We start from the raw sequence: 112,587 nt of genomic DNA, 5'->3' as shown, positions 1-112,587 counted from the left end.
GCTCTGGCTGGCCATCACCGGCCTGCTGGGCGCGTGCTTCCTCGGGCTCGAGCTGTATGAGTTCGCGCACCTGGTCCACGAGGGCGCGGGGCCGCAGCGCAGCGCCTTCCTGTCCTCGTTCTTCACGCTGGTCGGCACGCACGGCCTGCACGTGACGGTGGGCATCGTATGGCTCATCACGCTGATGGTGCAGGTCGGCCAGCGCGGGCTGATCCCGGAGAACCGGCGCCGCCTGATGTGCCTGTCCATGTTCTGGCACTTCCTGGACGTGGTCTGGATCGGGGTGTTCACCTTCGTCTACCTGATGGGAGCGCTGCCATGAACGCGCATGACAACACGATGGCGGGCGGCGGCGGCGCGCACGGCCACGACGGGCACCATGGCCACGACGGCCATGGCGACGACGCCATGCACGCCACCTTCGGCGGCTACATGACGGGCTTCGTGCTCGCCGTCATCCTGACCGCCATCCCGTTCTGGCTGGTGATGGCGAAGGTGTTCGACAAGTCCAGCACCACCGCGCTGGTGCTGCTTGCCTGCGCCGCCGTGCAGATCGTCGTGCACATGATCTACTTCCTGCACATGAACTTCAAATCCGAGGGTGGGTGGACCATGCTGGCGCTGATCTTCACCATCGTGCTCGTCGTGATCGCGCTGAGCGGCTCGCTCTGGGTGATGTTCCACCTGGATCAGAATATGATGCCGGCTATGCACGACACGAAGAACCTACCTTGATCGCTCCCCGACACCCCCAGCAACAGCAAAATGCCGGCGCCGCGCGCCATCCGCAACCCGCTCCCCGACGTGGCATCGCCGCGCTCGTCGTCTTCGCCGTCCTGGCCGCCTTCGCCTTTTCCGTCCTGGTCGGGCTCGGCACCTGGCAGGTCCAGCGCCGCGCCTGGAAGCTAGACCTGATCGAGCGCGTCAACTCGCGCGTGCATGCCCCGCCCGTCGCGGCGCCCGGTCGCGCGCAGTGGCCGCAGGTCGCCGCGGCCACCGACGAATACAAGCACGTGCGCGTGTCCGGCACTTTCCTCAACGACCGCGAAACGCTGGTCCAGGCGGTGACGGACCTGGGCGGCGGCTTCTGGGTGATCACCCCGCTGCGCACCGCGGACGGCAGCGTGGTGCTGGTCAACCGCGGCTTCGTGTCGCCCGAGCGCGCCGACCGGACCACGCGCAGCCAGTACGATCCGGCCGGCGAGACCACCGTCACCGGGCTGCTGCGCATGAGCGAGGCCGGCGACGCCTTCCTGCGCCACAACGACCCGGCGGCCAATCGCTGGTACAACCGCGATGTGCCGGCGATTGCCGCCGCGCGCGGCCTGCAGGACGTGGCGCCGTACTTCATCGATGCCGACGCGGCGGCCGGCGGCTCGCCTGCCGCCAACGTTGCCGTCAATGCCGCCGCGGCCGATCCCGAAGGCACGGTGCCGCAGCAGCAGGGCGCCCAGCGCGTGTGGCCGGTTGGCGGGCTGACCGTGATTTCCTTCCACAACAGCCACCTCGGCTATGCCATCACCTGGTATGGGCTGGCCCTGATGGTGGCGCTGGGCGCGTTCCTCGTCGGCCGGCAGGAGTACCGGCGGCGCAAGGGATCGTGAGCGTGATGCGGCAGCGCCGGCGCTAGCCGACGCAGGCCTCGAACACCCGGCGGTAGTTGCCGCCCAGGATCATGCCCGTCTCGTCCTGCGTGAAGCCGGCGGCGACCAGCGCGTCGCCCAGCGACGGCAGTTGCTCGTAGCCGGTGAACACCGGCGGCGAGATAAAGCCGAGCATGTCGGTGCCCAGGCCGACGTGCTCCACGCCCACCACGTCGGCCATGCGCTTGATGCCCTCGGCCATCGCCTGGAGGGTGTGGAACGTGCCGGAACTCGGCCACACGCCGATCACGCCGCCGGTGGCGGCGATCGCGCGCGCATGGTCAGGAGAGATCAGCCGGCTGCGCGCGCCGGGGCGGGCAGCCAGCGCGGAATGCGAGATGACCAGCGGCTTGCTGGATGCCGCCGCCGCGCGCTTGACCAGGTCATAGGTGCCGTGCGCCACGTCCACCACGATCCCCAGCGCATTGCAGCGCCGCACCACCGCCGCGCCGAAGTCCGTGAGGCCCCCGTGCACCGGGGTTTCGGTCTGGATGTCGCCGAGCTCGTTGATGCGGTAGTGCGTGAGCTGCAAGTGGCGCAACTGGTGCAGGTTGAAGGCCTCGTCCACGCGGTCCAGCCGGCCTTCGAGAAAATCCGCGCCTTCCGCCGCGATGATCGCGCACGGCCCGGCGTGGCCCTGCGCCGCCAGCGTGGCCGCGCTGGTGACCACCTGCATCTGCTCGCGCGCGACCAGTTCGTGGGCGCGCGCGAATTCGGTGCGGCCCAGCGCATACAGCTCGCCCTCCTGCGGCGTGCGCCAGGCTTCGAAGCGGGTGCGGTTGGCGGAGACGCGCGTCACCGTGGTGTCGGTGACGATGGCCAGGCAGATCACGTTCATGCCGCCGGCGCGCATCGGCGCGGCCAGCGGCAGGAACGGCCGCCTGGCGCCGATGGCGGGGTCGCGCGAGACGATCACGCGGCCCGCGTGGCTGTGCATGTCGATCGTCATGGCATCCGCGGCCGGCTTCCACTTGATCGGGGCCTCCTCGGGCTGCGCGCCGCCGGCTCCGCTCTCGGCCTCCTGCGGGCTTTCGGTATAGCCCGCGAACCGTCCCGGCGCGCAGGCCGCCAGCCCGAGCGCCGCGCCGGATGCCAGGAATACGCGTCGGCTCATCGTAGCCGCCGTGCCCGCCGCGGGCGCCGTCAGGGGCCGGGCGTCCACCAGCTGGTAGCGCCATCCGGCAGGATCGTCCCGCAGGCGGACCAGCCGGCCGCGCAGGCTGGCCGCCTGCGCTGGCAAGGGGACAGGCTGCGCCGCATAGACCTCGACGCAGRCCAGCGGATCGCGCGGCACGCAGCCGCCGCAACAGGGAGATTCGGCCGCCAGCAGGAAGTAGTCGGCACAGCCCGCCCCGGCATCGAGGGGGATCATCCAGCCGCTGAGTTCCACCGTTGCGCCGTCGTGCGCATCGGCACTGCCGTTCCGGATCGTCTTCCAGTCCATCTGCATCGGGGCCCCCTGGTGTGCGGTGCAAGTCGCGCCTGCTGCGTTATGGAGGATAGCCGATAGCCGCCACGCGCCGGTCACGCTTCAGCTTTTCTCCGCCGGCGGGCTGAACAGATACACCACCACGGCCGCCGCCACCAGCACCCCTGCCGCGAGGAAGATGGCCGCGTAGGTACGCGACACCGGCCAGTGCGCGGCATCGCCCAGGCTGGCGATCATGCCGTAGCCCCAGGACGTCAGCGCGGAACCGAGGAAGACAAAGGTGTTGAGCAGGCCCAGGCCGCGCCCGCGCGCCGCCGGCGGGATCAGGCCGCGGCCCTGCGCCATGACCAGCGGATGCAGCATGCCGATGGTGGACAACAAGGCCATCATGGCCACGCCCGACGCCACGCCGCTATCGGGCCAGATGGCCAGGAGCACCGCCCCCGCCAGCGCGAAGCAGGACCAGCCGCCGATGGTGGCCTTGAGCGTGCTGTGGCGCACCAGCACCGGCAGGAAGAACGCGGTGGCGAAACCGGCCAGGCTCAGCAGCGTCAGCGCCACGCCGCGCGGACCGGCCTGCAGGTGGTAGACGCTGGCCAGGTAGGGGCCGCTCCAGGCATTGCGGAAGGCGGTGCCGGCGGCCATCGCCACGCACAGCGGGATCAGCGTCCACAAGGGGGCAAGGCCCAGCAGCCGGGCGCTTTGCAGCAGCATCGAGCCCCATGGCGTGTTGCGCGCCTCGACATGCCCTTCGTCGCGCACGAAGCGCCATACGCCGTAGCAGGCGGCCCCCATGCACAGGGCCGCAAAGGCCATCGCCACGCGCCAGCCGAGCCACTGCGAGGCCCATCCCAGCGGCGCCGTGGCACACAGCGCGCCGATCATGCCGGTCGCGTTGGATTTGCTGACCACGCGCGTGTAGTCCCGCTCGGACAACTGCTCCGAGGCGAAATGCAGCAGCCCCATGAATACCGGCGCGCAGGCCAGGCCCAGGCCTGCCTGCGCAAGCATGGCCACGGTGCCGTTCGGCGCCACGATGAACAGCAGGGAAGACACCGCGCCGATGGCCAGCAGCAAGGCGGTGGGCCTGCCCACGCCGTAGCGGTCAAAGGCAATGCCACACGGGATCTGCGCCACCGCGAAGGCCAGGAAGAAGCTCGAGGACAGGGTGCCGAAGCCGGCGGCCGAAAGCCCGAAGTCGTGCTGGAGTTCCGGCGCCATCACGGCAAGGCAACTGCGGTAGAACTGGCTGAGCGCAAAGGCGAACGTCAGCAGCAGGATGCCGTGCAGCGCGCGGCTGGAGGGATTCGATGTGTCCGGGGAAGCGTGCAATTGCGCCGACAACTCGCCGCCATGCGCGGCTTGGGATTTCTTCACGATGGAACCAGGTCCGTTTTTCTGGCGGCACTATCTATCGAAGGGATCCTGGCGTCGGTGCGCGGTCTTGCCGTACCTGGCGCACTGTCCGCAGCCGCGCGTCTGGCCAGGACCGCTTCGCCTGTTCTCGATAGCGCCTCTTTCTTGTGCGCAGCCTCCCGCAGGGCCCGGGCCCGCGACCGCGGCGGCGAGGCCCGGAAGCGGCCAATTCTACGCCGCCTCTCGCCCGGTGCGGCGGGCGCGGCCGGGCTTGCGCCGTTTCAGTGCTTCTATTTGTTCGATTACCGGCGCGGCGCGCCCAAAGCCTCCCGGTCCCGGCGCAGGCAGCGGCCGGCGCTACTACGGGCAGCCGGAGGGCGCACTGCTGCTGGTGCCGCGCAAGCAGTAGGGCGGCCGGCTTCGGTGCGGGAGCGGCACAGGACAGTGCCGGAGCGTTCCCCGTGCAGGCCGGCCTCGCGCCGGCCGGTTTCGCCGTCTATTCTCCTAAGGTTGTCCACGATGTCACTCTCGCCGGCCGCAGCACGTCGGTCGCCATGAACGCAGGGGTCCGCCTTCCTCGCGCAGCCGGCATGACCCCGCCGCAAGGAGTCATCTCATGAACACCATCACCACCAGGGACGGAACCAAGATCTACTACAAGGACTGGGGCACGGGCCAGCCTGTCGTGTTCCATCATGGCTGGCCGCTCAGCGCCGACGACTGGGATGCACAGATGCTCTTCTTCCTGTCCAGGGGATACCGCGTGATCGCGCACGATCGCCGCGGGCACGGCCGCTCCACCCAGACCGCGACGGGTAATGACATGGACACCTACGCAGCCGACGTGGCGGCGCTGGCGGCCCACCTCGACCTGCGCAACGCCGTGCATGTCGGCCATTCCACCGGTGGCGGCGAAGTCGCCCGCTACGTGGCCAGGCACGGCACCGGCCGTGTCGCCAAGGCGGTGCTGATCGGCGCGGTACCGCCCATCATGGTCAAGAGCGACGCCAATCCCGGTGGCCTGCCGCTCGAGGTATTCGACGGCTTCCGCGCCCAGGTCGCCGCCAACCGCGCCCAGTTCTACAAGGATGTGCCGATTCCCTTCTATGGCTATAACCGCGACGGTGCGGCGGTTTCGGAAGGCATCAAGGAGAACTGGTGGCGCCAGGGCATGATGGGCGGGACAAAGGCCCACTACGACTGCATCAAGGCGTTCTCCGAGACGGATTTCACCGAAGACCTCAAGCAGATCGAAGTGCCGGTCCTGATCATGCACGGCGATGACGACCAGATCGTGCCCATCGCCGATGCGGCGCTGCTGTCCATCAAGCTGGTCCGCAACGGCACCCTCAAGGTCTACAAGGGCTTCCCGCACGGCATGTGCACCACCCACCCGGACATCATCAACGAAGACCTGCTCGCCTTTATCAGGCAATAGGTACAGGCAATAGGCACAGGCAATAGGCACAGGCAATAGGCACAGGCAAGGCCCGGCAACTGCTCGTCCATGACCGGCACGCCGGGCTGCCGGCATGCGGCCGCGGGGCATTCGCGGCGCGGCCGCTGTGGCACGGCGCCGGTGGTCCAACTGCGCACGGATGGCGCATCGGCATGATCCATGGCGCCGGATGCTGTCGTGTCGGACTGGCGGGTCGTATGGCGACCGCTCAAAGAATCCCATGACGCACTTTACGCGCGTTATTTGCCGCACATTTCATTCGGCAAATGAGAGTGATTGGCATTTACAATTGGCGGCTCCTCATCGTATTGCCGACAATGAATCATCCGTCGCGCGGCACCACCATTCGCGGGCCGCCGGCTTCACGCTGTATCACCCGAGCACCAGCCATGCCACCGCCTCTCGACCAGCTCACCCTGCCCGGCCCGCCCGCCCCGCTCGCCGCGGTCGAAGCAACGCGGCCGGCCCCGTCCGCGCAGGCTGCCCAGCCGCGGCGCCTGGCTTTCCTCGGCGCCGGCGCCCTGGTGGCGGTCGGCTACATGGACCCGGGCAACTGGGCTACCGCGATTTCCGGCGGCGCCAAGTACGGTTATGGCTTGCTCGCGGTGGTGGCCGCGGCCAGTGTCGTTGCCATGCTCCTGCAGTGGATCGCGGCGCGCATCGGCGTGGTCACCGGGCGCGACCTGGCGCAGCTGAGCCGCGAACGCTTCGGGCGGCGCACGGTGATCGGGCTGTGGATTGCCAGCGAGATCGCCATCATCGCCTGCGACGTGGCCGAAGTGGTCGGCACCGCCGTGGCGCTGCAATTGCTGCTGCATGTGAACCTGTGGGTAGGCGTGCTGCTCTCGGCAGTCGGCACGGTGGCGATGCTGGCCGTGCAGCGCCAGGGCCGGCGCACGCTCGAAGCGCTGGTGGCCGCCCTGATACTGATGGTGGCGTTGTGCTTCGCCGCGCAGCTGGCCATGGCGCAGCCCGACTGGGCGGCGGTAGCGGGCGGCTTCGCGCCCTCGGCGCAACTGGTGCGCGACGCGGGCATGCTGTGGCTGGCCGCGGGGATCGTGGGCGCCACCGTGATGCCGCACAACCTCTACCTGCATTCGGCGCTGGTGCGCAAGTTCGGGCCTGGCCCGCAGGCGGCGCAGGCAAGGACGGCGCCTGTGCCCCAGGCCGGCACGCCGGACGTGGCCGCCGCGCTGCGCGGCGTCAACCTGGACACCTTCGGCTCGCTGGCCTTCGCCTTTCTCATCAACGCCGCACTGCTGATCCTGGCGGCGGCCGTGTTCCACGCCAGCGGCAGGACCGAGGTCACCGACCTGGCCGATGCCCACCGCCTGCTGGACCCGCTGCTCCACTCGAACTGGGCCAGCCTGTTGTTCGCCGGCGCGCTGCTGGCATGCGGCCTCAATTCCACGCTGACCGGCACGCTGGCCGGCCAGGCGGTGATGGAAGGCTTCCTCAAGCTGCGCATCTCCCGCACCCGGCGCGCGCTGCTCACGCGCGGCCTGGCCATCGTGCCGGCGCTGGCGGCGGTCGGCGTGTTCGGCCAGCACGGCTCGGCCGAGCTGCTGGTGGCCAGCCAGGTGGTGCTGAGCCTGAGCCTGCCGCTCGCGGTGGTGCCGCTGATCCTGTTCGGCTCCAGCCGCGAGCTGATGGGCGCGTGGCGCGTGCGCGGCGTGCCCCTGGCGCTGGCCTGGCTGAGCGCCGGCGTGATCCTGTTCCTCAACGGCGCGCTGCTCTGGCAGGGGCTGGTGGCGTAACGACGTTGCTGTCTTTTCGCCGGCGCCTCAGCGGGCTGCGTGATGGCCTGGTGACGGCGGGCCGCGAGGTTCGGGCCTCTCTGGCCTGGCCATTCGGGCCCATGTCGCGGCGGCGTTCCCGCGCGGAGAGGGTCAGATCCGCCGACCGACCCTGGCTTGCCGGAATTAGCGCAGGCCCGGCACTTTCGCCCGGCGCGCTTCCTGTGCCTGCAGGGCCAGCGCGGCGCCCAGGCCGAGCACGCACAGCACGGCCGTCAGCAGGAAGGCGCGCCCGCCCACGCGGGCGAACAGGTAGCTCCCCAGGAACACGCTGGCCGCCGTCAGCAAGCCGGCACAGGCGGAATACAGGCCGGTGCCGCTGGAGAGCACCGGCGCCGGCACCCGCGTGCGAACATACTGGGCCGCGCCAAGCTGGGTAAAGCCGAGGGTGGCCCCTTGCAGCAGCTGAGCCAGCATGGCCACCCCGGGCGTCGGCGCCAGTCCGATCAGCGACCAGCGCAGGATGCCCGCCGCGCAGGCCAGCGCGATCAGCGCCGGCGCCGAGATGCGCGCCGCCAGCAGCGAGCCGAAGGCGAACGCCGTGATCTCGGCCAGCACGCCCAGCGCCCACAGGTAGCCGATGGTCGAGGCGGAGAATCCCACGCTCTTCCAGTAGAGCGCGCTGTAGCTGTAGAAGAAGCCGTGGCACGCCTGCGATACCGCCGCGCTGGCCAGGAACAGGGAAAAACCGGGCACTTGCAATACCTGCAACAGCGGCGCCTTCACCGCGTGGCGCACGGCCACGCTGTCGTTGGGCAGCATCAGCGCAAGCATCCCTTGCCCGAGGTACGCCACCAGGAAGGCCACCGCGATCACCCCGGTGCCGGCGCGGTCCACCAGCCAGCCCAGCGCCACCGACACTGCCACCACCGACATCGAGCCCGCGCTGCGCAGCCGCCCGAAATCGAAGCCATAGCGCGGCACGCCCGCCAGCGCCATCGATTCGCTCAGGGGAATCAGGCTGGCCGAGAACGCCTTGGTCGCCAGGAACACCAGCAGCACGCCGACGAAGCCCTCGGCGCTGAACAGCAGCCCGGCGCTGAGGACCGAGCCGCCCACCAGTGCCAGCAGGATGGCCTTGCGGCTGCGATACTGGTCGGCGATGGCGCCCACCGCCGGATTGACCAGCACGGCCAGCGCGGCGCCGAGCGCCATCACCAGCCCGGTCTGCTGTTCGTCCAGGCCCTGCGCGCGGATCCACAGCGGAAAAAAGCTGATGGCGATGGCGACGGGCGCATACAGCGCGATGTAGTAGAGGTAGAACGAAGCGACGGCGCGGCGGGCGCCAAAGGCGGTGGTCACGGGTGGATGCCGGAGAGGTTCTTGTTATTGGTGATGGCGCGGCCCGTACCGCCCGCCGCGCCGGCGCGGCTGGTCAGCCGCGCGGCCAGCCCAGTTCCACGAACACCTTGCACAGGGCTTCCATGCCGGCGGCGTCTTCGTCGTCGAAGCGTCCGGCCACGGGGCTGTCCACGTCCCACACGCCGATCAGGCTGCCGTCGGCGGCGATGAGCGGCACCACGACTTCCGATTGCGAGGCGGCATCGCAGGCGATATGCCCCGGGAACGCATGCACGTCAGGCACGACCTGGGTGGCGCGGGTCTGCGCGGCGGTGCCGCACACGCCCCGGCCCAGGGCGATGCGCACGCAGGCCGGCTTGCCCTGGAACGGCCCGACCACCAGTTCCGTGCCGTCGTGGAAATAGAAACCCGCCCAGTTCAGGTCCGGCAGCGAGTGGTAGACCAGCGCCGAGAAGTTGGCGGCGTTGGCGATGCGGTCGGTCTCGCCGGCCAGCAGCGAGCGGGCCTGCGCGGCCAGCTCCTGGTATTGCGCGGCCTTGGACTGCGGGGCGGGGCCGGTGGAAAGTTCGAACATGGCGGATTCCAGTGACAGCAGGAGAATGCGGCCTCCATTGTCTCACTCCTGCGTCCTAGGCAGGCAGCCCTGCTTCGCCGGCCAGCGTCTGCCGCAGCCAGCCGATGAACACTTCGGTATCGGCGGGCAGTTCGCGGGCGGCCGGCAACGCCATCAGCCCGCCCTGGAAGCGCACGAAGCCGTGCGGCGCAACGAGTTGCCCGTCCCGCAGTTCCTTGCGGATCAGGCGCTGCTCGACCAGCGCCACGCCGGCGCCCGAGAGCGCCGCCTCGATGCACAGGTGGGTATGCGGGAAGGTCAGCTCGCCACCGCGCGCGACCGGCTTGCCGGACAGTGCCTGCCACTGGTCCCAGGCGCTGGAGGTGAAGTCATGCGCGATGCGCACGCCGTTGCGCACCGAGCCCGCGTACGCCGGTGCGCACACCGGCCCGAAGGCCACCGGCGCCAGGTACAGCGCGCGCTTGCGATCAGCCTCCGCGTACGAACTGAGATCCCAGGCAATCACCACGTCGGCCCCTTCGGTGCGCATTTCGCGGGCGGAGGTCATGGACAGCCGGATGCGGATATCGGACCGCAGGCGATAGAAGTCCACCATGTGCGGCACCAGCCAGCGCATGGCGAAGGTGGCGCTGCAGGCCACATGCAGGCTTGGCCCGCGCGCCTGGTCCAGCAGGCGGCCATAGCCCTGTTCGAGCTGGTCGAACACGGCGCGCACCACGTCGTACATGGCCTGGCCACGCTCGTTGAGGCGCACGCCGGTGCCGTCCTTCTCGAACAGCGCGGTGCCCGCGTGCTCCTGCAATTGCCGCAATTGCCGGCTGACCGCGCCGTGCGTGCGGCAAAGCTCCTCGGCGGCGCGGGTAATGGAGCCGGTGCGCGCGGTGGCCTCGAAGGCGCGCAGCGTGGACATCGGGGGCAGGGTCCGCATGGCGATCCTTCCTTCGCTGCAGATGCGCAAATGTGCAAAAAACTGACGAAGCCGGAAGAATAACTCGGTTTTGCCGACGGCGAGCGGGCTCTACTATTCCCTACGTCAAGCGCGTCGTGGCCGGGACAGGAAATCTTTCCCGCAGGGCGGATTGCCTTCGGCGTGAAGAATATTCACGAAGGCGCGGCGACGGGAAGCGTTTTCAAGCGAGCAAACGGAGCGGCAGGATGAGCGAGATCAGGCAGGTGCAGGGATATGAAGTGCTGGACAGCCGCGGCAATCCCACCGTGGAGGTGGAGGTCACGCTGGCCGATGGCGCGGTGGGCCGGGCCACGGTGCCGTCGGGCGCATCCACCGGTGCGCGCGAGGCGGTGGAGTTGCGCGATGGCGATCCCGCGCGCTATCTCGGCAGGGGCGTCAGCCGCGCGGTTGCGGCCGTGAACACCGGGCTGCGCGCCGCGCTGGCTGGCGTGGACGCGCGCGACCAGCGGCGGGTGGACGGCATCATGATCGAACTGGACGGCACGCCGGACAAGGGCAGGCTCGGCGCCAACGCATTGCTGGGCGTGTCGCTGGCGGTGGCGCATGCGGCGGCGGCTTCGGGCGGCACCACGCTGTTCGCCCACCTTGGCGGGGCGCAAGCGGTCGTGCTGCCGGTGCCGATGATCAACATCATCAACGGCGGCGCGCACGCGGACAACGCCATCGATTTCCAGGAATTCATGATCATGCCGGTGGGCGCGCCGGGCTTTGCCGAAGGCGTGCGCATGGCATCGGAGATCTTCCATACGTTGCGGGTGGACCTGAAGGCGGCGGGCTTCAACACCAATGTGGGTGACGAGGGCGGCTTCGCGCCGRACCTGCGCTGCRCCGACGAGGCGCTGGCGTTCATCCTGCGCGCGGTGGAGCGCGCCGGCTACCGCGCCGGCACGGACGTGGTGCTGGCCATCGACCCCGCCGCCAGCGAGTTCCACGAGAACGGCAGCTACGTCTATCGCGGCGAGGGCGTGACGCGCAGCGCGGAGGCCCAGGTGGACTACCTGGCCGCTCTGGTGTMGCGCTACCCCATCGTCTCCATCGAGGACGGCATGGCCGAGGATGACGCGCACGGGTGGCAGCTGCTGACGGCGCGGCTCGGGCGCCGGTGCCAGCTGGTGGGCGACGATGTGTTCTGCACCAACCCCGCGCTGCTGCGGTTAGGCATCGAGCAAGGGATCGCCAATTCGATCCTGGTCAAGGCCAACCAGATCGGCACCCTGAGCGAGACGCTGGACACCGTGGACGTGGCGCACGCGGCCGGCTATGCCGCGGTGATGTCGCATCGTTCCGGCGAGACCGAGGACACCAGCATCGCCGACCTGGCGGTGGCGACCGGCTGCGGACAGATCAAGACCGGCTCGGTCTCGCGCTCGGACCGCACCGCCAAGTACAACCGGCTGATCCGCATCGAGCGCGCGCTGGGCGCGCGGGCGCGCTATGCGGGCGCCGCCGTCGTCAAGCCAGCAGGCTGAGCGGGCGGCGCCGCGGATCAGGGGCGCATCAGGTGCCCGCCACCTTCAGCAGCACCGGGTCGTTGCGGTACAGGTCGGGGAAGATCTCCTTGAGGTAGCCGATCTTGGGCAGGTCGTTGACGACGATGTACGGGTGGGCCGGATGCCGCGTGAGGAAATTCTGGTGGTAGGCCTCGGCCGGGTAGAAGGCCTTGTAGTCTTCCACGCGGGTGACGATCGGGCCGGAGAAGACATGCGCCTTGCCGAGCTGCGCGATATAGGCCTGCGCCACGCTGCGCTGCTCGGCCGTGAGCGGGAACACGGCCGAGCGGTATTGCGTGCCGTGGTCAGGGCCCTGGAAGTTGAGCTGGGTCGGGTTGTGCGCCACCGAGAAGAAGACCTGCAGCAGGCGGCCGTAGCTGACCTGCGACGGATCGAAGGTGACCTGCACCGATTCCGCGTGTCCCGTGTCGCCGCCGCTTACGGCTTCGTACTGCGCGGTGTTCGCCGCGCCGCCGGCATAGCCCGAGGTGACCTGCTTGACGCCGCGGACATGCTGGAATACGCCCTGCACGCCCCAGAAGCAGCCGCCGGCGAAGACCGCGGTCTCGGTTTGCGCCGCGTTCTTTTCGTCCTGCGCGGGCGGCGGGATCTTGACGGCCTGCTCGGCCGAATTGGCGCTCTGCCATGCCAGCAGGCTCACCGCCACCATGGCCGCGCCGGCGATCCTGGCGGCGCTCGAGCGCGTCAGCCGGGAGAAGAGGGTTGTCGATTGGATGCTCATGATTGCCTGTCCTTGGATAGCTGCAATGAAGTGAGGCGGCGTTGCGTGGATGCGTGCCGCGGAAGATCAGCCGAAGGTGAAGGCATAGGCCTCCACGCCGGGGTCAAGGAATTCGATGGCGAAGGTGTGGTCCGCGATCTTGCCGGCCTGGCGCACGAGCTGGTACAGGCGCTGTCCGRTGACGGTGCCGCTGCCGTCGGCATCCACGTCGGTGCCGTGCGCGTCGCCAGGGGCTGCGCCGTCGATGCTGACGCGGAAACGTACCGGCTTGCCGTCCTTGCCCGGGCCCAGCACGAGGTGCAGGTCGCGGGCATGGAAGCGGTAGACGATGCGTCCGTCCTTGCTCTCGAGCGTGGCGTGCTCCGCGCCGACTTTCCAGTTGCCGGCCAGGGCCCAGTCATTGAGCGCGGGCGTGGCCGGTGCCGCATAGCTGCGGACCTTGTCCTGCGCCTGGCCGCCCGGCGAGGCAAAGTTCTCCGCGCGCTCGTAGCCGAGGTAGGTCTCGCCTGACTGCACGTCGGCGTTGTCGGAGGCCATCTGCACGCCCTGCTCCGTGGCCGTGCCCAGGCCGGTGGCAACCTTGGCCGCGCCGGCGTGGCCGGCCTCGGCCAGCAGTTGCTGGATCACCTGCTCGGAGTGGGCGTATTCGCCTTCGCCGAAATGGTGGAAGCGGATCTGGCCCCTGGCATCGATGAAATAGTGCGCCGGCCAGTACTGGTTGTTGAAGGCGCGCCAGATCGCGTAGTTATTGTCGACCGCCACCGGGTAGTCGATGCCGAGGTCACGCACGGCCTTCTGCACATTGTCCACATTGCGTTCGAAGGCAAATTCCGGCGCGTGCACGCCGATCACCACCAGGCCCTGGTCACGGTATTTCTGCGCCCATGCTTTCACATAAGGCAGGGCACGCAGGCAGTTGATGCAGGAGTAGGTCCAGAAATCCACCAGCACCACCTTGCCGCGCAGGCCTTCGGCGGTGAGCGGCGGCGAGTTCAGCCACTGCACCGCGCCGGCCAGCGCGGGCAGCTGGCCTTCGACCGGCAGCGCGGCGGGGGCGCCGGCATTGACGGCGCGCATCATCGAGCCGGATGCCGCCATCATGGCCGGGCCGTCGCCATTGGCCTCTGTCGTGCCACTGGCCGCGGCAGGCGTGGGCGTGGCGTTCGCGGCATTGCCTCCCAGGCGGTCCAGCAGGTGCTGCTCGATGCCGCCGGTGGCGACCGTCGAGACCCGCGCCAGCACACCCGTGTCCAGCCCCAGCGCGATCGCGGCGACGCCGGCCAGCATGGCCGCGCCGATGCCGCGCCGCACCCATTCGCCGGCGCCCAGCGAGCGCTTCATCGCGGTGAACACGCGCCCGCCGATCAGCAGGGCCACCGCCAGCGAGGTGGCGGCGCCGGCGGCATAGGCCACCAGCAGCAAGGTGGTGCCCACGCTGGCGCCGCGCAGCGCGGCACCGGTCAGCACCAGGCCGAGGATGGGGCCCGCGCACGGCGCCCACAGCAGGCCGGTGGCGATGCCGAGCAGGAAGGAGGAGCCAGGCCGCACCTGCCCGTCGGCTTGCGCGAAGGCGGAGAGACGGCTGCCCGCGCTCACCAGCGGATGCATGAGGCGCTCAGCCAGGCGCGGCAGCAGCAGCGTCAGGCCGAACACGGCAAGCAGGGCGATGGCCAGCCAGCGGCCGTACTGGTTGGCCTGCGCCACCCAGCCGCCGCCCACCGCCGCCAGCGTGGCCACGCCGGCGAAGGTCAGCGCCATCCCGGCCAGCAGTGGCAGGCCGCTGCGCACGAAGGGCTGGTCCGCGCGCGAGAACACGAACGGGAGCACGGGCAGGATGCACGGGCTCAGGATGGTGAGCGCGCCGCCCAGGTAGGCGAGTACGATAAGGAGCATGGCGTTGTCTTGGTATGGTTGTCTGCCGGGCGCGGGCCCGCGGTCGTCAGGCGGCCTGCGGGCGGAAGGTCATCGCCAGGCCGTTCATGCAGTAGCGCAGGCCGGTGGGCTTGGGGCCGTCGTCGAACACATGGCCCAGGTGGCCGCCACAGCGCCGGCAGTGCACTTCCGTGCGCGTCATGCCGAAGCTGCGGTCTTGCGTCGTGCCCACGGCCCGCTCCAGCGGCGCCCAGAAGCTGGGCCAGCCGGTGCGGCTGTCGAACTTGGTGCGCGAGGAGAACAGGTCGAGCTGGCAGCCGGCGCAGGCGAACACGCCGGCGCGGTGTTCGTCGTTCAGCGGGCTGCTGTAGGGCCGTTCGGTGCCTTCCTGGCGCAGCACGTTGTACTGGGCGGGGGTCAGCAGCTGGCGCCACTGTTCGTCGGACTTCACCACCTCGAAGACCTCGGCGGGCTTGCCGCCGCCGGACGGCCCGGCCGCCAGCGCGCGCCAGCCGCTCACCGTGGCAATGGCCGCCACGGCCGCGCCGCCCGAGATCAGAAAGCGCCTTCTGCTCCGCATGATGTGCTCCTTGCGTGGGTTCCACGAATCAATGGGCGCATCGTATGGCCGGTGCGATCCCGGAGTCCTCACGAAAGGTTAAATTAAATGTGATAACTCGGCGGCGCAGAATTCTGCACAATGACTGCGCGGGCCCCGACCCTCACTCCACCGTCCTCACTCCACCGTCCCCATCGCCCATGCCAACGGACCATCCCAAGCGCATCCTGATCGTCGAAGACGACGTCGACATCGCCAATGTGCTGAGCCTGCACCTGCGCGACGAGCGCTATGAAGTCGTGCACAGCGCGGACGGCAACGAAGGCCTGCGCCTGCTGGAGCAAGGCAGCTGGGACGCGCTGATCCTGGACCTGATGCTGCCCGGCGTGGACGGACTGGAGATCTGCCGGCGCGCCCGCGCCATGGCGCGCTACACGCCCATCATCATCACCAGCGCGCGCTCCAGCGAGGTGCACCGCATCCTGGGGCTGGAACTGGGCGCCGACGACTACCTCGCCAAGCCGTTCTCGGTGCTGGAACTGGTGGCGCGCGTGAAGGCGCTGCTGCGGCGCGTGGACGCGCTGGCCAGGGACCTGCGCGTGGATGCCGGCAGCCTGGTGCTGGGCGGGCTGTCGATCGACCCGATCACGCGCGAGGCCAGCGTGGACGGGCGCCGCATCGAACTGACCCCGCGCGAGTTCGACCTGCTCTATTTCTTCGCCCGCCACCCCGGCAAGGTGTTCTCGCGCATGGACCTGCTCAATGCCGTCTGGGGTTACCAGCACGAGGGCTACGAGCACACCGTCAACACCCATATCAACCGGCTGCGCACCAAGATCGAGGCCGATCCGGCGCAACCCAGCCGCATCCTCACGGTCTGGGGACATGGCTACAAGCTGGCGGCCGGAACATCCGGCGCGCCGGGAGATGCGACATGAACGCCCGCACCGAGGCTGGCACCGAAGCCATGCAGGACCGCCCCGCGCGCCGGGCGCCGCGCTTCGGGCTTACGCTCACGCAGCGCCTGTCGCTGGTGTTCTCGGTGCTGCTGCTGGCCTGCTGCGGCGCCTCGGCATGGCTGCAGGTCCGCTCGAACGACATGCACGAGAAGGAGGTCATCCAGGATCTCTCCCGCGGGCTTGCCGCGCATATCGCGCGCAACGCCGTGCTGATGGACGCCAACGGCCTCAAGCCGGAAGCCCTGCGCCAGCTGTTCGGCCAGCTGATGGTGGTGAACCCGAGCGTGGAGGTGTACCTGCTGGACAACCAGGGGCGCGTGATGGGCCACGACGCGCCCGCCGGGCGACTGCAGCGCGAGCAGGTGGACCTGCAGCCGGTGCGCCGCCTGCTGGCCGGCGATGCGTTGCCGATCCTGGGCGACGACCCGCGCAGCGCCTCGGGCCGCAAGGTTTTCAGCGCCGCGCCGCTGCGCTCGGGCGGCTATATCTACGTGGTGCTGCTGGGCGAGACCCACGACGAGCTGGCGGCGCGGGCATCGGCCAGTTCGGTGCTGCGCACCACGCTGTGGTCAATGGCGCTGGTGGCGCTGCTGGGTCTGCTGGCGGGGCTGGTGGCGTTCGGGCTGATCACGCGGCCCCTGCGCCGCCTGACCGAGGCCATGCGGCGCTTCAACGCCGACGCGGACCCGGAGACCGCGCCCGCGGCGCAGCCGCGCTTGCCGCGCGTATCGAGCGCGGGCAGCCACGACGAGATCGCCGCGCTCGAGGCCGCCTTCGCCCAGATGGCCGACCGCATCGCCGAGCAATGGCGCGCGCTGACCAAGCAGGACCAGGAGCGGCGCGAGCTGGTGGCCAATATCTCGCATGACCTGCGCACGCCGCTGACTTCGCTGCAGGGCTACCTGGAAACGCTGTCGCTCAAGGCGGATACGCTCGGCGAGGCTGAACGCAAGCGCTACCTTGCCATCGCGCTGGCGCAGAGCGTGAAGGTGGGCCGTCTGGCCCAGTCGCTGTTCGAGCTGGCGCGGCTGGAGCACGGCATCGTGCAGCCCGCGCTGGAAGCCTTCTCGCTGGTCGACCTGGTGCAGGATGTATTCCAGAAGTTCGAGCTGCCCGCCGAGGCGCGGCAGGTGCAGCTGCGCGCGGGTATCCCGCAGCGGCTGCCAGCCGTGACGGCGGACCTGGGAATGATCGAGCGCGTGCTGACCAACCTGCTGGACAACGCCATCCGCCATACGCCGGCGCATGGCGCCGTCGACGTCGACCTTGCCGTTGGCGACGGCAAGGTGTCGGTCACGGTCAGCGATACCGGCCCCGGCATTGCGCCGGCGCTGCGCGAGCGCCTGTTCCAGCGGCCGTTCAGCGCCGGCGCGCATCGCGGTGGCGGGCTCGGCCTGCTGATCGTGCAGCGCATGCTGCAACTGCATCGCAGCCAGATCCGCCTGCTCGAGCGCGAAGGCACGGGCGCGGCGTTCCGCTTCGAGCTGCCGGTGGCGGGCCGGCAAATGCCTTAGACCCCTGGCCCCCTGGACCCCTGGCCCCCTGGACCCCTGGACCCCTTAGGGCGATGATGATCTGCATCAAGGGTGGACGGAAGGCGCCTGCGCATAATGAAATCCGCGATTCCCGCCGGCGCTGGCGTCAGGTTCACGGGAGATCGCGCAACGTTCAGCGCAACCTTTCCGAAATCCGACATGGCAGCACACGTGCATAACCTCGGTTCGTCCCAGTCTGACCACGCTACCGGCCCGCAGCAAGGCGGCGGCCGTCCCGTCGCCAGGGGCGACGTGGTGCCGACCAATACGCCACGCTCGGCCGAACGCAATACCGTGGAGAGCGCCGTGGACGCCGCCGCGCAGCTGGCGGCAAGCAGCATGCAGGACATCCTGGCGAGCGGCGCCGCCGATGGCGAGGAAGGCATGCTCGGCGTGGTCAGGACCTTGATGGACGGCATGTCTCCCGACGAGGCGGCGCAGCTGCGCCGCCTCATCCTCGAAGGCGATCCGGCGGCCTGGCAGGTGGGCAGGCGCAGGCATCCGGACCATGAGCTGTCGCAGGGCTGGCGCGAAGGCCAGTATCCGTACCAGAACCTGATGTCGCGGCGCAATTACGAGAAGCAGAAATACCGGCTCCAGGTGGAGTTCCTCAAGCTGCAGGCCTGGGTGAAGGACACCGGCCAGCGCGTGGTGATCCTCTTCGAAGGCCGCGACGCGGCCGGCAAGGGCGGCGCCATCAAACGCTTCATGGAGCACCTGAACCCGCGCGGCGCGCGCGTGGTGGCGCTGGAGAAGCCCACCGAATCCGAGCGCGGCCAGTGGTACTTCCAGCGCTATATCCAGCATCTGCCCTCGGCCGGCGAGATCGTGCTGTTCGACCGCTCCTGGTACAACCGCGCCGGGGTGGAGCATGTGATGGGGTTCTGCACGCCGCAGGAGTACCAGGACTTCCTGCAGCAGGTGCCGGAATTCGAGCGGCACCTGGTGCGCAGCGGCATCCACCTGTTCAAGTTCTGGTTCTCGGTCAGCCAGAAGGAGCAGCGCCGGCGTTTCCGCGAGCGCGAGATCCATCCACTCAAGCAATGGAAGCTCAGCCCGGTCGACGTCGCATCGCTCGACAAGTGGGACGCCTATACGCGGGCCAAGGAAACGATGTTCGCGCGCACGGACACCGCCGATTCGCCCTGGACCGTGATCCGCTCCGATTGCAAGAAACGGGCGCGCCTGAACGCGATGCGGCACGTGTTGCTGCGCTTTCCCTACGCCAACCGTGAAGTCGAGGCCATCGGCACGACCGATCCGCTGATCGTCGGGCGGGCCCTGGCGGGCTAGTCCCGGTCACGGCGCGCCGCCCCGGCGGCGCGGGCCCTCACTCGCCCGCGCCATTCCCGGCGGCCAACAGTATCCCGGCTCCGGCTTCCTTCGCCAGCACGCTGAGCCGTTGCACCGCGGCGGCCAAGCCTGCCTTCAGATTCCGCGACAAGCCCGGCAAGCCGGCCGCGGACTAGAGCGTTGCAGTGCCACGCGCCGGGCGGGCAAAGCGCCGGCGTGCCAGTGCCGTCTATCCCGCCAGTGCGCTCCCCGGGCCGGCCAGGCTGCCGTCGGAGGCATAGAGGATCAGGTCGGCATCGCGCGTGATGCCGAGCTTTCGCATCGCACTGGCCTTTTGCGAACTGACCGTCTGCTTGCTGCGATGCAATTGCGCGGCGATCTCGTTGACCGTTTGTCCCGAGCCGAACAGCCGCACGACTTCGGCCTCGCGCGCGGTCAGCGGCCGGATGGACGCGGCCGGCTTGCTCTCGTCCAGGATGCGCTTGATGGTGGGCGAGAAATACTTGCCGTTCGCATAGGCAGCGTGGACAGCCGCCAGCAGGTGCGACATGGCATCCGACTTGCTCAGGATGGAGTTCACGCCTTGCTGATGGATCGCGCGGACGACGCCGGGATTGTCCATCATGGTGAGAATCACGAGCCGCAGCCCGGGATAGCGCCGCTGCAGGAACGACACCAGCGTCAGCCCGTCGCCGTATTGCCCCCCCGGCATCACATAGTCCGATACCAGCACGTCGCAGGCGTGCGTGTCGAGCGCCGCGATCAGTTCCGTCGAATTGCCGACCGTGGCGACGATTTCCGCGGCGTCGAGCTTGCGCAGTTCGTAGGTGATGCCCAGCGCGACGGCCGGGTGGTCGTCGGCAACGATCACGCGCATCGAAAACTCTTTCATCTTGCTTCACTCCTTGGCCCGGCCGGGCACGGCGCGGAAACGCGGCAGAAGAACGGGCTTGAATTCAGGCGCAGGGTTGGCGCTCGACAAGGGGGTGAGCAACCAGGAAAAATCTTAAGCGAATGCCTTGCAAGAAACAGAGAATTCTGGATTCCGGATGGAAAATCATACCGACAGATCGGAGCAGAAACAATCTGGCTTCAGTTGGGGTGGGAGTCCTCGCCTGCGCGCARAAAGGTGTCGCCGCGCGCGCCGTCCTATTCATGGAAATGTGCTTTGTGTGGCACTGTTGTTCGGGCGCTTCTGCATTCAGCCGGCAGGCCTGCTTCCCGGCATCGCCGCAACGGGGTCGGACGCGGAGTCGAGCGCGCTTTCCCATTGCGCGAGAAGGCGCCGCCGCTGCTGGGGCGATGTCAGCAGGAAGTCGTTCATCAATGCAATGAAGCATTGTTGATCCATGTGGCTCAGCTCAGCGAATTCAAGCAAGAGCCGGCGGGCCTGGCGTGAAGAACGTGTGTTCGTATCGGGTTTCTTCATGGTGACATCGCAGCTATTGGGGGCTCATAGTGAATGTCGTGCGCGTGTGCTCGTCGCCGGGTGCAATGGCGCAAGCCCTTGCACTCAGCGCGCGGCCAGGGGAGCAGGGCGTATGCCGTTGACTGTCAGGCCGGCATGCCAGGCGATCCGGGAGAGCCGCCGCGCCGGGCCACCGCGGTGTCGTTGCGCACCGGCAAGCCGGCGCCCCGGGCGGCGCGCACCGGGGGACCTCGCCAGCCCTGCTGGGTTCATTGGTAACTCATCGTGATCGTCGCGCGCCCGTTCGCCGTGCCTGCCGCGACGTCAGGCAGGGTCTGCACATACCGCGCGCGCAGTGGAATATTGAACAAGCCATTTGACGCGGAACCGGCAAACCACTGGTTCAGGTTGCCGGCAGCACTGGAATCGGCACCGTACCTGAGCGGTGTCGAATCCTTGAGCACCTGGATCCCGACGCCTTGGGCGGTCGAACCCGGCGAAAGCGTGAGTACGTCCCCGCGATTGGCCGGATCTGTCATGTCGGTCAAGGTCGCATAGACGTTGGTCGTGGCGCCCGAGATCCCGTCCGCGCAGGAAAGCGCGACTTCGAACGGGTTTTCGTTCGCTGTCGACCCCACCCCCTTGAAGTCGCCGATGGGGACATTCCTCATCGGCACCGAGATGTGGGCGCTCGACAGCTTGCAGGTAGGAACAAGCGGCTTGATGGCCAACATGCCGTCGATCATGTACTGCGTGGATTTCAGCTCGCCGCCCCGATACCATTTGGCGGCCACCTCGCCGCTCAGGATGCCACCTGCGGTAATCGGTCCGGTCTTGACGAGTTGAATGGTCAGCCGCAGCTCCGTGGCTTCCTGGACCGAAACAGCCATACTGAAATGGCTCCACGGCCACCAGCCCGGGTTGTCGGTGTATTGCATCCTGATCCCCACGCCGTTGATGGGAGTTGACATGGTGTGGTACGGACCCGGCGCCTCGAGCCTGCCAACGATCAGCATGAAGGGCTGGCACTGGTAGTCTACGGGCCCGCTGTTTTCGGCGTGAAAGATGAAATCCCCGGAGTAGAGAACGGTGCCGTCTGCCACAAGCGGATTGAACGTTGGTGGGTTGAAGCCGGTCAGCCTGTAGCGGAACGGCTTGCCGTCGGTGGTCGGGAACTGGTCGCAACTGGCCAGCGCCGGAGTGGAAGCCAGCAACGCCAATAACAGGATTAGTTTTCGCATGATCATTTTGCCAAGGTTTGGAATATGACAAGCCGGGAAGATGGTGAACCGTTCACAAGCCCGGCCCGATATGCACCGGACCGGGGGAGGGAGATCTCTGCATGCTCATCCCCGGGGCCTGCGGCAAGCCGGTGGTCACGTTCGTGACGGGCGCGCAGATGGCCTCGATCTGTTGATAGCCGCTGCCCTTTCCTGCCTTCTTGCGTTCCGGCAACTCGTACGCGATGCGGCAGGCCGAGGCTTCGTCGTTGCCCCAGGTCACCTTCAGTTCGCCCTTGTCCTGGAGGCCGCGCGCAAAGATCTTGCTGGCCTGGCCGACCACGCCGACTTCCTGYCCACCCTCGTCGTGGACCGCCGCGCCGAACGGCAGCGCCATGTCGTTGGACCGGCGCGCCCGGATCATTGCCGAGCGTCCCGAGACGGTCTCGAACTTGAGCATCGGCACCGAGCCGGCGCGCGGGGCGACTTGCTGGCTGGTCTCGCGCAGTTCCACGTCGGTGGACAGGCCCTTGGGATCCAGCGACACCGTATTCATGCTGTACGGCGTCAGGTACGGCACGACCGCATAGCCGCGGCTGTCGATACGCACGCCCGACGCATTGGTCACGCGCGCGCCCTCGGCGTTGGGCGCCTCGACAATCGCGAAGGTGTCGGACAGCGGCTGCGACAGCGTGACGCCGCCGCGGTGCAAGACCGCCGCGCCGCGCACGCCGATCGCGGCTTGCTGGTAGTCGGAGCCGCCGCTCACGCTGGCGTTGAGATCCGCATACGGGCTGCGGTACAGCACGTTGGCGCCGCCGTCGGTGCTGCTTTGTCCGGCACCCGAGGTGTGGTTCGCGCTCAGGCTGTAGGAGAGTTCGTTGTCGGCCCCCGCGGAGCCCGACAAGGTGGTCTGCGCCTGCATGCTGCCATTGCTGTTGCGCGAGACGTTGCCGGTCAGGGTCAGCGGGTTCTGCTTGCCCAGCGGGATCGTGACGCTCGCGAAGTACATCGTGCCCATACGGCCGTCGGCGCCGCGCTGGCGCGTGGCCGAGACACCGAAGGAAATATTCTTGTAGACGTTGTTGTAGCCGACCGAATAGTTGATGTCCGAGCCGTCGCGGTTCCAGTAGTTGGCCGTGGAGGCGGTGACGTTGAGCCGCCCGCCCCGTTCGCCGAGCCGCTGGCCGAGCGTGACCGATGCGCGGTTGCGCTGGCGCCATACGCTGTCGATGGTGTGGCCTTGATCCGCCTGTGCGCGTGCGCGCATGGCTTCGTTGAGACCGAAGTAGCCGCCGGTGGAATAGCGGTAGGCGGCGATCGACAGATCGGTTCCGGTTTGCAGGACCGACTTGGAGTAGCTGAGCCGCGTACTGGTGCCGTTGAAGGTCCCGACGCCCGACACCGAGGTGTGGGCCTGCGTCACGTCCGCGCCGACCGCGCCGACCGGCGTGTTGAAGGCGCCGCCGAGCATGGCCGAAGCATAGCCTTGCGCCAGCGTCACGCCACCATAGCCGGTGACCAGGTTGTTGAGGCCGCGCTGCCAGGTACCCTGGACGAACAGCGGGTTCTTGCTGTTCTGGGCATCGCGCACCGCGCCGGCCACGACGCTGTAGCGGTTGACGCCGGGCCGCAGGGACAGCGGCACGGCGGCATACGGCACCGAGAACGAGCGCACGGTGCCATCCGCCTCGGTTACCGTGACGTTCAGGTCGCCGCCATATCCGGTGGCGTAGAGGTCGTCGATCTCGAACGCCCCGGGCGCCACCGTGGTCTCGTAGATCGTCATGCCGGCCTGGCGGATCGTCACCCTTGCGTTGCTGGTGGCGACGCCGCGCACCGTGGGCGCATAGCCGCGCAGCGAATCGGGAAGCATGCGGTCGTCGGTGGCCAGGCGCACGCCGCGGAAGGCCGTCGAATCGAACAGTTCACCGCTTGTGTACGCTTCGCCCAGGGTTAGCTGAGAAGCCAGCTTGAGCAGGTCGCGCTGAACGTAAGTCGAGATGTTCTGGTAATCGCTGTGGCCGCTCCCGCTCCAGTTGTACGAGCCGTTGTGGCGGAAATGCCAGTCGCCCGCGTTGAAGCCGGCGTTCAGGCCAAGGTAGCCCTGCGTCTGCACGCCATTGCTGCCGTGGCCCTTGAAGCTGTAGACATTGAACTGGTAGCCGAGGATGCCCGTCGTCACGCCGGAGTCCAGCAGTTCGGGACTCACGGAGCCGCGTGCGCTGCGGCTCAGGGAAACCTGCGGGATGCCAAGTTCCAGGCGCTGGTCGCCGAAATCGAAACTCGCGCTTGCCCCGGGAATCACCTCGGTGATGGGCAGGCATTCGCCTGAGGCCGCAAGCCGCGTAGCCATCCCGGGTGCCAGCTTCCGGAGATCGACGCCGGCCTTTTGCAGCAGTCCGGCGTCGAAGCACGCCTGTGCGTCGCTGTCATCCGCGCCGAGAGCCCGGAACGGCACGTCGGTGCGGCTGACCCGGTTGCCATTGACGTACATATCGATGTTGTAGGTGCCGGGCAGAACGACATTGCCCCGCTCGAAACGCGACAGGTCCACGCGCCGGCTGCTGCCCGTTGCCAGGAATCCGCTGTCGAACTCGACTTGCGCGACCTGCCTGGTTGCGGGCGCGGCCGCCTCGGCCAATGCCTCGGACTGCCAGGCGGCCAGGCTCGACAGCACCAGCGCACACAACGGCTTGAGGCGGAAAAGAGGGTTGCCATCCTGGGCCGGACGTTGGGCCGGGGTCATTGCGGGTTGCTCCTTGTTATGGGCTGCCGGGACATCCGCGCATGGCGGATGCGAGGCCGAACGGGGTCCTCCAGCGTCCCGCCGGGGGACCTGGCCACACGCTTCCCGGCGCAAGGCTTTTCAGGAAAGCCTCAGGCTGGCGAAGCGGATGGGGACCTGTACTGGATTCGGGAAGGAACGGCGTGGGGGCGGGTGATTGCCCAGGGTGCCGCGCTCAGGGGCCATGGCGCTGCTACCCTGTTGCTACGATCAGCCTCCCGGCTTGAAGGGGGCGACAGGCTTGCCTTGCACGATGCCGCCCCAGTCGTTGATGCTGCTGAAGTCGACTTGCGCGGCCGATGCCGGCGCGGACGCGAGGCCTTCGATCGGGAACAGATGCGAGGTGCCGGGCAGTACGTAGCCCATGCCGGCATTGAAGTTCTTGCCTTCGACCTTCAGCGCGATGCTGCCCAGGTTCACGACAAAGGGGGTAGGGTTGCTTGCCTTCAGCGCATATCCCTTGCCGCTGTCGGCCTGGACGATTTCCCACACGATCTTCGCGGGCGCTTCGTCGGCGCGGCCGGGCAGGGCTGGCGGGCGGAACATCATCTTGATGCGGGTACGGAAGGCGAGTTGCAGGCGGTTGGCATCTTCACCGATCTCGGCCTTCGGCGGGACTTCGAGCACATTGAGCCAGAACAGGGATTCCTTGTCCTGTGGCATCGGCTCCTTGCTATAGATCACGCGCAGCATCTGGCCCTTGCCGGGTTCGAGGCGGAACATCGCGGGCGTCAGCGTGAACGGCACGTCGATCTTCTCGGGCGACTCGTTGGCGTCGCCCTTGTCGAGCCAGGTCTGGACCAGCGCCGGCGTCTGGCCGTCGTTGGTGAGGCTGACCGTGACTTCGCGCTCCTGCGCCGGAAAGATGATCCGGGTGCCGGCGATGACGACGCTCGCGTGTGCCTGGGCCGCAAGCAGACTGGCCACGAAGGCCACCGCCATGAGCGGCTTGAGAATGGTGTGTTTCATCTTCACTTCCGATGCGTTGGATTCCTGGGAGATTGCGTTTCCTCGGAAGCCGTCTCGAAAACGCAGAAACGGCTTGGAAGGCTGCGCATCGCTGCGGGAGCGGCTCGGGCGGAGCCGTCTCCCGCGAAGCGCTTATTGATAGACCAGCGAGTACTGGACGCGCGAGTTGGCGGCGCCGGCCTGGACCGTGCCGGTCGACACGTACTCAGCGTAGTAGTGCAGGGTGGTGATACCGCCCGTGACGAGATCCACGGCGGGCGAGTTCTGGTCGTTCTGCGCGGCGCCGGCCTTGATCGGGTTGTAGCTGGCGTTCAGCAGGCGGATATCGACGCCCGAGGCGCCGCCGGCGTCCACGGTCAGGCGACCTTCGGAATTGACGGTCGAGCCGGCCTCGAATGCGGTGGCAACCTTGGTGCTCGAACCCGCGCAGCCGTCCAGCTTGATGGTGAAGGGCGTGCGACCCGCGACGGCGCCTGGTTGGCTCAGGGCCGACGTCGAGACCGGCGGCAGCGCCACGGTCATCATGTTGGCGCCACCGCCGCCATTGATCGTGCAGGTCGTGGCGACCACGCTGCCGGTGAATTCGATGGTGCCGTCAGCGGCGTGCGCGGCGGGCGCGAAAGCGGCAGCGCAGGCAGCGGTGGCGATGGCGGAAGCGATCAGGTTCTTTTTCATGATTCAGATAGCAGTAGTTGGAGGGGGTTGCTACTTTCGAAGTGCTGCTGTGTTGATGCAGGCTTCAGAAGCAAGTTTCGGGTAAACCCTTTTTTGTTTCTATCTGACCTGAACGAAATTCATGGCGAATAGATAGGACAAGTACGAAAGTGATGCAGGTACCGTGCGGGCGCGTCGTAGTGGCTCGTGCGGCGCAAGTGCGATCGCGGGCGTGGCCAGTAAAATCCGGGCGCGGGAGTGGCGCGGCGAGGGGGCATCTGCTTCCGGCGCAGGCAGGAGGAGACGCCAGGGAATCCGCCGTGAGGCTGGCGCTGGATGAACCGCGTCATCTCGAGGCGCTGCTCGCCGAAGTCGGCACTGGCGGTGGCGTCGTCGACGGGCTGGAAGGGCGGGTGGCCGCCAGCGATCGGATTGCGGCGATCGAAGCCGCTTGCACGGCCAGGCCGATACGCGTTACGCCTCGTGCTCTGCGCAGAACGTCGCGAGTTCCTGGCGGAAGGTCAGCATGACCTCCTTCTGCAGCAAGGACWGATACTCGCGGAACGGCGTGTCGAGATCGAAGGCCGCATCGTTGTAGGTGCGTTGCAGGAATGCCAGCGACTCGGCCAGCGAGCGTGCCTGTTCGGACTGATGCAGGCGTAGCCGCCAGTCCACCGCTTCGTGATGGTCGGCGAGCAGGTTCTGGTGCGGCGGGCAGGCGATCTCGCCGACCTGCCTGGCTTCATGAAACGCCACCAGGTAGGCGCAGATGGCCGACATGCGCCGGTTGGCCTCGGAGGCCGATTCGGCCAGCATGACCGCGGATGCCGCGAGCTCGTCCGGGCGGCTGCGCGTACGCCGCCGCTCGGGTGCGGCCGCCTGCAGCGGCCGCACCGCGACCAGCAGCGATGGCGGCAGCACCCGGTTGAATTCCCTGGCAAGCACGGCGTGGATCGTGTGCGTGAGCCGGGCACAGCTCGCGATATCGTCGCTGATATAGAAGTCGAGCGCGACCGCGCTTTTCCTGACATCCGAAACCACCGCCCGGACCGGAGTGGCGCCCTCATCGCGCAGCGCGGCCAGGCAGATATTGGCGCGCGCCAGCCATTCGCCGTTGTGCCGCAGGGCGTCGGCCAGGCTGTTTATGGTCATTTCCTGATCGGCACGCAGCGTCACCACCATGCGCGGGTGGGAAAGGCTGTCGCTGACGGCATGGAGCGGATCGGCGCCAGAGCTTGCCGGCATGATGCGTTTGTTCTTTTTCATCTCGCTCCTGATCCTGTTGGCCGGCGGACGCCCGGTGGTGGTGCCGGGGCAGGGCGACGCCGTAGCGGTGAAAAGTAGAGGCAAGAAGTATGGCGCCGTGCGCGCCCGGGCGGATGCGGACTTTTCCCGAGCCGATTGCGGCGGATTCTGCGCGGCGGCCGTGATGGCATTGCCCGCATCCTGACTTGCGCCGGTGGCGTCCCGGGTCGGCAGGACGAATGCCATGGCGCCATCGGTAATGGCGACCTTTCCGCGGCCAATTCAGGGCTTTCCCATGCGCGCCACGAGGGAACTATCGGAGAATCCCGGAACAGAAATCGCGCCCCGCGCGCGCTAGCAGCAAATGGCGCAATATTTTCAGATGGAGGCTGCGCAAAAATGACAACGGTGTTGATAGTTGACGATCATCCGGCGATGCGCATGGTCATGCGCACGCGGTTGTTGCAGGTGCTCGGCGTAAGCCGCGTCCTCGAAGCCGGCAATGGTCAGTCAGCGCTGGACATCATGAACGAGTGTCCGGCCGACCTGGTCATCCTGGACCTCGACCTGCCCAAGGTCAATGGACTGGAAGTCATTCCCCGGCTGCGGATGATGCAGCCGCAAGTGCGGATCCTGGTGCTGTCCGGCCAGGATACGCTGACGTTCGCGCCCCGTGCCATGCAGCTTGGCGCGCGGGGCTTCGTAAGCAAGCAGCAGGAAATGGGCGAGATCATGCGCTGCGTGGACGCGGTGATGGCCGGCTACACGCTGTTCCCGCCCGAAGTCGGCGACGCCGAGTCGGTGCCTCCTGACATGCGCGACGACAGAGACCGGCTCCGGCGGCTGACCGACAGGGAGATCGTTATCCTGCAGATGCTGGCCAGAGGGATGTCCAATGCAGCCATCGGCAAGCTGCAATTCATCAGCAACAAGACGGTGAGTAGTCATAAGATCCACATCATGGCCAAGCTCGGCGTCGCCACGCTGGTGGAGTTGGTAGACTTTGCCCGTCGCTGCCATATCGCGCCGTGACGGCGGCAGAATCTTCATTGTGAATCGTCCGGAGGACAACAATCATGCATCGCGCATTGATCATCGGTGACACCGCGGACTGGGCCGAAGACAGCGGCGTCGCCGCGCTGCTGGAGGGCCTGGGCTTCGAGGCGACGGCACATGCGGTGGAATCGCCCGGGGCGCCGGGGCGAGGCTGGCGCCTGGTGCTTGTGCGGCTTCCGGCAGACGGCGCACTGCCGGCCAGGGTGGTGCCGGATTCCGACGGCGCCGGGCCGACGCTGTGGCTCGCGGTTTCATCCGCTACCGCGGCTTCCGTGGACACGCGCTTCGGTGGCATGCTGACGGAGCCGGTACGCGAGCATGACCTGGCGCGGGAGCTTGCTCGGCATGGCGTCCTGCCGATCAGCGCGCAGGAGGAAGCGGCATTCTGGCCGGCCATCGAAACACTGTCCGATGGCGATCCCGACATGATCGCGGAACTGGTTGCCAGCCTGGTCGATACCAACCGCGCGGATCTCGTGCTCCTGCGCAATGCCTGTGCTGCCGCCGACTGGGACGAGGCGGCCTCGCTGGCACACCGTTTCAAGGGCGCGGCCAGGATCCTGGAGTGCAGTTCGGTGGTTGCGCTCTGCGCGCGCCTGGAAGCGGCGGCCCGCGCGCGCGACGCCGACGGTGTCAGCGCGCTGCTGGCGCTGTTCGAGCCGACCGTGGAGCGTCTGAACAATTGCCTGGAGGCCCGATAGCGGGCCCGGCCGGGAATAAAAAGCGGATGCCCCGGTGCAGGCTTGCACCTTGCACCGGGACATCCGCGGCAAGCCCGACAAGCCGGAAAGTGCCGGCCGGGCAGGGATTGTCAGAAGCGGTGACGCATGCCGACGCTGGCGCCAAACTGGTTTTCGCCGGGCAACACCTGGCCATCGCCGTTCACGCTGGTCTGCGACATGAAACCGCGCGCGTTGTCGGTCTTGTTCAGCGCATAGGCCATGTTCATATAGAGTTCGGTGCGCTTGGACACGGCGTAGTTGGCGCCGAGCGAGAACAGCCACGGATCCGCGCTGGTGCCCCGGTAGTCCTGGTAGTACAGGGCGCCACTGAACGAGGTCGCGGCCGTCAGCTGATAGCTAATGCCGGCCCAGCCCAGGTGAGCGATGCCGCTGCCCGTGGCGGGCGTGAAGCCCAGGTGTTGCCAGCGATAGCCGCCGAAGACCTTGGCGGGTCCGAAGGCGTAGCTGCCGGCGATGCTGGCGCGCTGGTCATGGCGGTTGCGGCTGGCAATGGTGTCGCCGTTCTTCTGGTCGAAGACAGCACCGACCGCGAATGCGCCCGTGGCGTAGTTCAGGCCGAATGCATATTCGCGGCCGACCTTCCATTGTCCCGGGACTTCTCCATTCGTTCCGCTGACACCGTCATGACCGAAGCTGTAGAGCCCGGACGCGGTCAGGCCGCCGAAGCTTCCGCGGTACTTGATGGCGTTGTCGGCGCGCGAGCCGAAATCATTGTCCATTGCATAGATGGAGTAGCTGCTCGCGGTGGCCATCGGATCATACCGCAGCGCGAAATCGTACATCGGCGTCTGTTGGCGGCCAAGCGTCACGGTACCTCCCGGCGTTTCCAGCCCGACGTATGACTGCCGGCCGAACAGGCGCCCATCGGTCTTGCCATCGTCGATGGAAAATCCGCTTTCCAGCACAAAGATGCCTTTCAGCCCGCCGCCGAGGTCCTCGACGCCGCGCAGGCCCCAGCGCGAGCCGGTCAGCCCGCCACCGGACTGCATGCGATAGACCTTGTCGCCGTTGCCGGGCTGCCTGTTGACGAATTCCAGTCCGGCATCCGCCACGCCGTACAGGGTGACGGCGCTTTGCGCCCAGGCGCCGCTCGCCAGGATCAGGGCAGCTGATGCAACCATTGTCTTCTTCATATCTGATTTCCTCGGTTAAGAAATTCTGGTCTTTCCCTCGCCCAGGGTGAAACCTGGCGAGCGCCCGCCCGCTACCGGGACATGCCGAGGTCCGCGGGGACCGCGCACTCGTCGGCGGCGATTGCCGGAAGGTGCATCCGCAGCGGCACCCCGTCGGCCGGGAGCCGTTCTGTGCGTGCCTCCGCGGGCCAGTCGGCGCGCGGCGTCTCCTGGACGTCCAGGCGATAGCCAAGCGCGTGGATCGACGCGATGGTGATGCCATTGACGGGCCGCAGCTCCAGCACGCGCCGCAGGCGGGCAATCAGCGCGGCGAGCGCGCGCGACATGGCGGGCAGCACCCGGCCCCACACCATGATTTCGATATGGTTGCGGGGCAGTACCTGCGACGGCGACGAGAACAGCAGCCAGGCCAGGCTGAATTCCTTGGGCGTAAGATGGATATCCCTGCCGTGCAGGCTGGCGCAGTACCTGTCGACGTTCAGCACATAGGCGCCGAGGTGGATCAGGCGCCGGCGTGCGGTCGGGGCAGTGTCGTGACGGCGGCAATGCGACACCATCCGCGCCAGCAGTTCGGCCGGGCGCAACGTCGRGCAATGGTCGTCGGCGCCCGCGGCGAACGCCTCCATGATTTCATGGTGATTTGCCTTGGCGGACACCACGATGACGGGGGTCTGGAATGCGAACGTGCAGCGGATCATCCTGACTACCTCGGCGCCTTGTCCGTCCGGCTGGTCGCCGGCAATCAGGATCATGTCGAAGACCTGCTCGCGCAGGTCGCGCAGCAGCCCGGCGCGCGCGGCGTAACGATGGCAAGGGAACCCGGCGCCGGTGACGAGATCGGCGACCGACAGGGAACTCGCCGGGTTGGCATCCAGTAATGCGACTTTCATAGATCGACCTCAGAGTCTGTCCGCGCGCAAGTGGCATCGATGCGTGACGACGCCTGGCGAGCGGAAATACAACATAGCCCCAACGCCCCCTGCCGGAACCGGGAAAATTCCCCAAGAAAGACGGAATACTTCGGTTTCGCCCCCGCGTTTTGCGCCAGATCAATTGGCGGGAGGGGGGGGCACCCGCGCCGGCGTTGCGCAAGCGGCACGACGACACGCCGCGCGGTGCGGCAGAGGACAGCCAGCCTGGCCGTGGAGGCGCTATCATGCTCAGCCATCGAACACCGGGCGCCCGGCAGCCAGCGCGCGTTGCACAATGCGCCGGCACCGAACGCAGGCAGCGGGCGGCCGCGCCGGAACGCAACGTATCGCAGCGACATAGGACAACCGACTCATGAGCAAAACCTGGACCTCGCGCGAGGCCTGGCAAGGGTGGCTGGTTCATCTCGCATTGCTGCTCTTTTGCGCCGGCGCGCTGCCTGCCGGGGCGGGGCAGGCGTCACCTGTGGCGGCGGCGTCCGCACCGGTCGTCATCAGGATCGGCATCGTGAAGCAGGGGTTGCCGCCATTTCTGTTCGCGCGGGGGCCGCAGCCTAGCGGATACGGCATCGACATGCTGCGCGAAGCGCTCGGCGGCGCGACGACGCGCTTCACGGAGCGCGAGTATCCCGACATTCCTGCCTTGATCGCGGCCACCTGCAAGGGCGAGATCGACATCCTGATCAGCATGGCGAAGACGGATGCGCGCAAGAATTGCCTGATCTATTCCGAGCCCTACTTCAACGGCGACACGGTCGTGGTGGGGCGCCGCGCGGATCAGGTGGCCGGGACGCTGTCGCCCGGCTCCACGGGCGCCCGCTTCGCCGTCGAACCGGGCTTCTATATGGAAGGCGTGGTGCGTGCCAGGTATCCCCGCGCCACGCTGGTGCCGGCGGGCGACGTCACGGACGGCCTGCGCGCCGTCGCAACGGGCAGGGCGGATTTCTATTCGGCATTGCAGCCGGTGGCGGAATACACGCTTGCCAGGCGCGAGTTCGACACGCTCTCGGTGGTCAATACCTACCGCGAGCCCGGCAGCGAGGTGTATTTCGCATTCCCGCCCGCATCCACCGCCTTCCGGGCCCAGGTGAATGCTGGGCTGGCGCGGATAAGCAGCGAGCGCCGCCTGGCGCTGCTGGCCAGATGGATCAATGCGCGGCTGGTGCAGCAGGAGCCCGCGGAACAGTTTTTCCTGGCGCCCGAGGAACGCGCCTTCCTGAGCGCGCTGCCGCCCCTGCGGGTAGGCTTCGACGTCGGGCTGGCGCCGTACAGTTATCTCGATGAAAGCGGCCGTCCAAGCGGGATTGCGCTCGACTACCTGGGCTACCTGGGCGAGGCGCTTGGCCTGCGCTTCCAGCGTGTGCCTTCGGCGAGCTTCGGCAAGACCGTGGAGGCCATGCACAGCGGTGGCCTGGACCTGATGGCCGTGGCCGCCCCGCACGATTCCGGCTTGCGCGCTCTGCCGGTTTCGCGTCCGTATGCGGCATTTCCCGTGGTGATCGTGGGCCGGCAGTCGGCGCCGGCGATCGGGCATCTCAAGGACATCGAAGGGCTGCGCGTTGTCGTCACCGCCGCGGGCGGCGTGGGCGACATGGTCCGCACGGAAGTCCCCGGCGCGCGCCTGTCGACGGCCGCGAGCGTCCATGCGGCCCTGGACAGCGTGGCGAGCGGCAATGCCGATGTCTATGTCGACGACCTGGCCTCGGCCGATGTCGAGCTGCAGCGCAGTTTCGCCGGCAAGTTGCGCGTCATCGGCTCCGGGGAGCGTCTGCTGGATATCGGCTTCGCCGTGTCGCCGGCGCTGTCGGCACGCCTGCTGCCGCTGGTCAACCGGGCCCTCTCGGCGCTGCCGGACCAGCGCCGGCTCGATATCCAGCAGCGCTACATGGCGGCCAGCTACGTGCTCGAGCCATCGTGGCGGCAGATACTGGAGCGTGCCGGGCTGCCGTTCGCGGCGCTGCTGTGCGTTGTCGCCATCCTCCTGCGCTCGCAGTACCTGTTGCGCAGGGAGGTGGCGGGCCGGCGCGAAGTCGAGCGCAAGGTCTCCGTGCAGCAGCGCTTCCAGTCGACGCTGATCGATGCCGTGCCCGTGCCCCTTGCGGTGATGGACAAGCAGGGCCGCTACCTGGCGGTCAATGCGGCGTTTGCGTCCTTGCTGGACGTGAAGCAGGAGGATCTGGTCGGCCGCCTGCAGAACGAGGCCGAGGTGTGGGGCGCCGAGATCAGCGCGACGCTGGACCGCGCGATCCGCGAAGCATTGCTGGCCGGGGAGATGCGCCATATCGCGCTCGATTTCCAGGGCACGGCCGGGCACGCGCGGCACTTTATTTGCTGGCTGCAGCCATTCGCCCCGAACGAGGCGGATGCCGGCGGCATCATCTGCTCGGCGGTGGAGGTTTCGGAGATCCGCCTGGCCGAGCTCAAGGCGCGCAAGGCCGAAGCGCGGCTGATCGACGTCACGCGGCACCTGCCGGCCACGGTGTTCCAGATGCGCCAGGCACAGGGCGAGGACTTTGCCTTCGTGTGGGTCAGCGGCAATACGCAGGAGCTGTTCGGGCTCGATGCCGAGGAAATCGTTGCCGACACCGCGCGCGTGCGGGCCTGCATCCATCCGGAGCACGCCGGGCCCCTGCGCGAAGCGGTCACCCGCGCGGGCGAGATCCTGCAGCCGGTCAATCACGAGGTGCGCCTGCTTGGCAGGGGCGGCTTGCAGTGGGCGCGGCTGCACGCGGTGCCACGCCGCGAGGACGACGGCAGCACGTTGTGGAACGGCTACTGGACCGACACCACCGAAGAACACGCGCGCGCCGCCGCGCTGGGCAGCGCGCGCGACACCGCCGAGGCGGCTTCCCGCGCCAAGGACAACTTCCTGGCCATGATGAGCCACGAGATCCGCACGCCCATGAGCGGGGTGCTGGGGCTGGTCGAACTGCTCGGCCATACCGAGCTGAGCCGTGAACAGGCGTCCACCGTCGGCATGATCGAGGACTCGGCCGGGGCCTTGCTGCAGATCCTGGACGATATCCTCGACTACTCCAAGATCGAAGCCGGCCGCATCGACATCGAGTGGCTGCCGCTGGACCTGCGCGAGCTTTGCGACAATGCGCTGGGACTGCTTGCCACGCGCGCGCACGACAAGGGCCTGCTGATGCGGCTCGATGTTAGCGAGGATGTGGCCGCCGTGGTGCTCGGCGACAGCGTGCGCCTGCGCCAGATATTCTTCAACCTGCTCAGCAATGCGATCAAGTTCACCGAGCGCGGCACGGTCAGTTTCGCCGTCGAGGTAGCCGGCGAGCGCAATGGCGCGCAGACCATCGTCTGCCGCATCAGCGACACCGGCGTCGGCATCGCGCCGGACCAGCGGGCGCGGCTGTTCGAGCCCTTCATGCAGGCGGACTCCTCCACCACGCGGCGTTTCGGCGGCACCGGCCTGGGGCTGTCGATCTGCCGCAGGCTGCTGGTGCTGATGCACGGCGAGATCACGCTGGAGAGCGAGCCGGGCGTCGGCACGCAGGTGGAAGTCCGGCTGACGCTGCCGGTCAGGGAAAAGGCCTATGYGGACCGCCCGCTGGCCGGGCGCCGCGCCGCGATCCGGGTGAGCGATGCCGGGGTCGCGCATGCCCTGGCGCATCTGCTGCGGGCGGCCGGCGCGGATGCGGATAACGGTGCGGATAACAGCGCTGATAGCGGCCCGGATAGCGACCCGGATAGCGGCCCGGATAGCGACCCGGTTAGCGGCGCGCAACCGACGGGCAGGCAAGCGCGCGCGGGTTTTGACCTGCTCTTCCTCGACGACGGCGCGCCGCTACCCGTACAGGCTGGCGCCGCCGCGCCCGCGGTGATCCACATCACCGACAAGCCCAAGCTGGCCGGCTACCGCCTGACGCGAGGCGATGTGCGCCTGAGCGTCAATCCGCTGACCTGGCGGGGCCTCAAGGCGGCCTCGCTGGCCGCGCCGGGCGGGAGCGCCGCGCGCGGCGCCGAGCGCGCCACCACAGGGCCGGCCGGCGTGCCGGCGCTCTCGCGCGAGGCGGCGCTTGCCCAAGGACGGCTGATCCTGGTCGCCGAGGATCATCCCACCAACCGCATCCTGCTGCAGCGCCAGCTCAAGGTGCTCGGCTATGCCAGCGACGCTGTCGTCGATGGCGGCCAGGCGCTGGCGGCGCTGGGCGAGACGGACTACGCCCTGCTGATCACGGATTGCCACATGCCGGTGATGAACGGCTACGAACTGGCTGCGCAAGTGCGTGCGCGGGAGGCCGCGAGAGCGGGCGAAGCCGGCAAGGGGCGGCCCCATCTGCCGATCGTCGCCATCACCGCAAGCACCGAAGCCGCGGAAATGCAGCGTTGCCTGGACGCCGGCATGGACGAATGCCTGTTCAAGCCCGCGCAGCTGCACATATTGCAGGCGTGCCTGGAACGCTGGATCCGGCCGGCAAGCCTGTCCGGCACCGCGACGCAGCAGGAGTAGGCCGGCCGCACGGAGGCGCGGGCCTCAGCGCTGCGCCAGGACCTGCCGCAGTGCCTGCTTGAGCTCCTGCATCGACGCGGGCTTGCCCAGGAAGACGTCGATGCCCGCGGCGCGGCTGCGATGCTCCTCTTCGGCGAGCGTCGATGCCGACACCGCGATGATCGGGGTGTGCCTGCCATCCTTGCTCGCGCGCAACTGCCTGGCCAGGGCAAAGCCATCCATGCCCGGCATGTAGAGGTCGGTGATCAGCAGGTCCGTCGGCGCCGCGTGCAGCGCCTTCCAGGCGCCTTCGCCGTTGTCGCAGATCACCACGTTGTCGTAGCCGAGCTGCCGCAGCTGGGTCTTGAGCAGCAGCTGGTTGACGCGGTGATCCTCCGCCACCACGATGCGCGCCGCCTTCCTGTCCGCCGGCGCCGGCTCGCCGGACGGTGCGACCTCCGCGCCGGGATTGCCGCCGTGGCCGCTCGGCAGCGCCTCCTGGCAGGCGCCGATGAAGGCGCTCCAGGCGATGGGATTGTCGTGCAGCACGACCGGGCTGCCGCTACCCGTGCCGGCCGGCCGGCCGCCCTTGCGCACCAGCAGGATATCGCCGGGATGATGCGCTCCGGCCGCCCCCACGATGCGCAGCGGCGCATGGTATTCGTCCTGGGCGCCCACCACGAAGGGGCGCATGCCGGCGGCGCGGGCGTAGTGCTTGAGCGCCATCACCGCGGCGGGCTCGTCCACGGCAATCGCAATCTTCCTGTTGGCCAGTTGCGGGAACTCGTAGTTGTCGCAATCCACCTGCATCGTCAGCCGCAGCGTCACCGAGGTGCCGTTGCCTTCGGTGCTGCTGATCTCGAGCTGGCCGCCCATGAGTTCGGCCAGTTGCCGGCAGATCGTCAGCCCGAGCCCGGTGCCGCTGAAGCGCCGGGTCGAGTGGCCGTCGACCTGCTCGAACGGCTCGAACAGCATGTGCAGCGCCCCGGCCGGGATGCCGATGCCGGTGTCGCTCACGGTGATCTCGATCATCTCGTGCCCGTGCGCGCTTTCCACCTGCGCGGCGCTCACGCTGATGCTGCCTTGCACCGTGAACTTGATGGCGTTGGAGATCAGGTTGAGCAGGATCTGGCGGATGCGCACGGCATCGGCGAGATAGCGTGCCGCGATGCCGGAATCGATGCAGATGTTCATCCGCAGGCCCTTCTCGCAGGCGTTGCCGGACAGCAGGAATACCGCGCCCTCGATCAGCTCGCGCAGATCGGTCCCGGTCTCGACGATCTTCATCTTGCCGGCGCCGATCTTGGCATAGTCGAGGATGTCGTTGAGGATCTGCAGCAGGGCCTCGCCGGAGCTGTTGGCCACCTGGGCCAGATGCCGCTGGTGGTCGTCCAGCCCGGTATCGATCAGCATCTCCAGCAGGCCCAGCATGCCGTGCATCGGCGTGCGGATCTCATGGCTCATCATGGCCAGGAAACTGTCCTTGGCGTGTAGCGCCGCCTCCGCGGCATCCCTGGCCTGCATCAGGGCCTCGGCCTGGGCGCGCTCCTGCGCGGCGGCGTCCTGCAACTGCCTGATCAGCAGGTTGCGGTCGGCCTCCAGTTCCTCCCTGGCGATCGCCGCGCGCCGCAGCACCTGCACGGAATGCAGCAGGGCGCCGATCTGGGTGCCGCGCCGCGCCGACGGCAGCGTGAGGTTGTAGTCGCCCCCGGCGATGCTTCGTATGGCCTCCGTGGCCCCGGACAGCGGGCGGATGATGCGGCGCGCGAACATGACGATGATGACGCCGAGCGCCAGCAGCGCCATGCCGATGATGCCGCACAGCAGGCGCAGCTTGGCGCCGGCGGCGGCTTCCTGCTGGCGCACGATATGCATGGCGGAGGCGATCTCCGCATCGCGCACGCGGATGATGGCGGCCATGGTCGGGACGTAGCGCTCGGCAAAGGCCGCGGTCGACGGGTAGCGCAGGTCGTGCGGCGGCAGCGCGGCGACCTCGTTGAGATAGGCAACGCCGTCGGTGAAGTAGCTCGATGCCATTTCGTGGATGGCCATCACGGAGGGGCGGCGCGTGGCCTTGTCGTCGCGGGCGCGCATCGTGATCAGCTCGCCCAGCGCGCGAATCCTGCCAGTCTCGGTCCACAGTTCGCGCCGCTCCTCCGCGGACAGCGCCCGGTGCGCGGTGAGTGCCGGAGTGAACACGGAGCCGGCGCGTCCGGCCTGCTCGCGCAGCTCGGCGGACAGGCGCGCAATGCCTGCGTGCTCGGCGGTCAGCGGCTCCGCGCGGATCAGGTCGAACATGACTTCGTCGGAAATCCGCATGATGTCGGCGGTGGCGGTGAACATGGTGCCCAGCACGGTGCACAGTCCGTCGGTGGTGCGTCCCGGGCGCGGCGTCTGCGCAATCCGGTCGACACCCGCGCGCGCGTCGCGCAGTTGCGCGTGGATCTCCCTCAGGAGCTTGGCGCTGGCCGGGCAGTGCGCGCACGGCATGGCGTCGAGATGCGAGACCGCGGCGCCCAGCGCGCGGTCGGTCTCCGCGCGTGCACGGGTGAGCGCTTCCTGCTTGCTGGCCGGCACGGGCGAATCGCTGCCCATCACGGCGTTCGAAGGCCCGCGCTCCGCAGAAGCCTTTTCTGCCGCGACCAGCACCGAGTTGAACAGGTTCAGCACCGGTTCGGTCTCTTGCGCGGCGTTATAGCTCTGCCATCCCAGCAGCAGCAGGTAACCCGCGAGCCCTACCGTGGTGGCGAAGATAAAGGCGGCAAGCAGCCGGAAGCGTCGATCTATTCGCATTGTGTTGTTTCAGGTGCGGTTATGTGCTCGTGTCGACGGCGCATCCGGGCAATCGCGTCACAGCCGGCGGCAATGACGTGGCCGGGACGGTACAAGGTGCTGGCGAAATTCCGGGGCGGTCCCTGGCGCGCCCCCGGTTGATCATGCGAGGCTGGCTTGCCCATCCGGCCGGGCCTGGGCGGACGGGCATGCCGGAGACCCGCGCCGTGCCTTGCGGCGGCCTGGCGCGGTCAGGCGTGGGTGGGTTGTCATGCGGGGAGGCGCCAACAAAAAGCGCGAACGATTCTGGGTGGAACTTGCTGATAACAGGCTGGACTTTATCCCGCCTTTTCCCGCATGATTTTGGGAAATTTCCCAATGTAAGTGGGGAAATTTCCCAAACAGATCGAACGCGCGTAGGAATTTTCTGAGGCCGCCAGGCACGAAGAAAGCATGGCGCAGCGCGCCCTTGCACAGCCTGTGCGGAGGTTCATCCGATGGCCCGGCTCACGATCGCCACCTTCAACATCAATGGCATCCGCGCCCGGCTCCCCGCCTTGCTGGCGTGRCTGGCGCGCGAGGCGCCGGACGTGGCCTGCCTGCAGGAGCTGAAGGCGGACGACGCGGCATTCCCGGTCGGCGAGATCCATGCGGCGGGGTACGGCGCGGTCTGGCATGGCCAGAAATCGTGGAACGGCGTAGCGATCCTTGCCAGGGGCGTAGATCCCGTCGAATGCCGGCGCGGCTTGCCCGGCGATGCTGACGACGCCCACAGCCGCTACCTGGAAGCCGCGGTGCAGGGCGTACTGGTGGCCTGTCTGTACCTGCCCAACGGCAACCCGCAGCCTGGACCGAAGTTCGACTACAAGCTCGCCTGGTTCGAGCGCCTGATCACCCATGCGGCCAGCCTCCATGAGAGCGGCCTGCCGGTGGTCATCGCCGGCGACTTCAACGTGGTGCCGACCGACGCGGACATCTACAATCCGCGCTCATGGCGCAAGGATGCCTTGCTGCAGCCGCAGACCCGCGCCTGCTACCAGCGCCTGCTGGAGCAAGGCTGGACCGACGCCCTGCGCGCGTACTTCGGCGAGACGCGGGTCTATACGTTCTGGGATTACTTTCGCCAGCACTGGCAGACCGACTCGGGACTGCGCATCGATCATCTCTTGCTCAGTGCCGGCCTCGCGCCGCGCTTGCGCGCGGCGGGCGTAGACCGCTGGGTGCGCGGCGAGCCGCAGGCAAGCGACCATGCGCCGGCCTGGGTGGAACTCGACATGGGATCTGCCGCGCAAGGCAGGAAGCGCAAGGCTTAGGAACGCAGGAAGGCGGTGCCGCCGGCAGGCGGCCGCGGCTACGCTGCCCGCTCTGGCACCGGCGACGGCATGCGCGCGGTGGCGGCCGCATCCGGAAGGCCGGATGGCGGCATTGCCACGCGGCTCGCCAGTTCCACGAAGCTGGCGACGCTGGCGGTGCGCAGGGGATAGTAGGCGACCTGATGGCGGTCGCAGACACGCTTGATCGTGCTCATGGAATCGTGGTCGATACAGTCGACCGGGAACACCACCATGTCGGCGCGCGCTACCGTCGCGGCCAGCAGGCCCTTGCGGTCTTCGATGCCGCCGTCGTGCAGCACCAGCTGGCCGCCGGTCGATTCCACCAGCGATTTCAGTGTGTTGTTGGAGCCGGGGCGCCCGCCCACGTAGACGATGCGCTTGCCTTGCAGCAGGCGCAGTCCCGGATGGCGATCCTGCGCCTGCTCGCCGTTGCCATCGGCCGACAGCACGGCATGTTCCATGGCCAGCGCCTCGGCGCGGCTGATCTTGAGCTGGGCCAGCGCGTCTTCGAGCTGCGCGCGCAGCTCCCGCGCCGCGTCCTGCTCTTGCAGCACGCGTTGCTCCGCGGCTTCGCGGCGGCTGGCCTGCAGCGCGGCATCGTCTGCGCGCGCGGCCAGCGTTTCACGCAGCGCGTGGAGTTCGGCATGCGCCGGCTCGCGCGCGGCCAGCTGGGTGAGCCTGTCGCCAAGCTCGGCGGTCTGGCGCGTTGCCGCATCGTGCCGTGCGCTCATCTCCTGCAGGCGTTCCTGCTGGCGCTCGAGCTTGTCGCGCAGCGCCCCGTTCTCCGCTTCCAGCGCCATCAGCCGCCGGATATCGGCGCGGTTGGCGGCGCCCACCAGGTGCGACAGCATATGCACCTCGCCGAAGGCGGCCTGGCGCACCGCGACGCTGGCCTCCGGATGGGTCATCACGGCCCAGTAGGCCGGCGGAATATCGCCGCTGGCCACCGCATCCTGCCAGAGTCCCAGCACGGCCTGGGCACCCCTGGCGGCGCTGAAGCGGCGCAGCGCCAGCGCATAGCGCTCGTCCAGTGCCTTTTGCAGGGCCTTGCAGCCCTCGCCGCCGGCGCCGGCGAGCTTGACCGCTTCGTGATGGATCTCCAGGTCGGTCGTGCGCTGGCGCTCCAGCGCGGCAAAGCGCGGCACCAGCTTGCGCAGCTCGCCGGTGGTCATGCAGGTGCCGATGATCGAGCAGTGCAGGTGCGAGTCCAGTTCCGCCAGCCGCGTGCGGCGCCGACGGCGTGCAGCAGGCGGCGGCTGGCTTGTTGCCGAGCGCCGCCTCGATGCCATTGGCGCGGGCCAGGCGAAACGGGGGAGCGTGCATGCGGAACCTCGCGTGGAAGAAGAAAGGCCGGGTGCCGCGCCGCCAGCCAGGCGCGGAAACACTGCCGTATCGGCGAAATATACCATTGAATATAACGAGCATTGCGTGGCGGCAGATCGCGTTTGCAAAGGCGGTATGATCGGCAAGGTGGAGTGCGCGCTCCCCGCCAGCGCCCCGGCGCGGCCGTCATAACAATGCGAAGAGAGAGGTGAATATGAACACCAGCGCAAGAAACCAGCTGAGCGGCAAGGTCAGCGCCATTCACAATGGTGCGGTCAACGACGAAATCGAACTGGAGGTCGCCGGCGGGGTACGCATCGTCGCCACCATCACCGGGGCGAGCACCAAGCGGCTGGGCCTGGCCGTCGGCAAGGAGGCCATCGCCCTGATCAAGGCTTCGTCCGTGATCGTCGGCGTGGCCGATCCGGGCATGCTGCTGTCCGCCCGCAACCAGCTCGCGGGCACGGTGTCGGGCATCAAGACCGGCGCCGTCAATTCCGAGGTTGCCATCGGCCTGCCGCAGGGCGGCGAGATCGTGGCCATCATCACCAACGACAGCGTCACCAGCCTCGGCCTGAAGCAGGGCGGCGCAGCCGTCGCCATCTTCAAGGCTTCCAGCGTGCTGCTGGCCACGCGCGCCTGAGACCGCCGGCGCGCAGCGTCAGCGGGCGGGCGGCGCCGCGAACACCTCCAGGCTGGTCAGCCTGGAGACGTAGCGGCCGGCCTTGCCGTCATTAGGCATTAGGCACCACCAGTCGGGCAAAGCCGCTGGCGCCCAGCGGCGCGCCATCCATCTCATAGGCGATCAGGTCCGGCTGGTTGCGGCGAAGGCAGTCCGGGGGGCGCGAGCGGATGGACTCGCGCCACGCGCCTGTTTCGCCGCAAGGCCCGGGCGAGTTACCATGCCGCCATGGTCAAACTTGCCCGCTCCCGCACATCCGTCAGCCCGGACAAACCGCAGGCACTCCTGCGCATGCGCATCATGCTGGGCGACACCATCGCCATCGGCCCCGGCAAGATCGCCTTGCTCGAGGCGATCCGCGAATGCGGCTCCATCTCCGCCGCCGCCAGGCGCCTGGACATGTCCTACAAGCGGGCCTGGGACCTGCTCAACGAGATCAACCGCGCGCTGGCGCAGCCCGCCGTGGATTCCGAGCACGGCGGCTCGCAGGGCGGCGGCACGGTGCTGACTCCCGTGGGAGAGGACGTGGTCCGCCTCTACCGGGCCGCCGAGACGCTCGCCGCCAAGGCCTGCGCGGGCGAGATCGACGCGCTGATCCGGTTGCTGGCAAAACCCTGAGCGGCGGCGCGCCGCCGCTCAGGCGCGAAGATCCACTTGCGCCGCCGCGTGCGCGGCGATCTTGCTGCCGAAGCTGGAAATCGACGGTAGCGTGGCGTTGTGGTGCACGCGGATCATCTCCGCGCTCGCATGCGGCTTGTCGTGGGTCGTGTGCGCGTCCGCCGCCAGCGTGACATCGAGACCCAGCGCCGCGGCGCGTCGCGCCGTGGTGTCGACGCAGAACTCCGTGGCATAGCCGCACAGCACCACGTGCGAAACCGCCAGCGTGGACAGCAAGGCGCCCAGTTCGGTGCGAAGGAAGGAATCCGGCGTGGTCTTGCGGATGAAATGATCGTGAGCCCGCGCATCGAGCGCCGCCACAAGCTGCCACCCCGGCGTATCGAAGCGCAGCTCGTCCTCGCGGGTTTCGTGCTGGATGAATATGACCGGGACGTCCTTGCCGCGCGCACGCGCGATCAGCGCGTTGATATTGCCGATGACAGCGTCGGCCGACGCCGGCTGCGGCGCAGGCCCGAACAGGCCTTCCTGAACGTCGATTACCAGCAGGGCAGATGACATCGTCGCGCTCCTCGCGTCCCTTCGTTGAGAAGCCGCATTCTATCGCCGCCTTCGCGCCACCGGCGCGCCTTGAGTCCGCTGCCGCATTGAACAATACTGGGCCAAGGGTGTTCTCCAAGGAGCGGACCATGCTGCGAGACAGCCATGCATTCAGCGGGTATTCCGTCGACGACATTGCCAAGGCCGTGGATTTCTACGGTGGCGTGCTCGGACTCGAGGTGTCCCAATCCGGCGGCCTGCTGACCTTGAACCTGGCGGGTGGCAACTCCGTGCTGCTCTACCCGAAGCCCGGCCATGTGGCGGCGACCTTCACCGTGCTCAACTTCCCCGTGGAGAGCGTGGAGCGCGCAGTGGACAAGCTCGCCCAGCGCGGCGTGCGGTTCGAGAGCTACGACCTGCCCGGCGTCAAGACCGACGCGCGCGGCATCTCGCGTGGCGAGGGCGGCCCGGTCATCGCCTGGTTCAAGGACCCGGCCGGCAATATCCTGTCGGTGCTCGAGCCGATGTAAGTCCACGCTGCGAGAAATGCAGCCGTTCGATTGCGCTTTGCGTGGGCGTCACCTAATATGCAACCACTGGGTTGCATGAGGGCGGTTATCCGCAACCATTCGCGGATACGGCGGATGTCCGCCTGGCGCCCGGGCCGGCCCAATCGGAGATTGCATGATGGACTCATCCACTGATCGCATTGAACGTCAGATCCTGCTCAAGGCGTCGCCCGCGCGCGTCTGGCAAGCCTTGTCCGATGCCGAGGAATTCGGCAAGTGGTTCTGCGTGGACCTGCGCGGCAAGTCCTTTGTCGTCGGGCAGCCGGTGCGGGGCCAGATCACTTACCCGGGCTTCGAGCATGTGGTGTTCGAAGCCTGGATCGAGCGCATGGAGCCTGAGCGCCTGTTTGCCTGGCGCTGGCATCCGGCCGCGGTGGAAGCGGGGCGCGATTACTCGGCGGAGCCGACCACGCTGGTCGTCTTCGAACTGGAGCCCGTGCCAGGTGGCACGCTGCTGCGCGTGGTGGAATCGGGCTTCGATAACGTGCCGCCGGGGCGCCGCCTGGAAGCGTTCCGTATGAACAGCAACGGCTGGGAGGGACAGATGCGCAATATCGAAAAGCATGTTGCCGCGCAGTGACGTCAGCGCGGTGGGCGCGGTGGGCGCGGACTTGCGCAAGTCCGCGTCGGTCTTCGCCGCGCTCGGCGACGAAACCCGCCTGCGCCTAGTGGCCGCGCTGTGTGCCGGCGGCGCCATGTCCATCGCCCAGCTGACCGCCGGCAGCGACATCTCGCGGCAGGCCATCACCAAGCACCTGCACGCGCTGGCGCAGGTGGGCCTGGTCCACGACATCAAGGTCGGGCGCGAGCGCCAGTGGGCCTTCGATCCGGCACAGATCGAAGCCGCGCGCCGCTCGCTCGAACTGATCGCGCGCCAATGGGATCACGCGCTGGAGCGTCTGCGCCTGGCGCTGGAATCCTAGGCGCCCGCGCTGGCATCCGCGTGCCCGGCGTGGCGCGAAATTGTCCGGTGGCTTTGTGATTCGTGCGTGACTCGTGTCACGGAAATGTCATGTTCCGGCAGGACGATGGCGCTTCGTCCTTGAGGGAGCGGAACATGAACAACATCGAAGCGACGCCCGATGCCGGCGCCCGGCGCCTGCGCCCCAACCTGGACCACCGCCCCGGCAAGCTCGCCGGCCTGGCTTTCCTGTTGCTGCTGGCGGGAGGCATCGCCTACACGGGCGTGAGCCTGGTGCACGATGTGTCCTCGGCGCAGTCCATGCCGTCGACCTGGCTGCCTATCCTGCTGCTCGGCGTGGCCTTGCTGATCGCCCTGGGCTTCGAGTTCGTCAACGGCTTCCACGACACGGCCAACGCCGTGGCCACCGTGATCTACACCAACTCCCTGCCGCCGCACTTCGCGGTGGTGTGGTCCGGCTTGTTCAATTTCCTCGGCGTGCTGGTGTCGAGCGGCGCGGTGGCGTTCGGCATCATCTCGCTGCTGCCGGTGGAACTGATATTGCAGGTGGGTTCCTCGGCCGGTTTCGCGATGGTGTTCGCGTTACTGATCGCCGCCATCATCTGGAACCTCGGCACATGGTGGCTCGGCCTGCCGGCTTCGTCGTCCCATACGCTGATCGGCTCCATCATCGGCGTGGGCGTGGCCAATGCGCTGATGCACGGGCGGGACGGCACCAGCGGCGTGGACTGGCCGCAGGCCATCAAGGTAGGCTATTCGTTGCTGCTCTCGCCGCTGGTCGGCTTCGGCTGCGCGGCACTGCTGTTGCTGCTGCTGCGCGCGCTGGTCAGGCGCCCTGAGTTGTACGCCGAGCCCCAGGGCAACAAGGCTCCGCCCTGGTGGATCCGTGGCTTGCTGGTGCTCACCTGCACCGGCGTGTCGTTCGCGCACGGCTCCAACGATGGACAGAAGGGCATGGGCCTGATCATGCTGATCCTGGTCGGCACCGTGCCGATCTCCTATGCCCTGAACCGCGCCATGCCCGTGGACGAGACCACCCGTTTCGCGGCAGTGGCGCAGGTCACCAGCGACGCCCTGCAACGCAGCTTGCCGGCACCGGTGGCGGCACCCGCCGATCCGCATGGCGTGCTGTCGGACTACCTGCGTACGCGCGCATTCAACGCCGACGTGGTGCCCGCCCTCGCCAGCATCGCCGGCAAGATCGGCGACCAGGTGCGCGCGCACGACAGCCTGGCTGGCGTGCCGGCGACCTCGGTGGCCAACGTCCGCAACGAAATGTACCTCGCGTCCGAAGCCATCCGTCTGCTGGAGAAGGAAAGCACGGTGAGGTTCGATGCCGCCACCAGGGAAAACCTGGGCGCCTTCAAGCGGGAAATCGACACCGCCACCAAGTTCATCCCGCTGTGGGTCAAGGTGGCCGTGGCCATCGCGCTCGGCCTCGGCACCATGGTCGGGTGGAAGCGCATCGTGGTCACCGTGGGCGAGAAGATCGGCAAGACCCACCTGACCTATGCGCAGGGGGCTTGCGCCGAACTCGTGGCCATGGCCACCATCGGCGCGGCCGACGCCTTCGGCCTGCCGGTGTCCACCACTCACGTGCTTTCGTCAGGCGTGGCCGGCACCATGGCGGCAAACCGCTCGGGTTTGCAGATGTCCACCATCCGCAACCTGGCGATGGCCTGGGTGCTGACGCTGCCGGCGGCGATCTTGCTGTCGGGGTCTTTGTTCTGGGTGTTTACCAAGCTGTTCTGAAAGCCATTGCGGCGCGCGCGCCCGGCCTGCCCGCAACGCCCGCATCGCTGATGCTGGCTGCCCCTCGCCCGCCAGCGGCGAGGGGCCGCGGGAATCTCAGGCCGTCGCCAGGCCCGGCGAACGCGGCTTCGCGCCCTGGCCGAAACACGCCCGCCCGCGGAGGATCTTGCCCCTGCCCGGCGCGCACACGAAGGGCGCCGCCATGCGCACGCGAATCGCGCGGCCGGTGTCCTGCCCGCGACAGTGCGGCACTCGCCTGAAACGTTTCATATGCCGGGCTCGGCGAGCGCCGGCGCCGGCGCTGCGCCGTCCTGCCCCTGCTGCAGGAACTGGCGCGGCGAGACGCCAAACCGCGCGCGGAAGTCGCGCGAGAAATGCGCGCCGTCGGCGAAGCCGCAATCCAGTGCGATCTGCGTGATGCTGGCCGGGTTGTTGCGCAGCAGCCAGCTGCCATACTCCAGCCGCAGCGTGCGCTGGAACGCCATCGGCGAGACGCCGATGGCCTCGTGGAAGGCGCGTTCGAGCTGCCGCCGCCCCACGCCCACGTAGCGGGCGATGGCATCCAGCGAAGGCGGGTTGTCGATGCGCTGCTCGATATAGTGGGCGGCCTGGCGTACGCGGATGTCCTTGATGTGCGCCAGGTCGGCATAGAAATGCGCCTGCGGCAGCTTGGCCGGCCGCATGCCCTGCAGCATCATGTGGCGCACCGCCTGCTGGGTCTTCTCCCTGCCGCAATGGCGGGATACGAGGTACAGCCCGAGATCGATCGCGGCGGTCGAGCCGGCGCAGGTGATCAGGTCGCCCTCATCGACGAAGAGATGGTCCACCACGGCGCGCGTGCGCGGATAGCGATCGCGAAAGGCGTCGAGCACGTTCCAGTGCACGCAGACCGAGCGCGATCCGATCAGGTCGGCCTGCGCCAGCGCGAATGTCCCGGTACAGATGCCCAGCATGCGCACCCGGCTGGCCGCCGCCAGCCGCAGCCAGTCGCGCAGCGCGGGCGGCATGTAGGTGTTGGGGTAGTCGTTGCCGCCGCATACCGCCACGTAGTCGAACTCGCCGGGGTCGGCGCTGAGGGCGCCGTTGACCTGCACGGTCACGCCGGCGCTCGAGGTGCGCGGCAGGCCGTCCATGCTCATCACGCGCCAGCTGGTGTGGATCTGGCGGCTGCGCCCGCCGTGGTCGGCGGCCAGGCGCAGCACGTCGATCAGTCCGGAGAAGGCCGCGAGCGTGAACTGGTGCAGCAGGACGAAGCCGACGTTCAGCTCGGGTTTACCCCCTTGCCCGACGGGCGCGGGGGGATCCGGTTCGTGTGGGCCGGTGCTGGCGCCGGTGCTGGCGCCGGTACTGGCGGAAGGCGGGATTGGCATGACGCAATTATTCAACTTTATGGCCACGGCTTGCAAGCTCGGACGGGCTGCCAACGCGCAACATGCATCTGTGGTCGCAACGCAAGAACCTTTCTGGGGACATGACATGGGATCCGAGACCTACCGTACCATCCGCGCCGCGCTGGCCGTCGCCGCAGCGGCAACCGCCACGGCGTGGTCGCCGGGCGCGGCCGCGCAGCCGGCGAAACTGACCGTCGCCATGTACGGCGGCAACTGGGGCGACGCGTTCCGCAGCTGCGTGGCGGAGCCATTTACGAAGGCCACCGGGATCGCGGTGACGCCGGAGATCGGCACCTCCACCACGACCCTGGCCAAGCTGCAGCAGCAAAAGGCCGCGCCCGCCATCGATGTCGCGTGGATGGACGGCGGCATCAGTGAGCTGGCCTACCAGGCCGGCGTGCTGGACAACCTCGATCCCGCGGCGATCCCCAACCTGAAGAACGTGCTGCCCAAGGCTGTGTATCGCAACGGCGGCACCAGCTATGCCGTGGGCTCCGGCTACTACTCGCTGGGACTGACCTACAGCACCAAGTCGGTCAGGCCGGCACCCACCAGCTGGAAGGACATGTGGAAGCCGGAGTACGCGGGCGCGGTGGCCGTGCCGTCGCCGGCCAATTCGTCCGGGGTGCCGTTCGTGGTGTTCATGGCGAAGGTGTGGGGCGCGGACGCGGCCAACCTGGCGCCGGTCTACGCCAAGCTGGCGGCGCTCGATACCGCCCTGTTCTTCGACAGCTCGGGCGCGGCCACCAATGCCTTCCAGAGCGGCGAAGCCGTGATCGGCGCGCATTTCAACGTAGGCGCCTGGGACCTGATCGACAAGGGCGTGCCCATCGGCTTCGTGGTGCCGAAGGAGGGCGCATGGGCAACCGATGCGCGCCTGCACCTGGTCAAGGGCTCGCGCAACAAGGTCGCCGCCGAGAAGTTCATCGACACCGCGCTGACGCCGCAAGCGGCTACCTGCCTGGCGACCAAGCTCTATCTGGGACCGGCCGTGCAGGGCGTCACGGTACCGGCCGACGTGGCGCGCAAGCTGCCGTGGGGCGTCAACGGTTCGGTGGACAGCCTGAGCCTGTTCGACTGGAGCGTCATCAACGCGCGGCGCGCCGAGATCACCGATGCGTGGAACCGGCAGGTCGCGCGCAAGCGCTAGGGTGGGAGCGAGTGATGTCTGATCTGCTGAGCATCGATGCCGTCTGCAAGCGCTTCGGCGCCTATACGGCGCTGGACCATATCCGCCTGGATATCCGGCAGGGCGAGTTCGTCGCCCTGCTGGGCCCCAGCGGCTGCGGCAAGACCACGCTGCTGCGCTCCATCGCGGGCTTCCTGGCGCCGGACAGCGGGCGCATCCTGATCGATGGCCAGGACGTCACGCAGCTGCCGCCTTACCGGCGCCCGCTCAACACGGTGTTCCAGAACTATGCGCTGTTCCCGCACATGAGCGTGCTGGACAACGTGGCCTACGGCCCGCGCCGCCAGGGCGCGCCGCGCGCCGAGGCGCGCACGCGCGCCATGCAGGCCCTGGAGATGGTGGGCCTGGCGGCGCTCGGCGAGCGCTATCCGCGCGAGATGTCCGGCGGGCAGCAGCAACGCGTGGCGCTGGCGCGCGCCATCGTCAACCGGCCCAAGCTGCTGCTGCTCGACGAGCCGCTCTCCGCGCTGGACATGAAGCTGCGCAAGCATATGCAGCTGGAGCTCAAGCAGCTCCAGGAAAAGCTGGGCATCGCCTTCGTGTTCGTCACGCATGACCAGGAAGAAGCCATGACCATGGCCGACCGCATCGTGGTCATGCACGCGGGGCGCATCGAGCAGATCGGCGCCGGCACCGAGATCTACCGCGCGCCCGCCACGCGCTTCGTCGCCGAGTTCATCGGCGACGCCAACCTGATCGGCTACGAGGCCTCCGGCAGCCAGGAGATCCGGCTTGCCGTGGCCGGGCGCACCGTGCCCGCCATGCAGCCGGGCATGGCGCCGCGCGGCGTGGCCGTGCTGCGCCCCGAGCATCTGCAATTGCTGGACGGCACCGGCGCCGGCGATGCGCAACTGTGCGCCTGGTCCGGCGTGCTGGCCGATGTCGCCAGCGTGGGCAGCCACACCATGATCCGCGCCGATGTGGGCGGGCATCTCATGGTGGCGCGCGCAGCGGGCTTGCCCGCCGCGGGCCTGCGCCCGGGCGGCGAGGTGCGGCTGGGCTTTCATCCCGCGCACCTGCATCTGATCGGGGAGCCGGCATGAGGCACCCGCACGCGATGCTCGGGCTGATGCTGGCGGCGCCGCTGGCGTTCTTCGCGGCATTCTTCCTTGCGCCCCTGGCCGTGGTGCTGACCGCGAGCCTTGCCAGTGGCGAGCCTCACGCCTGGACGCTGGCCAACTATGTGCGCGTGCTGGCGGACAGCTACCACTGGGACGTGATCCTGGTCACCTTCCGCATTGCCTGCGTGACCACGCTTGCCTGCGTCGCGCTGGGCTATCCGCTGGCCTGGTACCTGGTGCGCATGGTGCGCTGGCGTGCGTGGCGCCGGGTGTGCGTGATCCTGCTGGTGGTGCCGATGTTCACCAGCAATATCGTGCGTTCATTTGGCTGGATGGTGCTGCTCGGGCGCAACGGGCTGGTCAACCAGAGCCTGCTGGCGACGGGCCTGGCGGAGCGTCCGGTGCGTTTTCTCGGCACCGAGCTCGGCATCATCATCGGCATGGTCTATGTGCTGCTGCCGTTCGTGGTGCTGGCGGTGGGCAACGCGCTGGCGCGGGTCGATCCCGGCTGCGAACAGGCCTCGGCGGACCTCGGCGCAGGCCCCGCCGCGACCTTCCGCCATGTCACCTTCCCGCTCACGCTGCCGGGCGTGGTGGCCGGCGCGATCATGGTCTTCACGCTGGCGGTCAGCGCCTACGTCACGCCGGCGCTGCTGTCCGGCGGCCGCATCTCGGTGCTCTCCATGCTGATCTTCCAGCAATACAGCTCGACCTTCGATGTCCACTACGGCGGCGCGCTCAGCATCGTCCTGCTGGTCTTCACCCTCGCCATGGTCGCGCTTGCCGGCCGCGCCGGGGAAATCCGCGGAGGTGGGCGATGATCGCCAGGACCCTGATCCGGCTGGTGTCGTGGGCCGTGCTCGCCTACCTGGTGCTGCCGCTGGCGGTGATCCTGGGCAGCTCGCTGACGGCCTCCTCTTTCCTCGCCTTCCCGCCGCAGGGCTGGACGCTGCAGTGGTACCGCACGATGCTGTCCGATCCGAGCTACGTGTCGGCGTTCTCGACCAGCACGGCGCTCGCGCTGGCCGCCACGCTCGGCGCGCTGCTGCTGACCGTGCCCGCGGCACTGGCGTTGGGGCGCCATGACTTTCCCGGCAAGCGCGCCATCGCGGCCGTGCTGATGTCGCCGCTGGTGCTGCCGCACATCGTGCTGGGCGCGGCGCTGCTGCAGTTCGGCGGCTATTTCGGCCTCACGCGCAGCTTCCTGTCCCTGCTGATCGGGCACACCGTCATCATCGCGCCCTTCGTGCTGAGGTCGACGCTGTCGCTGATGACGCCCGAGCAGCGCGCGCTGGAAGAAGCGTCCTACGACCTCGGCGCCAATCCCTGGACCACGTTCTTCCTGGTGGTGCTGCCGCAGATCCGCCCGGGCATCGTCACGGGCGCCATCTTTGCCTTCATTTCCTCGTGGATCAATGTCGAGCTGTCCATCTTCAACACCACGGCGGACCTCAACACAATCCCGGTCAAGCTCTTCAACTACGTGCAGTACACCATCGACCCGACCATCGCCGCAGTCTCGGGCGCGACCATCGTGGTGGCCGTGGTGGCCATCGCGATCCTCGATTTGACCATCGGCCTGGACATGCTGTCCGACCGCAAATGACCCACTCCGCAACCCTTCAGCAAGGAGCTCCAGCCATGCGCAAGCAAGACGCGTTCGACGTCATCTACACCCACACCGAAGGGGAGCCGCTTTGCATCGTGCACAGCGGGATTCCCTATCCCCCCGGGTCCACCATCCTGGAGAAGCGCGCCTTTCTGGAGCAGCACTATGACTGGCTGCGCATGGCGCTGATGCGCGAGCCGCGTGGCCACAAGGACATGTTCGGGGTGTTCCTCACGCCGCCGTCCAGCCCGGAATACGATGCCGGCCTGATCTACATCGACGGCACCGAGTATTCGCATATGTGCGGCCATGGCACGATTGCCGTGAGCATGGCGATGGTGGCGCTGGGCCTGGTGCCGCGAGGCAGCAACGGCATGACCCGCATCCGCTTCGAGACCACCGCGGGCCTGGTGGTCTCGGAAGTGGCCTCCGAAGGCGACAACGTGCTGTGGACGCGCTTCGAGAACGTGCCGGCCTACGTTGCCGCGCGCGATATCCCGGTGCATCTGCCCGGCTACGGCGACCTCAAGGCCGACCTGGTGTGGGGCGGCAACTACTTCGGCATCGTCGACCTGAGCGATTGCGCGCTGCGCATCTCGCCGGACAACGGCAGTGAGCTGTCGCGGCTCGGCGTGATGGTGCGCGACCAGATCAGGCAGCAGATGCGCATCCAGCATCCGACCGAGGCGCATATCAACAACCTGAACTTCATCACGTTCTGGCACCAGCCCACCATCGAGGGCGCGTTCTACAAGAACGTGCACGTGTTCAGCGCGGGGCAGCTCGACCGCTCGCCCGGCGGCACCGGCACCAGCGCCATGATGGCGATGTTCGAGGCGCGCGGGAAGCTGGGCCTGAACCAGCCCATCCTGTCCGAAGGGCTGCTGGGCAGCGGTACCTTCGAAGGCTGCCTGCTGGGCGAGGTGGACCTGAACGGCACGCGCGCGGTGCGCCCGACCGTCAAGGGCACCGCCAGCATCCTGGGCACGGCGCGCTGGATGATCGACCGCGACGACCCGGTCGGCGCGGGCTTCCTGGTGCGCTGAAATGCGATGACGCAGCCTCGCGGCTGCGTCGTTGCATGGTTGCCTCGGGCCAGCTGCCCCGGATGCGGGGCAGCCGGGCTTGCCCGGCCTCAGGCCGCCTGCTTGAGCGTAGCCAGCGCGCGGCGCCCGGCGGCCAGCTGGTGCGCGACTTCGGCCACGCGCGCGCCCAGGTGTTCGGCGGTGCGCAGATCGGCCAGCGGCGGCACCACCTCGGCGCTTTCATCGGCGTTCGATTGCGCGGCCGCGCCCAGGAAGAAGCCGTGGCGGTTCAGCGAGTCTTCGGTCGACTTGGAGTTGTTGTGGCCCGGGGGCAGGCCCAGGTTCACCCAGTGCATGCCGTGCTGCGCGGCGAAGATCGCCATCTGCTGCAGGGTGGCCAGCTTGTCGCCGGAGCGCGAGGCGGCGTTGGTGAAGCCTGCCGCCACCTTGTTGGCCCACTTGCCGCCCTTGGCGAAGACGTTGCGCGAGGTGGCATCCATGAAGCCCTTGAACTGCGCCGACGCGCTGCCCATGTAGGTGGGCGCGCCGAAGATGATGCCGTCGACGTTTTCCAGCGTGTCCCAGTGCTGATCGATCTCGTCGACGCTGATCAGCAGGCTTTCCACGCCGTCCACGCTGGCGGCGCCGCGGGCGACGGCCTGCGCTTGCCTGGCGGTGTGGCCGTAGCCGCTGTGGTAGACGATGGCGAGCTGGGTGGCGGTGGCGTGCATGATGTTTTCCTCGATGATTGCGAAATTTTGAATCTTGGGAGTCTTGCTTTGGTTGGCTTCAGTGCCTGCCTGTGAAAGCAAGTTTAGGCAGTGCGAGCGCGCGCGAGTGGCCGCAAAATCAATAAGTTGTTGAATTATTTTGAATATCGCTGCCGGCAACTGGCGGCGAGCACACAGCAGCGCGGCCAAAGGCAGTGCGCGTCACGCGCGGTGCCGGTTTTGTGCGCTTGCGCGTCTATGCGGCCGGCGCCACGCCGGCCGTCGCCTACCATCAAGAGTGCGATTTCCTCGCCGCACGCCGCGGCGCGGATCCAGTGAGTCCCGGTATCCGCCCTTGCCCTGCCCCCGATCAAGTATCCCGGCCCGCGCCGCGGCGCTGCTCTTGCCGTTCGTGCTGGCCGGCTGCGCCACCACGCCCGCGCCCGCGGGCAAGCCGCCGGGTCCGGCCGTTACCGCCATCGCCGTGGTGGCGCGCGGCTGGCATACCGATATCTGCCTGCGCAGCGAGGATGCCGGCGAGTGGGTGGGCGCGCTGGCGCGGGGTTTCGATGGCGCGCGCTTCCTCTGCTTCGGCTTTGGCGACCGGCGCTACGTCATCACGCACGACCATAGCTGGACAGCGATGTTCTCGGCCATGTTCCCGGGCCCGGGCGCGCTGTTGATGACGGTGCTGCGCGACACGCCGGCGGCCGCGTTCGGCGCCGGCGACGTGGTCAGCCTCGGGGTGGACGAAGCCGGCCTGCGGGGCCTGCGCGGCTATCTGCGCGATGCGGTGGAGAAGGACGGCGCGGGCTTGCCTGTGAGGCTCGGCCAGGGGCCCTATCCGGGCAGCCTGTTCTTCGGCGCGACCGGCTCCTACGACGGCCTCTATACCTGCAATACGTGGACGGCGGACGCCTTGCGGTCCGCCGGGTTGCCCGTGGGCGGCGCGTTATTCGCGGGCGGCATCATGCGGCAGGCGCGCGCAGCCGCTGCCGCGCAGGGCAGGGACGCGCCGTAGCCGGCCGCGCGCCGTTAGCAGGGCGCGGGGCTGCAGTAGACGGAGGAGCCGGGCGGCGGCACTACCACGGGCGTCTTGTTGGGCGGATTGGGGTCGCTGCTGCTGAACGATATGCAACCGGCCAGCATAAGCGGCAGCAAGAGCGCGACGACGATGGAACGTTGCATGGCAGTCCCCCCAGCGGATCTTCAGGTCTTCGGTTACGTGGCCTCGCGGCGGGCTCCGGGATGCAAGCCGGCGCCAGGACCGAGGCTTCCAGTATAGGTAAGGCCACAGCGGGCGCTCCGCCGCCTGTGATGTTTCGTCCGCCGGTCCCGGACGGGCCGCCGCATTTTTACCCGGGTAATATTGACTGGGCTATTTTACCCGGGTATTATCGGCGTCATTGTTCATCTTTCGCGGCAACGCCAGACCGTCATGAGTGAGATCCAGCCAGCGCAATACACCGCCTTCGAAGGCAGCAGGCGCATCGCCGCGGGCGCGCTCGCGCTGGTGGCGCGGCAGGTCAGGGAGCGCTTTGCCGACGAGCCCGTCGCCGGCGTGCTGATCTTCGGCGATGACGACTGCCATCAGGTGGAGGTCGATTTCCGCGGCACGGCCGACGAGGTGGYCGCGCGCATCGCCGCCATGGAGCAGGCCGCGCCCTTCCCCGACGCGCAGCAGGCGCCCGAAGCCGAAACGCCGCGCGGTCCCGGCCGGCCGCGGCTGGGCGTGGTGGCGCGCGAGGTCACGCTGCTGCCGCGCCACTGGGACTGGCTTGCCGCGCAACCCGGCGGGGCGTCGGTGGCGCTGCGCAAGCTGGTGGAGGACGCGCGCAGGGCCGGCGCGGGCAAGGACCGTATCCGCAGGGCGCAGGAGGCAAGCTACCGCTTCATGGCGGCGGCGGCCGGCGGCGGCGCCAACTTCGAAGAGGTGGCACGTGCCTTGTTCGCGGGAGAGCGCGCGCGCTTCGACGAACTGGTCGCCTTGTGGCCGGCCGACCTGCGCGATTATCTCCGGCAGCGCGCCGAAGCCGCGTTCGCGGATGCGCGGGAGCAACAGGGCGGCTGAAGGCCGCCGGCACCGCGCCCTTGTCCAATCCGCATGGCCACTGCAGAATACGGCCACAACGAAGACAGACAACAAGAACGGGCGGGGTTACAGGGATGGGAATCACAGGGCTTGCCGGCCGGGCTTGCGGCTGCCTTGCAGGCGCAGCGGTGCGGCGCCCGGTTGCAGCCGCACGCTGTCCGATGCGGCCGCGCCGAGGCAATCGCCACGCTCCCTGTCCGTGCATCCCGGCTTTCCCGCATCCGGGTATCCCTGCTTTCCACTTCCAGTCCCACCCTATGACCACGCCATCGCACCGCATGCGCCGTACCGTGCTGTCCGCGTTTCCCGCGGCCTTTGCACTCGCCGCCGCCAGCGCCCACGCGCTCGACAGCGCACAGCTGCTCGCCAAGATCACGCCCAGCGTCTACGGCGTGCGCACGATGGGCCAGAACAACGCGCCGCTGTCTTCGGGCTCGGCCGTAGTGGTCGGGGCCGCGGGCAGCTCGTCACGGCCTGCCACGTGCTGGCCGGCGCGAGCGGCATCGCCGTGCGGCGCGACAACGTGAGCTATGACGCCACGCTGGAAGCGCCCGACGTCGAGCGCGACCTGTGCCTGCTGCGCGTGGCCAATTTCAGCGCGCCGGCGGTGGTCATAACCGCCGCGGCGGCGCCATCCTTCGGCCAGAAGATCGTGGCCGCCGCCAGCCCGGAAGCCGCGGGCGTCGCGCTGCAGGAAGGCAGCGTGGCGGGCCTGCGCGCCGGCGCGGACGGCAAGCTGGACCGCATCGAGATCACGGTGCAGATGCCGAGCGCGGCCAGCGGCGGCGGCGTCTTCGACGACAGCGGCCGGCTGGTGGGCGTGCTGGCGGGACGCGCCGATGCGGGCGACAAGCTGCTCAAGGCTGTGCCCGCGAACTGGATCGCGGCAGCCAGGGAACGCGGCACGGCGGCGATGGCCAGCTACAAGCCATCGCTGCTGGCGCCGGCAGCCGCACCCGCGCCCGCAGCCGCGGCTCCCGTTGCCACCGACGAGGCAGGTGGGATCGCAGCCGGGAAACAGTCGCCGGCGGTGGGCGAGGTCTGGCGCTACGAGCTGGTCGACAAGCTGACCCACAAGCGCCGCCCGGTGGTCTACCGCGTCGACAAGGTCGAGGCCGAGCGCGTGAGCTTCAACCAGGGCGCGCGCATCGAGAGCCGGGATGGCCGCGTCGAGATCGCCACGCCTGCCGGCGGCGACTTCGATGCCGTCTCGCCGCCGCGCGGCTGGGTGCCGGAGAACGTCAAGCCGGGCATGCGCTGGAAGTACAGCTACAAGCAGCCCGGCACCGACCTGCCCACGGAGCTCAGCGGCGAAGCCACCGGCGAGTCCACCATCACCGTGCCCGCGGGCAGCTTCCGCGTGCTGCGCATTGATTACAAGGGGTACGTGATGCGCCCCTTCTACGGTTTCTCCGGCGGCGGCTCGCAAAGTTCGGTGCCCTACACGGCGGTGGCGTGGTATGCGCCCGAGCTCAAGCGCGTGGTGCGCTTCGATGCCAGCTACGTGGCGCGCTGGGACAAGGTGGACGAAAGCCTGGTGCTGCTCGATCATCGTTTCGACTGAGCGGCACGCCGGCGCCATGCGCCGCCAACGCCACGCCGCTGCGGCGCCATGCGTTTTTGGTAGGATGCAGGCCTTTCCATTGACGGCGGGCCGGCCGCGCGCCGGGCCGCGCCGCCGTCCAATGCTGCTTGCTTCATGAATCCGGACCAGATCAAAACCTTTGCCGCCGAGCGCCTTGCCCGACTGCGCCGCCCCACGCGGCGCGGCGTGCTCAAGGCAATTGCCGCCGTGCCGCTGCTGTTCCTGTTGTACGTGCTGGTGCTGGTGCCGTTCACGCCGGGCATCAGCGATATCCGCAAGGCCAAGTCCGACCAGCCCGCGCAGGTGCTGTCCGCCGATGGCAAGGAGCTGGCCGTGTACCGGTGGGCCAACCGCGAATGGGTCCGCCTGGCCGATATCTCGCCCAATGTGACCACCGCGCTGATCGCCACCGAGGATCATCGCTTCTACCAGCATTTCGGGCTGGACTGGCGGCGGCTCGGCTCGGCCGCGCTGCACACGTTCTCCGGCGACCGCCAGGGCGGCTCCACCATCACCCAGCAGCTCGCGCGCAATCTCTATCCCGACGAGATCGGCCGTGCCCCCACGCTCACGCGCAAGCTCAAGGAAGCCGTCACCGCGCTGAAGATCGAAGCCCTCTATACCAAGGACGAGATCCTCGAGACCTATCTCAACACCGTGCCGTTTCTCTACAACGCCTACGGCATCGAGATGGCGGCGCGCACGTATTTCGACAAGTCGGCGGGCAAGCTCGACGTGCTGGAAAGCGCCACGCTGATCGGCATGCTCAAGGGCAATAGCTACTACAACCCGGTCATCAATCCCGAGCGGGCGCTGCAGCGGCGCAATATCGTGCTGGCGCAGATGGTCAAGTACGAGAAGCTGGAGCCGGCCCGGTTCGAGCAGCTGAAGAAGCGGCCGCTGCGCATCGATTTCGAACGGCAGACCGAGCCGCCCGGCCCGGCCCCGCACTTCGCCCAGCAGCTGCGCAAATGGCTGATCAACTGGGCCGACCGCAACGACTACAACATCTATACCGACGGGCTGGTGGTGCGCACCACCATCGATTCGCGCCTGCAGGCGCTGGCCAGCCAGGCCGTGACGCGCCAGGGCAACCAGCTGCAGGGCATCGCCGATGCCGCCTGGGCGCCCCGCTCGGGCTGGGCCGCCAACCGCGAGCTGGTGCAGGCCTTCGTGCGCGAAACGCCGGAATACCGCGCCGCGCGCGAGGCCGGGCAGCCCGCCGACGCGGCCATGAAGACCCTGTTGGCGGACAGCGCGTTCATGCAGGCGCTGCGCCAGACCAAGACCCGCGTCCAGGCCGGTTTCCTGGCGCTGGACCCGCGCAGCGGCGAGATCAAGGCCTGGGTGGGCAGCCGCGATTTCAGCCAGGACGCCTTCGACCACGTGCAGCAGGCCCAGCGCCAGCCGGGCTCCACCTTCAAGCCCTTCGTCTACGGCGCAGCCTTCCAGCAGGGCGCCAGCCCCGACGACACCTTTGTCGACCAGGCCGTGGCAATCCCGCTGGCCGGCGGCGAAGTGTGGCGGCCCTCCGACGACGGCCCGCCGAGCGGGCGCGCCATGAGCCTGCGCGACGGCCTGGTGTACTCCAAGAACACCATCACCGCGCAACTGATGCAGACCGTCGGGCCGGACAAGGTGGCCAGGCTCGCGCGCGCCATGGGCGTGCGGCAAAGCCGGCTCGAAACCGTGCCGTCGCTGGCGCTCGGTACCAGCCCCGTCACGCTCAAGGAAATGGTCGCGGCCTACGGCACCATCGCCAACCAGGGCGCCTATCTAGAGCCGGTGATGGTCACCCGCATCGAAGACCGCAAGGGCGAAGTGCTCGAGACCTTCCGCCACGCTTCGCCCGAGCAGGCGCTGCCGGTCGCCACCGTGCAGACGCTGCTCGATGTCATGCGCGGCGTGATCGATCGCGGCACCGGCAGCAGCATCCGCACGCGCTTTGGCATCCGCGCCGACGTGGCGGGCAAGACCGGCACCACGCAGGACAACGCCGACGGCTGGTTCATCCTGATGCACCCGCAACTGGTGGCGGGCGCCTGGGTCGGCTTCAACGACAGCCGCGTGACGCTGCGCAGCGACTACTGGGGGCAGGGCGCGCACAGCGCACTGCCCATGGTGGGCGATTTCTTCCAGCGCTCGCTGCGCGCCCGCGTGATCGACGCCAACGTGCGCTTCGTCGAACAGGAGCAGACGGGATTCTGGGACACGCTCACCGGCACCGTGCGCGGCTGGTACCAGCGCCTGTTCGGCGCGGCGCCCAAGCCCGCGGCACCGCCGCCGCCGCCGCGCCGCGCGCCGCGCCCCACTGTTGCCGCCGAAGCCACGCCGGCGGCCAGTGATGCCAGCGTGGCAGCCGCCGCGCCGTCAGCCGGCGATGGCGGCCTGCCGTATGCGGGAGATGCCTCGGCGGCGGTGCCGGCACCGGCGTCGGCCGGCTTGCCCGCGGCGCCGCCGGCAAGTGCGCCGGCAGCCGCGCCCGCGCCGGGTTTGCCTGCCGCCGTGCTGGCGCCGGCGCAGAATGGCGGGACGGCCAGCGAAGGCGGTCCGCCACAGGCGCAATAGAGGCCCCGGTGGGGCCACCGGCGCCCACGGTCACGGAGCAGGGCGAGGCCGCGGCGATAGCTGATGAATATGGCCTTCGCGGCGTATCCGGAGCTGGCCCGGACGGGCGCCCGGCCAGCTCCGTTTCAACTGGCTACAGCCCCAGCACATTGGCCCCGATGCGCGGATCGATGGCGCGCTCGAGCTGCTGGGGATAGACCGTGACCGTCACCTCGAGCGAGCCGGTGCCGACCTCCATCGACAGGATGTGGCCGCCATAGGTGTCGAACTTGCTGTCGCCGGCGACGCCGTGTGCGTGGATCGACGGCTTGCCGTCCTTCCATGCCAGGCTGCCGACGATGCTGGCCATTTCCACGTTGCGGAAGGTCCTGGGGTTGAAGGCTTTCTTGTCCGCGTCCCAGAAGCCGAAGGTCACGTTGGTAAAGCCGATCGCGCTGAGGCTGGCGCTGGGCACGCGTTCGCAGATGGCAAAGGCTTCGATCTGCTCGAAGACGTTGTCGCCCATGCGCAGCACCAGCAGGTAGCCGGTCGGGGTCTTGATGTAGCGCTTGACGCTGGCGCTCGGGTAGGTGGGGTTCTGGGCCGTGGCTTGCGCCGCGGCGCATTCGCTCGACTGGGCGCTGGCGGGCGCGGCCGCCAGGCCAAGCGCAATGACGCCACCGGCCGCGAGGGCCTTGCCGAGCCGTGCGAGGCGGCGCCCAAGCGGGGCCGGCGCCGCGGCCTTGTCCATGGTTTTGTCCACGGCCTTGCCCGCGGTCTGCTTCATGTCTTTGATCATGGCTTCGTTCATCTCTGTCTCCGTCTTCGTTGTGTAAGGCTTCGTTGTGTAAGTGGTTGGTTTCGGTCAGGTCTCGAATCCGGGGTGTCGGATCAATTCGTCTTCGTTTCCGCCTGTGTGGCCGCCTTCGCTGGCATCGTGTCGCCGAGATCCCTAGCGCAGCCAGCTCGCCGGCACCAGGATGAGCTGCGGGAACAGCACGAACAGGAACATCAGCGTCGTCAGCGACAGCAGGAACGGCCACACGCCCGAGATCACGCTGTCCAGGCTGGCGCGCGACGTCCCCGCCACCACGTTGAGCACGGTGCCCACCGGCGGGGTCAGCAGCCCGATGGCGTTGTTGAGGATGAACATCACGCCGAAGTACACCGGGTCGATGCCGGCCTTGGTGATCACCGGCATCAGGATCGGCGTCATGATCAACACGGTCGGCATGAGATCCAGCGCCGTGCCGACGATGATCACCAGCACCATGATCACGAACATCAGCAGGATCTTGTTGTCGATGAAAGGRTCGAGCAGCGCGGTCACCTGCGCCGGGATATTGGCGATGGTGATCAGCCACGCCGAGACCAGCGCGCAGGCCACCAGGAACAGCACGGTGCTGGAGGTCTTGGTGGCGGTGACGATCAGCCGCGGCAGCGCGCGCAGGTCCAGTTCGCCGTACACGAAGCGGCCCACCGCCATGGCGTAGACCACCGCCACGACGGCCGCCTCGGTGGGCGTGAAGGCCCCGATCTTCATGCCGCCGATGATCACCACCGGCAGCACCAGCGCCCACACCCCATCCATCAGCGCGCGCAGCAGGCGGCGCAGCTCGAAGCGCTGCGTGGCGGCGGCCGCCTTGTCCTTGCGCGCGCAGACGTACCACGTGGCGGTCAGCGTCAGCGCCATCATGGCGCCGGGCGCGATGCCGGCCAGGAACAGCTTGGTGATCGATACCTGCGCCACCACGCCGAACACCACGATGGCGATCGACGGCGGAATCACCGGCGCGATGATCCCGCCCGCCGCGATCAGGCCGGCCGAGCGCGGCACGTTATAGCCGGCCTTGCGCATCATCGGGATCAGCAGGGCCGCCACCGCGGCGGTGTCCGCCACCGCCGAGCCGGAGATGCTGGCCACCACGGTGGCGGCGATGATCGCGACATAGCCGAGCCCGCCGCGCACATGGCCCACGGCGGCTTCCGCCACCTTGACGATGCGGGTGGACAGCCCGCCCGCGTTCATCAGCTCGCCGGCCAGCATGAAGAACGGCACCGCCATGAGCGGATAGTTGTTCACGCCTTCGAGCATGTTCTGCGCGATGATCTGCGTGTCGAAGTTGCCCAGGTGCATCATCAGCGCGATGCCGGAGACGAGCAGTGAGAATGCGATCGGCATGCCGAGCGCCATGGCGCCGAGCAGCGAGCCGACGAATACAACGATGGTCATGACAGTCTCCAGGGGGTCATTCGCCGCTAGCGCCGGATTCCGGCACCAGTTCCGCGCTGGGCATGCGCCCGCTGAGCAGGCGCCACAGCGAGTGCGCCAGCAGCCCGGCCATGCCCACGCTGCTGAACAGCAGGCAGGCGTACACCAGGCCGATGGGCACGCCCGTTACCGGGGCCATGTCGTCCATGCCGATCACCACCAGCTTCCACGCGCCGTTGGCGAGCAGCAGGCAGCAGGCCAGCGCACCCAGGTCGGAGAGGAAGCGGCACAGTCGCTGGCCGGGCTCGCCGAGCCGTGACACCACGGTGGACATGCCGAGGTGGGCCTTGTCGCGCATCACCAGCAGCGCGCCGGTCAGGGTCAGCCACATGAAGACGAAGCGCGAGGCTTCCTCGGAAAACGCGATGCCCGAGTTGAAGGCGTAGCGCAGCACCACATTGGCAAATACCAGCACGATCATCACGGCCATCATGGCCACCATCGCGCCTTCCGCCGTCCGCACGAAGGCGCGGGTGACGGCGGGTTCTTCCGTTTCTGTCGTTGTATCGATCATGGCTTGTCTCGCTGAATTGTTGTCTGGCGATGCGGTGCCGGCGCTATGGCGCGGCTTGCGCCAGCTGCATCGACACCTCGGCGCGGTAGAAGCGCAGCGCGTTGCCGCGCCAGACCGCATCCGCCGCCGTGGCATCCAGCCCGCGCAGCGCTTCGGCCACCGTCGCAACCACTTCCCCCAGGCCCGCGCGCAGGCCCGACACCGGCAGGTTGCTGGCGAACATGCAGCGCTGCCAGCCGAAGATGTCCAGGGCCTGACGGATGACCCGCACGTTGCCGGCGCGGTCCCACGGCGCGCCGGGCAGTCCGAATTCGGACAGCTTCACGTGCACGTCCGGCAGGCGCGCCAGCGCCTCCATGCCGCGGCGCCATGCCGCGAGTCCCTGCTCGGAGCGGTCCCACGGCAGTCCGGTGTGTTCCAGCACCACGCGCAGCCCCGGGAACATCGCCACCGCATCGGCCGCTTCGTGCAGGTGCCAGAACGGCACGCGCAGATCCCATGAGAGCCCGTGCTCGGCCAGCAGCCGCAGGCCTTCGAGCCAGCGCGCGTCCTGCAAGGTGCCGGGCTGCCCGCGTACGCTCAGGTCGGCGCGTGCGCTGGTGCGCGGCTTGCACCGCACGCCGCGCACCAGCGGGAAGGCGGCCTGCGCCAGCAGGCGCTGCTCCAGCTCGGCGCCGTTGAAATCCACATGCGCCACGATGGCGTTGGGCAAGCCGTGCACGGCATGGATGCGGTGTAGCCAGCCGGTCTCGGCGAGGGACTCGGCGGGATGGCGTTCGGCTTCGACGTGGATGGTGGCCGCCAGGGGCAGCCCCGCCCACTGCGCCAGGTAGGCTTCCGGGCCGAAGTCGGTGCGCAGCGCGCTGTAATCGCCCAGGAAGAAGGCTTGCGCGTCGTAGCGTTCCTGCAGCCACGGGTAGCGCGCATCGTCGCCGAGCCGCCAGAGGTGATGGTGGGCGTCGACGATGGCCGACGGCAGGGTCAGGTTGTCCATGAGCGGTCTCAGCGCTGGCCGTCGATGGCGCGCAGCACGGCGTCGCCGTTCTTCTGCACGTAGAGCTGGCGCGTCTCTTCCTTGACGATCTTCCTGATGCTCGCCACGTCCGGATGCTCGTTGACCTGCATGCCCTTGGCGCGCAGTTGCGCGATGGCGGCCGCTTCGTTGTCGGCATTGAGCTTGCGCTGGTAGGTGGCGGCCGCGGCGGCCTCCTCGAGCAGGATCTTCTGGTATTCGGGCTTGAGCGAATCGAACTTCGCCTTGTTCATCAGCACCACCAGCGCGGTGTAGGCATGGCGCGTCAGCGAGAGGTACTTCTGCACTTCGAACATCTTGGACGAAAGCATCAGCGTGGGCGGGTTCTCCTGGCCGTCCACCGCGCCCGATTCCAGCGCGCCGAAGACCTCGGCGAACGGCATTGGCTGCGGGCTCGCGCCCAGCAACTGGAACGCCTTGATGTGGGACGGGTTGGGCGTGGTGCGGATCTTCAGGCCGCGGATATCGTCGGCCTTGCTGATCTGGCGCTTGTTGTTGCCCAGGCTGCGAAAGCCGATCTCCCAGAACGCCAGGCCCTTGATCTGGTGCGCGCCGAGTTCGTCCAGCAGCCCGCGCCCGACCGCGCCGTCCAGCGTGCGGTAAGCCTGCGGGCCATCGTCGAACTGATAGGGCAGGTCCAGCGCGTTGAGCTTGGGCACCAGGCCGGTGACGAAGGGGTTGCCGGTAGCGCCGATGTCGATGGTGCCGCTGCGGATGCCCGTGACCAGCGTGGTGTCGTTGCCGAGCTGGCTGTTGGCGAAGACCTGGATCTCGATCGCGCCCTGCGTGCGCTCCTTGACCTTCTTGCTGAACGACAGCGCGGCGAGGTGCTGGGAATCGGTCTCCGGCACGGTGTGGGCGAAGCGCAGCCTGATGGGCGATTGCGCGGCCGCGATGCTGGCTGCGCCGGCGAGCAATGCGGCCAGCACGGTATGCGAAATGGCGCGCGAGATTGCGCGCGAGATTGCGTGTCTCATGGTGTCTCCTAGGGATGGTTTGGATGGCGTGCCCGGGTGCATCCCGGGTCTTGCCGGATGGCGCGCGGCGCTCAGGCGGGCGGGACGGGCGGGGGGCGCGCGGCGGCCGCCGTCAGCGCCTGCTCCGGGGTGGTGCGGCGGTGCATGTCAGACCTTCACCTTGGCCTCTTTGACCACCTTGGCCCACTTGGTGGTCTCTGCGGAGATAAACGAAGCAAAGCGGTCGGCGCTGCCGCCACCGTCCTCGGCCCCGAACCCGGCGAGCTTGTCCGCGACCTCGGGCATCGCCAGCACGTTGTTCATGTCCGCGTTCATCTTCTGCACCATGGCGGGCGGCATGCGTGCCGGGCCCACCAGCCCGTACCAGGTGCTGGCATCGAAGCCGGGGAAGCCGGATTCGGCCACGGTCGGCACGCCGGGGAAGCTCTTCGCGCGCGTGGGCCGGGTCTGCGCGATGGCCGTCAGCTTGCCGCCCTGGATCTGCGGCGTGGCCGAGGTCATGGTCTCGAAGCTGAAATCGATCTGGCCGCCGATCAGGTCGGTCAGCATCGGCGCGGAGCCGCGGTAGGGCACATGCAGCGCGTCCACGCCGGCGCGCAGCTTGAACAGCTCCAGCGCCAGGTGCTGGGCCGCGCCGGCCCCTGACGAGCCGAAGGTGACCTTGCCCGGGCGCTTGCGGCACTGGTCGATCACGTCGTTGAGCGTCCTGGCGCCTTCGTGCGGGCTGCAGATCAGCAGGTTGGGCGTGACGCCCACCAGCATGATGGGCGTGAAGTCGCGCTCGACCACGTAGCCGAGCTTGGGGTACAGGCTGGGCGCGATGGCGTGGTTGCTGATGTTGGTCATCAGCAGCGTGGTGCCATCGGCCGGCTGCTTGGCGGTGTACTCCGCGGCGATCACGCCGGCCGCGCCGGCCCGGTTTTCCACGATCACCGAGGTGTGCCACATCTCGCCCAGCTTGTTGGCGATCACGCGCGCCATCACATCGGTGCCGCCGCCGGGCGGAAAGCCGACCACGATGCRGACCGGGCCGGCGGGCATCGCCTGCGCGAACGCCAGGGGCGAGGCCAGCGTGGCGGCGCCGGCCGCGGCTGCGGTGAGGAAGGTCCTGCGATGCATGTTGTCTCCAGTCTGTTTTTTTTATCGGACTGCTATGGACTGCGATGGACTGCGTTGGCCCGTGCGCGCCGCCGCCGTGCCTACATTGCCTCGTGCAGCATGGCCGCGTATTCGTCCGCGCTGGCCAGGCGTGGATTGGTCTTGTGGCAGTGGTCGGCCAGCGCGCCCTCGACGATGCGCGGGAACAGGGCAGGCGTGACGCCCAGTTCCGCCAGGCCCGACGGCAGGCCCAGGCGCCGGTTCATCGCGTCGATGGCCGGGCCGATCGACCCGGGGCCGTCGAGCTGCATGGCCTGCGCCATGCGCTCCAGGCGCTGCTCGCCGCGCACCGACGGCGCGGCCGCGTTGAAGCGGATCACCGCGGGCAGCAGGATCGCGTTGAGCGTGCCGTGGTGCAGCGACGGATCCAGCCCGCCCAGCGAATGGCTCAGGCTGTGCACGCAGCCCAGTCCCTTCTGGAAGGCCAGCGCGCCCTGCATCGAGGCGCTCATCATGTTGAGCCGCGCGGTACGGTCTTGCGGCTGCGCCGTCGCCGTCTCGATATGCATCCAGGCACGCCGCAGCCCGTCCAGCGCGATGCCGTCGGCCGGCGGGTTGAACGCCGGCGCCAGGAAGGTCTCGATGCAATGGGCGATGGCATCCATGCCGGTGGCCGCGGTCAGTTTCGGCGGCAGGCCGAAGGTCAGTTCGGGGTCGCAGATGGCCACGCGCGGCACCAGGTAGGGCGACAGCACGCCGACCTTGCGCCCGTCGTCGAGGATCAGCACCGCGCCGCGGCCCACTTCGCTGCCGGTGCCGGCGGTGGTGGGCACGGCGATCAGCGGCGCGGTGGCCGCAGTGATGCGGGCCGTGCCGCCCTCGATGGCGGCGAAGGTCTTGAGCGGGCCTTCGTGCGTGGCGCAGACCGCCACGCCCTTGGCCAGGTCGATCGGCGAGCCGCCGCCCACCGCGATGATGCCGTCGCAGCGGTGCTCGACGAACAGCGCCACGGCCTCGCGCATGGCGCGTTCGGTGGGGTTGGACGGGGTGCCGTCGAAGACCACGGCGCCGGCGCCGRCGGGCAGTTGCGCCAGCACGCGCTCCAGGATGCCGGCCGCCTTGACGCCGGCGTCCGTGACGACCAGCGGCCGGGCGATGCCGATGCGCTCGCATTCCTGCTGCAGCAGCGCGATCGCGCCGAAATCGATCTGGATCTGGGTGATGTAGTTGATGAGGGCCATCTTGTCTCTGTCTCCATGCGGGATTTGCTTCTTGCCGCTTCGCCGGGCAGCGCGGGCCGGGGCGCCGTAGCGCGTGCGCCGCTGCCGGAAGCTGCATTGGTGACGAAGTCTAGGAACAAGCCGCCAGCGCGACAACGTGGATTTACTTGAAGGCACCCCAAGTTTTTCTCATAGCCGTGGCGCTTGCCGCGCCCCGCGCACCACCCCTAGTTTTTCTTGAAATGGCGCTGAGTTTTTCTCGTTTGGCGCGCGCGGGGCCAGACCCTAGACTTCCGCAGGTCGAGAGGCTTCCCCGATCCTGCCCGTGCGGCAGGTGCCCACCCACCATAAGCAGATCCTGAGCGAGACACAGGCGCACCATGAGACAAGCCATCCTGATCGAGTACGACGAGCGCGTTGCCACCATCACGCTGAACAACCCCGAAAAGCTGAACGCGCTCGACCTGGGCATGTGGCAGGGCCTGACCGAGGCGATGCAGGCGCTCTCGGCCAACGACGAGCTGCGCTGCATCGTGCTGCGCGGCGCGGGAGACAAGGCCTTCGCCGCCGGCGCCGATATCGAGGAGTTCACCCGCATGCGCTCCAACGCCGCGCAGGCCGAAGGATATGCACAGATCACGCACGCGGCGATGGAGGCCATTGCCGGCAGCCGCCATCCGACCATCGCCCTGATCCAGGGCGCCTGCGTGGGCGGCGGCCTGGAGATTGCGTCGATGTGCGATATGCGCATCTGCGGCGAATCGAGCCGCTTCGGCGTGCCGGTCAACCGGCTGGGGCTGGTCATGTCGTATGGCGAGCTCGGCGGCCTGATGGCGCTGGCCGGCCCCGCGGCAGCGCTGGAGATCGTGCTGGAGGGGCGCGTGTTCGGCGCCGCCGAGGCACTGGAAAAGCGCCTGGTCAACCGCGTGGTGCCCGACGCCGAAGTGCCGGCCGAAGCGTACGCGACGGCGCGCCGCATCAGCCAGGGCGCGCCACTGGTGGCGCGCTGGCACAAGAAGTTCGTGCGGCGCCTGCTGAACCCGGCACCGCTGGGCGCCGAAGAGCATGCCGAGGCCTATGCCTGCTTCGATACCGAGGACTTCCGCATCGGCTACCGGGCCTTCGTCGGGAAGGCGAAGCCGGCCTTCGTGGGCCGCTGACACGATCGTCAGCCCGCCCGCGCACTTCTTTCACTCCGACGCCACCAGCCCGAACCGCGGGCGGCCGTCACCAAGCCACAAGGTTTCCAATGAATTTGCCGTTGTCGAAAATCAAGGTCCTGGATGTCAGCCAGATCATGGCCGGTCCTTTCTGCTGCATGCTGCTGGGCGACATGGGCGCCGACGTGATCAAGGTGGAGACACCGGGCGTGGGCGACCAGACCCGCAAGGCCATGGGCTTCCGGCTCAAGGGCGAGGATAGCGGCGGCTTCCTCGCGCTCAACCGCAACAAGCGCAGCGTGGAGATCGACCTGAAGAACCCGGCCGGGCTGGAGGCCTTCTACGAGCTGGTGCGCGGCGCCGACGTGCTGGTGGAAAACAACCGCCCGGGCGTGGCCGCCCGGCTGAAGATCGACTACCCGGTGCTGCGCGAGATCAACCCGCGCCTGGTCTATGCCAGCATTTCCGGCTTCGGGCAGACCGGGCCGTGGTCGCGCCGGCCGGGGCTGGACCTGATCGCGCAGGCGATGTCCGGCGTGATGAGCGTGATGGGGCACCCCGACGCCGCGCCGGTCAAGTCGAGCGTGCCGATCGCCGATCTCGGCGCCGGGCTGTTCTGTGCCTACGGCATCCTGAGCGCGGTGATCGGGCGCGAGCACACCGGGCAGGGGCAATATGTGGACGCCTCGCTGTTCGAGACCGCGCTGGGCTTGTCGGTGTGGGAATCGGCGGAGTATTGGGGCACCGGCACGGTGCCGGTGCCGATCGGCAGCGCCAACCGCATGAGCGCGCCTTACCAGGCCGTGCGCGCGTCGGATCGCCATTTCGTGATCGGCGCGGCCAACCCGAAGCTGTGGACCGCGCTGTGCGAGGTGATCGAACGCCCCGACCTGCTGCAGGACGCGCGCTTTACCGACAACGCGGCGCGCATCCGCAACCGCGATATGCTGATTGGCGAGATCGAAGGGGAGTTCGCGCGGCACCCGGCGGCGCACTGGGTGGACGCGTTGCTGGCGGCCGGCGTGCCGGCCGCGCCGATCCTGAACTACGACGAAGCGCTGGTGAGCGAGCAGGCGGTCGCGCGCGAGATGGTGCTGGAGATCGACCATCCGGTGGAAGGCCGCGTGAAGGCGCTCGGGTTTCCCGTTAAGCTTGGCGGTACGCCGCAGCAGGTCAGGTATCCGGCACCGTTGCTCGGGCAGCACACGCAGCAGGTGCTGGCGGAGTTCGGGCTCGACGAGATGGCGATCCAGGCACTGCGCGAACGCGGGGCGTTCGGCCAGGCCGCCGCGCCGCAGGCGCCGCCCCTGGAGCGCCGCGCCGGCTGACCGGCGCATCCGGCAAGCATCCGGCAAGCATTCAGAAAGACAAGACAAGACATCACGGAGACAACCATCATGAAGTTCCATTCACAGCCGTGGCGCATGGCGGCGCTGGCCGCGTTCGCCACCAGTGCCGCGCTCGGCGTCATCGCAACCGCGTGGTCCGGCAATGCCGCGGCCGCCGCGCAGGCCGACGCCTATCCCAACCACCGCATCGAGCTGATCGTGCCCTGGCAGGCCGGCGGCGGCGCCGACGTGGTCGCGCGCGCCTTGTCGGCGGCGGCGGCCAAGCACCTGTCGCAGCCGCTGGTGGTCATCAACAAGCCGGGCGCCACCGGCGCGGTCGGCCTGGGCGAGGTGGTGCACGCCAAGCCGGACGGCTACAAGCTGGTGCTGTCGTCGAGTGAGCTGACCTTTCTCAACTACCTCGGGCTGGCCAAGTTCACCTACCAGGACCTGGTGCCGATCGCGCGGCTGAACGCCGATCCCGCGGCGGTGGTGGTGCGCGCCGATGCGCCCTATGCCACGCTGGAGCAATTCATCGCCGAAGCCCGCAAGCCGGATTCGAACGTGCGCGTGGGCAACGCCGGGCAGGGCTCGACCTGGCACATGGCCGCCGCCGCGCTGGCCGAGAAGACCGGCGCCAGGTTCAACCACATCCCGTATCCCGGCGGCGCCCCGGCCACCATGGCGCTGCTCGGCGGCCATATCGACGCGGTGACCGTGAGCACGGCCGAGGTCGCCACCTACGTGGCCGCGGGCAAGCTCAAGGTGCTGGCGGTGATGGCCGACAAGCGCGTCGCCGGCTACGAGAACGTACCGACCCTCAAGGAGCGCAATATCGACCTGTCGATGGGCATCTGGCGTGGCATCTCGGCACCCAAGGGCACGCCGCCGGAAGTCATCAATGTGCTCAAGGTCGCGGTGGCCAAGTCGGTGCAGGAGCCGATCATGCGCCAGACGCTGGAGAAGCTGCATTTCAGCACTGATACCTATGCCGACGACGTGACGCTGCAGGCCGTGATGGCCAGGGAATCGGCGCAATACAAACAACTCGCCAGCCGCATCGCGGTCAAGGAGTAGCGATGCCCGGCCTTCGCTTCGACCAGCCCTTCGTCGATGCCCATCACCACTTCTGGGACCTGGGCGCCAATCCCTACCCGTGGCTGCAGGGCGAGGAGGTGAAAGGGTTTCGCTACGGCGATTACTCCGCCCTGAAGCGGAACTACCTGCCGGAGGATTTCGCGCGCGACACGCAGGGCTGCGCGCCCGCCATGTCGGTGCACGTGGAAGCCGAGTGGGCGCGCGCGAATCCGGTGGACGAGACCGCCTGGCTCACCACGCTGGCGCAGGAGGTGGGACGGCCAACGGCGCTGGTCGCGCACGCGCAGCTCGACCGCGCCGACGTGGAGGCCATCCTCGCCGCGCAGGCCGCCTTTCCCATGGTGCGCGGCATCCGCCAGAAGCCCGTGACCAGCACCACGCACGCAGGCGCCGCGCGCGGGATGGCGGGATCGATGGACGACGAGCGCTGGCGCCAGGGCTACGCATTGCTGGCTCGCCACGGCATGTCCTACGACCTGCAGGCGCCCTGGTGGAACCTCGACCAGGCCGCCGCGCTGGCGCGCGATTTCCCCGCGACGCAGATCATCCTCAACCATACGGGCCTGCCTTCGGACCGCAGTGAAGCCGGACTGGCGGGCTGGCGCGCGGCGCTGGCCGCGCTCGCCGCGCAGCCCAACGTGGCGGTAAAGATCTCGGGGCTGGGCCTGCTCGGGCGGCCGTGGACGGCGGCGGACAACGTGCCGGTGATCCGCGATGCCATCGCGATCTTCGGCACCGCGCGCTGCATGTTCGCGAGCAACTATCCGGTGGACAGCCTGGTGGCCCGCTACGACACCATTCTCGCCGGCTTCCTCGAAGCGATCGAGATCTACCCGCGGCACGAGCAGCGCGGGCTGCTGCACGACAACGCGGTACGCATCTACCGGCTCTGAGCAGCCATGGGCGGCGCCGCGCAGGTGCCGCCACGCATGCCCGGCCACAACTGGAAAACGAAATGAAGAACAGCCTGATTGCCGGCGCGGCGACGTCGCGCACCCTGACCGTAGACCGCCCCCGCACCATCGACTTCCTTGGCGAGGCGCTGCGCATCTACGCCACGCCCGAGCTGGTCCGCGACATCGAGCAGACCTGCCTGGACTTCCTGGCGGACTATGCGCAAGCCGGCGAGAGCTCGGTCGGCACCGAGGTCTCGGTCCGGCACAGCGGCGCCACCCTGCTCGGCGGCGAGGTGACGATCCGGGCCGAAGTGAGCGCGGTGGATGGCCGCAGCGTTACCTTCCGCGTTTCGGCCAGGGACGGTATCGAGGAGATCTGCACCGGCACCCACAGCCGCTTCGTGGTGAACGTGGACAAGCTGCGCGCGCGGGTGGAGGCCAAGGCGGCGCACGGCAGGGAGCAGGCGGGCGCGGCGCGGTAGCCGCGGGAAAAAGCCGCGGGAGTTCAGGCGTGCGGCGCTTCGGCGCCGGCGGCCACTTCGGCGCGCAGCCAGTCCAGGAAGGTGACGATGCGCGGATCGTTCAGGCGATCCTCGGGGAACACCACGAAGTAGGAGAACTCCACCGGCAGCCTGATCTGTTCGAACAGGCGCACCAGGCGGCCCTGGCGCAGGTCTTCCTCGACCCAGTTCTTCTTGACCAGCGCCACGCCGAGGCCGCTGATGGCGGCGTTGATGACCAGGTGGCTCGGCCAGAACGAGGGGCCGCGCGTGGCATCGACATCGGTCACGCCGGCGTGGCTGAGCCACATGGCCCAGTCGGGGTTGCTGACGTCGGTGTAGGTGCTGTCGTCGTGCAGCAGCGTATGCAGGCGCAGGTCGGCGGGCTCCCTGAGCGGCCGGCTGCCGGCCAGCAGCCCGGGGCTGCAGACCGGGATCACCTCGACCGACAGGCACAGCTCCGAATGCAGGCCCGGGTAGACGCCGCGCCCGTAGCGGATGGCCAGGTCGAAATCGTCGCGGTCGAAGTTGATGGCGTGGTTCGAGGTCGAGACCTTGAGGTCGATCTCGGGGTGCTCCTTCATGAAGCGGTCCATGCGCGGGATCAGCCATTTGACGGCGAACGTCGGCGGCATGTTGACCTTCAGCGCCGGCAGGTCCTTGCTATGCAGGCGCAGGGTGGCGTCGGCAAGCTGCTTGAAGGCCTGCTGCACGCTCGGCAGGTAGGCCATGCCCGCGGGCGTGAGCACCAGCGACTTGGCCTCGCGCAGGAACAGCTGCACGCCGAGGCTTTCTTCCAGCGTCTTGATCTGGTGGCTGACCGCGGACGGCGTGACGAACAGCTCGTCGGCGGCGCGGGTGAAGCTCAGATGCCTGGCCGCAACCTCGAAAGCTCGCAGAGGATTCAGAGGAGGCATTTGTCGCGACATGCGGGTATTTCCAACGAATACGAAAGGCAGCGGATCGGAATGAGCGGCGCCGGCATGAGCGAACAGGGATGCGCGAACAGCGATGCGCGGATCAGGACGCTGGCGTGCCGCGGACACCGGCCGGCAGTGCCGGCCATGGGCAGGCAAAGCCAAGTTCGGCAGACTAGCAGTTAGCGCTCGCCGATGGAATAGGGAAGAGTCCGGACAGGCGCGATGCGTGACCGGACCTGGGCGGCAGGCAGGAGGCGCCCGGCCCGGTGCGGGCGTTCAGCCCGGCTGCCGGCAGAAGCGCAGGATGGCCTCGGCGACGGCCGCGGGCGCTTCGCGCTGCGGGAAATGGCCGACGCCGTCCAGCACCTGCCGTACGTAGCGCCCGGAGAAGAACGCCTCTTTGCCTTCGGAGCTGGCGGGCTGGTTGCAGGTATCGCGGCCCCCATGCAGGACCAGCGTGGGCACCGCCAGCACCGGCGCGGGTTGCAAGGCCTGCTCGTCCCCTGCATAGGCCGGATCGCCGGCGGCAAAGCCCCAGCGGTGGCGGTAGGAATGCAGCACGACTGCCGCCCAGTCGGGATTGTCGAAGGCCGCCGCGGCCTCTTCGAAATCGGCCTCCTGGTACCAGCCCGGTGGCGACCATGTGTCCCACATCAGGCGCGCGAAGGCGCGCCGGTCCTCCTCGACGCTGCGCTGCCCGCGCGGCGTGGCCATGTACCAGTGGTACCAGTAATTGCGCGCCTGGTGCAGCGAAATGGCTTGCTGCGGATCGTTGGTGCCATAGCCGACCGACAGCATCGCCAGGTGCGAACCCGCCCGCTGCCGCAGGCCGAAGGCATTGGCGACCGCGCGCGCTCCCCAGTCGTGCCCGACCAGCACCGGGTCCCGCAGCGACAGCGTGTCGATGAATTCGAGCAGGTCGCGCCCGAGCGCCGCCAGCTGGCCGCTGCGCATGGTGGCCGCGTCGCGGAAGCGGGTCGGGCCGAAGCCGCGCAGCGCCGGGCACAGCACGCGGAAATCCGCGTGGGCGAGTTCGGCCGCGACGCCGCGCCAGCTCTCCGGGCTGTCCGGCCAGCCATGAACGAGCACTGCCGTGCGCTTGCCGCGCGGGTTCCATTCGAGGTAGCCGGTTTCCAGCATGCTGGTGGCGGCAAATTGATAGGCGGTCATCGCGCGACGCTCCTTTTCGGGGCAGTGGACATGGCTTGACGATAGCATCGGCGTACTTCGTGATTCGTGATGTATTGGATATGATTATGAATATTTAAAGATGAATTGGTGGTGTGACCCATGGACTCCATGCCGGCTTCGGCGGCGGCCAGCCTCGACATTGGCCTGTTGCGGACCTACCTCGCCGTGGTGGATTGCGGCGGCTTCGCGCTGGCGGCCGAGTCGCTGAGCCTGACGCCTTCGGCCGTCAGCGGCCATGTCAAGCGGCTCGAGCAGGCCGCCGGCGCCGTGCTGCTGGAGAGGACGACGCGCAGCTTCACGCTGACCCAGGCCGGAGAGCTGTTGTACGCCTACGCGCGCAATATCGTCGCGCTGGAGCAGGAGGTGCGCGCGCGGCTGCACGGCGCGCCGGCGCGCGGGCGCCTGCGCATCGGCAGCTCGGAGGACTTCGCCGGCACCTGGCTGCCGCGCATGCTGCAGGTATTCCGGCGCGGGCATCCCGGTGTCTCGGTGGAGCTGAAGGTCGGTGTCACGGCCGACCTGCTGCGCCAGCAGGAGCGGGGGCGGCTCGATATCGTGTTCGGCAAGCAATGCTCGCGCACGACGGGCGGCGAGCTGCTGTGGGAGGAAGAACTGGTGTGGGTCTATGCCGCCGCGGAGCCCTTCGACCCGGAATCCGAAGTGCCGCTGGCGGCCTTCCCCGAGCCGTGCGTCTATCGGGAGTCGGCGGTGGCGGCGCTGACGCGGGTGGGGCGGCCCTGGCACGTGGCCTTCGAGAGCAGCAGCATGGCGGGGTGCCTGTCGGCGGCGCGCGCGGGCTTCGCGGTGACGCCGGTGGCGCGCAGCCAGGTCCGGGAGGGCCTGCGCGTGCTCGATTCGCGCGACCGCATGCCGGCGCTGCCCAAGGCGCGCTTCTACGCCTTCGTGCGCGAAGGAGCGCCCGCCGCCCGCACGCTGACGGACGCCGTGCGCGATGCCGGCCGCCAGCACCGCTTCGGCGAGACCAGGGGGTGATAGCGGTGACGCGGGTCCCGGCCGGTCGTCGCGCGACCGGCGCGCGGCCTGTTCGGTGTGACTTTTTCGGCATGCCGAGGCCGGGCGGTGCCGCGTAAGCAGGGCAGGCGCCGCCTGCGCCGGCAGGGCGGGTGTGCCGATGCGTGTCACATCGCTTACCATAGCGGTTTGGCCAGCGTTATCCGCATCCACCTTACGTGGCGCCGACGCCCCGCCGGCTTGCGCTCCCGCAATGCAGGGCGGGTGGCGTCGCGCTGGTATTCGGGCCTTGCGGCAGCGATGGGGTAGCTTGCGCTGCCCACTGTATCTATTCCAGATGAACGACAATCCAAAGATTTCCCGTGGCGAGCCTCCCGCGCCAAGTACCTGGGACGGCCGCCTTGCGCGCGCGCTCGTGCGCCCGCTGAAGGACTCCTGGATCACACCGAACCACCTCACCACCGTGCGCCTGCTGATCGGCCTGGCGGGTGTCGCCTGCCTGATGCAGGGCGGCTATGCCTGGACCAACTACGGCGCCTTCCTGATCGTGCTGTCCAATTTCGTCGATCACACGGACGGAGAGTTGGCGCGAATTAGCGGGAAATCCAGCAAGATCGGCCATTTTTACGACCTCGCCAGCGATGCGGTCATCACCGTGCTGCTGTTCGTCGGGATGGGCGTGGCGATCACCGGGCTGGCGCCGGCGGGCGCGTTCTCGCCGGTGCTGCAGGGTACGCTGGCGGGCCTGGCGGTCGCGCTGATCTTCTTCTTGCGCATGCGCATCGAGTCCGCGGTCGGCAAGAGCGGCACCAAGCAGGCGTCCGTGGCCGGCTTCGAGACCGAAGACGTGCTGTACCTGCTGCCGCTGGTGACCCTGACCGGTGGCATCGCACCGTTCCTGACCGTCGCGTCGATCGGCRCCCCGCTGTTCGCGGTGCTGGTGCTGATCGACTACTGGCGGGTGATGCGCAAGGTGCGCATGGCCGCGACTCATATCCGAGGAACGCGATGAGCGAGCAAGCCAACGACATCACCCTGGACGCGCCGCGAGCCGTGGCGTCGCCGGCGCCGCGCAAGGGCACGCCCGCGCGGCCCGATCCGGATGCCAGCGTGGCAGGGCAGACCGCCCGCCTGGACAACGCCGGCCTGCGCGCCGATTTCGAGCGCCAGGGCGCCTTCCTGAACCTGCAGGAATTCCTCGCGCCGGAAGTCACCGAGCAACTGGTGGCCAGCGCCCGCGCGCTGATGCCCGAGATCAACCGCAATTACCTGCCGGGCCACAAGCAGGGCGGCAGCGTCAGCCGCCACACCATCGACGAGAAGGCCCCGTTCATCGCCGAGCTGTACCGTTCGAAGGCGCTGATCTCCTGGCTCGAGCAGATGTGCGGCGACAAACTGCTGCCCTCGCCGGATTCCGACCCGCATGCGTATGCGCTGTACTACTACACGCGCCCGGGCGACCACATCGGCTGGCACTACGACACCTCCTACTACGACGGCCGCCGCTACACGCTGCTGCTGGGCGTGATCGACGAGTCCTCCTGCCGGCTGGACTACGAACTGCATACGCGCAACCCCGACGTGCCCGATGAGCCGGGCACCGTGCAGATCGCCCCGGGGGGGCTGGTGTTCTTCGATGGCGACAAGCTGCGCCACCGCATCACGCCGGCGGGTCCCGACGAGATCCGCGTCTCGCTGACCTTCGAGTACGTCACCGATCCGGGCATGCGCCCGTGGCTGCGCTTTATCTCCAACATGAAGGACGCGGTGGCCTATTTCGGTTTCCGCCAGGTGTTCAGGAACCTGATGTCCGGCAAGAAGAAGCCACGCGCATGACCCGTGCTGCAATGATCCTGCTGTCGGTCGGCGTGGCGCTGTTTGTCGCGCTGCTGGCCTGGCAGGGCTTCGGTTCCGTCGTGTCGACGCTGATGTCGGCGGGCTGGGGCCTGGCGCTGGTCGCCGCCTTCCATCTGCTGCCGCTGGCGCTGGACGCCGCCGCCATCCGCGTGCTGTTCGAGCGTGACGACCATTGCAGCCTGCGCGACACGCTGCTGGCGCGCTGGGCGGGCGAGTCGGTCAACAGCCTGCTGCCGGCCGGGCAGATCGGTGGCCCCGTGCTGATGGTGCGCTACCTGGCGCAGCGCGGCACGCGCATGCGCGATGCCGCCGCCGCCATTACGGTCAGCACCACCATGCAGGCGCTCGCGCAGATGGTGTTCGCCTTCGCCGGGCTGGCGCTGTTCGGCCTGTACGGCGGGCAGGATGCGCTGTCCGACCTGCGCACGCCCACCCTGATCGTCACCGCCGTGCTCGGACTGTGCATCGTCGGCTTCTATTTCGTGCAGAAGCGCGGCCTGTTCGGCCGCGTGCTGCGCGTGCTGTCCCGGCTGTTCGGCAAGCGCGACTGGAGCGGCCTGACCACGCGCGCCGACGCGGTGGACATGGCCGTGCAAGACATGTACCGCGACCGCGCCAGGGTGGCCAAGAGCTTCGTGCTGAGCCTGGCCGGCTGGGTGGTCGGCACCGGCGAAGTCTGGCTGGCCCTGCATTTCCTCGGCCACCCGGTGAGCTGGGTGGAGGCGCTGCTGCTGGAGAGCGTGGGGCAGGCCATCCGCGGCGCCGCGTTCGCCATCCCTGGTTCGCTGGGCGCGCAGGAAGGCGGCTACCTGCTGCTGGCGCCCATCGTGGGCCTGCCGCCGGATGCGGCGCTGGCCCTTTCGCTGGCCAAGCGCGCCCGCGAGATCGGCCTCGGTGCGCCGGGGCTGCTGTATTTGCATTTGAGTGAAAGAAGTTTCCAGCGACGGCGTGCCGCGGCCAGCACCACCAGTGCGGCCAGTGGGCAGGCCACTACCGATTGACCGAAGCTATTTGCATGGGTGCGGAGAAAGAATGCGAGCAATCATTCTTGCCGCAGGCCTAGGCCTGCGACTGCAGCAACAGCAAGGGGAGCAGTTCCCCAAGTGCCTGTTGCGTTTTGAGGGGATCACCCTGCTGGAGCGGCATCTGCGCATGCTGGATGCGGCGGGTGTCGACGAGATCGTGCTGGCGCTCGGCTTCCAGCCCGGACAGGTGGAAACCGAGCTCAAGCGCCTGGGCCGCCAGCCGTATCCGGAGATCGTGCTGAACCCGCGCTACGACCTGGGCAGCGTGCTGACCGTGCACACCGTGGCCGACGCGCTCACGCGCGGCGGCGATGTGCTGCTGATGGATGCCGACGTGCTGTACGACGAGCGCATCCTGAGCGCCCTGGTGGCCGGCACCACGACCAACCGCCTGCTGATCGACCGCGATTTCGAAGCCGGCGACGAGCCCGTCAAGCTGTGCCTGAAGGATGGCGTGCCGGTCGAGCTGCGCAAGCAGCTGGCCGCGGGCCTGGAGTACGACACCATCGGCGAATCCGTCGGTTTCTTCCGCTTCCAGGAACAGACCGCGCGCCGCCTGGCCGAGATCGTCAAGGGCTATGTGGACGGCGGCCGCGCCAACATGCCGCACGAAGAAGCGGTGCGTGACCTGCTGCTCGAAGGCGGCCATGTCTTCGACACCGCCGACGTGAGCGGCGCACCCTGGATCGAGATCGATTTTCCGAACGACGTCGCGCGCGCGCGCGACGAAGTCTTGCCTGAACTGCAGCGCCCCGTGGGAGTAGCACAATGAACGCGATTGACCCGATTTTCCCGCGCGCCACGCGCAGCGCCCGCCTGCGCCAGATGCTGGTCGGCAAGGAACTCGAATTCATCATGGAAGCCCACAACGGCCTGTCCGCGCGCATCGTGCGCGAGGCCGGCTTCAAGGGCATCTGGGCCTCGGGCCTGGCGATCTCCGCGCAGTTCGGCGTGCGCGACAACAACGAGGCGAGCTGGACCCAGGTGGTCGACAACCTCGAGTTCATGGCCGACGCCAGCGACCTGCCGATCCTGCTCGACGGCGACACCGGCTACGGCAACTTCAACAACATGCGCCGCCTGGTGCGCAAGCTCGAGCAGCGCGGCATCGCCGGCGTGTGCATCGAGGACAAGCAGTTCCCCAAGACCAACAGCTTCATCGACGGCGAGCGCCAGCCGCTGGCCGAGATCGATGAATTCTGCGGCAAGATCAAGGCCGGCAAGGACTCGCAGGCCGACGACGATTTCTCCATCGTGGCGCGCGTCGAAGCGCTGATCGCGGGCTGGGGCATGGACGAGGCGCTGCGCCGCGCCGAGGCCTACCGCCAGGCCGGCGCCGACGCCATCCTGATCCACAGCAAGCTGTCCAAGCCCGACGAGATCCTGACCTTCGCGCGCGAGTGGGCCGGCCGCGGCCCGCTGGTGATCGTGCCGACCAAGTACTACAGCACGCCCACCGAAGCCTATCGCAAGGCCGGCATCAGCCTGGTGATCTGGGCCAACCACCTGATCCGCGTGGCCGCGTCGTCGATGCAGGCCGTGGCCCGCGAAATCCACGACAGCGAGACGCTGGTCAACGTGGAGGACCGCATCGCCACCGTCAACGAGATCTTCCGCCTGCAGGACGCCGACGAATACTCGGCCGCCGAGAAGATCTACCTGTCCGGCACGCAGGTGCCGGGCGCGGCGGTGGTGCTGGCCGCGGGCCGCGGCAAGGGCCTGGAAGCCCTGACCGAGGACAAGCCCAAGGTCATGCTGCCGGTGGCCGGCAAGCCGCTGCTGCGCTGGCTGGTGGATGCGTTCAAGAAACAGTCGATCAACGACATCACCGTGGTGGGCGGCTACCAGGCCGGCGCCATCGATACCGCCGGCATCAAGCTGGTGGTCAACGAGCGCCACGCCCATACCGGCGAGCTGGCCTCGCTGGCGTGCGCGGTCGACGGCCTGCAGACCGACACCGTGATCGCCTACGGCGACCTGCTGTTCCGCAGCTATATCCTGCGCGACCTGCTGGAAAGCGAGGCGCCGTTCAGCGTGGTGGTGGACTCGTCGCAGAATGCGCCGTCCAACCAGAGCGTGCACGACTTCGCCTGGTGCTCGGCCGCGGACGACCGCGACCTGTTCGGCCAGAAGGTCCTGCTGCGCCATGTCTCGAGCAAGGCGGAACAAGCCGGCGCGGCCCCCGCCCAGCCGGCCAATGGCCGCTGGATCGGCCTGCTCAACGTGCGCGGCGAAGGGCGCGTGCGCCTGCAGAAGCTGATCGGCGAGCTGCGCGCGCGCGATGACTTCGACACGCTGGACCTGCCGGCGCTGCTCAACGCGCTGGTCGAGGCCGGCGAGGAAATCGAGGTCAAGTACGTGCACGGCCACTGGCGTGGCGTGAACGACCTGGACGACTTCCGCCGCGCGGGCGATTTCGCCCACACGCAGACGCAGTTCGCGGCCGACACCACGGACGGCGAGGAAGCCCGATGATCGAAGCGGCACAGTTCGTCGAGGCCGCGCGCGCGCGCGGCTTCGACTGGTATGCCGGGGTGCCGTGCTCGTACCTGACGCCGTTCATCAACTACGTGCTGCAGGATCCCACGCTGCACTACGTTTCGGCGGCCAACGAGGGCGACGCGGTGGCCCTGATCGCAGGGGTGACGCTGGGCGCGCGCGAAGGCCGCCGCGGCATCACCATGATGCAGAACTCGGGCCTGGGCAACGCGGTCAGCCCGCTGACCTCGCTGACCTGGACCTTCCGCCTGCCGCAACTGCTGATCGTCACCTGGCGCGGCCAGCCGGGCGTTGCCGACGAGCCGCAGCACGCACTGATGGGCCCGGTCACGCCGAACATGCTCGACACCATGGAGATCCCGTGGGAGACCTTCCCGACCGACCCGGCCGAGGTAGGCCCGGCGCTGGACCGCGCGGTGGCCCATATGGACGCCACGGGCCGGCCCTACGCGCTGGTGATGCAAAAGGGCAGCGTGGCGCCGTACGCGCTAAAGGAACAGGCGCGCCCCGCGCCGCGCCCGAAGGCCGTGCCGCGCACCGTGCCTGGCGGCGCGGGCGCACTGCCCACGCGCCGCGAAGCGCTGCAGCGCGTGATCGCGCATTCGCCGCTGGACAACACCGTGGTGCTGGCCTCCACCGGTTTCTGCGGGCGCGAGCTGTACGCGCTCGATGACCGCGCCAACCAGCTCTACATGGTGGGCTCGATGGGTTGCCTGACGCCGTTCGCGCTCGGCCTGGCGCTGGCGCGCCCGGACCTGCACGTGATCGCGGTGGACGGCGACGGCGCGGCGCTGATGCGCATGGGCGTGTTCGCCACGCTCGGCGCCTATGGCCCGTCCAACCTGACCCACGTGCTGCTGGACAACGGCGCCCACGATTCCACGGGCGGGCAGGCCACGGTATCGCACAATGTCTCGTTTGCCGGTGTGGCGGCCGCATGCGGCTATGCCTCGGCGGTGGAAGGCGACAACCTCGCCCTGCTGGACGAAACGCTGGCGCAGCCGGCCCGCGCCGCGGGCCCGCGCCTGGTGGCGCTGTCGATCAGCGCCGGCACGCCGGACGGCCTGCCGCGTCCCACCGTGACGCCGGTCGAGGTCAGGACCCGCCTGGCCCGCCAGATCAGCGCGGATCTCGGCGCAACCCAAGGAGCCAACTGATGCTGCTACTCAATCCGGGTCCCGTCACGCTGTCGGAGCGCGTGCGCCGCAGCCTGCTGCAGCCCGACCTGTGCCACCGCGAGAGCGAGTTCTTCGACCTGCAGGACGAAGCGCGCGCGCGGCTGCTGGATATCTACCAGCTCGATCCCGCCGAATGGGCCGCGGTGCTGATGACCGGCTCCGGCACCGCCGCGATGGAAAGCATGACCGCCGCGCTGGTGCCCGAGAACGGCAAGCTGCTGGTGGTGCAGAACGGTGTCTATGGCGAGCGCATCGCGCAGATCGCCGGCCAGTACCGCATCGCCCACGAGGTGGTGGCGCACGACTGGAAGGAGGCGCCCGACCTCGCCCGTATCGCTGCCGCGCTCGAGGCCGACCGCGCCATCACGCACGTGGCCGTGATCCACCACGAGACCACCACCGGGCGCCTGAACGACCTGCCGGCGCTGGACGCGCTGTGCCGCGCGCGTGGCGTGCGCCTGCTGGTGGACGGCGTGAGCAGCTTCGGCGCGGAGGCCATCGATTTCAATGGCCATATCGACGCCGTGGCCGCCACCGCCAACAAATGCCTGCACGGGGTGCCCGGTGCGTCCTTCGTCATTGTGCGGCGCAGCGCGCTGGCGCAGGCCGCGAGCCGCACCTATTACCTGGACCTGGGCCGCCTGGCACGCCTGCAGGACCAGCGCAATACGCCGTTCACGCCCTCCGTGCACGCCTACTACGCGCTGGTGGAAGCACTGCGCGAGCTGGCCGACGAAGGCGGCTGGCAGGCCCGCCACGCGCGCTACGCCAGCCTGGCCGAGCGCGCGCGCGTGGGGCTGGAGGCGCTGGGCATGCCGGCACTGTGGCCGGCCGGACAATCCTCGGTGGTGCTGCGCGCCTACCATCTGCCGGCGGGCCTGTCGTATGCGCAGCTGCACGATGGCCTGAAGGCGCGTGGCTTCGTCATCTACGCCGGGCAGGGCGGCCTGTCGGCCGAGCTGTTCCGCATCTCGACGATGGGCAATATCCAGCCGGACGATATCGACCGCCTGCTGCAGGGCTTCAGGGAACTGACGCAGTAAAAATGACAAGCGCCGCGGGAGCGGCGCGAATAGCAACACCCAAGGCGGCAGCGCGGGATTCCCGCGCTGCCGCCTTTTGGTTTTTGCGGGCGAAGCACTAGCATTAGGCAATGGAAGCGGCATGCCGGGGTTCCGGCCGCGCCGCAATCCGCTCATGGACGTACATCGGAGGTAGATCGCGATGCGTCGTAGCCTTTGTCACCGGGGCGGGCTTGCCGTGGCCGCCAGGATCAACGTGGCCGCGCTTGCCGCCCTCGGCGCCTGCGCCGCGCTGGCAATTGGCGCGGCCTTGGCGCCCGCCGCCCGCGCCGCCGACGCTCCGGCACCCGCCGTGGACCGCTCCGCACCGGACCGCATGGTGYGCGCCGCCGTGGAAGGCGTGCTCACCACCATCCAGGCCAGTCCCGATACCCGCGGCGGCGACCTGGAGAAGATCACGGCCGTGGTGCGCCGCCAGTTTCTCCCCTATACCGATTTCCAGCGCACCACGCGGCTGGCCGTCGGCAATGCATGGCGCACTGCAACACCCGAACAGCAGAAGCAGCTCTACGAACAATTCCAGACCTTGCTGGTGCGCAGCTACGCCCTGTCGTTGTCGCAGGTGCGCGACCAGGCGCTGAAGTTCCGCTACAAGCCGCCGCGCGCCGCCGGCACCGATACGGTGGTCGAGACCAGCGTCATCAACAACGGCGACGAGGTGCAGATCGACTACCGGCTGCAGCGCGGCGCGACCGGCTGGTCGATCTACGACATCAATATGAGCGGCGCGTGGCTGATCGAGGTCTACCGCCGGCAGTTCGCCGACATCGTGGCCAAGAGCGGCATCGACGGGCTGATCAAGTACCTGGTCAGCCATAACGCGGCCTGAGCCGGGCGCCGGTCCCCGGCCGCGGGGCGACGGCCGCGCGAACGCAGGCCATGCGCGTCGTCGCGCCCGGGCTAGGCAGCCGTTTCCAGCATGGCGTCGCGTGCCAGCGCGTCCATCAGCTGGTCCGCCGACATCGGCCGGCCCAGCAGGAAGCCCTGCAGCGAGTCGCAGCCCAGCCGGGTGAGGAACTCCTGCTGCGTGGCCGTCTCCACGCCTTCGGCGACGATGTTCAGGTTGAGCGTGCGCCCCAGTGCCACGATGGCCGAGACGATGGCGGCATCCTCGGTATCGCGCGCCAGCTCGCGGACGAAGGCGCGGTCGATCTTCAGCTCGCTGGCCGGCAGCCGCTTGAGGTAGAGCAGGCTCGAATAGCCGGTGCCGAAATCGTCGATCGAGATGCGCACGCCCATGTCGTGCAGCTGCTGCAGGATCTTCAGGCTGGCATCGGCGTCGCGCATGGCGGTGGATTCGGTGACTTCCAGCGTCAGGCAGTGCGGCTCGAGCGCATGGCGCGCCAGGGTCTCGCGCACGGTGCGGATCAGGCTGGCGTGGCGGAACTGCAGTGCCGACAGGTTGACCGCCACGCTCCACTCCGGGTGGCCGGCGTTGCGCCATTCCCGCATCTGGCGGCAGGCTTCGTCCAGCACCCATTCGCCGATCGGCACGATCAGGCCGGTCTTCTCCGCCAGCGGGATGAAGTGGTCCGGGCCGATCAGGCCGCGCGTGGGATGGGCCCAGCGCACCAGTGCTTCCACGCCCGTCACCGGACCGCTGGGCGCGGTCAGCTTGGGCTGGTATTGCAGCACCAGTTCGCGCCGCTCCAGTGCCTGGYGCAGGTCCTGCACCAGTTGCAGCTGCTCGTGCACGTTGGCGTTCATCGATGCCTCGAAGAAGCAGATGGCGTTGCGGCCCAGCGCCTTGGCGTGATACATGGCCGCATCGGCATTGGTCATCAGGTCATGCTGCAGGTCGCCGTCGCCGGGGTACATGGCGATGCCGATGCTGGTGGACACGCGCAGCTCGCGTCCCGCCGCCTGGAACGGCTCGCGGATGGCGCTCAGCACCTTGTCGGCCAGCGTGGCGGCGTCCGCCGGTTCGCCCACGGCGGCCAGCAGCACGAATTCGTCGCCGCCGAGCCGGGCGATGGTGTCCTGCGCGCGTACCGTGGCGCTCAGGCGCCGCGCCACTTCAACCAGCAGCAGGTCGCCGACGGGATGGCCATAGGCATCGTTGACCGCCTTGAAGCCGTCCAGGTCCATGAACATCAGCGCGAAGCGGCCCTGCTCCCACCCGGCGGCCTGGATCGCCTGTTCGAGCCGGTCTTCCAGCAGCACGCGGTTGGGCAGCTTGGTCAGGTTGTCGTGCAGGGCCAGGTAGGTCAGCTCTTGGTTGGCCTCGGCCAGCGAGCGCGCCAGTATCGAGGTGCGCGCCTCCAGGCGTACGTCCAGCACCGAGATGATCAGCGCGATCGCCAGCACCGCCAGCGTGGCGACGATGATCACCACCGCCAGCCAGCCGGCATCCACGCCGTCGCTGGCCGCGCCGCAGATGCTGCCGGGCGGGAACCCGGCCGCCGCCATGCCGGTGTAGTGCATGCCGACGATGGCCAGGCCCATCACCACCGCAGCGCCCGCGCGCAGGGGTCGCACCCAGACGGACTGCCTGCGCAGCCGGAAGGCGATCCACAGCGCCGCGCCGGCGGCCAGCACCGCCACGGCCACCGACAGCAGGAACAGGGAGGGAACATAGCGGATGCCCGGCTGCATGCGCAGCGCGGCCATGCCGGTGTAATGCATGCCGGAAATGCCGRCGCCGATCAGCAGCGCGCCACCCGTCAGCCGCCGCCAGGGCAGCGTGTCGCGGCCCACCAGCCACAGTGCCAGCGCCGAGGATGCGATGGCGATCAGCAGCGAGCCCAGCGTGATCGCCGGGTCATAGCCAAGCGGGATGGGCAGGTGCAGCGCCAGCATGCCGACGAAGTGCATCGACCAGATGCCCGTGCCCATGGCGCAGGCGCCGCCCGCCAGCCACCAGCGCGCGGCGTTGCCCTGCGCGGAGGCGATGCGCCCGGCCATGTCCAGGGCCGTGTACGAAGCCAGGATCGCGACAAGCAGTGAGAACAGCACGAGCAGACTGTTGTAGCTACTGGCAAGCATGGGATGCCCTTCCAAGACGTTGACTGGTACTGCATACCTCGCGAATCACACGTCACTCGTGCCGGAGGATGCAAAAAAATAAAAAACGCGCCAGTCCGTTTCATATCGACAGGCTGGCGTCCAACTTTAGGCGGGCGGCTGCGGGCGGCCGGCGCTTGCCAGGCCCGGACTCGCCGGCATGCATGAACACGCGCGCCTTGCCTGGTCCCGCGGCCACGCCGGGTGAAATCCCATTCATAAATGCATTGAAGGCATTCAAAACAGTGGGTTTACACCCGCAGGCGCACGCCCGAATATGGATTCCTGAATCACCGCGGCGTGTCGCTTGCGCGCCGGGGTCCCGGCGCCGCCCGAGGCGCGCGGGCAACCGCCGCAAGCGCCCAGCCGTCAGGGCAGCCGGACCTTGCCGAGGTCGGCCTGCAGCGTATTCACGAAGTGCAGAAAGGAGACTTTGTCATCGAAGCGCAGATTGACCACGGCCTGCCGGTAGAACTCATGGATCCGGGGCTGCAATGCTTCCCAGAAGTGGCGCCCCTTGTCCGTCAGCACCACGCGGCGGGCACGCCGGTCCTCCTCGCTGGCAACACGCGACACATGCTCGTCGCGCTCGAGCCGCTTCAGCACGCCATCGAGATTCTGGCGGCTGACCACGAGATATTCCGCCAGCTCCGAGAACGACATCCCATCCTTTGCCTTGGGCCGGGATAGGGCGCCCATTACCGCCCACTGCACGCCGCTGATGCCGAGTTCCTTGGCGGTCTGCCGCTGCAGGACATTGCCGATCTGAAACAAGCGGAAGAAGAGCCGGTTGGTGACATCGAGCCCCGATTGAGGGGCTCCCGTTTGCGTGCTTCCAGATTCCATTTTGGTCTTTCTCTTCTGATTCGAACTGCGGCACGCATGCCGCTGGTGGCCGCTGGTGGCCCCTGTCATCCCCGCGCCGTGAGCCGCGGGCCGGCATGGCGAGCCTCGCGGCCGGCGTCCACATCGTACCCGCGCGCGGACCGGCGCGAGAGCGGATGGCAATGATACCGCCCCCTGGCCGGCTGCCCGTTGCCAGGCCCCGCCCCGGCTTGTCCCGTTTTACGCATATAGAACAATACATTGATATACATGTCAGTTCATCAAGCGAGCCATTCGGCAGTTTTTCCGGCAAATAATCCAGTTTGCTACGTATTTTCCCTAGGCCGCGAAACGAACATACATCAACATGTTTACACAATAGGCCGACTGAACTAGACTCAGTACAACCACTTCGTGGACTACCAAAACGAGGAGATCATGAATCCATACCCCCATTTGATGGCCCCGCTCGATGTCGGCGCCCTGACCCTTCGCAATCGCATCGTGATGGGCGCAATGCATACGCGCCTGGAGACGCTGGACAGGCCGCACGAGCGCCTGGCGGCCTTCTACGGCAGGCGCGCCGAAGGCGAAGCCGGCCTGATCCTGACGGGCGGCTACGCGCCGAGCATCGAAGGCATCTTCGAGCCGGGCGCGCCGCTGCTGTGCGAGCGCTCGCAGCTGGCCGAACACCATGCCATCACCGGCGCGGTCCACGCCGCGGGCGGGCGCATCGCCTTGCAGATCGTTCACGCGGGGCGCTATGCCAAGCACGAGCACTGCGTCGGGCCATCCGCCACGCGCGCCAGGATCAACCCGATCGCGCCGCGCGCGCTGTCCACGGAGGAAGTCTGGAAGACCGTCGAAGACTTCGCCTTTACTGCGCAGCTGGCGCGCGAAGGCGGCTACGACGGTGTCGAGATCATGGGCTCGGAGGGCTACCYGATCAATCAGTTCACGGCCCGCGTCACCAACCAGCGGACCGACGAATTCGGCCGGAGCTTCGAGGCACGGATCCGCTTTCCCCTGGAGGTCATCAAGGCCATCCGCAAGCGCGTCGGCGACACATTCCTGGTCATCTACCGCATTTCGGCGGTCGACCTGGTCGACGGCGGGATGACCGGCGAGGAGGTCGCGGAACTTGCGCGGCGCGCCGAAGCCGAGGGCGCCAACATCATCAACACCGGGGTCGGCTGGCATGAGTCCGCGGTGCCGACCATCGCCGCATCGGTGCCGCGCGCCGCCTGGGCCTACGCCATCGAGAACGTCAAGCGCGCGGTCCGCATTCCCGTGATTGCCTCCAACCGGATCAATACCCCGGAAGGCGCCGAGTCGCTGCTCTCCTCGGGCTGCGCGGATATGGTCTCGATGGCGCGGCCGCTGCTGGCGGACCCGGACTTCGCCAGGAAGACACGGCTTGGCAACGTGGCGGAGATCAATACCTGCATCGGCTGCAACCAGGCCTGCCTGGACCGCATCTTTACCGAGCGCACCGCCACGTGCCTGGTGAATCCGCGCGCCGGCAGGGAGATCGAATTCGTTGCCGCGGCATCGGTGGCCAGCAAGAAGATCGCGGTCGTCGGCGGCGGTCCCGCCGGCATGGCCTTTGCCATCAATGCGCGGGAGCGGGGGCACGAGATCACCTTGTTCGAAGCGGGCGCCGAGCTTGGCGGCCAGCTCAACATGGCGCGGGTCGTGCCGGGGAAGAACGAGTTCAATGAAATGCTCAGGTACTTCCGCACGCGTATCGCGAACCTCGGCGTGGACGTTCGCCTGGGTTGCCGCGTGACGGCAGCGCAGCTCAGGGACGAAGGCTACGACCAGATCGTCGTCGCGACCGGCGTTCGCCCCCGCTCGCCGGGTTTCCCGGGCGTGGACCACCCGAAGGTCGTGTCCTACATCGATGTGCTGGCCGGTGGCGCAAAAGTGGGCGACAGGGTCGCCATCATCGGCGCGGGAGGGATCGGCTTCGACGTGGCGGAATTCCTGCTGGGCGACGCCGAGGAGGCGCTTGCCCCCGCGCATTTCCTCCGGGCATGGGGCGTCGATACGTCGTTGTCCACTTCCGGGGGCTTGCAGGCATCGGCAGAGGCAGGCGGCAAGCCCCGGCGGCAGGTCTTCATGTTCCAGAGAAAGCAGGAAAGCCTGGGCAAGCGCCTGGGCAAGTCCACCGGATGGATCCTGAAGTCGAGGCTCAAGCGCGCGAACGTGGTCATGACGGGCGGCGCGGTCTATCGCTGCGTTGACGACGACGGCCTGCACTACTCGGTAGACGGCAAGGATCATGTGCTCGACGTCGACCACGTCGTGCTCTGCGCAGGGCAGGAATCGGAGCGCAGCCTGTACGAGGAGCTCCGCGCCAGCGGCGCGGCGGTGGATGTCATCGGCGGCGCCGATGTCGCCAGCGAGCTGGACGCCCTGAGGGCGATCGACCAGGCGACACGGCTTGCCATGACCGTGTAGCGGTTCCCGCAGCGCAATCAATTCAGAACGCCATTACGCCAATAAGAGCAGGGATTTCCTGGAGACGCCCCATGGTGACCAAGTTCAACAACGAGCTAGACCAGCGCGAAGCCAACTTTCAGCCGCTGACGCCGATTCATTTCCTCAGCCGCGCGGCCGATGTGTATCCGCAGCGCACCGCAGTCATCTACGGCGACCGCTCGTACTCCTGGGCGGAGTATGCGAGCCGCTGCCGCAAGCTCGCCGGCGCACTGATTGCCCACGGTATCGAGAGAGGCGACACCGTGGCCATCATGGCGCCGAACACGCCGGCAATGCTCGAAGCGCAATTCGGCGTGCCGATGGCGGGCGCGGTCCTGAACTGCATCAATACGCGCCTGGATGCGGCAGCCATGGCGTTTATCCTGCAGCATTCCGAGACCCGCCTGCTTCTGGTCGACCAGCAGTTTTCCACGGTCGCCCGCGATGCGATCGAACGGCTCGGGTTGCCCATTGCGGTAGTGGACATCGCAGACCCGGCGGCAGAGGGCGGCGCGCGCATCGGCAGCATCGAGTATGAAGCGTTCCTGGACAGCTCGCCCTCCCGGCCGGAGCTCCGCTTCCCGGAGAACGAATGGGATGCGATCGCGCTCAACTACACCTCGGGGACGACCGGCAACCCGAAGGGCGTGGTCTACCACCACCGCGGCGCTTACCTGAACGCGCTGGCGCAGCTTGTCAACGCGGAGCTGACCGGCCCGGTCCCGGTGTATCTCTGGACCTTGCCATTGTTCCACTGCAACGGCTGGTGCTATGCATGGGCCATGGCCGCGATCGGCGGCACGCAGGTGTGCACGCGAAAGGTGAGCGCCGCCGTCATCTACGACGCCATCGAACGATTCGGCGTGACGCATTTTTGTTGCGCGCCGACGGTGCTGGCCTTCCTGATCGAGGGGGCGCCGGATGGCTGGCAGCCGCCGGAGAACCCGATACGGGTGCTGTCGGGCGGCGCCTCGCCACCGCCCCAGGTATTCCGCAGGCTCATGGAACTCGGATTCTCGGTCCTGCACGTATACGGGATGACCGAGATGCATGGGGTTGCCACCCTGTGCCAGAGCCAGGAAGCATGGAAAGCCCTCCCGGGCGAGGTGCATCTCAAGCACCTGACCCGGCAGGGCGTGCGCACCGTGGTGCTCAACGAGATGCGCGTTGTCGATCCGGCGACGCAGTCGCCGGTTCCCAATGACGGCGCGTCGATCGGGGAAATCCTCTTGCGCGGAAACCTCGCCATGAAGGGCTATTTCAAGAATCCCGCGGCCACGGAAGAAGCGTTCGCGGGCGGCTGGTATCACACCGGCGATCTCGCCATCGTGCACGCCGATGGCTACATCGAGATCAAGGACCGGTCGAAGGACATCATCATTTCCGGCGGCGAGAACATCTCCTCCGTCGAGGTCGAGGATGTCCTGTACGAGCACCCGGCAGTGGCCAATGTCGCGGTGGTCGCGGTGCCCGACCAGCGCTGGGGGGAGGTGCCGTGCGCCATCGTCGAGCTCAAGGCGGATGCCGTCGGGCGCATCGATGCCGATGAAATCATTCAATTCTGTCGCGCGCGCCTGCCGGGCTTCAAGACGCCGCGCCATGTCATTTTCGATGAACTTGCCCGCACCGCGACGGGAAAACTACAGAAATTCAAGTTGCGGGCTTCAGCGGCAGAACACCTGGCGGCGACCGGCGTCATCACGGTGAATCAACAATGTGCGGAGTAGCGTCATGCGGGAACTGAAAGGAAAGATCGTCGTGATCACAGGCGCCGGCGGCGGCATCGGCGCGGCCATCAGCCGGCGCTTTGTCGAAGAGCAGGCGCAGGTCATCGCCGTCGACAAGAACCAGGCGTCGCTGCAGCGTCTTGCCGACAGCCTGGCGGGCCTGGGGCCGCGGCCGCTGCAGGTCGCGCTCGATATCACGGATCATGCCGGCGTCACGCGCGAGATGGCCGCCGTGGGCGAGAGATTCGGCCGTATCGATGCACTGGTGAACAACGCGGGGTGGGACGTACCGGTCCAGTTCCTGGAAAGCACGCCCGCGTTCTGGAACCAGGTGATCGCGATCAACCTGATCGGGCCATTGAATCTCCATCATGCCGTGCTGCCCCATATGGTGGCCGCGGGCGGCGGCATGGTGGTGAACATCGCGTCGGACGCCGGGCGCGTGGGGTCCTCCGGGGAGGCCGTCTATTCCGCGTGCAAGGGTGGCGTGATCGCCTTCTCGAAGACGATTGCGCGCGAATGCGCCAGCCAGAACATCCGCGTGAACACCGTCTGCCCCGGACCGACGGACACCGCGCTGCTGCAGTCGTTCGGCGGCGACGGCGAGTACGGGAAAAAACTGTACGAAGGCCTGAAGCGCGCCATTCCGCTGAAGCGGCTCGGCAAGCCGGACGATATCGCCGGGATCGTGGCCTTCCTTGCCAGCCAGGAAGCGGATTTCATTACCGGACAGACCATCAGTGTGTCCGGTGGACTCACCATGCACGGATAAGAGGGAAGACAATGAGCAACTACACAGATATCCGCCTGGAGAAGACGGACGGCGTGGCACGCATCACCATCGACCGGCCGGAGCGCTACAACGCGTTCCGGGGCAAGACTTGCGATGAACTGATCGATGCGCTGCACGACGCGGGATGGGATCCGTCCATCGGCGTGGTCGTGCTGACCGGCGCCGGCGACAAGGCGTTCTGCACGGGCGGGGACCAGTCCGCGCACAGCGGCAAGTACGACGGAAGGGGCATCGTGGGCCTGCCCGTCGAGGAACTGCAGAGCCTCATCCGCGAGGTGCCCAAGCCGGTGATCGCCAGGGTGAATGGCTATGCCATCGGCGGGGGCAACGTGCTTGTCACCTGCTGCGACCTTGCCATCGCCTCCGAATCCGCCATCTTCGGCCAGGTCGGCCCCAAGGTGGGCTCGGTGGACCCGGGTTTCGGCACGGCCTATCTGTCGCGCGTGGTCGGAGAAAAGAAGGCCAGGGAAATCTGGTTCCTGTGCCGCCGCTATGGAGCCCGGGAGGCGCTGGACATGGGCCTGGTGAATCGCGTGGTCGCGCCCGAAGAGCTTGACCAGGAAGTGGCGCGCTGGTGTGACGAGATCCTTGCCCTGAGTCCCACCGCGATCGCGATCGCAAAGCGCTCTTTCAATGCCGATTCCGATTCCATCCGCGGCATCGGCGGGCTAGGCATGCAGGCGCTGGCGCTGTACTACCAGTCCGCCGAGTCACGCGAAGGCGTGGCCGCGTTCCTGGAAAAGCGCAAGCCGGATTTTCGCCGCCATGCCGGCGCCGGCCGGAACGATTCCTGACCCGGCATGCCATCCGCGCCCCCGCACCGCAGGCGGGGCGCCCGGGCGCGGCGCGCACTCGACAGACCGGACACACACCATGGCAATCAAACTACATTACGACGGCCCCCTGGCCGTCATCACGATCGACCGGCAGGACCGTCTCAATGCGTTGAGCCTGCCGCTGATCGAAGACATCGGCCGCGCGCTCGACCAGGTATCGGCGTCACGGGCGCGCATGCTGGCGCTGGTTGGCGCGGGCGACAAGGCGTTTTCCGCCGGCGCCGACGTGGCGGGCCTGGCCGACCGGGATTTCTGGGCGCAGCGCGACGGCATCGGCATGGGCCAGGAGACGTTCATGCGCCTGGACCGCCTGCGCATACCTTCCGTTGCCGTCCTGCATGGCTATGCACTCGGCGGCGGGCTCGAACTGGCCATGGCGTGCACGTTCCGGGTAGCCACCACCAGCGCACAGATGGGGCTGCCTGAAATCAAGCTTGGCCTGCTACCCGGCTACGGCGGCACGCAGCGGCTGCCGCGGCTGGTTGGCGAATCGCGCGCGCTGGAACTGGTGATGTCGGGACGGATCATCGATGCGCGGGAGGCCAGGGAGATCGGACTGGTCAACGAGCTTGTCGAGGACGGCGACCCCGTCGCGATCGCCCGGAATTTTGCGCAACGCTTTACCGGCTACAGCCAGTGCGCTTCCGTACTGGCAAGGGACGCGGTGCAGCGCGCGCTTTCCGTGCCGCTGCCGCAGGGGCTGCGCATCGAGGCGGACCTCATCGCACAGGCATTCCAGACCAGAGACGCAAGGGAGGGCATGGCCGCCTTCCTGGAAAAGCGCGCGGCTGTCTTCAAGGACTGCTGACCACCCGCCGGCAGGGCGCAGGAACGGCCGCGCCGGCCGGATGCCATGCGCCATATGCGGGTCGAGCCAATAAAGGAGGAGACAAGACATGAAGAAAAAAGCGACGGCCGCCGCTGCCGCCATGGCGCTTCTGGCCTGGTCGGCGGCACATGGCGAGACGCCCGCGCAACCGGTCAGGATCGGCGTGATTGCCGACATGACCGGTGTCTACTCGGCGCTTGGCGGCCGGGGCATGGCGACGGCGGTGAAGATGGCGGTCAAGGACTTCGGCGGCAAGGTGCTGGACAGGCCGATCGAGATCCTCACGGCGGATTCCCAGAACAAGGTCGATGTCACCGCCACCCGGGCGCGGGAATGGTATGACCGCGAGCAGGTCGGCATGATCCTGGAGGGCACGGATTCGGCCTCGGCCATCGCGCTGCAACGGCTGGGGCTGGAGCGCAAGAAGGTGACCATCTTTGTCCAGGCCGCCACCTCGGCGCTTACCGAGTCCGAGTGTTCCCCGTATGGCATCCACTATGTGTACAACACGCAGGCCCTGGCCAACACCGTGGGGCGGGCGATCGTCGACGGCGGGGGAAGCAGCTGGTACTTCATCACCGCAGACTATGCATTCGGCCAGGCACTGGAGAGCGACACGTCCGCGGTGGTGAAGAAGATGGGCGGGGTCACGCTCGGTTCCTCCAGGCATCCRATCGGCGCGCCGGATTTCTCGTCCTTCGTGGTCGCCGCGCAGAGTTCGAAGGCTTCGGTGATCGGATTGGCAAACGCCGGCAAGGACACGCAGAATGCCATTCGCCAGGCCGCGGAGTTCGGCCTTGGCCGCGGCAAGCAGGTGATCGCGCCATTGCTGATCTTCGAGACCGATATTCGCGGCATCGGCCTGAACCTGGCGCAAGGGCTGCAGTTCGCCACCGCCTTCTACTGGGATGCCAACGAGGCCACCAGGGCGTTCTCGAAGCGCTTTTTCGAGGCGCACCAGGCCATGCCGACCATGGTGCAGGCCGGCGCCTATTCGGCGACGATGCATTACCTGAAGGCGATCAAGGAGGCAGGCACCGCCGACAGCGACAAGGTGGTCGAGAAGATGAAGGCAATGCCCGTCAACGACTTCTTTGCCAGCAACGGAACAATCCAGAAGAACGGATTGATGGTGCACGATCTCTATCTGGCCCAGGTCAAGACGCCGGGCGAATCGCGCAACGGCTGGGATCTGCTGAAGATCACCAGGACCATACCGGGGGCATCCGCATTCAGGCCGCAGGCGGAGAGCACGTGCAGGTTCCTGAAGGGCTAGGGGTGCCCGCGCCGGGCAGCCTTGCGCAGGGCCCTTCCGGGAGAGAGGGGAGGTGAGAGGGGGAGGGGAGACGCGCGCGGCGCCGGTCAGGCGCCGCGCGCCGCATCCCGTCACCGCCGGCATGCCGCGTGCGCCGCATTTTTCCGGATTTGCTACTGCGGAAACATTCGTGGACCGCGGAGCGGGTGCCTGCCTAGACTGCATCCCCTGGCATCGCGCCACCGCCGTCAACGCAAACCGACCCCGAGGTAGACCGCTCATGAACCTGCGCACGATTCTCTCCACCCTGCTGGCCGCTTCGGCCGCGCTCGCCATCGGCTCGGCTCCGGCGCTGGCCGCCGACAAGACCATCAAGGTGGGCGTGCGCGGCGGCGTCGACGAAGAAATCTGGGAGGTCGTCACCCAGGTGGCCAGGAAGCAGGGCCTCAACGTACAACCCATCGTCATCACCGGCACCGCCAGCCCCAACGAGGCGCTCAACAACGGCGACCTCGATGCCAACGCTTTCCAGCACAAGCCTTTCCTGCGCGACCAGGTCACGCAGCGCGGCTACAAGATCGTGGCGGTGGCCGATACGCTGATCTCGCCGATCGCTTTCTACTCGAAGAAGTACAAGTCGCTGGAGACGCTGCCGCAGGGTGCGCGCCTCGGCATTCCCAACGATCCCAGCAACCAGACCCGGGCGCTGGTGATCCTGCGCGACCACGGCCTGATCAAGCTGCGCGACGGCTTCGACCCGTTCACCGGTACCGCCACGCTGGCCGACGTGACCGCCAACCCGCGCAAGCTGGACCTGGTCGAAAGCGCGTCGGTGGTGCTGGCGCGCTCGCTGCCCGACGTGGATGCCGCCGCCGTGGTCAATACCTTCGCCTACCAGGCCGGCCTGGTCGCCACGCGCGACGGCATCGCCGTGGAGAAAAAGGAGAACAACCCCTACGTGAACGTGATCGCCGTGCGCGAGCGCGACAAGGCCGCGCCGTGGGTGGCGCCGCTGATCAAGGCCTACCACTCTGAGGAAGTGCGCAAGTTCATCCTGAGCAAGTACCAGGGCTCGGTCATCCCGGCATTCTGACGCCAGCCACAGTTCCTTGATGCCGATGCCGTTCCAGGAGGATCCCGCCGTGCCGCAGGCGTTCCCGCACTCATCCCCGCAATCGTCTCCCGTGCCGCATATCGTGTTCGACCGGCTCGGCAAGCAATATCCCGGCGCGCCGGCCGCGGCGCTCGCGGAGGTGTCCTTCACCGTGGCGCGCGGGGAGATCTTCGGCATTATCGGCCGCAGCGGCGCCGGCAAGTCCACGCTGCTGCGCACCATCAACATGCTGGAGCGGCCGAGCACGGGCCAGGTGCGCGTGGACGGCGTGGATGCGGGCGCGCTCGACGAAGACGGGCTGGTGGCGCTGCGCCGCCGCGTCGGCATGATCTTCCAGCACTTCAACCTGCTGTCGGCCAAGACCGTCTTCGAGAACGTGGCGCTGCCGCTGCGCGTGGCCGGTGTGCCGCGCGCGGAGATCGCGCCGCGCGTGACGGCACTTCTCGAACTCGTTGGCCTGGGCGGCAAGGCGCAGGTTTATCCGGCCACGCTCTCGGGCGGGCAGAAGCAGCGCGTGGGCATTGCGCGCGCGCTGGTGCAGCGCCCGGAGATCCTGCTGTGCGACGAGGCTACCTCTGCGCTCGACCCGGAAACCACGGAATCGATCCTCGCCCTGCTGCGCGACATCAATCGCCAGCTGGGGCTGACGGTGGTGCTGATCACGCACGACATGGCGGTGATCCGCCAGGCCTGCGACCGCGTGCTGGTGCTCGACCACGGCCAGGTGGTGGAGCATGGCACGGTCGAGCAGGTGTTCGCGCAGCCGCAGGCTGCCGCCACGCTGGCGCTGCTGCGCCCGCTGCAGCTCGCCGGCGGCATTGCCCGCGCAGCGCACATGGCGAACCTGGCCATCGAGTCCGCGGCAGCCAATGCGGCCCATGCAAGCAAGCGCGCCAGCGACAACGAGGCAAGCGACCATGTTTCCGCCGTTGGCTGACAAGTATGTGAAAGCGCTGGGCGAGACCCTGCTGATGACCGGCTCTGCCTGCCTGGTAGTGTTCGTGTGCGGCATGGCGCTGGCGATCGTGCTGACGCTCAGTGCGCCGGGCGGACTGCGCCCGCGGCCCCGCCTGCACCGCACGTTGTCGGTGCTGGTCAACACCTTCCGCTCGATACCCTTCATCATCCTGCTGGTGGCGATGCTGCCGGTCACGCGGCTGATCGTGGGCACCACCATGGGCACCTGGGCGGCGGTGGTGCCGCTGAGCGTGCACCTGATTCCGTTCTTCGCCCGCATCGCCCAGGTCAGCCTCAACGAGATCGACCCCGGCCTGATCGAAGCCGCGCGCGCCATGGGCTGCCGCCGCTGGCACATCGTGCGCCACGTGCTGTTGCCCGAAGCGCTGCCGGGCATCGTGGGCGGCGCCACGGTCAGCGTGATTGCCATGATCGGCTCGTCGGCCATGGCCGGCGCGGTCGGTGCCGGTGGCCTCGGCGACCTCGCCATCCGCTATGGCTACGAGCGCTACGAGACCGCGGTGATGTTCAACGTCATTGCCATCCTGATCGCACTGGTGACGCTGGTGCAGTTCGGCGGCGAGCGGCTGGCGCGCCGCTTCGATCACCGCCGCTGACGCCTCAGCGGCCTCAGCGCACGCTCGAGGCGTCCTGCCCGAACAGCACGCTCCTGGAATCCTCGCTGACCACCGGCGCGGTGTTGACGGTATTGGCCAGCGCATAGGCCCGTTCGGTGGCGGGACGCGCGCGCACGCGCGCGAACCAGCGCTGCAGGTGCGGGAAATCGGCGAGGTCCTGCCGTTGCCGTTCGTGCGGCACCACCCATGGGTAGCATGCGATGTCCGCGATCGAATATTCGGTGCCGCAGATGAAATCGCGGCCGTCCGCCATGTGCTTGTTCAGCACGCCATACAGGCGCGCCGTCTCCTTCACGTAGCGCTCGATGGCGTAGGGCAGCTGTTCCGGCGCGTACTGCACGAAGTGATGATTCTGCCCGGCCATCGGACCCAGCCCGCCCATCTGCCAGAACAGCCACTGCAGCGCCATATTGCGCCCGCGCAGGTCCTGCGCGATGAGATGCCCGGTCTTGTCGGCCAGGTACAGCAGGATCGCACCCGACTCGAAGGTCGAGAGCGGTTCCCCGCCATCGGCCGGCGCATGGTCCACGATGGCCGGGATGCGGTTGTTGGGCGAGATCTTCAGGAAGGCTGGCTCGAACTGGTCTCCGCGGCTGATGTTGACCGGCACCACGCGGTAGGGCAGTCCGGCCTCCTCCAGGAACATGGCGATCTTGTGGCCATTGGGCGTGGTCCAGTAGTACAGGTCGATCATGGCGCAGGTCCTTTTCCCGGAGGGAGCGGTGAAGGCCGGTCGATTATAGGAGCGCGCAGCCTTTCCTGCTGGCCGTGCCCGGGGATTCTTGAAGGTTCAAGGATATTGACTGATTCCCCACTATGGGCTGGGGGTGTTCTTCGTGCTGAGCCATATTGCCTGCGGCCTGCGCACGGTGATGCTGGCGCACGGCACGCCGCCGGGGCGCGCCAACCGGGTTTGCCGGATCCTGATCGCGGCGTCGCTGGCCTGGACCGTGGCGATCGTCGCGGGGATGCTYGGCGTGCGGATCTAGCGTCGCGCTACTGGCGGTACGCCTTGTCGCTGCGCTCGAGCTGACGCAGCAGCGCGGCCCAGTGCTTGCGCGTGACCGGGCCGCCGGCATTGGCGATCACCACATCGGCCACCTTGCGGGCCACCGCATCGGGCGCGATCACCAGCGGCGCACCGCCCGACTGCGCGGCCAGCTGCGCCACGCAGGCGCGTTCGAGCATATGCAGTTCCTGGAAGGCCTGGGCGACGGTCGGCGCGCAGGTCAGCAGGCCGTGGTTGCGCAGGATGAAGATGTCCCTGTCGCCGAGATCGGCCACCAGCCGCGCGCGTTCGTCGAGGTCGATGGCGATGCCTTCGTAGTCGTGGTACGCCACCCGTCCGAAGAAGCGCATGGCGTGCTGCGAGATCATCAGCAGCCCGTCGCGCTGCGCGGAGACGCCGATGCCGGCGGCGGTGTGGGTATGCAGCACGCAGCCCACGTCGTGGCGCGCGCCGTGGACGGCGCTGTGGATCGTGTAGCCGGCCGGGTTGATGCCCAGGCCGGTGTCGTCGCGGATGATCTCGCCGTCGATATCGACCTTGACCAGGTTGGATGCGCTGATCTCGTCGAAGGTCAGTCCGTAGGCATTGATCAGGAAGTGCTCGTCGGGGCCGGGCACGCGCGCGGAGAAGTGCGTGTAGATGTGATCGGTCCAGCGGAACTGCGCGGCCAGCCGGTAGGCGGCGGCCAGTTCCACGCGCACCGCCCATTCCTGCGGCGAGACCTCGGCCCGGACCGCGGGGAAATGCAGCGCGGGAAGGGACAGGCCGGGATCCTGCGATGCCAGCGGCGGCTCGGTGACGGCGTTCATGCAGCGCTCCATGATGTGGGGTGGGTGCCGCGACATCATACGGCGCCCGCGCAGCCCTGCCAACGCAGCGAACCACATAAGGAAATGYGCGGCGCGGCATCCCGTAGAATCCTCTCCTGCGCGCGGTGGGCGGCAGGTGCCGGACGCCGCGCCATGCCACGCCGCAGAACAACAAGACAGAAACAGGAGAGCCCCTTGAAGACTACCCGCGCCCTGGTCGCCGCCGCTGTCATGGCAGGCGCCACCCTCGCCCACGCTGCCTATCCCGAGCGGCCCGTCAAGCTGATCGTGCCGTTCCCGCCTGGGCAGGCTACCGACATCTTCGCGCGCGCGCTGGCCGAGAGGCTCGGCAAGCAGCTCGGCCAGCCGGTGGTGGTGGACAACCGCGCCGGCGCCGGCAGCAACCTCGGCATGGAGATCGCCGCGCACGCCGCGCCCGACGGCTACACGCTGGTGATGGCCGGCAGCGCGATGGCAATCAACCAGACCCTGTACAAGAAGCTGGCCTATAACCCGCGCCAGGACTTCCAGCCGATCTCGGGCGTGTTCTCGGTGCCGCTGGTGTTCCTTGCCACGCCGGCTTCCGGCATCGTCTCGCTGCGCGACCTGATCGCCAAGGCGAAGGCTGCGCCGGGCAAGTACAGCTATGCCAGCGCCGGCATCGGCGGCACGCAGCACCTGTCTGCCGAGATGCTCAAGGCGCAGGCCGGCATCTTCATGGTGCACATCCCCTACAAGGGCAGCGGCCCCGCGCAGTCGGACTTCCTCGGCAATCAGATCCCGCTGATGGTGGACTCGGTCACCGCGGCGCTGCCGCTGATCCAGTCGAAGAAGGCCGTGCCGCTGGCGGTGACGGTCGCGCAGCGCACGCCCCAGCTGCCGTCCGTGCCGACCGTGCGCGAAGAAGGCGTGCCCGGCTTCGAGGCGCTTGGCTGGGCCATCCTGATGGCGCCGAAGGGCCTGCCGCCGGCGCTGGTGAGCCAGCTCAACGCGGAGACGGTAAAGGCGCTGCAGTCGCCCGAGCTGCAGAAGTTCATCGTGGACCGCGGCTCGGAGCCGATGCCGATGAGCCCCGAGGAAACCGGCAAATTCGTCGACAGCGAGATCCGCAAGTGGGGGCCGGTGGTCAAGCGCTCGGGCGCGCAGGCAGACTAGCCCCGGGGCTGGCGCTCCGGCTTCACCGGCCTGGCAGGGGCAGGAATTGATGAATCTGCGCGACCACGGCCGCGCCTTCGCCGACCGCCGATGCGACTCGCTTGGTGGAGCCCGAGCGGACGTCTCCGATCGCGAAGACGCCGTCGACGCTGGTCTGGAAAGGGAGCTTGGGCACGGATGCCTGCGCGACGTCGGCGCCGGTCGATACGAAGCCGTTGCCGTCGAGCGCCACGCCGCAACTCTTGAGCCATCGCGTATTCGGCTGTGCGCCAATGAAGACGAACAGATGATGCGTCGTCATGCTTCCCTGGATGCCGCCGGCGCCGCGATAGTGCACGCGTTCAAGACGCGCGCCGCCCTCGAGCGCGGTCAGTTCGATCCGCGTATGAAGCGTCACGTTCGCAAGCGAGCCGATGCGTTCGACGAGGTAGCGTGACATGCTGTCGGCGAGGCGCGATCCGCGAATGAACATGTGCACGTGCTCGGCGTGCGATGCCAGGAATACCACCGCCTGGCCCGCCGAGTTGCCTCCACCGAGCAACAGCACTGGCTCCTTGCGGCATAGTCGGGCCTCGATCGGCGTAGCCCAATAGTAGACGCCACAGCGCTCGAAGCGTTCGAGTCCGTCGACAACCGGGCGCCGGTATTCTGCGCCGCTGGCGATGACGACGGTGCGCGCGGGGATACGGCGGTCGTCGGCAAGCTCGACGACCAGCGGGAGCTGGTCGCAGTACAAGGCCTTCACCTCGCACGGTATGCCGATATGGGCGCCGAACTTCTGTGCCTGGATAAATGCGCGTCCCGCGAGGTCCTGCCCGGTGATGCCGGTGGGGAAGCCCAGATAGTTCTCGATGCGCGCGCTGGTACTGGCCTGGCCCCCGGGGGCGCGACAATCAAACACGGCCACGGACAGGCCATCGGATGCCGCGTAGACGGCCGCCGCCAGTCCCGCCGGGCCGGCGCCGATGATGGCCACATCGTAGACATGCGCCGGATCGAAGTCGGGGATCAGTCCAAGGCAAGACGCGAGCTGCCCCACATCGGGGTTTCGCAGCACGGTGCCGTTCGGGCAGACAACCAGCGGGAAGTCATCGGGCTGCGGCGTCAGGCGCTGCAGCAGCGCAATCGCTTCAGCGTCCTGTTCGGCATTGAGCGTCGTATTCGGAAAGGAGTTGCTGCGCAGGAAATTCTGCAGTTCGAGGAGCCGCGCGTTGCTGGGGGTCCCGACGATGACGACACCGCGTCCGCGTTCGATCGCCAGGACACGCCTCAGGATCAGGGCGCGCATGATCTTCTCGCCAAGATCGGCCTCGCTGATCATCATGGCGCTGAGATCGTCGGGGCGTATCAGCACTGCCTCGACATCTTCGATGACATGCGCGTCAACGACCGCCTGCTTGCTGGAGAGTTGCGTGATATCGGAAGTGAACTCTCCGCGTTGTGTGTAGGTGTGGAGGATCCGCATGTGGGACAAACCGTCGCGCGTGACTATCCGCACCTTTCCGGACAGGACGACGAACACGCCCGGGCAGATGCTTCCGGCGCTGTAGAGCATCTCGCCCCTGGCGTGGTGGCACGGGCTGCCGAAGCGACGCACCCTGTCGACTTCTTCCTCGCCAAGGACGGGAAACATTTGCTGATAGCGCGGATGCTGCCGCACGATCTCGTCGTCGTCGATCGCGCCGTCGTCGATACCGCCCGGATCTGCTGCCGGCTGATGGGTAGCGTCCCCGGCCCCCGGCTCTGCCTCGTTGCTCATCGCCGARTCTCCTCCGGCGGCTGATGGCGCCGCCACTTCTCCGTCCACTTCTCCGTCGACTGCGGTCAGTGACGGACAGCCAGGACTTCCCCCCATGTCAAGGCAAGTCGGCTGCAAGGTACTTCAGCACGCCCCGCGCGCAAGCTGACGGGTCGCAGGGGAATAGCCGGGCACCAGGGTTGGAGGCGCGGTTGCATTGACGAGAGTAATTGACCTGCCGCGGCCAGCCAAGAACTCTTGCATTCGTCCCGGGGCGCGAGCTCGAGAGCCTTCTGGCCAGGGCTTCATCCGGTACCGGTCCGCGGCTAGGGCTTGCTGACGTCGATCACCGCCTGCGCGAATGCCCGTGGCGCTTCCTGCGGCAGGTTGTGGCCGATGCCTCCCGTGAGGTCGCGGTGCTCATATCTGCCGGTGAACTTGCTTGCGTAGGCAGAGGGCGCCGGATGGGGGGCGCCGTTGGCATCACCTTCCATGGTGATCGTGCGCACGCTGATGACGGGGGCCGCCGCGAGCTGCTTCTCGACATCGTCGTATTTCGCCTCGCCTGGTGCAAGACCTTGCCGCCAGCGATAGTTGTGAACAGATATGTCCACGTGATCGGGGTTGTCGAAGGCCACCGCACTGCGCTCGAAGGTGGCGTCGTCGAATTTCCACTTGGGAGACGCCTGCCGCCAGATCAGCCTGGCGAAATCGTGCGTGAACTTCTGATAGCCAGCGCGTCCGCGCTCCGTTGCCAGATAGAACTGGTACCACCACTGGAACTCGGCCTCGGGCGGCAACGGCACCTTGCCCGCCGCCTGGCTGCCAATCAGGTAGCCGCTTACGGATACCAGCCCGTTGCAGCGCTGCGGCCACAGTGCGGCGATGATGCAGGCCGTGCGTGCGCCCCAGTCGAACCCTGCCACGACGGCCTTCTGGATACCAAGCGCATCCATCAGTGCGACGATATCGAGAGCGACGGCCGCCGGCTGGCCGTTGCGCATGGTTTCGCCCGACAAGAAGGTCGTCGAACCATAGCCGCGCAGATACGGGACCACCACGCGATACCCGCGCGATGCCAGCAGAGGCGCGACTTCGACGAAGCTGTGGATATCGTAGGGCCAGCCGTGCAGCAGGACGACCGCTGGCCCATCGGCAGGACCCGCTTCGGCGTAGCCGACGTTGAGCAGCCCGGCGTTGATCTGCCTGATCGACGTAAAGGCCGTCGGGCTAACCGGCGTGGCCCGGGGCCGGGGTGCCGGCTTCGGCTGATTGGTCTGGGCCTGTGCGCGAGGCAGCAGCCCGAGTTGTGCGGCAGCGAGTGCCGAGGCTGCCGTGCCCAGGAAGCCTCGACGAGGCAAATCGATCTTCTCCGTCATTTTCGTCTCCTGGCGCGCTTGATGCGGTCCTGTGGCGGAATCGTTCCATCAGGTGCGCTCTATCCTGGGGTGGAAGCAATTCCGCTGGCAGCATGAGCGCTTGCGTCACACGCCGATACCAGAGCCGACACGACGATGGTTTGCAGTGCGATCAAACCAATGTATGCCGGATGGGAGGTATCGCCAAGATGCCGGCGAGCCAGTGCGTGAACAGGCCGGAAGCCGTCGGGCGCCGCGGGAACAGCGAGAACGAGGGTTGGCGGAAAGAAGGCGGGTGTGGTTGATTGCGCGCGGGTGGGCCGTGGCTGGCATCGCCGATGCCGGGRCACCCGTGGTGCGCAGCGCGTTCGTGAAGATGCGCGGTGGCTGTGCGTTCGGTCAGGAGGCTGGGCAAGGCTGGCCGGCTGTGGCGCCCTTCGGGCCGGACGCCACGCCAGGGCGCGGCGTCCGGCGTGCCCCGCGCAATGCTGCGCGGGGCCGGTGTCCCTGGCTCAGGCGAGCGCGGGATAGTCGAGATAGCCCTCGGCGCCCGGGTGGTAGAACGTCTCCGGCTGCGGCACGTTGAGCGGCGCGTCGATCTGCAGGCGGCGCGGCAGGTCCGGGTTGGCGATGAACAGCTGGCCGAAGGCCACCGCATCGGCTTCGCCGGCTTCCAGCACGTGCCCGGCCGTGGCCTTGGTCATCCTCTCGTTGGCGATATAGACGCCGCCGAAGGCTTGCTTCAGTGCCGGGCCCAGGCGGTTGTCGCCGAGCGCTTCGCGCGCGCAGATGAACGCGATCTTGCGCTTGCCGAGTTCGCGCGCCACATAGCCGAAGGTGGCGGCGGGGTCGGAATCGCCCATGGTGTGGGCATCGCCGCGCGGTGCCAGGTGCACGCCCACGCGCGATGCGCCCCATACGGCGATGCAGGCGTCGGTCACTTCCAGCAGCAGGCGGGCGCGGTTCTCGATGGAGCCACCGTAGGCGTCGGTGCGCTGGTTGGTGCTGTCCTGCAGGAACTGGTCGAGCAGGTAGCCGTTGGCGCCGTGCACTTCCACGCCGTCGAAGCCGGCGGCCTTGGCGTTTTCGGCGCCGTGGCGATAGGCGGCGACGATGCCGGGGATCTCATCGGTTTCCAGCGCGCGCGGGGTGACATAGGGGCGCTTGGGGCGGACCAGGCTGACGTTGCCGCCAGCCGCGATGGCGCTGGGCGCCACCGGCAGGTCGCCGTCGAGGAAGACCGGGTCGGAAATGCGGCCTACGTGCCAGAGCTGCAGGAAGATGCGGCCGCCCGCGGCGTGCACGGCATCGGTGACCACCTTCYAGCCGGCGACCYGTTCGTCGGACCAGATGCCCGGGGTGTCGGCGTAGCCCACGCCTTGCGGGGTGACGGCGGTAGCCTCGCTGAGGATCAGGCCCGCCGAGGCGCGCTGCACGTAGTACTCGGCCATCATTGCGTTGGGCACGCGGCCGCCGCCCACTGCGCGCGAACGCGTCAGCGGCGCCATGATGACGCGGTTGGGAAGATCGAGGTCGCCGATGCGGATGGGATCGAAGAGTGTGGTCATGTACGTGTTTCGGGTCGAGGTGAGAAGTGCACCGTGGTGCGGGTTCCGGCGTTCGCGCCGTTTGTCGGTCAGGCGGCGCTTGCGCGCCGCCAGGGGTCAGAGATCGCTATGCATCTGGTCGAGGAAGGCCTGGATGGTCTGCTCGTTGCGCTTGAAGAAAATCCACTGGCCGACCCGCTTCGATGTCACCAGCCCGGCGCGTTGCAGCGTGGCGAGGTGGGCCGACACGGTGGACTGCGACAGCCCGGTGCGCGCGTCGATCAGGCCGGCGCAGACGCCGATGTCAAGCGGGTGGTCCTGCATGGCGAAGTGCTCCTCGGGGGACTTCAGCCAGGCGAGGATATTGCGCCGCAGCGGATTGGCCAGGGCCTTGTGAATGGCGTCGATGTCGATGGCGTCGGTGTCCATGGGCGGGTCTGCATGCGGGCGGAGTGGGACTTGTTTCGTCTTTCTACGAAACATATATCCGCTTCTCACAAAATTAAGATCGCAACTATACGATATACATGGAAGGTTTGCTGGGCAGCCTTTGGCAGCACATTTACGATGCAGCGTGATGTGCGGCTTTCATCGCGTGGTTGCTTTAAAAAACCATAGTGACTAAACTCCATCTGGTTTTCTAATGCAACCAGAAAGACCGGATGGAGCCGCAGATGACCGTGAATGCCGCCACCGCCGCCACCGCCGCCACCACGCCCGACGCGTGCGCAGCGCCCCCCGATGCCTCGGTGCCGGCCCGCATGCCGCCCGCGCTGGTCTGGCTGTTCGCGCTGGCCTGCGGGCTGAGCGTGGCCAATGTCTACTACGCACAACCGCTGCTGGACGCCATGGCGCGCGAGTTCGGCTTTGCCGAAGGCGCGGTGGGCATGGTGGTGACCGTCACCCAGGCCGGCTGCGCGCTGGCGCTGCTGTTGCTGGTGCCGGTGGGCGACCTGGTGGACCGGCGCCGGCTGATCCTGCTGCAATCGCTGCTGCTGGCGCTGGCGCTGACACTGGTCAGTCTTGCCGCGACGCGCACCGCGCTGCTGGCCGGCATGCTCGCCGTGGGTTTGCTGGGCACGGCCATGACGCAGGGGCTGATCGCGTTTGCCGCCACCCTGGCCGCGCCGGCCGAGCGCGGGCGCGTGGTGGGCGCGGCGCAGGGCGGCGTGGTGACCGGCTTGCTGGCTGCGCGCGCCATGGCGGGCGCGCTGGCCGACCTGGGCGGCTGGCGCGCGGTGTACGCGGTATCGGGCCTGCTGGCGCTGCTGCTGCTGGCGGTGCTGGCACGCCGCCTGCCACGGCAGGCGGTGGCGCCGCTGCGCATGAGCTATGCGGGGCTGCTCGCCTCGATGTTCGCGCTGCTCAAGAGCGAGCGCACGCTGCAGATCCGCGGCGTGCTGGCGATGCTGATGTTCGCCGCCTTCAGCGTGTTCTGGACCGCGCTGGTGCTGCCGCTGAGCGCGCCGCCGCATGCCATGTCGCACACCGCCATCGGCGCCTTCGGCCTGGTGGGCGCGGCGGGCGCGCTGGCGGCCGCGCGCGCCGGCCGGCTGGCCGACCGCGGGCTGGGCCAGCGCACCACCGGCGTGGCGCTGGTGCTGCTGCTGGCATGCTGGCTGCCGCTGGCCTTCGCGCCGCGGTCGCTGTGGCTGCTGGTGGCCGGCGTGATCGTGCTCGACCTGGCCGGGCAGGCCATCCATGTCACCAACCAGAGCCTGGTGTTCCGCGCGCGGCCCGAGGCCCATGGCCGCCTGGTGGGCTGCTATATGCTCTTCTATGCGCTGGGCAGCGGCGCTGGCGCGATCGCCTCGACCCACGCCTACGCACACGCCGGGTGGAGCGGCGTGTGCATGCTGGGCGCGGGCATCAGCGCGGCGGCGCTGGCGTTCTGGCTGCTGACGCTGGCGGCCATGCCGCCCGAAGCCGGCAGGCCCTGACGCAAGCCGGGTGGCGCGCGGGTTGGCGCGGCAATTGGCGGCCGGTGCTTTCGTTTTCCTTGCGGATGCCGGCGCGTTGCCGGCGCGTTGCCGGCATGACTTCGGGTAAATCGCGTATCGGCTGCGTCAACCAAAGTACGCCTCCTTGCGTAAGAGCGGTGTCACCCATGCCCTCGTGCGAGACGAGACAGGACCGCCATGCCCTTTCGCTTTCCACGCCTGACGACAGCCTGGTTCCTGGGCGCGGCCGCCGCGCTGCTGGGCGCCTGCGCGCAAGTCGGCATGCCTGACGGCGGCACCCCCGGCGCCGCGCTCGGGCCCGCCGACCTGCACTGGCTCAACAGCGTCACTTTCGGCGCCGACCAGGCCGGCATCGACCGCTTGCGCAAGCTCGGCCGCGAGCGCTATCTCGACGAACAGCTCAAGGCGCCCGCCGCCGACAGCGGCGAACTCGCCGCCACCATCGGCGCGCTGGGCATTTCCCAGCAAAGCGGCGAGCAGCGCCTGCGCAGCGTGCGTGCCGAGCAGCAGCGCATCAACACGCTCACCGACGAAGACGACAAGCAAAAGGCGCGCGACGCGCTCAACCGCACCGGCAACGAGGTGGTGCTCGACACCGGGCGCCGCCACCTGCTGCGCGCGCTGTACTCGCCGGCGCAATTGCGCGAGCAGATGACGTGGTTCTGGATGAATCACTTCAGCGTGTACTCGGGCAAGGGCGCGGTGCGCTGGGTGCTGGCAGACTACGAGGACAAGGCCATCCGAGCGCGTGCGCTCGGCAGGTTCCGCGACCTGCTGATGGCCACCGTGACCGCGCCGGCCATGCTGGAGTACCTGGACAACGCGCAGAGCGCCGCCGGCCGCATCAACGAGAACTACGCGCGCGAACTGATGGAGCTGCATACGCTGGGCGTGTCCGGCGGGGCCAGCGGTTCGCGCTACACGCAGCAGGACGTGCAGGAACTGGCGCGCGTGCTGACCGGGCTCGGCATCAATGCCACCGGCCAGCCGCCCGGGCTGGCGCCGCAGAGGCAGGCGCAATACCTTGCCGACGGCGTGTTCGAGTTCAATCCCGGCCGGCATGACTTCGGCGCCAAGACCCTGCTCGGCCATCGCATCGAGCCCTCCGGCTTCCACGAGGTGGAGCAGGCCGTGGATATCCTCAGCCGCGAGCCGGCCACGGCGCGCTTCGTCTGCGCCAAGATCGCCGCGCATTTCGTCGGCGACACGCCGGCGCCGGCGCTGGTCGAGCGCATGGCGGCCACCTTCGCGCAACGCGACGGCGATATCGCCGCCGTGCTGCGCACGCTGTTCCTGTCGCCCGAGTTCAACGCCGCGCTGGCGTCCGGCCCGCGCAAGTTCAAGGACCCGATGCAGTTCGTGGCGTCGTCGCTGCGGCTGGCCTACGATGGCCGCATGGTGGCGAACCTGCGCCCGGCCGTCGGCTGGCTCAACCAGCTTGGCGAGCCGCTCTACGGCCGCGTCACGCCGGACGGTTTTCCCGCCGCGCAGGGCGCCTGGGCCAGCTCGGGGCAGATGATCAAGCGCTTCGAGATCGCGCGCGCGATCGGATCCGGCCAGGCCGGCCTGTTCTCGAAGGACGACGGCAAGCCCGCCGGGCGCACCGGTTTCCCCCAACTGGGCAACCGCATCTACTACGACAGCATCGAAGCCACGCTCGGCTCCGCCACGCGCACGGCCATGACGCAGGCGGCGTCGCAGGCGGAATGGAACACCATCCTGCTGTCATCGCCCGAATGGATGCAGCCGTGATATCCGCGAGTGCCTGAACAAGGAGCGTCCCATGCAACGACGTGAATGGCTCAAGCGTGCCGGCATGGCCGGCCTCGCCACGCTGGCCCCCGGCATCGCCTCGCGCGCCTACGCGCTGCCGCAGCAGGCCGAGGCGCGCTTCCTGCTGGTGTTCCTGCGCGGCGGCTACGATGCCACCAATGTGCTGGTGCCGGCCGGCAGCGATTTCTACTATGCCGCGCGGCCCGGCATCGCCATCGCCCGCCCGCCCGGRCAAGGCATGCCGGCCGATCCGCGTGCGGCCTTGTCGCTGGCGGCGGCCTTCGACGGCGGCGGCAGGGGCATCGACACCTGGGCGCTGCATCCCGCGCTCAGGGACAGCATGCTGCCGCTGTGGCAGAGCCAGCAGCTTGCCTTCGTGCCGTTCGCCGGCACCGATGATCTCTCGCGCAGCCACTTCGAAACGCAGGATGGCATGGAGGCGGGCCTGCCGCAGCCCGGCGGCAAGGGCGTGCGTATCGACGCATCGCTGCGCGGCACGGGCTTCCTCAACCGGCTGGCCGTGGCCATGGGCGGGCGCGCCGCGCCGGTGGCTTTCACCGATGGCTTGCCGGTGGTGCTCGGCGGCTCGCTCGGCGTGCCCAATGTCTCGCTCAAAGGCACCGGACGCACGCCCTTCGATGAACGCCAGGCGCGCGTGCTGGCGCAGATGTACCGCGGCACGCGTTTCGAGTCGCTGATCGACGAGGGTTTCGAGCTGCGCCAGACCGTGGCGCAGGAGGCCGAGGCCATGCAGCACCGCGACAGCATGCAGAGCGCCGGCATGGCGGCGCAGGGCGACGCCGACCCAGCCACGGCCGGGCGCATGCAGGAGATGCAGGCCGCCAGCCGCCGCGCGCTCAGCGCCAGGGGCTTCGAGCTGGAAGCGCGCCGCATGGCAGGCCTGATGCGCGAGCGCTTCAACCTGGGCTTCATCGATGTGGGCGGCTGGGATACGCACGTCAACCAGGGCGGCGCGCAAGGGCAGATGGCCAGCCTGCTCGACAACCTCGGACGCGGCATTGCCGGTTTTGCCGGGGAGATGGGCCCGGCATGGAGCAAGACCACGCTGGTGGTGGTATCCGAGTTCGGCCGCACCTTTCGCGAGAACGGCACGCGTGGCACCGACCATGGCCACGGCACGGTGTACTGGGTGGCCGGCGGCACGGTGCGCGGCGGGCGCATTGCGGGCGAGCAGGTGGCGGTGGAGCAGCGCACGCTGAACCAGAACCGGGACTGGCCGGTGCTCAACGAATACCGCGCGGTGCTCGGCGGCATCTTCAGGCGTCTCTACGGGCTGGACGATGCGCGCCTGGCGCAGGTGTTTCCCGGCACGCGCGCGCTGGACATCGGGCTGGTCTAGCGATTGCGGGAGCCGGGGCCCGATCCCCCGCGAACGCGAATCGCCCCCCGGTTCGCACCGCTTGGCCGATCTGGACGCGCTGCGCCGCCGGTACGAGCGGATGTCAGTCGCCTGGCGCCGCCAGTTCCGCCCGCAGCTTTTCCATCTCCCGCGTCACCTCTGCGGTAAATGCCGGACCGTCCCACGCGCGGTAGTTCTGCTGCGCGTAGGCCAGCGCGTTCTTGTAGTACAGGAAGGCGTTGAGGCGGTTGCGCACGTAGTTGTTCTGCGTGCGCGTGACCTTGCCGGGGCTGCCCATCACGATGGAGTTGGGCGGGATCACGGTGCCTTCCTTGAGGAAGGCATGGCCGGCGACGATGCTGTTGTCCCCGATCACGCAGCCGTCCATGATGGTCGCGTTGATGCCGATCAGGCAGTTGTCGCCGATCGTGCAGCCGTGGATGGTGCAGTGATGGGTGATGGAGCAATGGCTGCCGATGATGGTCGGCGTACGGTCGCCGACATGCAGCATGGCGAAGTCCTGGATGTTGGTGTACGCGCCGATCACGATTTCCGTGTGCTCGGCGCGCGCGGCCGCGTTGATCCAGATCGAGGCGTTCTCATGCACCGTGATCTTGCCGTAGAGGTAGGCCGATTCGTGCACGTAAGCGCTCGGGTGCAGGCTCACGTCCGGTCCGATCACTGCCATCGCTGTCTCCTTGGGGTTATGGTTGGCATCGGCCGATTGTAAGCGCCCCGCCTGGCCGCGCGGGCAGCCTTCATCTCGCCCCGCGCAGCGCCTATGCTGGGCGCAGGTCACCGCGATTTCCGGAGCCCGCCATGCCTGAGCCGCTCTTGCCTGCCGCCGCCAATGCCGTGTCGGTCGTGTTCGCCTGCGCCGTGCTTGCGGCCGCGCCTGCCGGCGCCGCCGACGCCAGCGCCGCTGCCGGCCGCTATCAGAACCGCGACAACGATCCGTTCTTCCAGGTCTCCGCGAAGATCGCCAATTGCCCCGAGCCGCTGGGCCCGCGCGTGGACGAGGCCGAATGGCTGCGCGATTCGCACCACCGCATCGAGCACGGCAACCACTGCTGGCTGGAGGGGCGCTGCCGCCTGCCCAGTGCCTACCAGTACGACCGGGAGATTGCCGAAGGCGCGCGGCGGCGCCTGCAGGCGATATCGACCGCCATGCCGGGCTGGCGGGATTCGACGCTGTGGTTCACGGTGCGGCAGCGCTGGCTGCTGGTGCAGGGCTGCGTGGGACGCGGGTTCGCGCGCGAGGACTTCTTCAAGGCGCTGCGCGAGGTGGCTGACGTGGAACGCGTGATCGACCAGACCACGGCGGACCCGGCGCGCGGGGTGCCGTATCCCGTTTTCGGCGGGCCCTAGTTGTGCGGCCCGCGCAGCAGTGCTACCTTGCGTGCAGACCGGCGGCAGGTGCCGCCATAGCCCGCTTGCCCGCTTGCGATACGACATGACTGTTCACCCCCACCGGCCGGCGCCCGCCAGCGGAAGGCCTGGCGCATTGCGACTGGCGTGCCTGTCGGCGCTGCTGCTGTGCGGCACCCCGCAGGCCGCGCAGGCACAGGCGCCCGTGCCGGCCGATGCGGCGGCAATACCCGCCGCCGCAACCCCCGCCGAGCCGCCGCCGCGCGCGCCCGGCACCATCTGCGACACCGACTGGTTCCAGTCCGGCGCGCGCACGCAGATGGAGGCCAGCGGCGACATGCCGATGTCCATCACCATGGTCATCCGGCATCCGGTACGAACCGAGACCGGCTGCAGCGCCTGGCTGTCGATCCACTCGAAATCGGCGCTGGCAGCCATGATGGGCCCGCCCGTGGTGATGGATCAGGTGCACCGCATGAACTTCGACCGCGACGCCAGCGGCACCGGCGGCTCGGTGAGCAGCCAGCGCGCCACCATCAACGCGCAGGCGCGCTATACCAGGCTGTTCGGCGAAGCTTCGTTCCAGGGCCACGGCGTGCTCAGCTATGCCGGGCTGACCGTGCGCGAGGGCATCGTTCTGCCGGGCCAGACGCTCACCTCCAGCCTCGACCTGGAGATCCACAGCCTGGCCACCGGCGAGTTCGTCACCACCATCCGCGCACCGGCGGCCTCTGTGACCATCGGCGAGCGGCGCGTCGGGCGCGCGCGGTCCATCGAGACCGTGATGGGCCGCCGCCAGTGCATGCCGATCACTTATCAGAAGCGCAGCGCGCTCGGACCGCTGATGATGGGCGACGACGTGATCCAGACGGAACCCGCCGTCATGGAAATCACCGACTGGTACTGCCCGACGGAGGCGTTCGTGATGCGCACCGAGGTGCGCCAGAAGGGCAAGGTCGAGCGGATCGACACCACTGCGCTCGGCGACCAGGGCGAGGATCCTCCCTGAGGCCTGCGCATGCCGTTGCGGCAACATCTTGTGCCGGTAAAAAATAGCTTGCAATTAAATCGCGCACAATCTAAATTACGGCCCATGGACACGAAACGCACCTCCCGGAACAAGCAGGCAGCGCCCGGCGCCGGCATCGACAGCGCCTCCTCGCTGTTGCTGGACCACCAGTTCTGCTTTTCCGTGTATGCCACTTCGCTGGCCCTGAACAAGCTTTACCGCAAGTTGCTGGCACCGCTGGGCCTGACGTATCCGCAATACCTCGTGATGATGGTGTTGTGGGAGGCCGATGGCCTGACTGTGTCGGATATCGGCGCGCGCCTGCATCTGGATTCGGCCACGCTGACGCCGCTGCTCAAGCGCATGGAGGCCCAGCAACTGCTGCGCCGCGAGCGCGCCGTGGAGGACGAGCGTCAGGTCATCGTCACGCTGACCGCGCAGGGGCGCGCGCTGCGCCAGCAGGCGGAGGCCGTGCCGCGCGCGGTCTTGTGCGCGGCGGATTGCGGCATTGACGAGATCGTGTCGGTCAAGGCGGAACTGGACAAGCTGCGCGGGCGGTTCGCCGACGCGGGCGGCTGAAGCGGAACAAGGCGCGGCCGCACGGGCGGCATGTGCGTGATCCGTGTGATCCGTGTGATCCGTGTGATCCGTGTGATCCGTGCGATTCGTGCGATTGGTTCGAGTCGCGGGTCAAATGAATAGTGTGCTATTTAATAGATCGCGATGCAAAATGCAACGCGAGGAGCAGGCAGCAGCAAAGTCGCAAAGCCGGAAACACGCAGTAGGCAGCAACCCCAAAAAGGCTCCATGAGCCGGCATTTCCACTCTCATCACCAAACCGGAGAATCAACATGTCGATCGAACAAGTCCTCTATCGTGCCAGCGCCACCGCCACCGGAGGCCGCGACGGCCGCGCGGTGTCTTCCG

102 protein-coding genes and 1 pseudogene are annotated in these 112,587 nt (G+C 68.2%); 62 read left to right on the top strand and 41 right to left on the bottom strand.

Features of this window, described 5'->3' with window-relative positions; genetic code table 11:
* The 3 genes from AC1DO7_RS01765 to AC1DO7_RS01755 form a co-directional block, all read left to right on the top strand.
* A partial coding sequence (locus tag AC1DO7_RS01765; protein ID WP_477115722.1) for a cytochrome c oxidase subunit 3 occupies window positions 1-322 on the top strand: 322 nt, incomplete at its 5' end.
* Window positions 319-735, top strand: coding sequence for a cytochrome o ubiquinol oxidase subunit IV (gene cyoD / locus AC1DO7_RS01760; RefSeq protein ID WP_441612001.1), 417 nt, complete (start codon window positions 319-321; stop codon window positions 733-735). The genes AC1DO7_RS01765 and cyoD, both read left to right, overlap by 4 nt.
* Window positions 735-1,604: an SURF1 family protein gene (locus tag AC1DO7_RS01755; RefSeq protein WP_441612268.1), complete on the top strand. Its 870-nt coding sequence runs from the start codon at window positions 735-737 to the stop codon at window positions 1,602-1,604. The genes cyoD and AC1DO7_RS01755 overlap by 1 nt, the downstream gene beginning before the upstream one ends.
* Before the next feature lie 22 nt (window positions 1,605-1,626).
* On the opposite strand, the gene AC1DO7_RS01750 is transcribed toward AC1DO7_RS01755, so the two are convergent.
* Window positions 1,627-3,093: a dipeptidase gene (locus tag AC1DO7_RS01750; protein ID WP_477115721.1), complete on the bottom strand. Its 1,467-nt coding sequence runs from the start codon at window positions 3,091-3,093 to the stop codon at window positions 1,627-1,629.
* Between the two features lie 81 nt (window positions 3,094-3,174).
* Complete coding sequence (locus tag AC1DO7_RS01745) at window positions 3,175-4,416, bottom strand: MFS transporter (RefSeq protein ID WP_441612269.1); 1,242 nt, start codon at window positions 4,414-4,416, stop codon at window positions 3,175-3,177.
* A 628-nt stretch (window positions 4,417-5,044) separates the two neighbouring features.
* Between AC1DO7_RS01745 and AC1DO7_RS01740 the strand changes: the two genes are divergently transcribed.
* Window positions 5,045-5,866 (top strand): alpha/beta fold hydrolase, encoded by an 822-nt coding sequence (locus AC1DO7_RS01740; RefSeq protein WP_441612003.1) that lies wholly within the window; start codon window positions 5,045-5,047, stop codon window positions 5,864-5,866.
* Between the two features lie 410 nt (window positions 5,867-6,276).
* Entirely contained in the window at window positions 6,277-7,644 is a 1,368-nt protein-coding gene (locus AC1DO7_RS01735; RefSeq protein ID WP_441612004.1) for an Nramp family divalent metal transporter, read from the top strand.
* Window positions 7,645-7,809: 165 nt separating this feature from the next.
* Here the strand turns inward: AC1DO7_RS01735 and AC1DO7_RS01730 are convergent, their stop codons facing one another.
* The 3 genes from AC1DO7_RS01730 to AC1DO7_RS01720 form a co-directional block, all read right to left on the bottom strand.
* On the bottom strand, window positions 7,810-8,985 hold the full coding sequence (locus tag AC1DO7_RS01730) for an MFS transporter (RefSeq protein WP_441612006.1): 1,176 nt from the start codon (window positions 8,983-8,985) through the stop codon (window positions 7,810-7,812).
* Window positions 8,986-9,058: 73 nt separating this feature from the next.
* On the bottom strand, window positions 9,059-9,559 hold the full coding sequence (locus tag AC1DO7_RS01725; protein WP_441612007.1) for a GAF domain-containing protein: 501 nt from the start codon (window positions 9,557-9,559) through the stop codon (window positions 9,059-9,061).
* 55 nt (window positions 9,560-9,614) lie between these two features.
* Entirely contained in the window at window positions 9,615-10,487 is an 873-nt protein-coding gene (locus tag AC1DO7_RS01720; RefSeq protein WP_441612008.1) for a LysR family transcriptional regulator, read from the bottom strand.
* A 227-nt stretch (window positions 10,488-10,714) separates the two neighbouring features.
* On the opposite strand from AC1DO7_RS01720, the gene eno reads away from it, so the two are divergent.
* Window positions 10,715-11,998: a phosphopyruvate hydratase gene (gene eno / locus AC1DO7_RS01715; protein ID WP_477115720.1), complete on the top strand. Its 1,284-nt coding sequence runs from the start codon at window positions 10,715-10,717 to the stop codon at window positions 11,996-11,998.
* 28 nt (window positions 11,999-12,026) lie between these two features.
* Here eno and msrA read toward each other — a convergent pair whose 3' ends face one another.
* From msrA to msrB, 3 genes are all read right to left on the bottom strand, one after another.
* Window positions 12,027-12,761: a peptide-methionine (S)-S-oxide reductase MsrA gene (gene msrA / locus AC1DO7_RS01710; protein ID WP_441612010.1), complete on the bottom strand. Its 735-nt coding sequence runs from the start codon at window positions 12,759-12,761 to the stop codon at window positions 12,027-12,029.
* A gap of 66 nt (window positions 12,762-12,827) precedes the next feature.
* Window positions 12,828-14,654, bottom strand: coding sequence for a cytochrome c biogenesis protein DipZ (locus AC1DO7_RS01705; RefSeq protein WP_477115719.1), 1,827 nt, complete (start codon window positions 14,652-14,654; stop codon window positions 12,828-12,830).
* 46 nt (window positions 14,655-14,700) lie between these two features.
* Window positions 14,701-15,213 carry a peptide-methionine (R)-S-oxide reductase MsrB gene (msrB, locus tag AC1DO7_RS01700; protein WP_441612012.1) on the bottom strand — a complete coding sequence of 171 codons (513 nt, stop codon included), beginning with the start codon at window positions 15,211-15,213 and terminating at the stop codon, window positions 14,701-14,703.
* 179 nt (window positions 15,214-15,392) lie between these two features.
* Between msrB and AC1DO7_RS01695 the strand changes: the two genes are divergently transcribed.
* From AC1DO7_RS01695 to ppk2, 3 genes are all read left to right on the top strand, one after another.
* The gene (locus AC1DO7_RS01695) at window positions 15,393-16,130 is read left to right on the top strand and encodes a response regulator transcription factor (RefSeq protein WP_441612013.1); all 738 of its coding nucleotides are present in this window, start codon (window positions 15,393-15,395) and stop codon (window positions 16,128-16,130) included.
* Between the two features lie 29 nt (window positions 16,131-16,159).
* A complete protein-coding gene (locus AC1DO7_RS01690) occupies window positions 16,160-17,665 on the top strand; it encodes a HAMP domain-containing sensor histidine kinase (RefSeq protein WP_441612270.1) in 1,506 nt (501 codons plus the stop codon).
* A gap of 180 nt (window positions 17,666-17,845) precedes the next feature.
* Window positions 17,846-18,979 carry a polyphosphate kinase 2 gene (ppk2, locus tag AC1DO7_RS01685; protein ID WP_441612015.1) on the top strand — a complete coding sequence of 378 codons (1,134 nt, stop codon included), beginning with the start codon at window positions 17,846-17,848 and terminating at the stop codon, window positions 18,977-18,979.
* Window positions 18,980-19,208: 229 nt separating this feature from the next.
* Here ppk2 and AC1DO7_RS01680 read toward each other — a convergent pair whose 3' ends face one another.
* From AC1DO7_RS01680 to AC1DO7_RS01650, 7 genes are all read right to left on the bottom strand, one after another.
* Window positions 19,209-19,871 carry a response regulator gene (locus tag AC1DO7_RS01680; protein ID WP_441612016.1) on the bottom strand — a complete coding sequence of 221 codons (663 nt, stop codon included), beginning with the start codon at window positions 19,869-19,871 and terminating at the stop codon, window positions 19,209-19,211.
* A 309-nt stretch (window positions 19,872-20,180) separates the two neighbouring features.
* The gene (locus AC1DO7_RS01675) at window positions 20,181-20,408 is read right to left on the bottom strand and encodes a hypothetical protein (RefSeq protein ID WP_441612017.1); all 228 of its coding nucleotides are present in this window, start codon (window positions 20,406-20,408) and stop codon (window positions 20,181-20,183) included.
* A gap of 248 nt (window positions 20,409-20,656) precedes the next feature.
* On the bottom strand, window positions 20,657-21,628 hold the full coding sequence (locus AC1DO7_RS01670; protein WP_441612018.1) for a fimbrial protein: 972 nt from the start codon (window positions 21,626-21,628) through the stop codon (window positions 20,657-20,659).
* Between the two features lie 52 nt (window positions 21,629-21,680).
* Entirely contained in the window at window positions 21,681-24,356 is a 2,676-nt protein-coding gene (locus AC1DO7_RS01665) for a fimbria/pilus outer membrane usher protein (protein ID WP_441612019.1), read from the bottom strand.
* 249 nt (window positions 24,357-24,605) lie between these two features.
* Complete coding sequence (locus AC1DO7_RS01660; protein ID WP_441612020.1) at window positions 24,606-25,364, bottom strand: fimbrial biogenesis chaperone; 759 nt, start codon at window positions 25,362-25,364, stop codon at window positions 24,606-24,608.
* 132 nt (window positions 25,365-25,496) lie between these two features.
* Window positions 25,497-26,039, bottom strand: coding sequence for a fimbrial protein (locus AC1DO7_RS01655; RefSeq protein WP_441612021.1), 543 nt, complete (start codon window positions 26,037-26,039; stop codon window positions 25,497-25,499).
* Between the two features lie 453 nt (window positions 26,040-26,492).
* Window positions 26,493-27,284, bottom strand: a complete 792-nt coding sequence (locus tag AC1DO7_RS01650) for a hypothetical protein (RefSeq protein WP_477115718.1) — start codon at window positions 27,282-27,284, stop codon at window positions 26,493-26,495.
* On the opposite strand from AC1DO7_RS01650, the gene AC1DO7_RS01645 reads away from it, so the two are divergent.
* The 3 genes from AC1DO7_RS01645 to AC1DO7_RS01635 are packed head-to-tail and all read left to right on the top strand — an operon-like array spanning window position 27,262 to window position 29,020.
* The gene (locus AC1DO7_RS01645; RefSeq protein WP_441612023.1) at window positions 27,262-27,468 is read left to right on the top strand and encodes a hypothetical protein; all 207 of its coding nucleotides are present in this window, start codon (window positions 27,262-27,264) and stop codon (window positions 27,466-27,468) included. The genes AC1DO7_RS01650 and AC1DO7_RS01645 overlap by 23 nt on opposite strands.
* Window positions 27,420-28,295, top strand: a complete 876-nt coding sequence (locus AC1DO7_RS01640; RefSeq protein ID WP_441643122.1) for a response regulator — start codon at window positions 27,420-27,422, stop codon at window positions 28,293-28,295. The genes AC1DO7_RS01645 and AC1DO7_RS01640 overlap by 49 nt, the downstream gene beginning before the upstream one ends.
* A gap of 44 nt (window positions 28,296-28,339) precedes the next feature.
* Complete coding sequence (locus tag AC1DO7_RS01635; protein WP_441612024.1) at window positions 28,340-29,020, top strand: Hpt domain-containing protein; 681 nt, start codon at window positions 28,340-28,342, stop codon at window positions 29,018-29,020.
* Between the two features lie 110 nt (window positions 29,021-29,130).
* On the opposite strand, the gene AC1DO7_RS01630 is transcribed toward AC1DO7_RS01635, so the two are convergent.
* Together AC1DO7_RS01630 and AC1DO7_RS01625 are read right to left on the bottom strand one after the other, a co-directional pair.
* Window positions 29,131-30,195, bottom strand: coding sequence for a porin (locus tag AC1DO7_RS01630; protein WP_441612025.1), 1,065 nt, complete (start codon window positions 30,193-30,195; stop codon window positions 29,131-29,133).
* Window positions 30,196-30,266: 71 nt separating this feature from the next.
* On the bottom strand, window positions 30,267-31,085 hold the full coding sequence (locus AC1DO7_RS01625; protein WP_477115717.1) for a response regulator transcription factor: 819 nt from the start codon (window positions 31,083-31,085) through the stop codon (window positions 30,267-30,269).
* A 394-nt stretch (window positions 31,086-31,479) separates the two neighbouring features.
* Between AC1DO7_RS01625 and AC1DO7_RS01620 the strand changes: the two genes are divergently transcribed.
* Window positions 31,480-35,595: an ATP-binding protein gene (locus tag AC1DO7_RS01620; RefSeq protein ID WP_477115716.1), complete on the top strand. Its 4,116-nt coding sequence runs from the start codon at window positions 31,480-31,482 to the stop codon at window positions 35,593-35,595.
* Between the two features lie 24 nt (window positions 35,596-35,619).
* Here AC1DO7_RS01620 and AC1DO7_RS01615 read toward each other — a convergent pair whose 3' ends face one another.
* Window positions 35,620-38,367 carry an ATP-binding protein gene (locus AC1DO7_RS01615; protein WP_441612028.1) on the bottom strand — a complete coding sequence of 916 codons (2,748 nt, stop codon included), beginning with the start codon at window positions 38,365-38,367 and terminating at the stop codon, window positions 35,620-35,622.
* A 476-nt stretch (window positions 38,368-38,843) separates the two neighbouring features.
* Here AC1DO7_RS01615 and xth point away from each other — a divergent pair, with 476 nt between their 5' ends.
* Window positions 38,844-39,659, top strand: a complete 816-nt coding sequence (gene xth / locus AC1DO7_RS01610) for an exodeoxyribonuclease III (protein ID WP_477115715.1) — start codon at window positions 38,844-38,846, stop codon at window positions 39,657-39,659.
* Between the two features lie 38 nt (window positions 39,660-39,697).
* Here xth and AC1DO7_RS01605 read toward each other — a convergent pair whose 3' ends face one another.
* A complete protein-coding gene (locus AC1DO7_RS01605; protein WP_441612031.1) occupies window positions 39,698-40,969 on the bottom strand; it encodes a DUF2325 domain-containing protein in 1,272 nt (423 codons plus the stop codon).
* Between the two features lie 248 nt (window positions 40,970-41,217).
* Between AC1DO7_RS01605 and AC1DO7_RS01600 the strand changes: the two genes are divergently transcribed.
* Window positions 41,218-41,646, top strand: coding sequence for a TOBE domain-containing protein (locus AC1DO7_RS01600; RefSeq protein WP_441612032.1), 429 nt, complete (start codon window positions 41,218-41,220; stop codon window positions 41,644-41,646).
* A gap of 330 nt (window positions 41,647-41,976) precedes the next feature.
* On the top strand, window positions 41,977-42,303 hold the full coding sequence (locus AC1DO7_RS01595) for a winged helix-turn-helix domain-containing protein (protein WP_441612272.1): 327 nt from the start codon (window positions 41,977-41,979) through the stop codon (window positions 42,301-42,303).
* Between the two features lie 18 nt (window positions 42,304-42,321).
* On the opposite strand, the gene AC1DO7_RS01590 is transcribed toward AC1DO7_RS01595, so the two are convergent.
* Window positions 42,322-42,861 carry a cysteine hydrolase family protein gene (locus tag AC1DO7_RS01590; RefSeq protein WP_441612033.1) on the bottom strand — a complete coding sequence of 180 codons (540 nt, stop codon included), beginning with the start codon at window positions 42,859-42,861 and terminating at the stop codon, window positions 42,322-42,324.
* A 128-nt stretch (window positions 42,862-42,989) separates the two neighbouring features.
* Here AC1DO7_RS01590 and AC1DO7_RS01585 point away from each other — a divergent pair, with 128 nt between their 5' ends.
* The 4 genes from AC1DO7_RS01585 to AC1DO7_RS01570 all read left to right on the top strand — a co-directional run bounded on the left by AC1DO7_RS01585 (window position 42,990) and on the right by AC1DO7_RS01570 (window position 46,083).
* Window positions 42,990-43,370, top strand: coding sequence for a VOC family protein (locus AC1DO7_RS01585; protein ID WP_441612034.1), 381 nt, complete (start codon window positions 42,990-42,992; stop codon window positions 43,368-43,370).
* 157 nt (window positions 43,371-43,527) lie between these two features.
* Window positions 43,528-43,989: an SRPBCC family protein gene (locus tag AC1DO7_RS01580; RefSeq protein ID WP_441612273.1), complete on the top strand. Its 462-nt coding sequence runs from the start codon at window positions 43,528-43,530 to the stop codon at window positions 43,987-43,989.
* Window positions 43,973-44,332, top strand: a complete 360-nt coding sequence (locus AC1DO7_RS01575; protein ID WP_441643123.1) for an ArsR/SmtB family transcription factor — start codon at window positions 43,973-43,975, stop codon at window positions 44,330-44,332. The genes AC1DO7_RS01580 and AC1DO7_RS01575 overlap by 17 nt, the downstream gene beginning before the upstream one ends.
* Before the next feature lie 134 nt (window positions 44,333-44,466).
* A complete protein-coding gene (locus tag AC1DO7_RS01570) occupies window positions 44,467-46,083 on the top strand; it encodes an inorganic phosphate transporter (RefSeq protein WP_441612036.1) in 1,617 nt (538 codons plus the stop codon).
* A 266-nt stretch (window positions 46,084-46,349) separates the two neighbouring features.
* Here the strand turns inward: AC1DO7_RS01570 and AC1DO7_RS01565 are convergent, their stop codons facing one another.
* The gene (locus AC1DO7_RS01565) at window positions 46,350-47,453 is read right to left on the bottom strand and encodes a GlxA family transcriptional regulator (protein ID WP_441612037.1); all 1,104 of its coding nucleotides are present in this window, start codon (window positions 47,451-47,453) and stop codon (window positions 46,350-46,352) included.
* Window positions 47,454-47,559: 106 nt separating this feature from the next.
* On the opposite strand from AC1DO7_RS01565, the gene AC1DO7_RS01560 reads away from it, so the two are divergent.
* From AC1DO7_RS01560 to AC1DO7_RS01540, 5 genes are read left to right on the top strand one after another with little or no spacing between them, the layout of a single operon-like run.
* Window positions 47,560-48,624, top strand: coding sequence for an ABC transporter substrate-binding protein (locus tag AC1DO7_RS01560; protein ID WP_441612039.1), 1,065 nt, complete (start codon window positions 47,560-47,562; stop codon window positions 48,622-48,624).
* A 14-nt stretch (window positions 48,625-48,638) separates the two neighbouring features.
* Window positions 48,639-49,706 carry an ABC transporter ATP-binding protein gene (locus AC1DO7_RS01555; RefSeq protein ID WP_441612040.1) on the top strand — a complete coding sequence of 356 codons (1,068 nt, stop codon included), beginning with the start codon at window positions 48,639-48,641 and terminating at the stop codon, window positions 49,704-49,706.
* Window positions 49,703-50,545, top strand: a complete 843-nt coding sequence (locus AC1DO7_RS01550) for an ABC transporter permease (protein ID WP_441612041.1) — start codon at window positions 49,703-49,705, stop codon at window positions 50,543-50,545. The genes AC1DO7_RS01555 and AC1DO7_RS01550 overlap by 4 nt, the downstream gene beginning before the upstream one ends.
* Entirely contained in the window at window positions 50,542-51,330 is a 789-nt protein-coding gene (locus AC1DO7_RS01545; RefSeq protein ID WP_441612042.1) for an ABC transporter permease, read from the top strand. The genes AC1DO7_RS01550 and AC1DO7_RS01545 overlap by 4 nt, the downstream gene beginning before the upstream one ends.
* 35 nt (window positions 51,331-51,365) lie before the next feature.
* Entirely contained in the window at window positions 51,366-52,379 is a 1,014-nt protein-coding gene (locus tag AC1DO7_RS01540; RefSeq protein ID WP_441612043.1) for a proline racemase family protein, read from the top strand.
* A gap of 89 nt (window positions 52,380-52,468) precedes the next feature.
* Here AC1DO7_RS01540 and AC1DO7_RS01535 read toward each other — a convergent pair whose 3' ends face one another.
* Window positions 52,469-53,089 (bottom strand): flavodoxin family protein, encoded by a 621-nt coding sequence (locus AC1DO7_RS01535; RefSeq protein ID WP_441612044.1) that lies wholly within the window; start codon window positions 53,087-53,089, stop codon window positions 52,469-52,471.
* Window positions 53,090-53,480: 391 nt separating this feature from the next.
* Between AC1DO7_RS01535 and AC1DO7_RS01530 the strand changes: the two genes are divergently transcribed.
* Entirely contained in the window at window positions 53,481-54,089 is a 609-nt protein-coding gene (locus AC1DO7_RS01530; RefSeq protein WP_441612274.1) for a DUF2459 domain-containing protein, read from the top strand.
* 14 nt (window positions 54,090-54,103) lie between these two features.
* Here the strand turns inward: AC1DO7_RS01530 and AC1DO7_RS01525 are convergent, their stop codons facing one another.
* Window positions 54,104-54,256: a hypothetical protein gene (locus AC1DO7_RS01525; protein WP_441612045.1), complete on the bottom strand. Its 153-nt coding sequence runs from the start codon at window positions 54,254-54,256 to the stop codon at window positions 54,104-54,106.
* 250 nt (window positions 54,257-54,506) lie between these two features.
* On the opposite strand from AC1DO7_RS01525, the gene AC1DO7_RS01520 reads away from it, so the two are divergent.
* The 4 genes from AC1DO7_RS01520 (at window position 54,507) to AC1DO7_RS01505 (ending at window position 59,313) form a co-directional block, all read left to right on the top strand.
* Window positions 54,507-55,139 carry a DUF2239 family protein gene (locus AC1DO7_RS01520; RefSeq protein ID WP_477115714.1) on the top strand — a complete coding sequence of 211 codons (633 nt, stop codon included), beginning with the start codon at window positions 54,507-54,509 and terminating at the stop codon, window positions 55,137-55,139.
* 278 nt (window positions 55,140-55,417) lie between these two features.
* Window positions 55,418-55,687 carry a hypothetical protein gene (locus tag AC1DO7_RS01515; RefSeq protein ID WP_441612047.1) on the top strand — a complete coding sequence of 90 codons (270 nt, stop codon included), beginning with the start codon at window positions 55,418-55,420 and terminating at the stop codon, window positions 55,685-55,687.
* Window positions 55,642-56,724: a S1 family peptidase gene (locus tag AC1DO7_RS01510; RefSeq protein WP_441643124.1), complete on the top strand. Its 1,083-nt coding sequence runs from the start codon at window positions 55,642-55,644 to the stop codon at window positions 56,722-56,724. The genes AC1DO7_RS01515 and AC1DO7_RS01510 overlap by 46 nt, the downstream gene beginning before the upstream one ends.
* 135 nt (window positions 56,725-56,859) lie before the next feature.
* Complete coding sequence (locus tag AC1DO7_RS01505; protein ID WP_441612049.1) at window positions 56,860-59,313, top strand: penicillin-binding protein 1A; 2,454 nt, start codon at window positions 56,860-56,862, stop codon at window positions 59,311-59,313.
* A 133-nt stretch (window positions 59,314-59,446) separates the two neighbouring features.
* Here AC1DO7_RS01505 and AC1DO7_RS01500 read toward each other — a convergent pair whose 3' ends face one another.
* From AC1DO7_RS01500 to AC1DO7_RS01470, 7 genes are all read right to left on the bottom strand, one after another.
* Window positions 59,447-60,103 (bottom strand): PPC domain-containing DNA-binding protein, encoded by a 657-nt coding sequence (locus AC1DO7_RS01500; RefSeq protein ID WP_441612050.1) that lies wholly within the window; start codon window positions 60,101-60,103, stop codon window positions 59,447-59,449.
* A gap of 141 nt (window positions 60,104-60,244) precedes the next feature.
* Window positions 60,245-61,525 carry a TRAP transporter large permease gene (locus tag AC1DO7_RS01495; protein ID WP_441612051.1) on the bottom strand — a complete coding sequence of 427 codons (1,281 nt, stop codon included), beginning with the start codon at window positions 61,523-61,525 and terminating at the stop codon, window positions 60,245-60,247.
* Window positions 61,526-61,541: 16 nt separating this feature from the next.
* The gene (locus AC1DO7_RS01490) at window positions 61,542-62,078 is read right to left on the bottom strand and encodes a TRAP transporter small permease (RefSeq protein ID WP_441612052.1); all 537 of its coding nucleotides are present in this window, start codon (window positions 62,076-62,078) and stop codon (window positions 61,542-61,544) included.
* Window positions 62,079-62,121: 43 nt separating this feature from the next.
* Complete coding sequence (locus AC1DO7_RS01485; protein ID WP_441612053.1) at window positions 62,122-63,072, bottom strand: amidohydrolase family protein; 951 nt, start codon at window positions 63,070-63,072, stop codon at window positions 62,122-62,124.
* A gap of 8 nt (window positions 63,073-63,080) precedes the next feature.
* Window positions 63,081-64,088, bottom strand: coding sequence for a DctP family TRAP transporter solute-binding subunit (locus AC1DO7_RS01480; RefSeq protein ID WP_441612054.1), 1,008 nt, complete (start codon window positions 64,086-64,088; stop codon window positions 63,081-63,083).
* Between the two features lie 147 nt (window positions 64,089-64,235).
* Window positions 64,236-65,207, bottom strand: a complete 972-nt coding sequence (locus AC1DO7_RS01475; protein WP_477115713.1) for a Bug family tripartite tricarboxylate transporter substrate binding protein — start codon at window positions 65,205-65,207, stop codon at window positions 64,236-64,238.
* A gap of 80 nt (window positions 65,208-65,287) precedes the next feature.
* Window positions 65,288-66,427, bottom strand: a complete 1,140-nt coding sequence (locus AC1DO7_RS01470; RefSeq protein ID WP_477115712.1) for an iron-containing alcohol dehydrogenase — start codon at window positions 66,425-66,427, stop codon at window positions 65,288-65,290.
* A gap of 359 nt (window positions 66,428-66,786) precedes the next feature.
* Between AC1DO7_RS01470 and AC1DO7_RS01465 the strand changes: the two genes are divergently transcribed.
* The 5 genes from AC1DO7_RS01465 (at window position 66,787) to AC1DO7_RS01445 (ending at window position 71,370) form a co-directional block, all read left to right on the top strand.
* Complete coding sequence (locus AC1DO7_RS01465) at window positions 66,787-67,566, top strand: enoyl-CoA hydratase-related protein (RefSeq protein WP_441612057.1); 780 nt, start codon at window positions 66,787-66,789, stop codon at window positions 67,564-67,566.
* Between the two features lie 89 nt (window positions 67,567-67,655).
* Window positions 67,656-68,894 carry a CaiB/BaiF CoA transferase family protein gene (locus tag AC1DO7_RS01460; RefSeq protein ID WP_441612058.1) on the top strand — a complete coding sequence of 413 codons (1,239 nt, stop codon included), beginning with the start codon at window positions 67,656-67,658 and terminating at the stop codon, window positions 68,892-68,894.
* A gap of 69 nt (window positions 68,895-68,963) precedes the next feature.
* Window positions 68,964-69,971 (top strand): tripartite tricarboxylate transporter substrate binding protein, encoded by a 1,008-nt coding sequence (locus tag AC1DO7_RS01455; RefSeq protein WP_441612059.1) that lies wholly within the window; start codon window positions 68,964-68,966, stop codon window positions 69,969-69,971.
* A gap of 2 nt (window positions 69,972-69,973) precedes the next feature.
* Window positions 69,974-70,885, top strand: a complete 912-nt coding sequence (locus AC1DO7_RS01450; RefSeq protein ID WP_441612060.1) for an amidohydrolase family protein — start codon at window positions 69,974-69,976, stop codon at window positions 70,883-70,885.
* Window positions 70,886-70,947: 62 nt separating this feature from the next.
* Window positions 70,948-71,370, top strand: coding sequence for a thioesterase family protein (locus AC1DO7_RS01445; RefSeq protein WP_441612061.1), 423 nt, complete (start codon window positions 70,948-70,950; stop codon window positions 71,368-71,370).
* Window positions 71,371-71,393: 23 nt separating this feature from the next.
* On the opposite strand, the gene AC1DO7_RS01440 is transcribed toward AC1DO7_RS01445, so the two are convergent.
* Window positions 71,394-72,317 (bottom strand): transcriptional regulator GcvA, encoded by a 924-nt coding sequence (locus tag AC1DO7_RS01440; protein ID WP_441612062.1) that lies wholly within the window; start codon window positions 72,315-72,317, stop codon window positions 71,394-71,396.
* A gap of 267 nt (window positions 72,318-72,584) precedes the next feature.
* Window positions 72,585-73,478, bottom strand: coding sequence for an alpha/beta fold hydrolase (locus AC1DO7_RS01435; RefSeq protein ID WP_477115711.1), 894 nt, complete (start codon window positions 73,476-73,478; stop codon window positions 72,585-72,587).
* Window positions 73,479-73,598: 120 nt separating this feature from the next.
* On the opposite strand from AC1DO7_RS01435, the gene AC1DO7_RS01430 reads away from it, so the two are divergent.
* The 9 genes from AC1DO7_RS01430 to AC1DO7_RS01390 all read left to right on the top strand — a co-directional run bounded on the left by AC1DO7_RS01430 (window position 73,599) and on the right by AC1DO7_RS01390 (window position 82,941).
* A complete protein-coding gene (locus AC1DO7_RS01430; RefSeq protein ID WP_441612064.1) occupies window positions 73,599-74,492 on the top strand; it encodes a LysR family transcriptional regulator in 894 nt (297 codons plus the stop codon).
* Between the two features lie 316 nt (window positions 74,493-74,808).
* Entirely contained in the window at window positions 74,809-75,483 is a 675-nt protein-coding gene (locus AC1DO7_RS01425; protein ID WP_477115710.1) for a CDP-alcohol phosphatidyltransferase family protein, read from the top strand.
* Window positions 75,480-76,307: a 2OG-Fe(II) oxygenase family protein gene (locus AC1DO7_RS01420; protein WP_441612066.1), complete on the top strand. Its 828-nt coding sequence runs from the start codon at window positions 75,480-75,482 to the stop codon at window positions 76,305-76,307. Before AC1DO7_RS01425 ends, AC1DO7_RS01420 begins: the two co-directional genes overlap by 4 nt.
* Window positions 76,304-77,329 (top strand): HpnL family protein, encoded by a 1,026-nt coding sequence (locus tag AC1DO7_RS01415; RefSeq protein ID WP_441612067.1) that lies wholly within the window; start codon window positions 76,304-76,306, stop codon window positions 77,327-77,329. Before AC1DO7_RS01420 ends, AC1DO7_RS01415 begins: the two co-directional genes overlap by 4 nt.
* A 31-nt stretch (window positions 77,330-77,360) precedes the next feature.
* Complete coding sequence (locus AC1DO7_RS01410) at window positions 77,361-78,125, top strand: phosphocholine cytidylyltransferase family protein (protein ID WP_441612068.1); 765 nt, start codon at window positions 77,361-77,363, stop codon at window positions 78,123-78,125.
* A complete protein-coding gene (aepX, locus tag AC1DO7_RS01405; protein ID WP_441612069.1) occupies window positions 78,122-79,828 on the top strand; it encodes a phosphoenolpyruvate mutase in 1,707 nt (568 codons plus the stop codon). The genes AC1DO7_RS01410 and aepX overlap by 4 nt, the downstream gene beginning before the upstream one ends.
* Window positions 79,825-81,009, top strand: a complete 1,185-nt coding sequence (aepY, locus tag AC1DO7_RS01400) for a phosphonopyruvate decarboxylase (protein ID WP_441612070.1) — start codon at window positions 79,825-79,827, stop codon at window positions 81,007-81,009. The genes aepX and aepY overlap by 4 nt, the downstream gene beginning before the upstream one ends.
* Window positions 81,009-82,073, top strand: coding sequence for a 2-aminoethylphosphonate aminotransferase (locus AC1DO7_RS01395; protein WP_441612071.1), 1,065 nt, complete (start codon window positions 81,009-81,011; stop codon window positions 82,071-82,073). Before aepY ends, AC1DO7_RS01395 begins: the two co-directional genes overlap by 1 nt.
* Window positions 82,074-82,254: 181 nt before the next feature.
* Window positions 82,255-82,941, top strand: a complete 687-nt coding sequence (locus tag AC1DO7_RS01390) for an MlaC/ttg2D family ABC transporter substrate-binding protein (protein ID WP_477115709.1) — start codon at window positions 82,255-82,257, stop codon at window positions 82,939-82,941.
* A 71-nt stretch (window positions 82,942-83,012) separates the two neighbouring features.
* Here AC1DO7_RS01390 and AC1DO7_RS01385 read toward each other — a convergent pair whose 3' ends face one another.
* Window positions 83,013-85,097 carry a putative bifunctional diguanylate cyclase/phosphodiesterase gene (locus AC1DO7_RS01385; RefSeq protein WP_477115708.1) on the bottom strand — a complete coding sequence of 695 codons (2,085 nt, stop codon included), beginning with the start codon at window positions 85,095-85,097 and terminating at the stop codon, window positions 83,013-83,015.
* Between the two features lie 387 nt (window positions 85,098-85,484).
* Window positions 85,485-85,961 carry a MarR family winged helix-turn-helix transcriptional regulator gene (locus AC1DO7_RS01380; protein ID WP_441612275.1) on the bottom strand — a complete coding sequence of 159 codons (477 nt, stop codon included), beginning with the start codon at window positions 85,959-85,961 and terminating at the stop codon, window positions 85,485-85,487.
* A gap of 417 nt (window positions 85,962-86,378) precedes the next feature.
* On the opposite strand from AC1DO7_RS01380, the gene AC1DO7_RS01375 reads away from it, so the two are divergent.
* The 9 genes from AC1DO7_RS01375 to AC1DO7_RS01335 all read left to right on the top strand — a co-directional run bounded on the left by AC1DO7_RS01375 (window position 86,379) and on the right by AC1DO7_RS01335 (window position 96,552).
* Entirely contained in the window at window positions 86,379-88,403 is a 2,025-nt protein-coding gene (locus tag AC1DO7_RS01375; RefSeq protein WP_477115707.1) for an oxidoreductase, read from the top strand.
* A gap of 71 nt (window positions 88,404-88,474) precedes the next feature.
* Entirely contained in the window at window positions 88,475-90,151 is a 1,677-nt protein-coding gene (locus tag AC1DO7_RS01370; protein WP_441612075.1) for an AMP-binding protein, read from the top strand.
* A gap of 4 nt (window positions 90,152-90,155) precedes the next feature.
* Window positions 90,156-90,923 carry a glucose 1-dehydrogenase gene (locus AC1DO7_RS01365; protein WP_441612076.1) on the top strand — a complete coding sequence of 256 codons (768 nt, stop codon included), beginning with the start codon at window positions 90,156-90,158 and terminating at the stop codon, window positions 90,921-90,923.
* An 11-nt stretch (window positions 90,924-90,934) separates the two neighbouring features.
* Window positions 90,935-91,738, top strand: coding sequence for an enoyl-CoA hydratase-related protein (locus AC1DO7_RS01360; RefSeq protein ID WP_441612077.1), 804 nt, complete (start codon window positions 90,935-90,937; stop codon window positions 91,736-91,738).
* 79 nt (window positions 91,739-91,817) lie between these two features.
* Window positions 91,818-92,588 (top strand): enoyl-CoA hydratase/isomerase family protein, encoded by a 771-nt coding sequence (locus AC1DO7_RS01355; protein WP_441612078.1) that lies wholly within the window; start codon window positions 91,818-91,820, stop codon window positions 92,586-92,588.
* An 88-nt stretch (window positions 92,589-92,676) separates the two neighbouring features.
* Window positions 92,677-93,885: an ABC transporter substrate-binding protein gene (locus AC1DO7_RS01350; RefSeq protein ID WP_441612079.1), complete on the top strand. Its 1,209-nt coding sequence runs from the start codon at window positions 92,677-92,679 to the stop codon at window positions 93,883-93,885.
* Window positions 93,886-94,144: 259 nt separating this feature from the next.
* Window positions 94,145-94,957, top strand: coding sequence for a MetQ/NlpA family ABC transporter substrate-binding protein (locus AC1DO7_RS01345; protein WP_441612080.1), 813 nt, complete (start codon window positions 94,145-94,147; stop codon window positions 94,955-94,957).
* Window positions 94,958-94,982: 25 nt separating this feature from the next.
* On the top strand, window positions 94,983-95,915 hold the full coding sequence (locus AC1DO7_RS01340; RefSeq protein WP_441612276.1) for a methionine ABC transporter ATP-binding protein: 933 nt from the start codon (window positions 94,983-94,985) through the stop codon (window positions 95,913-95,915).
* Window positions 95,896-96,552 (top strand): methionine ABC transporter permease, encoded by a 657-nt coding sequence (locus AC1DO7_RS01335; protein WP_441612081.1) that lies wholly within the window; start codon window positions 95,896-95,898, stop codon window positions 96,550-96,552. The genes AC1DO7_RS01340 and AC1DO7_RS01335 overlap by 20 nt, the downstream gene beginning before the upstream one ends.
* A 13-nt stretch (window positions 96,553-96,565) precedes the next feature.
* Here the strand turns inward: AC1DO7_RS01335 and AC1DO7_RS01330 are convergent, their stop codons facing one another.
* Window positions 96,566-97,267, bottom strand: a complete 702-nt coding sequence (locus AC1DO7_RS01330) for a glutathione binding-like protein (RefSeq protein ID WP_441612082.1) — start codon at window positions 97,265-97,267, stop codon at window positions 96,566-96,568.
* Window positions 97,268-97,400: 133 nt separating this feature from the next.
* Between AC1DO7_RS01330 and AC1DO7_RS01325 the strand changes: the two genes are divergently transcribed.
* A complete protein-coding gene (locus AC1DO7_RS01325; protein WP_441612083.1) occupies window positions 97,401-97,562 on the top strand; it encodes a hypothetical protein in 162 nt (53 codons plus the stop codon).
* A 7-nt stretch (window positions 97,563-97,569) separates the two neighbouring features.
* On the opposite strand, the gene AC1DO7_RS01320 is transcribed toward AC1DO7_RS01325, so the two are convergent.
* Window positions 97,570-98,391, bottom strand: coding sequence for a class II aldolase/adducin family protein (locus AC1DO7_RS01320; protein ID WP_441612084.1), 822 nt, complete (start codon window positions 98,389-98,391; stop codon window positions 97,570-97,572).
* Window positions 98,392-98,622: 231 nt separating this feature from the next.
* On the opposite strand from AC1DO7_RS01320, the gene AC1DO7_RS01315 reads away from it, so the two are divergent.
* Window positions 98,623-99,546, top strand: a complete 924-nt coding sequence (locus AC1DO7_RS01315; protein WP_441612277.1) for a Bug family tripartite tricarboxylate transporter substrate binding protein — start codon at window positions 98,623-98,625, stop codon at window positions 99,544-99,546.
* 22 nt (window positions 99,547-99,568) lie between these two features.
* Here the strand turns inward: AC1DO7_RS01315 and AC1DO7_RS01310 are convergent, their stop codons facing one another.
* The 4 genes from AC1DO7_RS01310 to AC1DO7_RS01295 form a co-directional block, all read right to left on the bottom strand.
* Window positions 99,569-101,305: an FAD-dependent oxidoreductase gene (locus AC1DO7_RS01310; RefSeq protein WP_441612085.1), complete on the bottom strand. Its 1,737-nt coding sequence runs from the start codon at window positions 101,303-101,305 to the stop codon at window positions 99,569-99,571.
* Window positions 101,306-101,610: 305 nt separating this feature from the next.
* The gene (locus tag AC1DO7_RS01305) at window positions 101,611-102,663 is read right to left on the bottom strand and encodes an alpha/beta fold hydrolase (RefSeq protein WP_441612086.1); all 1,053 of its coding nucleotides are present in this window, start codon (window positions 102,661-102,663) and stop codon (window positions 101,611-101,613) included.
* Window positions 102,664-103,154: 491 nt separating this feature from the next.
* Window positions 103,155-104,210 carry an alkene reductase gene (locus AC1DO7_RS01300; RefSeq protein ID WP_477115706.1) on the bottom strand — a complete coding sequence of 352 codons (1,056 nt, stop codon included), beginning with the start codon at window positions 104,208-104,210 and terminating at the stop codon, window positions 103,155-103,157.
* A 96-nt stretch (window positions 104,211-104,306) separates the two neighbouring features.
* Window positions 104,307-104,618: an ArsR/SmtB family transcription factor gene (locus AC1DO7_RS01295; RefSeq protein WP_441612088.1), complete on the bottom strand. Its 312-nt coding sequence runs from the start codon at window positions 104,616-104,618 to the stop codon at window positions 104,307-104,309.
* A 245-nt stretch (window positions 104,619-104,863) separates the two neighbouring features.
* Between AC1DO7_RS01295 and AC1DO7_RS01290 the strand changes: the two genes are divergently transcribed.
* The 3 genes from AC1DO7_RS01290 to AC1DO7_RS01280 all read left to right on the top strand — a co-directional run bounded on the left by AC1DO7_RS01290 (window position 104,864) and on the right by AC1DO7_RS01280 (window position 109,283).
* Window positions 104,864-106,129 (top strand): MFS transporter, encoded by a 1,266-nt coding sequence (locus AC1DO7_RS01290; RefSeq protein WP_441612089.1) that lies wholly within the window; start codon window positions 104,864-104,866, stop codon window positions 106,127-106,129.
* 198 nt (window positions 106,130-106,327) lie between these two features.
* On the top strand, window positions 106,328-107,902 hold the full coding sequence (locus tag AC1DO7_RS01285; protein ID WP_441612090.1) for a DUF1800 domain-containing protein: 1,575 nt from the start codon (window positions 106,328-106,330) through the stop codon (window positions 107,900-107,902).
* Window positions 107,903-107,933: 31 nt separating this feature from the next.
* The gene (locus tag AC1DO7_RS01280) at window positions 107,934-109,283 is read left to right on the top strand and encodes a DUF1501 domain-containing protein (protein ID WP_441612091.1); all 1,350 of its coding nucleotides are present in this window, start codon (window positions 107,934-107,936) and stop codon (window positions 109,281-109,283) included.
* A 103-nt stretch (window positions 109,284-109,386) separates the two neighbouring features.
* On the opposite strand, the gene AC1DO7_RS01275 is transcribed toward AC1DO7_RS01280, so the two are convergent.
* Window positions 109,387-109,971, bottom strand: a complete 585-nt coding sequence (locus AC1DO7_RS01275; RefSeq protein ID WP_441612092.1) for a gamma carbonic anhydrase family protein — start codon at window positions 109,969-109,971, stop codon at window positions 109,387-109,389.
* Window positions 109,972-110,102: 131 nt separating this feature from the next.
* On the opposite strand from AC1DO7_RS01275, the gene AC1DO7_RS01270 reads away from it, so the two are divergent.
* The 4 genes and pseudogenes from AC1DO7_RS01270 to AC1DO7_RS01255 all read left to right on the top strand — a co-directional run.
* Window positions 110,103-110,651 carry a BON domain-containing protein gene (locus tag AC1DO7_RS01270; protein WP_441612093.1) on the top strand — a complete coding sequence of 183 codons (549 nt, stop codon included), beginning with the start codon at window positions 110,103-110,105 and terminating at the stop codon, window positions 110,649-110,651.
* Window positions 110,652-110,736: 85 nt separating this feature from the next.
* Complete coding sequence (locus AC1DO7_RS01265; protein WP_477115705.1) at window positions 110,737-111,660, top strand: hypothetical protein; 924 nt, start codon at window positions 110,737-110,739, stop codon at window positions 111,658-111,660.
* An 84-nt stretch (window positions 111,661-111,744) separates the two neighbouring features.
* The gene (locus tag AC1DO7_RS01260) at window positions 111,745-112,239 is read left to right on the top strand and encodes a MarR family winged helix-turn-helix transcriptional regulator (protein WP_441612095.1); all 495 of its coding nucleotides are present in this window, start codon (window positions 111,745-111,747) and stop codon (window positions 112,237-112,239) included.
* Between the two features lie 272 nt (window positions 112,240-112,511).
* Window positions 112,512-112,587 (top strand): annotated as a pseudogene (locus AC1DO7_RS01255) (organic hydroperoxide resistance protein); the annotation flags it as partial.

Source organism: Cupriavidus sp. 05N40 (assembly GCF_056397305.1).
Note: the sequence above shows the minus strand (reverse complement) of the source record. Positions and strands in the feature narration are given on the sequence as shown.

Bases quoted from the DNA above. Each gene is read 5' to 3' on its own strand.
- cyoD (WP_441612001.1), top strand. From the start codon at position 319: ATGAACGCGCATGACAACACGATGGCGGGCGGCGGCGGCGCGCACGGC.
- AC1DO7_RS01740 (WP_441612003.1), top strand. From the start codon at position 5,045: ATGAACACCATCACCACCAGGGACGGAACCAAGATCTACTACAAGGAC.
- AC1DO7_RS01735 (WP_441612004.1), top strand. From the start codon at position 6,277: ATGCCACCGCCTCTCGACCAGCTCACCCTGCCCGGCCCGCCCGCCCCG.
- AC1DO7_RS01725 (WP_441612007.1), bottom strand. From the start codon at position 9,559: ATGTTCGAACTTTCCACCGGCCCCGCCCCGCAGTCCAAGGCCGCGCAA.
- AC1DO7_RS01720 (WP_441612008.1), bottom strand. From the start codon at position 10,487: ATGCGGACCCTGCCCCCGATGTCCACGCTGCGCGCCTTCGAGGCCACC.
- msrA (WP_441612010.1), bottom strand. From the start codon at position 12,761: ATGAGCATCCAATCGACAACCCTCTTCTCCCGGCTGACGCGCTCGAGC.
- msrB (WP_441612012.1), bottom strand. From the start codon at position 15,213: ATGCGGAGCAGAAGGCGCTTTCTGATCTCGGGCGGCGCGGCCGTGGCG.
- AC1DO7_RS01695 (WP_441612013.1), top strand. From the start codon at position 15,393: ATGCCAACGGACCATCCCAAGCGCATCCTGATCGTCGAAGACGACGTC.
- AC1DO7_RS01690 (WP_441612270.1), top strand. From the start codon at position 16,160: ATGCAGGACCGCCCCGCGCGCCGGGCGCCGCGCTTCGGGCTTACGCTC.
- ppk2 (WP_441612015.1), top strand. From the start codon at position 17,846: ATGGCAGCACACGTGCATAACCTCGGTTCGTCCCAGTCTGACCACGCT.
- AC1DO7_RS01680 (WP_441612016.1), bottom strand. From the start codon at position 19,871: ATGAAAGAGTTTTCGATGCGCGTGATCGTTGCCGACGACCACCCGGCC.
- AC1DO7_RS01675 (WP_441612017.1), bottom strand. From the start codon at position 20,408: ATGAAGAAACCCGATACGAACACACGTTCTTCACGCCAGGCCCGCCGG.
- AC1DO7_RS01670 (WP_441612018.1), bottom strand. From the start codon at position 21,628: ATGCGAAAACTAATCCTGTTATTGGCGTTGCTGGCTTCCACTCCGGCG.
- AC1DO7_RS01660 (WP_441612020.1), bottom strand. From the start codon at position 25,364: ATGAAACACACCATTCTCAAGCCGCTCATGGCGGTGGCCTTCGTGGCC.
- AC1DO7_RS01655 (WP_441612021.1), bottom strand. From the start codon at position 26,039: ATGAAAAAGAACCTGATCGCTTCCGCCATCGCCACCGCTGCCTGCGCT.
- AC1DO7_RS01645 (WP_441612023.1), top strand. From the start codon at position 27,262: ATGATGCGTTTGTTCTTTTTCATCTCGCTCCTGATCCTGTTGGCCGGC.
- AC1DO7_RS01635 (WP_441612024.1), top strand. From the start codon at position 28,340: ATGCATCGCGCATTGATCATCGGTGACACCGCGGACTGGGCCGAAGAC.
- AC1DO7_RS01630 (WP_441612025.1), bottom strand. From the start codon at position 30,195: ATGAAGAAGACAATGGTTGCATCAGCTGCCCTGATCCTGGCGAGCGGC.
- AC1DO7_RS01615 (WP_441612028.1), bottom strand. From the start codon at position 38,367: ATGCGAATAGATCGACGCTTCCGGCTGCTTGCCGCCTTTATCTTCGCC.
- AC1DO7_RS01605 (WP_441612031.1), bottom strand. From the start codon at position 40,969: ATGGCATCGAGGCGGCGCTCGGCAACAAGCCAGCCGCCGCCTGCTGCA.
- AC1DO7_RS01600 (WP_441612032.1), top strand. From the start codon at position 41,218: ATGAACACCAGCGCAAGAAACCAGCTGAGCGGCAAGGTCAGCGCCATT.
- AC1DO7_RS01595 (WP_441612272.1), top strand. From the start codon at position 41,977: ATGCGCATCATGCTGGGCGACACCATCGCCATCGGCCCCGGCAAGATC.
- AC1DO7_RS01590 (WP_441612033.1), bottom strand. From the start codon at position 42,861: ATGTCATCTGCCCTGCTGGTAATCGACGTTCAGGAAGGCCTGTTCGGG.
- AC1DO7_RS01585 (WP_441612034.1), top strand. From the start codon at position 42,990: ATGCTGCGAGACAGCCATGCATTCAGCGGGTATTCCGTCGACGACATT.
- AC1DO7_RS01580 (WP_441612273.1), top strand. From the start codon at position 43,528: ATGGACTCATCCACTGATCGCATTGAACGTCAGATCCTGCTCAAGGCG.
- AC1DO7_RS01575 (WP_441643123.1), top strand. From the start codon at position 43,973: ATGTTGCCGCGCAGTGACGTCAGCGCGGTGGGCGCGGTGGGCGCGGAC.
- AC1DO7_RS01570 (WP_441612036.1), top strand. From the start codon at position 44,467: ATGAACAACATCGAAGCGACGCCCGATGCCGGCGCCCGGCGCCTGCGC.
- AC1DO7_RS01565 (WP_441612037.1), bottom strand. From the start codon at position 47,453: ATGCCAATCCCGCCTTCCGCCAGTACCGGCGCCAGCACCGGCGCCAGC.
- AC1DO7_RS01560 (WP_441612039.1), top strand. From the start codon at position 47,560: ATGGGATCCGAGACCTACCGTACCATCCGCGCCGCGCTGGCCGTCGCC.
- AC1DO7_RS01555 (WP_441612040.1), top strand. From the start codon at position 48,639: ATGTCTGATCTGCTGAGCATCGATGCCGTCTGCAAGCGCTTCGGCGCC.
- AC1DO7_RS01550 (WP_441612041.1), top strand. From the start codon at position 49,703: ATGAGGCACCCGCACGCGATGCTCGGGCTGATGCTGGCGGCGCCGCTG.
- AC1DO7_RS01545 (WP_441612042.1), top strand. From the start codon at position 50,542: ATGATCGCCAGGACCCTGATCCGGCTGGTGTCGTGGGCCGTGCTCGCC.
- AC1DO7_RS01540 (WP_441612043.1), top strand. From the start codon at position 51,366: ATGCGCAAGCAAGACGCGTTCGACGTCATCTACACCCACACCGAAGGG.
- AC1DO7_RS01535 (WP_441612044.1), bottom strand. From the start codon at position 53,089: ATGCACGCCACCGCCACCCAGCTCGCCATCGTCTACCACAGCGGCTAC.
- AC1DO7_RS01525 (WP_441612045.1), bottom strand. From the start codon at position 54,256: ATGCAACGTTCCATCGTCGTCGCGCTCTTGCTGCCGCTTATGCTGGCC.
- AC1DO7_RS01515 (WP_441612047.1), top strand. From the start codon at position 55,418: ATGACCACGCCATCGCACCGCATGCGCCGTACCGTGCTGTCCGCGTTT.
- AC1DO7_RS01505 (WP_441612049.1), top strand. From the start codon at position 56,860: ATGAATCCGGACCAGATCAAAACCTTTGCCGCCGAGCGCCTTGCCCGA.
- AC1DO7_RS01500 (WP_441612050.1), bottom strand. From the start codon at position 60,103: ATGAACGAAGCCATGATCAAAGACATGAAGCAGACCGCGGGCAAGGCC.
- AC1DO7_RS01490 (WP_441612052.1), bottom strand. From the start codon at position 62,078: ATGATCGATACAACGACAGAAACGGAAGAACCCGCCGTCACCCGCGCC.
- AC1DO7_RS01485 (WP_441612053.1), bottom strand. From the start codon at position 63,072: ATGGACAACCTGACCCTGCCGTCGGCCATCGTCGACGCCCACCATCAC.
- AC1DO7_RS01480 (WP_441612054.1), bottom strand. From the start codon at position 64,088: ATGAGACACGCAATCTCGCGCGCAATCTCGCGCGCCATTTCGCATACC.
- AC1DO7_RS01465 (WP_441612057.1), top strand. From the start codon at position 66,787: ATGAGACAAGCCATCCTGATCGAGTACGACGAGCGCGTTGCCACCATC.
- AC1DO7_RS01460 (WP_441612058.1), top strand. From the start codon at position 67,656: ATGAATTTGCCGTTGTCGAAAATCAAGGTCCTGGATGTCAGCCAGATC.
- AC1DO7_RS01455 (WP_441612059.1), top strand. From the start codon at position 68,964: ATGAAGTTCCATTCACAGCCGTGGCGCATGGCGGCGCTGGCCGCGTTC.
- AC1DO7_RS01450 (WP_441612060.1), top strand. From the start codon at position 69,974: ATGCCCGGCCTTCGCTTCGACCAGCCCTTCGTCGATGCCCATCACCAC.
- AC1DO7_RS01445 (WP_441612061.1), top strand. From the start codon at position 70,948: ATGAAGAACAGCCTGATTGCCGGCGCGGCGACGTCGCGCACCCTGACC.
- AC1DO7_RS01440 (WP_441612062.1), bottom strand. From the start codon at position 72,317: ATGTCGCGACAAATGCCTCCTCTGAATCCTCTGCGAGCTTTCGAGGTT.
- AC1DO7_RS01435 (WP_477115711.1), bottom strand. From the start codon at position 73,478: ATGACCGCCTATCAATTTGCCGCCACCAGCATGCTGGAAACCGGCTAC.
- AC1DO7_RS01430 (WP_441612064.1), top strand. From the start codon at position 73,599: ATGGACTCCATGCCGGCTTCGGCGGCGGCCAGCCTCGACATTGGCCTG.
- AC1DO7_RS01420 (WP_441612066.1), top strand. From the start codon at position 75,480: ATGAGCGAGCAAGCCAACGACATCACCCTGGACGCGCCGCGAGCCGTG.
- AC1DO7_RS01415 (WP_441612067.1), top strand. From the start codon at position 76,304: ATGACCCGTGCTGCAATGATCCTGCTGTCGGTCGGCGTGGCGCTGTTT.
- AC1DO7_RS01410 (WP_441612068.1), top strand. From the start codon at position 77,361: ATGCGAGCAATCATTCTTGCCGCAGGCCTAGGCCTGCGACTGCAGCAA.
- aepX (WP_441612069.1), top strand. From the start codon at position 78,122: ATGAACGCGATTGACCCGATTTTCCCGCGCGCCACGCGCAGCGCCCGC.
- aepY (WP_441612070.1), top strand. From the start codon at position 79,825: ATGATCGAAGCGGCACAGTTCGTCGAGGCCGCGCGCGCGCGCGGCTTC.
- AC1DO7_RS01395 (WP_441612071.1), top strand. From the start codon at position 81,009: ATGCTGCTACTCAATCCGGGTCCCGTCACGCTGTCGGAGCGCGTGCGC.
- AC1DO7_RS01380 (WP_441612275.1), bottom strand. From the start codon at position 85,961: ATGGAATCTGGAAGCACGCAAACGGGAGCCCCTCAATCGGGGCTCGAT.
- AC1DO7_RS01370 (WP_441612075.1), top strand. From the start codon at position 88,475: ATGGTGACCAAGTTCAACAACGAGCTAGACCAGCGCGAAGCCAACTTT.
- AC1DO7_RS01365 (WP_441612076.1), top strand. From the start codon at position 90,156: ATGCGGGAACTGAAAGGAAAGATCGTCGTGATCACAGGCGCCGGCGGC.
- AC1DO7_RS01360 (WP_441612077.1), top strand. From the start codon at position 90,935: ATGAGCAACTACACAGATATCCGCCTGGAGAAGACGGACGGCGTGGCA.
- AC1DO7_RS01355 (WP_441612078.1), top strand. From the start codon at position 91,818: ATGGCAATCAAACTACATTACGACGGCCCCCTGGCCGTCATCACGATC.
- AC1DO7_RS01345 (WP_441612080.1), top strand. From the start codon at position 94,145: ATGAACCTGCGCACGATTCTCTCCACCCTGCTGGCCGCTTCGGCCGCG.
- AC1DO7_RS01340 (WP_441612276.1), top strand. From the start codon at position 94,983: ATGCCGTTCCAGGAGGATCCCGCCGTGCCGCAGGCGTTCCCGCACTCA.
- AC1DO7_RS01335 (WP_441612081.1), top strand. From the start codon at position 95,896: ATGTTTCCGCCGTTGGCTGACAAGTATGTGAAAGCGCTGGGCGAGACC.
- AC1DO7_RS01330 (WP_441612082.1), bottom strand. From the start codon at position 97,267: ATGATCGACCTGTACTACTGGACCACGCCCAATGGCCACAAGATCGCC.
- AC1DO7_RS01320 (WP_441612084.1), bottom strand. From the start codon at position 98,391: ATGAACGCCGTCACCGAGCCGCCGCTGGCATCGCAGGATCCCGGCCTG.
- AC1DO7_RS01315 (WP_441612277.1), top strand. From the start codon at position 98,623: ATGGCAGGCGCCACCCTCGCCCACGCTGCCTATCCCGAGCGGCCCGTC.
- AC1DO7_RS01310 (WP_441612085.1), bottom strand. From the start codon at position 101,305: ATGAGCAACGAGGCAGAGCCGGGGGCCGGGGACGCTACCCATCAGCCG.
- AC1DO7_RS01305 (WP_441612086.1), bottom strand. From the start codon at position 102,663: ATGACGGAGAAGATCGATTTGCCTCGTCGAGGCTTCCTGGGCACGGCA.
- AC1DO7_RS01295 (WP_441612088.1), bottom strand. From the start codon at position 104,618: ATGGACACCGACGCCATCGACATCGACGCCATTCACAAGGCCCTGGCC.
- AC1DO7_RS01290 (WP_441612089.1), top strand. From the start codon at position 104,864: ATGACCGTGAATGCCGCCACCGCCGCCACCGCCGCCACCACGCCCGAC.
- AC1DO7_RS01285 (WP_441612090.1), top strand. From the start codon at position 106,328: ATGCCCTTTCGCTTTCCACGCCTGACGACAGCCTGGTTCCTGGGCGCG.
- AC1DO7_RS01275 (WP_441612092.1), bottom strand. From the start codon at position 109,971: ATGGCAGTGATCGGACCGGACGTGAGCCTGCACCCGAGCGCTTACGTG.
- AC1DO7_RS01270 (WP_441612093.1), top strand. From the start codon at position 110,103: ATGCCTGAGCCGCTCTTGCCTGCCGCCGCCAATGCCGTGTCGGTCGTG.
- AC1DO7_RS01265 (WP_477115705.1), top strand. From the start codon at position 110,737: ATGACTGTTCACCCCCACCGGCCGGCGCCCGCCAGCGGAAGGCCTGGC.
- AC1DO7_RS01260 (WP_441612095.1), top strand. From the start codon at position 111,745: ATGGACACGAAACGCACCTCCCGGAACAAGCAGGCAGCGCCCGGCGCC.